General features: G+C 68.4%; 100 protein-coding genes and 2 pseudogenes (2 of these 102 only partly in view). 50 read left to right on the plus strand and 52 right to left on the minus strand.

The window, feature by feature from the left end; translation table 11 throughout:
- Together AC5Y4Q_RS08965 and AC5Y4Q_RS08970 are read right to left on the minus strand one after the other, a co-directional pair.
- On the minus strand, positions 1-1,102 hold the 5' portion of the coding sequence (locus AC5Y4Q_RS08965; RefSeq protein ID WP_064921062.1) for an NDMA-dependent alcohol dehydrogenase. The gene continues 23 nt to the left of window position 1, outside the view; the window shows 1,102 of its 1,125 coding nt (coding positions 1-1,102); it begins with the start codon at positions 1,100-1,102; its stop codon lies off the left edge, out of view.
- An 83-nt stretch (positions 1,103-1,185) separates the two neighbouring features.
- The gene (locus AC5Y4Q_RS08970; protein ID WP_064921061.1) at positions 1,186-1,926 is read right to left on the minus strand and encodes a glucose 1-dehydrogenase; all 741 of its coding nucleotides are present in this window, start codon (positions 1,924-1,926) and stop codon (positions 1,186-1,188) included.
- A gap of 48 nt (positions 1,927-1,974) precedes the next feature.
- On the opposite strand from AC5Y4Q_RS08970, the gene AC5Y4Q_RS08975 reads away from it, so the two are divergent.
- From AC5Y4Q_RS08975 to AC5Y4Q_RS08985, 3 genes are read left to right on the plus strand one after another with little or no spacing between them, the layout of a single operon-like run.
- On the plus strand, positions 1,975-2,814 hold the full coding sequence (locus tag AC5Y4Q_RS08975; protein WP_064921106.1) for an alpha/beta hydrolase: 840 nt from the start codon (positions 1,975-1,977) through the stop codon (positions 2,812-2,814).
- Positions 2,815-2,859: 45 nt separating this feature from the next.
- Positions 2,860-3,612: a DUF2786 domain-containing protein gene (locus AC5Y4Q_RS08980; protein ID WP_065018846.1), complete on the plus strand. Its 753-nt coding sequence runs from the start codon at positions 2,860-2,862 to the stop codon at positions 3,610-3,612.
- Positions 3,609-4,115, plus strand: a complete 507-nt coding sequence (locus tag AC5Y4Q_RS08985) for a TIGR04338 family metallohydrolase (protein WP_064921059.1) — start codon at positions 3,609-3,611, stop codon at positions 4,113-4,115. The genes AC5Y4Q_RS08980 and AC5Y4Q_RS08985 overlap by 4 nt, the downstream gene beginning before the upstream one ends.
- A gap of 34 nt (positions 4,116-4,149) precedes the next feature.
- Here the strand turns inward: AC5Y4Q_RS08985 and mymT are convergent, their stop codons facing one another.
- Entirely contained in the window at positions 4,150-4,299 is a 150-nt protein-coding gene (gene mymT / locus AC5Y4Q_RS08990) for a copper-binding metallothionein MymT (protein ID WP_064921058.1), read from the minus strand.
- A 123-nt stretch (positions 4,300-4,422) separates the two neighbouring features.
- On the opposite strand from mymT, the gene AC5Y4Q_RS08995 reads away from it, so the two are divergent.
- Positions 4,423-5,082: an O-methyltransferase gene (locus tag AC5Y4Q_RS08995; RefSeq protein ID WP_064921057.1), complete on the plus strand. Its 660-nt coding sequence runs from the start codon at positions 4,423-4,425 to the stop codon at positions 5,080-5,082.
- Between the two features lie 128 nt (positions 5,083-5,210).
- A complete protein-coding gene (locus tag AC5Y4Q_RS09000) occupies positions 5,211-5,657 on the plus strand; it encodes an SPW repeat protein (RefSeq protein WP_064921056.1) in 447 nt (148 codons plus the stop codon).
- A 97-nt stretch (positions 5,658-5,754) separates the two neighbouring features.
- Here the strand turns inward: AC5Y4Q_RS09000 and ilvD are convergent, their stop codons facing one another.
- Entirely contained in the window at positions 5,755-7,470 is a 1,716-nt protein-coding gene (gene ilvD / locus AC5Y4Q_RS09005; protein WP_064921055.1) for a dihydroxy-acid dehydratase, read from the minus strand.
- Positions 7,471-7,547: 77 nt separating this feature from the next.
- Here ilvD and AC5Y4Q_RS09010 point away from each other — a divergent pair, with 77 nt between their 5' ends.
- The 4 genes from AC5Y4Q_RS09010 to AC5Y4Q_RS09025 all read left to right on the plus strand — a co-directional run bounded on the left by AC5Y4Q_RS09010 (position 7,548) and on the right by AC5Y4Q_RS09025 (position 10,975).
- The gene (locus AC5Y4Q_RS09010) at positions 7,548-8,129 is read left to right on the plus strand and encodes a DUF305 domain-containing protein (protein ID WP_064921054.1); all 582 of its coding nucleotides are present in this window, start codon (positions 7,548-7,550) and stop codon (positions 8,127-8,129) included.
- Positions 8,126-8,419: a copper-sensing transcriptional repressor RicR gene (gene ricR / locus AC5Y4Q_RS09015; protein WP_064921053.1), complete on the plus strand. Its 294-nt coding sequence runs from the start codon at positions 8,126-8,128 to the stop codon at positions 8,417-8,419. The genes AC5Y4Q_RS09010 and ricR overlap by 4 nt, the downstream gene beginning before the upstream one ends.
- Positions 8,420-8,497: 78 nt before the next feature.
- Positions 8,498-9,709 carry an MFS transporter gene (locus tag AC5Y4Q_RS09020; protein ID WP_064921052.1) on the plus strand — a complete coding sequence of 404 codons (1,212 nt, stop codon included), beginning with the start codon at positions 8,498-8,500 and terminating at the stop codon, positions 9,707-9,709.
- 162 nt (positions 9,710-9,871) lie between these two features.
- Positions 9,872-10,975, plus strand: a complete 1,104-nt coding sequence (locus AC5Y4Q_RS09025; RefSeq protein ID WP_499958684.1) for a L,D-transpeptidase — start codon at positions 9,872-9,874, stop codon at positions 10,973-10,975.
- 30 nt (positions 10,976-11,005) lie between these two features.
- Here the strand turns inward: AC5Y4Q_RS09025 and AC5Y4Q_RS09030 are convergent, their stop codons facing one another.
- On the minus strand, positions 11,006-12,991 hold the full coding sequence (locus AC5Y4Q_RS09030; RefSeq protein ID WP_499958686.1) for a M13 family metallopeptidase: 1,986 nt from the start codon (positions 12,989-12,991) through the stop codon (positions 11,006-11,008).
- A 53-nt stretch (positions 12,992-13,044) separates the two neighbouring features.
- Between AC5Y4Q_RS09030 and AC5Y4Q_RS09035 the strand changes: the two genes are divergently transcribed.
- The gene (locus AC5Y4Q_RS09035) at positions 13,045-13,758 is read left to right on the plus strand and encodes a hypothetical protein (protein ID WP_082952549.1); all 714 of its coding nucleotides are present in this window, start codon (positions 13,045-13,047) and stop codon (positions 13,756-13,758) included.
- Positions 13,755-14,468 carry a hypothetical protein gene (locus AC5Y4Q_RS09040; RefSeq protein WP_125225548.1) on the plus strand — a complete coding sequence of 238 codons (714 nt, stop codon included), beginning with the start codon at positions 13,755-13,757 and terminating at the stop codon, positions 14,466-14,468. Before AC5Y4Q_RS09035 ends, AC5Y4Q_RS09040 begins: the two co-directional genes overlap by 4 nt.
- 9 nt (positions 14,469-14,477) lie before the next feature.
- Here AC5Y4Q_RS09040 and AC5Y4Q_RS09045 read toward each other — a convergent pair whose 3' ends face one another.
- Both AC5Y4Q_RS09045 and AC5Y4Q_RS09050 read right to left on the minus strand, forming a co-directional pair.
- Positions 14,478-14,993, minus strand: coding sequence for a helix-turn-helix domain-containing protein (locus tag AC5Y4Q_RS09045; RefSeq protein ID WP_064921048.1), 516 nt, complete (start codon positions 14,991-14,993; stop codon positions 14,478-14,480).
- Complete coding sequence (locus AC5Y4Q_RS09050) at positions 14,990-17,977, minus strand: MMPL family transporter (RefSeq protein WP_125225547.1); 2,988 nt, start codon at positions 17,975-17,977, stop codon at positions 14,990-14,992. Before AC5Y4Q_RS09050 ends, AC5Y4Q_RS09045 begins: the two co-directional genes overlap by 4 nt.
- Before the next feature lie 178 nt (positions 17,978-18,155).
- Between AC5Y4Q_RS09050 and AC5Y4Q_RS09055 the strand changes: the two are divergent.
- Positions 18,156-18,635 (plus strand): annotated as a pseudogene (locus AC5Y4Q_RS09055) (hemophore); the annotation flags it as partial.
- Between the two features lie 16 nt (positions 18,636-18,651).
- Here the strand turns inward: AC5Y4Q_RS09055 and AC5Y4Q_RS09060 are convergent.
- Positions 18,652-19,842: a lysylphosphatidylglycerol synthase transmembrane domain-containing protein gene (locus AC5Y4Q_RS09060; protein WP_235663957.1), complete on the minus strand. Its 1,191-nt coding sequence runs from the start codon at positions 19,840-19,842 to the stop codon at positions 18,652-18,654.
- 94 nt (positions 19,843-19,936) lie between these two features.
- Between AC5Y4Q_RS09060 and AC5Y4Q_RS09065 the strand changes: the two genes are divergently transcribed.
- On the plus strand, positions 19,937-21,076 hold the full coding sequence (locus AC5Y4Q_RS09065) for an AI-2E family transporter (RefSeq protein ID WP_125225545.1): 1,140 nt from the start codon (positions 19,937-19,939) through the stop codon (positions 21,074-21,076).
- Here AC5Y4Q_RS09065 and mmpL3 read toward each other — a convergent pair.
- The 3 genes from mmpL3 to trmB all read right to left on the minus strand — a co-directional run bounded on the left by mmpL3 (position 21,036) and on the right by trmB (position 25,455).
- Positions 21,036-23,933, minus strand: coding sequence for a trehalose monomycolate exporter MmpL3 (gene mmpL3 / locus AC5Y4Q_RS09070; protein WP_125225544.1), 2,898 nt, complete (start codon positions 23,931-23,933; stop codon positions 21,036-21,038). The two genes, AC5Y4Q_RS09065 and mmpL3, sit on opposite strands and share 41 nt — an antisense overlap.
- Before the next feature lie 71 nt (positions 23,934-24,004).
- On the minus strand, positions 24,005-24,688 hold the full coding sequence (locus AC5Y4Q_RS09075) for an NYN domain-containing protein (protein WP_064921103.1): 684 nt from the start codon (positions 24,686-24,688) through the stop codon (positions 24,005-24,007).
- 8 nt (positions 24,689-24,696) lie between these two features.
- Positions 24,697-25,455: a tRNA (guanosine(46)-N7)-methyltransferase TrmB gene (gene trmB, locus AC5Y4Q_RS09080; protein ID WP_064921104.1), complete on the minus strand. Its 759-nt coding sequence runs from the start codon at positions 25,453-25,455 to the stop codon at positions 24,697-24,699.
- A 218-nt stretch (positions 25,456-25,673) separates the two neighbouring features.
- Here trmB and AC5Y4Q_RS09085 point away from each other — a divergent pair, with 218 nt between their 5' ends.
- The 3 genes from AC5Y4Q_RS09085 (at position 25,674) to AC5Y4Q_RS09095 (ending at position 30,201) form a co-directional block, all read left to right on the plus strand.
- The gene (locus AC5Y4Q_RS09085) at positions 25,674-26,645 is read left to right on the plus strand and encodes a hypothetical protein (RefSeq protein WP_125225543.1); all 972 of its coding nucleotides are present in this window, start codon (positions 25,674-25,676) and stop codon (positions 26,643-26,645) included.
- Positions 26,642-28,249, plus strand: coding sequence for a coiled-coil domain-containing protein (locus tag AC5Y4Q_RS09090; protein ID WP_065018841.1), 1,608 nt, complete (start codon positions 26,642-26,644; stop codon positions 28,247-28,249). The genes AC5Y4Q_RS09085 and AC5Y4Q_RS09090 overlap by 4 nt, the downstream gene beginning before the upstream one ends.
- 131 nt (positions 28,250-28,380) lie before the next feature.
- Entirely contained in the window at positions 28,381-30,201 is a 1,821-nt protein-coding gene (locus tag AC5Y4Q_RS09095; RefSeq protein ID WP_125225542.1) for a phosphoenolpyruvate carboxykinase (GTP), read from the plus strand.
- Positions 30,202-30,421: 220 nt separating this feature from the next.
- Here AC5Y4Q_RS09095 and AC5Y4Q_RS09100 read toward each other — a convergent pair whose 3' ends face one another.
- Positions 30,422-31,723: an NAD(P)/FAD-dependent oxidoreductase gene (locus AC5Y4Q_RS09100; RefSeq protein WP_125225541.1), complete on the minus strand. Its 1,302-nt coding sequence runs from the start codon at positions 31,721-31,723 to the stop codon at positions 30,422-30,424.
- Positions 31,724-31,806: 83 nt separating this feature from the next.
- On the opposite strand from AC5Y4Q_RS09100, the gene AC5Y4Q_RS09105 reads away from it, so the two are divergent.
- The 3 genes from AC5Y4Q_RS09105 to AC5Y4Q_RS09115 are packed head-to-tail and all read left to right on the plus strand — an operon-like array spanning position 31,807 to position 34,975.
- Entirely contained in the window at positions 31,807-32,439 is a 633-nt protein-coding gene (locus AC5Y4Q_RS09105) for a TetR/AcrR family transcriptional regulator (protein ID WP_064921038.1), read from the plus strand.
- Between the two features lie 34 nt (positions 32,440-32,473).
- Complete coding sequence (gene fadD4, locus AC5Y4Q_RS09110) at positions 32,474-33,991, plus strand: fatty-acid--CoA ligase FadD4 (RefSeq protein ID WP_065018842.1); 1,518 nt, start codon at positions 32,474-32,476, stop codon at positions 33,989-33,991.
- A 42-nt stretch (positions 33,992-34,033) separates the two neighbouring features.
- Entirely contained in the window at positions 34,034-34,975 is a 942-nt protein-coding gene (locus AC5Y4Q_RS09115; RefSeq protein ID WP_125225540.1) for a LysR family transcriptional regulator, read from the plus strand.
- Between the two features lie 7 nt (positions 34,976-34,982).
- On the opposite strand, the gene AC5Y4Q_RS09120 is transcribed toward AC5Y4Q_RS09115, so the two are convergent.
- Positions 34,983-36,020 carry an FAD-dependent oxidoreductase gene (locus AC5Y4Q_RS09120; protein ID WP_064922172.1) on the minus strand — a complete coding sequence of 346 codons (1,038 nt, stop codon included), beginning with the start codon at positions 36,018-36,020 and terminating at the stop codon, positions 34,983-34,985.
- Between the two features lie 297 nt (positions 36,021-36,317).
- On the opposite strand from AC5Y4Q_RS09120, the gene AC5Y4Q_RS09125 reads away from it, so the two are divergent.
- Complete coding sequence (locus tag AC5Y4Q_RS09125; RefSeq protein ID WP_185746679.1) at positions 36,318-39,209, plus strand: PGRS repeat-containing protein; 2,892 nt, start codon at positions 36,318-36,320, stop codon at positions 39,207-39,209.
- A 62-nt stretch (positions 39,210-39,271) separates the two neighbouring features.
- Here AC5Y4Q_RS09125 and AC5Y4Q_RS09130 read toward each other — a convergent pair whose 3' ends face one another.
- Entirely contained in the window at positions 39,272-40,438 is a 1,167-nt protein-coding gene (locus tag AC5Y4Q_RS09130; protein ID WP_064922175.1) for an acyl-CoA dehydrogenase family protein, read from the minus strand.
- 27 nt (positions 40,439-40,465) lie between these two features.
- Here AC5Y4Q_RS09130 and AC5Y4Q_RS09135 point away from each other — a divergent pair, with 27 nt between their 5' ends.
- Positions 40,466-41,434 carry a MaoC family dehydratase gene (locus AC5Y4Q_RS09135; protein ID WP_064922170.1) on the plus strand — a complete coding sequence of 323 codons (969 nt, stop codon included), beginning with the start codon at positions 40,466-40,468 and terminating at the stop codon, positions 41,432-41,434.
- Here the strand turns inward: AC5Y4Q_RS09135 and AC5Y4Q_RS09140 are convergent.
- From AC5Y4Q_RS09140 to AC5Y4Q_RS09150, 3 genes are read right to left on the minus strand one after another with little or no spacing between them, the layout of a single operon-like run.
- On the minus strand, positions 41,431-42,588 hold the full coding sequence (locus AC5Y4Q_RS09140; protein WP_064922169.1) for an acyl-CoA dehydrogenase family protein: 1,158 nt from the start codon (positions 42,586-42,588) through the stop codon (positions 41,431-41,433). The genes AC5Y4Q_RS09135 and AC5Y4Q_RS09140 overlap by 4 nt on opposite strands.
- A gap of 1 nt (position 42,589) precedes the next feature.
- Entirely contained in the window at positions 42,590-43,645 is a 1,056-nt protein-coding gene (locus tag AC5Y4Q_RS09145) for an acyl-CoA dehydrogenase family protein (RefSeq protein ID WP_125225539.1), read from the minus strand.
- A gap of 6 nt (positions 43,646-43,651) precedes the next feature.
- Complete coding sequence (locus AC5Y4Q_RS09150) at positions 43,652-44,548, minus strand: alpha/beta hydrolase (protein WP_064920184.1); 897 nt, start codon at positions 44,546-44,548, stop codon at positions 43,652-43,654.
- A gap of 88 nt (positions 44,549-44,636) precedes the next feature.
- On the opposite strand from AC5Y4Q_RS09150, the gene AC5Y4Q_RS09155 reads away from it, so the two are divergent.
- Both AC5Y4Q_RS09155 and AC5Y4Q_RS09160 read left to right on the plus strand, forming a co-directional pair.
- Positions 44,637-45,869, plus strand: a complete 1,233-nt coding sequence (locus tag AC5Y4Q_RS09155; RefSeq protein ID WP_064920185.1) for an alpha/beta hydrolase — start codon at positions 44,637-44,639, stop codon at positions 45,867-45,869.
- A gap of 43 nt (positions 45,870-45,912) precedes the next feature.
- On the plus strand, positions 45,913-47,331 hold the full coding sequence (locus AC5Y4Q_RS09160; protein ID WP_064920186.1) for a WS/DGAT/MGAT family O-acyltransferase: 1,419 nt from the start codon (positions 45,913-45,915) through the stop codon (positions 47,329-47,331).
- Here AC5Y4Q_RS09160 and fadD12 read toward each other — a convergent pair.
- Together fadD12 and AC5Y4Q_RS09170 are read right to left on the minus strand one after the other, a co-directional pair.
- On the minus strand, positions 47,328-48,959 hold the full coding sequence (gene fadD12 / locus AC5Y4Q_RS09165; RefSeq protein WP_125225538.1) for an acyl-CoA ligase FadD12: 1,632 nt from the start codon (positions 48,957-48,959) through the stop codon (positions 47,328-47,330). The two genes, AC5Y4Q_RS09160 and fadD12, sit on opposite strands and share 4 nt — an antisense overlap.
- A gap of 5 nt (positions 48,960-48,964) precedes the next feature.
- Complete coding sequence (locus tag AC5Y4Q_RS09170) at positions 48,965-49,705, minus strand: 1-acyl-sn-glycerol-3-phosphate acyltransferase (protein ID WP_234786312.1); 741 nt, start codon at positions 49,703-49,705, stop codon at positions 48,965-48,967.
- Positions 49,706-49,891: 186 nt separating this feature from the next.
- On the opposite strand from AC5Y4Q_RS09170, the gene AC5Y4Q_RS09175 reads away from it, so the two are divergent.
- The 3 genes from AC5Y4Q_RS09175 (at position 49,892) to AC5Y4Q_RS09185 (ending at position 53,114) form a co-directional block, all read left to right on the plus strand.
- On the plus strand, positions 49,892-50,713 hold the full coding sequence (locus tag AC5Y4Q_RS09175) for an arylamine N-acetyltransferase family protein (RefSeq protein ID WP_064920188.1): 822 nt from the start codon (positions 49,892-49,894) through the stop codon (positions 50,711-50,713).
- Positions 50,714-50,779: 66 nt separating this feature from the next.
- Entirely contained in the window at positions 50,780-52,615 is a 1,836-nt protein-coding gene (locus AC5Y4Q_RS09180; RefSeq protein ID WP_064920189.1) for an acyl-CoA dehydrogenase, read from the plus strand.
- Positions 52,616-52,625: 10 nt separating this feature from the next.
- A complete protein-coding gene (locus AC5Y4Q_RS09185) occupies positions 52,626-53,114 on the plus strand; it encodes a hypothetical protein (RefSeq protein ID WP_064920190.1) in 489 nt (162 codons plus the stop codon).
- Between the two features lie 81 nt (positions 53,115-53,195).
- Here the strand turns inward: AC5Y4Q_RS09185 and AC5Y4Q_RS09190 are convergent, their stop codons facing one another.
- From AC5Y4Q_RS09190 to AC5Y4Q_RS09200, 3 genes are read right to left on the minus strand one after another with little or no spacing between them, the layout of a single operon-like run.
- Entirely contained in the window at positions 53,196-53,951 is a 756-nt protein-coding gene (locus AC5Y4Q_RS09190; RefSeq protein ID WP_064920191.1) for a hypothetical protein, read from the minus strand.
- Positions 53,952-53,996: 45 nt separating this feature from the next.
- Positions 53,997-55,469 carry an aldehyde dehydrogenase gene (locus AC5Y4Q_RS09195; protein ID WP_064920192.1) on the minus strand — a complete coding sequence of 491 codons (1,473 nt, stop codon included), beginning with the start codon at positions 55,467-55,469 and terminating at the stop codon, positions 53,997-53,999.
- Between the two features lie 54 nt (positions 55,470-55,523).
- Complete coding sequence (locus AC5Y4Q_RS09200) at positions 55,524-56,294, minus strand: class I SAM-dependent methyltransferase (RefSeq protein ID WP_064920193.1); 771 nt, start codon at positions 56,292-56,294, stop codon at positions 55,524-55,526.
- A gap of 44 nt (positions 56,295-56,338) precedes the next feature.
- Between AC5Y4Q_RS09200 and AC5Y4Q_RS09205 the strand changes: the two genes are divergently transcribed.
- On the plus strand, positions 56,339-57,493 hold the full coding sequence (locus AC5Y4Q_RS09205) for a glycosyltransferase family 4 protein (RefSeq protein WP_125225537.1): 1,155 nt from the start codon (positions 56,339-56,341) through the stop codon (positions 57,491-57,493).
- 19 nt (positions 57,494-57,512) lie between these two features.
- Entirely contained in the window at positions 57,513-57,935 is a 423-nt protein-coding gene (locus tag AC5Y4Q_RS09210) for a thiol-disulfide oxidoreductase DCC family protein (protein ID WP_064920195.1), read from the plus strand.
- Positions 57,936-57,939: 4 nt separating this feature from the next.
- Here AC5Y4Q_RS09210 and AC5Y4Q_RS09215 read toward each other — a convergent pair whose 3' ends face one another.
- Both AC5Y4Q_RS09215 and AC5Y4Q_RS09220 read right to left on the minus strand, forming a co-directional pair.
- Entirely contained in the window at positions 57,940-59,454 is a 1,515-nt protein-coding gene (locus AC5Y4Q_RS09215) for an HNH endonuclease signature motif containing protein (RefSeq protein ID WP_499958698.1), read from the minus strand.
- Positions 59,455-59,641: 187 nt separating this feature from the next.
- Positions 59,642-60,262 (minus strand): TetR/AcrR family transcriptional regulator, encoded by a 621-nt coding sequence (locus AC5Y4Q_RS09220; RefSeq protein ID WP_125225320.1) that lies wholly within the window; start codon positions 60,260-60,262, stop codon positions 59,642-59,644.
- A gap of 157 nt (positions 60,263-60,419) precedes the next feature.
- Here AC5Y4Q_RS09220 and AC5Y4Q_RS09225 point away from each other — a divergent pair, with 157 nt between their 5' ends.
- From AC5Y4Q_RS09225 to AC5Y4Q_RS09240, 4 genes are read left to right on the plus strand one after another with little or no spacing between them, the layout of a single operon-like run.
- Positions 60,420-61,142, plus strand: coding sequence for a hypothetical protein (locus AC5Y4Q_RS09225; protein WP_064920219.1), 723 nt, complete (start codon positions 60,420-60,422; stop codon positions 61,140-61,142).
- On the plus strand, positions 61,139-61,873 hold the full coding sequence (locus AC5Y4Q_RS09230; RefSeq protein ID WP_125225319.1) for a hypothetical protein: 735 nt from the start codon (positions 61,139-61,141) through the stop codon (positions 61,871-61,873). Before AC5Y4Q_RS09225 ends, AC5Y4Q_RS09230 begins: the two co-directional genes overlap by 4 nt.
- Entirely contained in the window at positions 61,870-62,481 is a 612-nt protein-coding gene (locus AC5Y4Q_RS09235; protein WP_064920199.1) for a cytochrome c oxidase subunit 3, read from the plus strand. Before AC5Y4Q_RS09230 ends, AC5Y4Q_RS09235 begins: the two co-directional genes overlap by 4 nt.
- Before the next feature lie 5 nt (positions 62,482-62,486).
- Positions 62,487-62,762 (plus strand): cytochrome C oxidase subunit IV family protein, encoded by a 276-nt coding sequence (locus tag AC5Y4Q_RS09240; protein ID WP_064920220.1) that lies wholly within the window; start codon positions 62,487-62,489, stop codon positions 62,760-62,762.
- On the opposite strand, the gene AC5Y4Q_RS09245 is transcribed toward AC5Y4Q_RS09240, so the two are convergent.
- Both AC5Y4Q_RS09245 and pgfA read right to left on the minus strand, forming a co-directional pair.
- Entirely contained in the window at positions 62,744-64,441 is a 1,698-nt protein-coding gene (locus AC5Y4Q_RS09245) for an MmpA family trehalose lipid delivery protein (protein WP_125225318.1), read from the minus strand. The genes AC5Y4Q_RS09240 and AC5Y4Q_RS09245 overlap by 19 nt on opposite strands.
- A gap of 7 nt (positions 64,442-64,448) precedes the next feature.
- Positions 64,449-65,714: a cell envelope lipid trafficking protein PgfA gene (gene pgfA, locus AC5Y4Q_RS09250; protein WP_165604270.1), complete on the minus strand. Its 1,266-nt coding sequence runs from the start codon at positions 65,712-65,714 to the stop codon at positions 64,449-64,451.
- Positions 65,715-65,819: 105 nt separating this feature from the next.
- Between pgfA and AC5Y4Q_RS09255 the strand changes: the two genes are divergently transcribed.
- On the plus strand, positions 65,820-67,010 hold the full coding sequence (locus AC5Y4Q_RS09255) for an acyltransferase family protein (RefSeq protein WP_234786309.1): 1,191 nt from the start codon (positions 65,820-65,822) through the stop codon (positions 67,008-67,010).
- On the opposite strand, the gene AC5Y4Q_RS09260 is transcribed toward AC5Y4Q_RS09255, so the two are convergent.
- Positions 66,947-68,284 (minus strand): oxygenase MpaB family protein, encoded by a 1,338-nt coding sequence (locus AC5Y4Q_RS09260; protein ID WP_234786311.1) that lies wholly within the window; start codon positions 68,282-68,284, stop codon positions 66,947-66,949. The genes AC5Y4Q_RS09255 and AC5Y4Q_RS09260 overlap by 64 nt on opposite strands.
- 100 nt (positions 68,285-68,384) lie before the next feature.
- Here AC5Y4Q_RS09260 and AC5Y4Q_RS09265 point away from each other — a divergent pair, with 100 nt between their 5' ends.
- A complete protein-coding gene (locus AC5Y4Q_RS09265; protein ID WP_064920221.1) occupies positions 68,385-68,966 on the plus strand; it encodes a TetR/AcrR family transcriptional regulator in 582 nt (193 codons plus the stop codon).
- Between the two features lie 6 nt (positions 68,967-68,972).
- Here AC5Y4Q_RS09265 and AC5Y4Q_RS09270 read toward each other — a convergent pair whose 3' ends face one another.
- Both AC5Y4Q_RS09270 and AC5Y4Q_RS09275 read right to left on the minus strand, forming a co-directional pair.
- A complete protein-coding gene (locus tag AC5Y4Q_RS09270) occupies positions 68,973-69,950 on the minus strand; it encodes a phosphotriesterase family protein (RefSeq protein ID WP_064920204.1) in 978 nt (325 codons plus the stop codon).
- 19 nt (positions 69,951-69,969) lie between these two features.
- Positions 69,970-70,428, minus strand: a complete 459-nt coding sequence (locus AC5Y4Q_RS09275) for a MarR family winged helix-turn-helix transcriptional regulator (protein WP_064920205.1) — start codon at positions 70,426-70,428, stop codon at positions 69,970-69,972.
- Positions 70,429-70,558: 130 nt separating this feature from the next.
- Between AC5Y4Q_RS09275 and AC5Y4Q_RS09280 the strand changes: the two genes are divergently transcribed.
- From AC5Y4Q_RS09280 to AC5Y4Q_RS09305, 6 genes are all read left to right on the plus strand, one after another.
- Positions 70,559-71,656, plus strand: a complete 1,098-nt coding sequence (locus AC5Y4Q_RS09280; protein ID WP_499958785.1) for an LLM class flavin-dependent oxidoreductase — start codon at positions 70,559-70,561, stop codon at positions 71,654-71,656.
- Between the two features lie 5 nt (positions 71,657-71,661).
- On the plus strand, positions 71,662-72,240 hold the full coding sequence (locus tag AC5Y4Q_RS09285; RefSeq protein WP_234786310.1) for a CE1759 family FMN reductase: 579 nt from the start codon (positions 71,662-71,664) through the stop codon (positions 72,238-72,240).
- A gap of 12 nt (positions 72,241-72,252) precedes the next feature.
- Positions 72,253-72,849, plus strand: a complete 597-nt coding sequence (gene wrbA / locus AC5Y4Q_RS09290) for an NAD(P)H:quinone oxidoreductase (protein ID WP_064920222.1) — start codon at positions 72,253-72,255, stop codon at positions 72,847-72,849.
- 70 nt (positions 72,850-72,919) lie between these two features.
- Positions 72,920-73,369: a hypothetical protein gene (locus AC5Y4Q_RS09295; RefSeq protein WP_064920208.1), complete on the plus strand. Its 450-nt coding sequence runs from the start codon at positions 72,920-72,922 to the stop codon at positions 73,367-73,369.
- Positions 73,370-73,422: 53 nt separating this feature from the next.
- On the plus strand, positions 73,423-74,106 hold the full coding sequence (locus AC5Y4Q_RS09300; protein WP_064920209.1) for a TetR/AcrR family transcriptional regulator: 684 nt from the start codon (positions 73,423-73,425) through the stop codon (positions 74,104-74,106).
- Positions 74,103-75,047, plus strand: a complete 945-nt coding sequence (locus tag AC5Y4Q_RS09305) for a R2-like ligand-binding oxidase (RefSeq protein WP_064920210.1) — start codon at positions 74,103-74,105, stop codon at positions 75,045-75,047. Before AC5Y4Q_RS09300 ends, AC5Y4Q_RS09305 begins: the two co-directional genes overlap by 4 nt.
- 7 nt (positions 75,048-75,054) lie before the next feature.
- Here the strand turns inward: AC5Y4Q_RS09305 and AC5Y4Q_RS09310 are convergent, their stop codons facing one another.
- Positions 75,055-76,431, minus strand: coding sequence for an NADP-dependent succinic semialdehyde dehydrogenase (locus AC5Y4Q_RS09310; RefSeq protein WP_499958704.1), 1,377 nt, complete (start codon positions 76,429-76,431; stop codon positions 75,055-75,057).
- Between the two features lie 110 nt (positions 76,432-76,541).
- Between AC5Y4Q_RS09310 and AC5Y4Q_RS09315 the strand changes: the two genes are divergently transcribed.
- Positions 76,542-77,471 carry a hypothetical protein gene (locus AC5Y4Q_RS09315; protein WP_064920212.1) on the plus strand — a complete coding sequence of 310 codons (930 nt, stop codon included), beginning with the start codon at positions 76,542-76,544 and terminating at the stop codon, positions 77,469-77,471.
- Positions 77,472-77,546: 75 nt separating this feature from the next.
- On the opposite strand, the gene AC5Y4Q_RS09320 is transcribed toward AC5Y4Q_RS09315, so the two are convergent.
- Positions 77,547-81,794 (minus strand): alpha-(1->3)-arabinofuranosyltransferase domain-containing protein, encoded by a 4,248-nt coding sequence (locus AC5Y4Q_RS09320; RefSeq protein WP_499958706.1) that lies wholly within the window; start codon positions 81,792-81,794, stop codon positions 77,547-77,549.
- 58 nt (positions 81,795-81,852) lie between these two features.
- A complete protein-coding gene (locus tag AC5Y4Q_RS09325; protein WP_019738802.1) occupies positions 81,853-82,026 on the minus strand; it encodes a DUF2613 domain-containing protein in 174 nt (57 codons plus the stop codon).
- Positions 82,027-82,160: 134 nt separating this feature from the next.
- On the opposite strand from AC5Y4Q_RS09325, the gene AC5Y4Q_RS09330 reads away from it, so the two are divergent.
- Positions 82,161-83,348 (plus strand): glycoside hydrolase family 3 N-terminal domain-containing protein, encoded by a 1,188-nt coding sequence (locus tag AC5Y4Q_RS09330; protein WP_082952468.1) that lies wholly within the window; start codon positions 82,161-82,163, stop codon positions 83,346-83,348.
- 76 nt (positions 83,349-83,424) lie between these two features.
- Positions 83,425-84,051, plus strand: a complete 627-nt coding sequence (locus tag AC5Y4Q_RS09335; protein WP_064920213.1) for a TetR/AcrR family transcriptional regulator — start codon at positions 83,425-83,427, stop codon at positions 84,049-84,051.
- Positions 84,052-84,070: 19 nt separating this feature from the next.
- Here the strand turns inward: AC5Y4Q_RS09335 and AC5Y4Q_RS09340 are convergent, their stop codons facing one another.
- Positions 84,071-85,537, minus strand: coding sequence for a PE-PPE domain-containing protein (locus tag AC5Y4Q_RS09340; RefSeq protein ID WP_499958709.1), 1,467 nt, complete (start codon positions 85,535-85,537; stop codon positions 84,071-84,073).
- A gap of 97 nt (positions 85,538-85,634) precedes the next feature.
- On the opposite strand from AC5Y4Q_RS09340, the gene AC5Y4Q_RS09345 reads away from it, so the two are divergent.
- Positions 85,635-86,240 carry a TetR/AcrR family transcriptional regulator gene (locus AC5Y4Q_RS09345; RefSeq protein ID WP_064920215.1) on the plus strand — a complete coding sequence of 202 codons (606 nt, stop codon included), beginning with the start codon at positions 85,635-85,637 and terminating at the stop codon, positions 86,238-86,240.
- Positions 86,241-86,244: 4 nt separating this feature from the next.
- Here AC5Y4Q_RS09345 and AC5Y4Q_RS09350 read toward each other — a convergent pair whose 3' ends face one another.
- Together AC5Y4Q_RS09350 and AC5Y4Q_RS09355 are read right to left on the minus strand one after the other, a co-directional pair.
- Positions 86,245-87,087 carry a MaoC/PaaZ C-terminal domain-containing protein gene (locus AC5Y4Q_RS09350; RefSeq protein ID WP_064920225.1) on the minus strand — a complete coding sequence of 281 codons (843 nt, stop codon included), beginning with the start codon at positions 87,085-87,087 and terminating at the stop codon, positions 86,245-86,247.
- 2 nt (positions 87,088-87,089) lie between these two features.
- Positions 87,090-88,454 carry a 3-oxoacyl-ACP reductase gene (locus AC5Y4Q_RS09355; RefSeq protein ID WP_064920216.1) on the minus strand — a complete coding sequence of 455 codons (1,365 nt, stop codon included), beginning with the start codon at positions 88,452-88,454 and terminating at the stop codon, positions 87,090-87,092.
- A gap of 107 nt (positions 88,455-88,561) precedes the next feature.
- On the opposite strand from AC5Y4Q_RS09355, the gene AC5Y4Q_RS09360 reads away from it, so the two are divergent.
- On the plus strand, positions 88,562-89,926 hold the full coding sequence (locus AC5Y4Q_RS09360) for an acetyl-CoA C-acetyltransferase (RefSeq protein ID WP_109535567.1): 1,365 nt from the start codon (positions 88,562-88,564) through the stop codon (positions 89,924-89,926).
- A 172-nt stretch (positions 89,927-90,098) separates the two neighbouring features.
- Here the strand turns inward: AC5Y4Q_RS09360 and AC5Y4Q_RS09365 are convergent, their stop codons facing one another.
- The 3 genes from AC5Y4Q_RS09365 to AC5Y4Q_RS09375 form a co-directional block, all read right to left on the minus strand.
- Entirely contained in the window at positions 90,099-90,812 is a 714-nt protein-coding gene (locus AC5Y4Q_RS09365) for a DJ-1/PfpI family protein (protein ID WP_499958712.1), read from the minus strand.
- 18 nt (positions 90,813-90,830) lie between these two features.
- Entirely contained in the window at positions 90,831-91,799 is a 969-nt protein-coding gene (locus AC5Y4Q_RS09370; RefSeq protein ID WP_064920217.1) for a GlxA family transcriptional regulator, read from the minus strand.
- 139 nt (positions 91,800-91,938) lie between these two features.
- The gene (locus AC5Y4Q_RS09375; protein ID WP_064920227.1) at positions 91,939-93,774 is read right to left on the minus strand and encodes an acyl-CoA dehydrogenase; all 1,836 of its coding nucleotides are present in this window, start codon (positions 93,772-93,774) and stop codon (positions 91,939-91,941) included.
- Between the two features lie 259 nt (positions 93,775-94,033).
- On the opposite strand from AC5Y4Q_RS09375, the gene AC5Y4Q_RS09380 reads away from it, so the two are divergent.
- Entirely contained in the window at positions 94,034-94,519 is a 486-nt protein-coding gene (locus AC5Y4Q_RS09380; protein WP_499958715.1) for a flavin reductase family protein, read from the plus strand.
- Between the two features lie 6 nt (positions 94,520-94,525).
- Here the strand turns inward: AC5Y4Q_RS09380 and AC5Y4Q_RS09385 are convergent, their stop codons facing one another.
- Positions 94,526-96,052 (minus strand): HNH endonuclease signature motif containing protein, encoded by a 1,527-nt coding sequence (locus AC5Y4Q_RS09385; RefSeq protein WP_499958717.1) that lies wholly within the window; start codon positions 96,050-96,052, stop codon positions 94,526-94,528.
- A gap of 87 nt (positions 96,053-96,139) precedes the next feature.
- Between AC5Y4Q_RS09385 and AC5Y4Q_RS09390 the strand changes: the two genes are divergently transcribed.
- Positions 96,140-97,003: an inositol monophosphatase family protein gene (locus tag AC5Y4Q_RS09390; protein WP_064920461.1), complete on the plus strand. Its 864-nt coding sequence runs from the start codon at positions 96,140-96,142 to the stop codon at positions 97,001-97,003.
- A gap of 329 nt (positions 97,004-97,332) precedes the next feature.
- Entirely contained in the window at positions 97,333-98,223 is an 891-nt protein-coding gene (locus AC5Y4Q_RS09395) for an aldo/keto reductase (RefSeq protein ID WP_064920460.1), read from the plus strand.
- Here AC5Y4Q_RS09395 and AC5Y4Q_RS09400 read toward each other — a convergent pair.
- From AC5Y4Q_RS09400 to AC5Y4Q_RS09425, 6 genes are all read right to left on the minus strand, one after another.
- Entirely contained in the window at positions 98,220-99,215 is a 996-nt protein-coding gene (locus AC5Y4Q_RS09400) for an aldo/keto reductase (RefSeq protein WP_064920459.1), read from the minus strand. The two genes, AC5Y4Q_RS09395 and AC5Y4Q_RS09400, sit on opposite strands and share 4 nt — an antisense overlap.
- A 3-nt stretch (positions 99,216-99,218) precedes the next feature.
- On the minus strand, positions 99,219-99,974 hold the full coding sequence (locus AC5Y4Q_RS09405) for a succinate dehydrogenase/fumarate reductase iron-sulfur subunit (RefSeq protein ID WP_064920458.1): 756 nt from the start codon (positions 99,972-99,974) through the stop codon (positions 99,219-99,221).
- Positions 99,974-101,884, minus strand: a complete 1,911-nt coding sequence (locus AC5Y4Q_RS09410) for a fumarate reductase/succinate dehydrogenase flavoprotein subunit (RefSeq protein WP_064920457.1) — start codon at positions 101,882-101,884, stop codon at positions 99,974-99,976. Before AC5Y4Q_RS09410 ends, AC5Y4Q_RS09405 begins: the two co-directional genes overlap by 1 nt.
- 47 nt (positions 101,885-101,931) lie before the next feature.
- Positions 101,932-102,762 (minus strand): succinate dehydrogenase subunit SdhC, encoded by an 831-nt coding sequence (sdhC, locus tag AC5Y4Q_RS09415; RefSeq protein ID WP_065018822.1) that lies wholly within the window; start codon positions 102,760-102,762, stop codon positions 101,932-101,934.
- A gap of 67 nt (positions 102,763-102,829) precedes the next feature.
- Complete coding sequence (locus AC5Y4Q_RS09420) at positions 102,830-103,126, minus strand: Rv0250c family protein (protein WP_064920455.1); 297 nt, start codon at positions 103,124-103,126, stop codon at positions 102,830-102,832.
- 176 nt (positions 103,127-103,302) lie between these two features.
- Complete coding sequence (locus AC5Y4Q_RS09425) at positions 103,303-103,746, minus strand: Hsp20/alpha crystallin family protein (RefSeq protein ID WP_064920454.1); 444 nt, start codon at positions 103,744-103,746, stop codon at positions 103,303-103,305.
- A 219-nt stretch (positions 103,747-103,965) separates the two neighbouring features.
- Here AC5Y4Q_RS09425 and nirB point away from each other — a divergent pair, with 219 nt between their 5' ends.
- Positions 103,966-106,539, plus strand: a complete 2,574-nt coding sequence (gene nirB / locus AC5Y4Q_RS09430) for a nitrite reductase large subunit NirB (protein ID WP_082952484.1) — start codon at positions 103,966-103,968, stop codon at positions 106,537-106,539.
- On the plus strand, positions 106,536-106,904 hold the full coding sequence (gene nirD / locus AC5Y4Q_RS09435; protein ID WP_064920453.1) for a nitrite reductase small subunit NirD: 369 nt from the start codon (positions 106,536-106,538) through the stop codon (positions 106,902-106,904). The genes nirB and nirD overlap by 4 nt, the downstream gene beginning before the upstream one ends.
- Before the next feature lie 11 nt (positions 106,905-106,915).
- On the opposite strand, the gene AC5Y4Q_RS09440 is transcribed toward nirD, so the two are convergent.
- The 7 genes and pseudogenes from AC5Y4Q_RS09440 to AC5Y4Q_RS09470 form a co-directional block, all read right to left on the minus strand.
- Positions 106,916-108,061 carry a uroporphyrinogen-III synthase gene (locus AC5Y4Q_RS09440; RefSeq protein WP_064920464.1) on the minus strand — a complete coding sequence of 382 codons (1,146 nt, stop codon included), beginning with the start codon at positions 108,059-108,061 and terminating at the stop codon, positions 106,916-106,918.
- A 28-nt stretch (positions 108,062-108,089) separates the two neighbouring features.
- Positions 108,090-109,481 carry a nitrate/nitrite transporter gene (locus AC5Y4Q_RS09445; RefSeq protein WP_064920452.1) on the minus strand — a complete coding sequence of 464 codons (1,392 nt, stop codon included), beginning with the start codon at positions 109,479-109,481 and terminating at the stop codon, positions 108,090-108,092.
- A 103-nt stretch (positions 109,482-109,584) separates the two neighbouring features.
- Positions 109,585-110,301 (minus strand): sirohydrochlorin chelatase, encoded by a 717-nt coding sequence (locus tag AC5Y4Q_RS09450; protein WP_064920451.1) that lies wholly within the window; start codon positions 110,299-110,301, stop codon positions 109,585-109,587.
- A pseudogene (locus AC5Y4Q_RS09455) lies at positions 110,298-110,597 on the minus strand (winged helix-turn-helix domain-containing protein); the annotation flags it as partial. The pseudogene AC5Y4Q_RS09455 and the gene AC5Y4Q_RS09450, both read right to left, overlap by 4 nt.
- Before the next feature lie 82 nt (positions 110,598-110,679).
- Positions 110,680-112,086 (minus strand): MFS transporter, encoded by a 1,407-nt coding sequence (locus AC5Y4Q_RS09460; RefSeq protein ID WP_064920449.1) that lies wholly within the window; start codon positions 112,084-112,086, stop codon positions 110,680-110,682.
- A gap of 220 nt (positions 112,087-112,306) precedes the next feature.
- Positions 112,307-113,533 (minus strand): sodium-dependent bicarbonate transport family permease, encoded by a 1,227-nt coding sequence (locus AC5Y4Q_RS09465; protein ID WP_064920448.1) that lies wholly within the window; start codon positions 113,531-113,533, stop codon positions 112,307-112,309.
- A gap of 114 nt (positions 113,534-113,647) precedes the next feature.
- On the minus strand, positions 113,648-113,806 hold the 3' end of the coding sequence (locus AC5Y4Q_RS09470; RefSeq protein WP_064920447.1) for a GNAT family N-acetyltransferase. Its footprint extends 387 nt past the window's final position; 159 of the gene's 546 nt are visible here — the last part of the coding sequence; its start codon lies beyond the right edge, outside the window; the stop codon is at positions 113,648-113,650.

The following is a 113,806-nucleotide window of genomic DNA, read 5'->3' on the forward strand; positions in this document are numbered from 1 at the left end:
TGATGACGCCGCGAATGTTCTTGCCGTCGACCATGTCGGCATAGCCGTCGTTGATGTCCTCGAGCTTGTAGGTGGTGGTGATCATCTCGTCGATCTTGAGCAGCCCGGACTTGTAGAGGCCGACCAGCCGCGGCGTCTCGATGTGCGAGCTGCCGCCGCCGAAGATGTTGCCCTTCAACGTCTTCTGCAACATGGTGAACAGGAACAGGTTCAGCTTGACGTCGGCGTCGACCATCGAGCCCATGCCGGTGACCACGCAGGTGCCGGTCTTGGCGGTCAAGGTCAGCGCCTCTTCGATGTACTCGCCCTTCATGTCGCCGACCGCGATGATCACCTTGTCGGCCATCAGGCCCCAGGTCTCCTCCATGACCGGCATGATCGCCTCGGCCATCGAGGGATACACGTGGGTAGCGCCGAACTTGACGGCTTGGTCGCGCTTGAAGGCCACCGGGTCGATTGCGATGACGCGCCGTGCCCCGGACAGGACCGCGCCCTGCAGGGCACTCATGCCGATGCCGCCGACGCCGATGATGATGACGGTCTCGCCGGGCTTGACCTCGGCGACGTTGGTGGCCGAGCCGAACCCGGTGGGCACTGCGCAACCCATGATGGCCGCGGTCTCGAACGGCACGTCCTTGTCGATCTTGACCACGGAGTCCTGATGCACGGTCATGTAGGGCGCGAACGTGCCGAGCAGGTTCATCGGGGAGACCTCATGCGAACCGGCGTGGATCCGGTTGGTGCCGTCGGCGATGGCCTTGCCGCCGAGCAATACCGCTCCGCGATCACACAGCGAACGGAAGCCCTTCATGCACGGCGGGCAGGAGCCGCAGGCCGGGATGAAGGCCATCACGACGTGATCGCCCTCTTCCAGGCCGGTCACACCCTTGCCGACCTTGGTGATGACCCCGGCGCCCTCGTGGCCGCCGAGCGCCGGTAGGCCGATCGGGGTGGCTCCGGTGGTCAGGTGGTAGTCGGAGTGGCACATGCCCGCCGCGTGCATGCGGACCTGGACTTCGCCGTCAACCGGGTCGCCCAGCTCGATCTCGTCGACCCGCCACGGCGAGTTCAGCTCCCACAACAATGCGCCCTTGGTCTTCATGCGGGCGATCTTAGCCACTTCGCCGGAACGTGTTACAACACCGGCCCCCGGCACCCCGGTTGAACTGGACAAACAGTGGCTTATCAGCTCTTGTGCGGTATGCCCACGGACAGGCCGCCGTCGATGACCAGGTCGGCTCCGGTCATATAGGCCGACTCGTCGGAGGCCAGGAAAACCACCGCGGTGGAGACCTCGGCCGAACTGGCGCCGCGGCCCAGCGGTATCTGCAGGGAGTCATCGGGAATGGCAATCGTCATCCGGGTGCGGATCAGGCCGGGCAGCACACTGTTGATCCGGATGTTGTGCGGCGCCAACTCGACGGCGGCGGCCTTCGCCAGGCCGCGCACCGCCCACTTCGACGCGACGTAGCCGTGCAGCCCGGCGGTGCCGCGCATCCCCTCCACCGAGGAGATGTTGATGATGGATCCGCCGCCGGCCGACTTCATCGGTGCGACGGCTGCCTGCATGCCCAGCATGGTGCCGGTCAGGTTCACGTCGAGGACCTGTTGCCAGGCGGCGATGTCGAAGTTCTCCAGGGTGTTGTACTTGGCGATGCCGGCGTTGTTCACCAACACGTTGAGGCTGCCGAACTCCTCGATGGCGCTGTGCACCGCGGCCTGCCAGTCCTGGGCCTGGGTGACATCGAGGCGGACGAACCGCGCGGTGTCGGGCCCGAGTTCGTCGGCGAGCTTGGCGCCGTCGGCGTCGAGGATGTCGCCGATCACGATCTTCGCGCCTTCGGCGGCCAGGGCCCGGGCGTGTGCGGCGCCCATGCCCCGCGCGCCGCCGCTGATCAGCGCAACCTTGCCCTCGACTCGTCCCATGGCGCCTCAGGTTACCGGGGCCCGATGTTTGCCCGTTACGCTGCCCTGATGGCCGTCACCCACACCGAGCGAACCTTCGACGGTGTCCGAGGAGTGCGGATCGTCTACGACACCTGGACACCGGAAACGGCCCCGCGCGCCGTGGTGGTGCTCTCGCACGGCTTCGGTGAGCACGCCCGCCGTTACGACCACGTCGCGACACGGTTCGGCGACGCCGGACTGGTGACCTACGCCCTGGATCACCGCGGGCACGGCCGATCCGGCGGCAAGCGGGTGCTCTGCCGCGACATCGCCGAATACACCGGTGACTTCCACACGCTGGCGGGGATCGCCGCCCGCGAACACCCGGGACTGCCGCGCGTGGTGCTCGGCCACAGCATGGGTGGGGCGATCGTATTCAGCTACGGCGTCGACCGCCCCGACGACTACCAGCTGATGGTGCTGTCCGGGCCGGCGGTGGACATGGCGGCCACGGTATCGCCGCTGCTGGCGTTCGTCGCCAAAGCGCTCGGCGTCGTCGCCCCCGGCCTGCCGGTGGAGAAGCTCGACAGCAGCCAGGTGTCCCGCGATCCGGCGGTGGTGGCTGCCTATGACAACGATCCCCTGGTGCACCACGGCCGGGTGCCAGCCGGTGTGGCACGGGCGCTGATCCAGGTCGGCGAGACCATGCCGTCGCGGGCGGCCGCGCTCACGGCGCCGCTGCTGGTGGTGCACGGCGAGCAGGACGGCCTGATCCCCGTCGAGGGCAGCCGGAGGCTGGTCGAGAGTGTCGGGTCCGACGATGTGCGGCGGATCGTCTACCCGGATCTCTACCACGAGGTGTTCAACGAACCCGAGCGCGCGCAGGTGCTCGACGACGTGGTGGGCTGGATCGGCGCGCACCTGTGAATCGTCGTCGGCGCGGTGTCGTCGACGTCGGTTAGCGTTGCGGCCATGAGCACCGACGACAAGATGTTGGCGCGCATCGCCGCCTTGCTGCGCCAGGCCGAGGGCACTGACAATGCGCATGAAGCCGACGCGTTCATGGCGGCGGCGCAGCGGCTGGCCACCGCGACCTCGATCGATCTGGCGGTGGCGCGGGCGCATTCGGCCACCCGGACCCGGGCCACCACCCCGGTGCAGCGCACCATCACGATCGGACCGCCCGGAGCCCGCGGCCTGCGCACCTACGTGCAGCTGTTCGTGGGAATCGCCGCAGCCAACGACGTGCGCTGCGACGTGGCATCGAACTCCACCTTCGTCTACGCCTACGGTTTCGCCGAGGACATCGACGCCACGCACGCCCTCTACGCCAGCCTGGTCGTCCAGATGGTCCGGGCTTCCGACGCCTACATCGCCACCGGCGCACATCGGCCCACGCCGACCATCACTGCCCGGCTGAATTTCCACCTCGCCTTCGGCGCCCGGGTCGGCCAACGGCTGGCCGAGGCCCGCGAGGAGGCCCGCAGGGAGGCTGAGGCCGACGATCGTCGTCCGCCGGGCACCGCGATCGCGTTGCGCAACAAGGAGATCGAGCTGCGCGACTATTACCGCAGCGCCTCGCAGGCACGCGGCACCTGGCGGGCCACCCGGGCCTCCGCGGGGTATTCCTCGGCGGCACGACGAGCCGGGGACCGCGCCGGCCGGCGCGCACGGCTGGGCGACGAGACCGAGTTGTCGGTGGCGCGGTCCGCGTTGGAGCGGTGAGCGCGCCCTCCGAGCGCGACACCCAGCGCGCGCGGGTCTACGCCGCGGAGGCCTTCGTGCGCACCTTGTTCGATCGCGCCGCCGAGCGTGGATCCGGTGACGTCGACTTCTTCGGCACCCGGTTGACGCTTCCGCCGGAGGGCCGCTTCGGCTCGGTGGCCGCGGTGCAGCGCTACGTCGACGACGTACTGGCCCTGCCGTCGGTGCGAAGCCGGTGGCCGGATGTCGCGGCATTGCGCGTGCGGGCACGCCGCGGCGCGACGGCGGCGCACTACGAAAAGCACGGCGCGGCCGGCGTCATCGCAGTGCCGGACCAACACGGCGGGGACTGGGCACTACGGGAATTGGTGGTGTTGCACGAGATCGCCCACCATCTGTGCGACGTCCGGCCGCCGCACGGCCCGGATTTCGTGGCGACGCTGTGTGAGCTGGCCGCGACGGTGATGGGCCCGGAACTGGGCCACGTGCTGCGGGTGGTGTTCGCCAAAGAAGGCGTCCGGTGACGCACGGCCGCAAGTGCGCCACCGGCGCCTGTCCTCAGTTGCTGACGGGGACCAGCTCGTCACCGCAGGTGCAGCGGTAGGCCGCTCCTGCACCCTCGCAGTGGCATGCGGATTCGATCCGGACCCGGCAGCCGCAGCCCTCGTGACCACAGGTCAGCTCGGTTCCTGCTTCGTAGTTCGCCATGTGCCTCTCCTTCGGTGATAAGCGCCGGCGCGGTGCCGACACGGCCGACTATATACCCCATAGGGGTATGGGGTAAAGCCCCAGGGCGGCGGCAATCATGGTTGCGGGCTAGCCTCGGTGGGCGTGACTGAAACTCCCACGCCCCGCGACGTCGACACCCTGCTGGATCGCATCTTTGCCGGCGATGACCCGGACTTGCAGGCGGCGCTGGCCGCCAGTGCCGCGGCCGGGCTGCCGCCGATCGCCGTCTCGGCCCAGCAGGGCAAGTTCTTGAGCCTGCTGGCCACCGCAACACGCGCCACCCGCATCCTGGAGATCGGAACGCTGGGCGGCTACAGCACGATCTGGCTGGCCCGAGCCGCCGGACCGGCCGGCGCGGTGGTGACACTGGAGTACGCACCGAAGCACGCCGAGGTGGCCCGGGCCAACCTGGACCGTGCCGGTGTGGGGGAGCGGGTGCAGATCATCGTCGGCCCGGCCCTGGAAACCCTGCCGACGTTGACCGGCGAGCCGTTCGATCTGGTGTTCATCGACGCCGACAAGGAGAACAATGTCGGCTACCTGAACTGGGCGGTGCAGCTGACCCATCCCGGGTCGGTCATCGTGGTGGACAACGTGATTCGCGAAGGTGCCGTCGCCGAACCGGCGCCGGGCGATGCGACGGCACGCGGCAGCCGGGATGTGCTGGAGCTGATGGGCGAGCACCCAGGTCTGCAGGCCGCCGCGATCCAGACGGTCGGGGCCAAGGGCTGGGACGGGTTCGCCATGGCCGTGGTGCAGTAGTCGAGATCGACGCTGCCCGACCAGGCGATTCGGCGTTGCTGGCGGATCGCGGGCGAGCGTAGCCTTTCATCAGATGAGTGGGTGCGGTCGGCATGAAAATGCTTGCTGCATAGCAGAAAGGTAACGAAATGAGTACAGTCCATTCATCAATCGATCACCACCCGGATCTGTTAGCTCTGCGGGCAACATATGACAGAGCGGCCGAGTCGATGGCTGCGCAATTCACCTTCGGTCTGACCCTGTTGACGGCGGTCTATGCGGCGCTGTCACCGTGGATCGTCGGATTCGAGGGCACATCCCGGCTGACGTTCAGCAACTTCGTCGTCGGGGCGGTCGTCGCCTTCCTGACGTTCGGGCTGGCCTCGGCGCTGGACCGCACCCACGGCATGGCGTGGACGCTGCCGGTCTTCGGCGTGTGGTTCGTCATCTCCCCGTGGATCCTGCGGGACATGTCACCGACGCCCGGCATGGCCTGGTCGAACGTGGTCGCCGGCGCGCTGCTGACCGCCCTGGGCCTGATCGCCGCCTACTTCGGCAGGCGCGCCCGTCACGACACGGCCACGCCTGCGGCGTGACCAGGCCAGGTGGCCGACCGGCCGGTGGTGATGCCGGCCGGTCAGCCCGGTGCGGCGCTGTGCGGGTCGGTCCCGATGTCGCCGGGCAGCGGTGCGATTACCCGCAGACCGCTCCGATCGCCGCCGAGCCCACCAGCTTGCGGTACTTGGCCAGCACGCCGGTGGTGTAGCGCGGCGGGGGAGGCGTGAAACCCGCAGCGCGGGCGGCGAATTCATCCGGGTCGGCCACCACGTCCAACGTCGCGTTGGCCACGTCGAGGCGGATCTTGTCGCCGTCGCGCAGGAATGCCACCGGTCCGCCGTCTACCGCCTCGGGCGCGATGTGGCCGACGCACAGCCCGGTGGTGCCGCCGGAGAACCGGCCGTCGGTCAGCAGCAGCACGTCTTTGCCCAGCCCGGCGCCCTTGATCGCGCCGGTGATGGCCAGCATCTCGCGCATCCCGGGTCCGCCCTTGGGGCCCTCGTAGCGGATCACCACCGCATCGCCGGCGCTGATGGTGCCGTCTTCGAGCGCATCCAGCGCCGCCCGCTCACCGTCGAAAACCCGTGCGGTGCCCTCGAACACGTCGGTGTCGAAGCCGGCCGACTTGACGACGGCGCCCTCCGGGGCCAGCGAGCCGCGCAGGATGGTGATGCCACCGGTCGGGTGGATGGGATTGGTCAGGGCGTGCAGCACCTTACCGTCGACGATCGGGGGGTTGAGCTCGGCGATGTTCTCCGCCATCGTCTTTCCGGTGACCGTCAGGCAGTCGCCGTGCAGCAGGCCGGCGTCCAGCAGGGTCTTGAGCATGACCGGCACCCCGCCGATCTTGTCGATGTCGAACATCACGTGCTGTCCGAACGGTTTCACATCGGCCAGGTGCGGCACCTTCGCGCCCACCCGGGAGAAGTCGGCCAGGGTCAGCTCGACCTCGGCTTCGTGGGCGATCGCCAGCAGGTGCAGCACCGCGTTGGTGGACCCGCCGAAGGCCATCACCACCGCGATCGCGTTCTCGAACGCCTCCTTGGTCAAGATGTCGCGGGCGGTGATCCCGCGGCGCAGCAACTCCACCACGGCCGCCCCGCTGCGCCGCGCGTAGCCGTCGCGGCGCCGATCGGCCGACGGCGGGGAGGCGCTGCCCGGCAGCGACATACCCAGTGCTTCGGCCGCGCTGGCCATGGTGTTCGCGGTGTACATGCCGCCGCAGGCGCCCTCGCCGGGGCAGATGGACCGCTCGATCGTGTCGACGTCCTCGCGGGACATCAGCCCGCGTGAACACGCGCCGACCGCCTCGAAGGCGTCGATGATCGTCACCTCGCGCTCGGTGCCGTCGGAGAGCTTCGCGTAGCCGGGCATGGTCGAGCCCGCGTAGAGGAACACCGCGGCCAGATCCAAGCGGGCCGCGGCCATCAGCATCCCGGGCAGGGACTTGTCGCAGCCGGCCAGCAGCACCGAGCCGTCGAGCCGTTCGGCGCACATCACCGTCTCGACGCTGTCGGCGATCACCTCGCGGCTCACCAGCGAGAAGTGCATGCCCTCGTGCCCCATCGAGATGCCGTCGGAGACCGAGATGGTGCCGAACTCCAGGGGGTAGCCGCCGGCTTCGAAGACGCCTTCCTTGGCGGCTTTGGCCAACCGGTCCAGCGACAGGTTGCAGGGGGTGATCTCGTTCCAGGACGACGCCACGCCGATCTGCGGCTTGGCGAAGTCGTCGTCGCCCATGCCGACCGCCCGCAGCATCCCGCGGGCGGCGGCCCGTTCCAGGCCGTCGGTGACGTCGCGACTGCGCGGTTTGATGTCGACGGACGAGGTGTCGGTGCTCCCAGGATTCACCCGCTAAGTATGCCGGTAGGGGGTGGCCGGACCAAACGAATAAAATACCCCGCGGGGGTATGGGCTAGAGTGGGCGCATGAGGTCCGCTCTCGCCGCCGTCGTTGCGCTCGCCGTCAGCATCGCTGCCGGCGGCTGTCACCGTGCGCCGGAATCGCAGCCGGAGCCGGCCACGTCGAGTAGATCGGCGGCGGCCAACATCGGCAGCCCCGGCGACGTCGCGTTCCTGGAGAATATCGTCGTCCACCACCAGCAGGGCCTGGAGCTCACCGCCATGGTGCCGGGGCAGAGCACCGATCCGGCGCTGGTGGAGCTCGCCGGGCAGGTCGCCGCGCAGCAGCGCACCGAACTGCAGGGCTGCCAGGCGCAACTGCTGCAGTGGGAGGCGCCCGGCGTTCCGTCCGGCGGGCGCGGCGACAAGCGCGACCTTCCCGGCATGGTGGATCAGGCCACCATGGACACCTTGCGGGGCCTGCGCGGCCCGGCGTTCGACAAGCTCTGGCTGCAGTCGATGATCTCCCACCACCGCGGCGCGATCGCGATGGCGCACAACGAGATCCAACACGGCCAGAGCCCGGAGGCCATCAGCATCGCGCAGTCCCTGGCGGCGCGACAGCAGACCGAGATCGATCAGATGAACCAACAGTTGGGAACGCTATGACCACCGATGCACCCGGGTATTCAGCGGGCAAAGACAACTACGCCAAGCGGCTGCGCCGCATCGAGGGGCAGGTGCGGGGCATCGCCAAGATGATCGACGAGGACAAGTACTGCATCGACGTCCTCACCCAGATCAGCGCGGTCAACAGCGCGCTGCGGTCAGTGGCGCTCAACCTGCTCGACGAGCACCTGGTGCACTGTGTCAGCGGGGCCGTCGCCTCCGGCGGGGAGGAGGCCGACGCGAAACTCACCGAAGCGTCGGCCGCGATCGCGCGGCTGGTTCGTTCCTGACCCCCGCGCCGTTACCATGTGATCCAGCAGTTACCGGGAGCGCCATGCGCCAATACCACTCGACGCTGCCCCCATACCATGACTGTCGACACTGGAAATACCCGAACCGGTCCGTGGACGCCCCGGATCACGGCGCAGTTGGCCATCCTGGCGGCTGCCGCGTTCATCTACGCCACCGCTGAGATCCTGCCGGTCGGTGCGCTGCCCGCGATCTCGGAGGGGCTGGGCGTCAGCGAAGCGCTGGTCGGAACCCTGCTGGCCTGGTATGCGGTGGTGGCGGCGGCCACCACGATTCCGCTGGTGCGCTGGACCGCCTACTGGCCGCGCCGCCGGGTGTTGCTGCTCACCCTGGTCTGCCTGACCACTTCGCAGGTGATCTCGGCATTGGCGCCGACCTTCACCGTGCTGGCCGCCGGCCGGGCGCTGTGCGCGGTCACCCACGGCCTGATGTGGTCGGTGCTGGCGCCGATCGCCACCCGGTTGGTGCCGCCGAGTCATTCCGGCCGGGCGACCACCGCGATCTACGTGGGCACCAGCCTGGCGCTGGTGGTCGGTATCCCGCTGACCTCCGCGATGAGCCTGCTGTGGGGCTGGCGGCTGGCCGTGGTGGTGATCACCGTGGCGGCGGCGGCCATCACCGTGGCGGCCCGCCTGGCGCTGCCCGCCCTGGTGCTCAGCACCGACCAGCTGGCTCTGGTGGGGCGACACCACCACCGCAACGGGCGGCTGCTGGCGGTGAGCGCGCTGATGCTGATCGCCGTCACCGGCCACTTCATCTCCTACACGTTCATCGCGGTGATCATCGGCGAGGTGGTCGGTGTGCCGGGGGCCCGGCTGGCCTGGCTGCTGGCCGCGTTCGGCCTGGCCGGCCTGATCGCGATGCCGCCGCTGGCCAGGCCGCTGGATCACCGGCCCAAGGCGATCACCGGTGCCTGCATGGCCGCGCTGTCGGCGGCCTTCGTGGTGCTGGCCGCACTGTCGATCGGCGGGCACCACTCGACCGGTACGACGGTGGCCGGGGCGGCGGCGATCGTGCTGTGGGGCGCCATGGCGATGGCGGTGTCGCCGATGCTGCAGTCTGCGGCGATGCGCACGGCACCCGACGACCCCGACGGGGCGTCGGGGCTGTACGTGACGGCATTCCAGATCGGCATCACCGGGGGATCGCTGGCGGGGGGCCTGTTGTTCGAACGGGCCGGAACGTCGGCGATGTTGAGCGCGTCGGCGCTGCTGGCCGGCATCACGGCGGTAGGGATAGCGTCCAGCAAACGCCTGTTCGTCGTTCCCTGAGGCGCCGGGGTCGGTTACCTTCGCCACTACCCCGACGATCCAAGCCACAGGTCATCACGGTCTCGAGCGCTGTTTCGGCGCGTTTTCGGCTCGCTGCACGAGTTAGCTGGAGCTGGCCTTGTGGAACACTTGAAGCCAAGATTGTCCACCGGAGGTAAACGCATGTCGGGATGGAAGCTCGCGGGCATCGGGGCCTGGCTGTCCACCGCGGGAATGGCCGCGGTGCTCACGCTGGGCTGCGGAGCGGCACTGGCCGACCCGCCGCAGCAGCCCGGCGACCCGGCGCCGGCCAACGCCGGCCCGGTCGATCCGTTCGCGCCGCCGCCCCCGCCGGAGTTACCGCCCCCGCCGGACCCGTTCGCGCCGCCTCCCCCGCCCCCGGCGGACCCGATGGCGTTTCCGCCTCCGCCGGCACCGCCCGCTGCCGGTGACCCCGTCCCAGGCGAGGCAGTGCCGGGCGAGCCGGTGCCGGGCGAGCCCGGTGTGGCACAGCCGGGCGCGGTACCGGTCGCGGCCGGGCCGGTGGCCGGGCAGAACCCGGAGCCCTTCACCGGCACCCCGCCGTTCCTGCCGCCGTCGTTCAATCCGCTCGACGGGTCCATGGTGGGCGTCGCCAAGCCGATCATCATCAACTTCCAGCGGCCGATCGCCGACAAGGCGATGGCCGAGCAGGCCATCCACATCTCCTCGAATCCGCCGGTGCCCGGCAAGTTCTATTGGATGACCCCCAGCCAGGTGCGGTGGCGTCCGTTCAACTTCTGGCCGGCCCACACCACCGTCACCATCGACGCGGCCGGCACCAAGTCGAGCTTCCGCACCGGCGACTCCCTGGTAGCCACCGCCGACGACAAGACGCACCAGATGACGATCACCCGGAACGGCAAGCTGGAGAAGACCTTCCCGATGTCCATGGGCATGTCGACCGGCGGGCACGAGACCCCCAACGGCACCTACTACGTGCTGGAGAAGTTCCCCACGGTGGTGATGGACTCCTCCACCTACGGGGTGCCGATCAACTCCACCTACGGCTACAAGGTGACCGTGCAGGACGCCGTGCGCATCGACAACAGCGGCGGCTTCGTGCACAGCGCACCGTGGTCGGTCAACGACCAGGGCAAGCGCAACGTCAGCCACGGCTGCATCAACCTGAGCCCGGCCAACGCCAAGTGGTTCTACGACAACTTCGGCAGCGGCGACCCGGTCGTGGTGAAGAACTCCGTGGGCACCTACACCAAGAACGACGGCGCCCAAGACTGGCAGATGTAGGGCCGCCCTTGCCCGCGCAGTGAAACGGGCTCAGTTCCAGATGCGCACGCGCTGGCCCGGTTCCAGGTACAGCGCGTCATCTTCGGTGACGCCGAACGCGTCGTAGAACGCGTCGATGTTGCGGATCACCCCGTTGCAGCGGAACTCCGGCGGCGAATGGGGGTCGGTCGCCAAGCGCCGGATCGCCTCGGCATCACGGGATTTGGTGCGCCACACCTGCGCCCAGCCGTAGAAGACGCGCTGCACGCCGGTCAGGCCGTCGATCACCGGCGCCTCGGCGCCGTCCAGCGACAGCTGGTAGGCGAGCAGGGCGATCGACAGGCCACCGAGGTCGCCGATGTTCTCCCCGACGGTGAACGCCCCGTTGACCCGATGCCGCTCGGCCAGCCCTCGCGGCACGAAACCGTCGTACTGGGCGATCAACGCCGCGGTGCGTGTACCGAATTCGCTGCGGTCGGCGTCGGTCCACCAGTCGACCAGGTTCCCGTCGCCGTCGTACTTTGCGCCCTGGTCGTCGAAGCCGTGGCCGATCTCGTGGCCGATCACCGCACCGATCCCGCCGTAGTTGGCGGCGTCGTCGGCGTCGGGATCGAAGAACGGCGGCTGCAGGATCGCGGCCGGGAAGACGATCTCGTTCATCCTCGGGTTGTAGTAGGCGTTGACGGTCTGCGGGGTCATGAACCACTCGTCACGATCCACCGGCGAGCCCAGCTTCGCCAGTTCACGGTCGTAGTTGACCGCATAGCCCCGCAGGACGTTGCCGTACAGGTCGCCGGGGTCGGTGACCAGCGCCGAATAGTCGCGCCAGCGCGGCGGGTAGCCGACCTTGGCGGTGAACTTGTCCAGCTTGGCCAGTGCCCGCTCGCGGGTGGCCGGCGTCATCCAATCCAGTCCGGTGATGCTCACCCGGTAGGCCTCCCGCAGGTTGGCCACCAGCGCATCGATACGGGCCTTGGCATCCGGTGGGAAATGCTTTGCCACGTAAAGCTTTCCGACGGCGTCGCCCATCATCGACTCCACCAGTGACACCCCGCGCTTCCACCGGTCGCGGATCTGCTCGGTGCCTGAGAGCCGGCGCCCGTAGAAATCGAAGTCCTCGGCGATCAGCTCATCGGTCAGGATCCCGGCGCGGCTGTGGATGAGCCGCCAGCGCGCCCAGGCCTGCCAATCGGAGAGCTCCGCGGATTCCCACAGCGCGGCGAACGCCGTGAGATAGTCGGGTTGGCGCACCACCAGTTCGGCGGCGGCCTGCCCGACGACCCCGAGCGCGCCGACCCAGCCCGCCCAGTCGAAACCGGGGGCCTCCTGTGGCAACCCGGCGAACGTGCGCAGGTTGTAGCTGAGCTCGGCGTCGCGGCGCTTCACCACGTCCCAGTGCGCGCGCGCCAGCTGAGTCTCCAGCGCGACGATGCGGGCCGCGACCTCGGCGTAGCCGCTCGGGTCTTGGCCGTAGACCAGCGCGAACATCTTGGCGATGTGCTCGGGATAGGCGGCCAGGATCTCGGCGTGCTGTTCGTCGCGGTAGTAGGACTCGTCAGGCAGTCCCAGACCCGACTGGGTCAGGTGCAGCAGGTAGCGGGTGGAGTTCTTCGAATCGGTGTCCACATACAGTCCGACGCCACCGCCGACCCCGGTGCGCTGACATGCCCCCAGCACCCGGGCCAGCCCATCGCGGTCCGCGGCGGCGTCGATGGCGGCCAGCTCGGCCAGCAACGGCTGCACGCCGCGGGCCTGCACGGTCTGCTCGTCGAGGAAGCTGGCGTACAGATCGCCGATGCGTCGTTCGTCGGTGCCGGCCGGCGCGCCCGACGCCGCGGCTTCGGTGAGCAGGTCGCGGACCTGGATCTCGGCCCGGTCGAACAGGGCGCGGAACGCGCCGTCGGTGGCGCGGTCCGGCGGCATCACGTAGCCGTCGAGCCAGCCACCGTTGACATGACCGAACAGGTCGTCCTGCGGGCGGATGGCGGTGTTGCGATAGCTGAGGTCAAGGCCGGAACGCGTCGCTGCTGAGGTCATCGTTACCCATCCTTTCACGGCGAACCGTATAGCCGTCCTGTAGCGTCACCGCCATGCCTGACGAGGAGCAGACCGACATCTCCAGGGACGCGGACGACGAAGTCGTCGAGCCCGGCGCGACCACAGCCGAGGCGGCGACCACCGAGGGCGAAGACGACGAGAAACCTGTCGCCAAGAAGGGCTCTCACGCCCACCAGGCTCCGCCGGCCAAGCCGGCCAAGGCGGCCAAGGGCGCGATGTTCTCCAGCTACGGACTGGTGTCGGCGTTCCTCGGCCTGGTCGCGGTCGCCGCGTTGGTGTTCAGTCTGATCACCTGGAACATGCACCGCGGTGACGTCGACGAGCGCTCCTACCGCAGCCGGGTGCTGCAGACCGCCGCCAGCTGGACCAGCGTGCTGATCAACCTCAACGCCGAGAACGTCGAAAAGGGGATGGCGCGCCTGCGTGACAAGACCGTCGGCGAACTCAACAGCGAGTTCGACGCGGCCTTGGCGCCCTACCGCGACGTGGTGCAGAAGATCCAGTCGCGCAGCAGCGGCCGGATCGAGGCGGTCGCCATCGAGACCGAACGCCACAACCTCGATGACCCGGCCGCCACCACCGAGCAGGCGCCGAGTCCGGGCCGCACCGACCCGGTGATGGTGATCGCCACCTCGATCGCCGAGAACGTCGGCGGCCGGCCGCAGACCGTGCACTGGGCGCTGCACCTCGACGTCAGCGACGTCGACGGGCACCTGATGATTTCCCGATTGAGGTCGATCCGATGAGCAAGCTGGGGAACCTGAAGTCCAGGTCACTGTGGCGGGTACTGGCGTTCGACATCGCTGCGCCGTTGGCCGCGGTCGGTGGTCTGCTGCTGGTCGGGCTGATGCTCGACTGGCCGCTGTGGTGGGTGTCGGCCTGTTCGGTGCTGGTGCTGCTCATCGTCGAGGGCATGGTGGTGAACTTCCTGCTGCTGCGCCGCGATGCCGTCACGGTCGGCACCGACGACGACCGGCCGGGCCTGCGGTTGGGCGTGGTCGCACTGGCCGCCACGGCGCTGGTCGCCGCGGCGGTGCTCGGATACCTGCGCTGGACGGAGCCCGACCAGGAACTGGAGGCAGACTCCGGTGAGGTGGTCAAGACCGCCGTCGCCATGGCCGAGGCCGCAGCGACGGTCTCGCCGGCCAACCCGGATGCGTCGATCGAGAAGGCGGCGACCTTCATGGTCCCCGACCGGGTCAACGCATTCCGGGAGAGCATCGGCCGGACGGCCACAGAGATGGCCAACCGCAACATCGCCGTGGATGCGCAGACGCTCAGCGCCGGTGTTGAGGCGCTCGGGCCGTCGGCGGCTCGGGTCGCCGTCGTGCTGCGCAGCGTGCAGTCGGTGGCCAACCAACAGGTCAAGCAGGCGGTGGTCCCGGTGCGGGTGACGCTGACCAAGCGCGGGGGCCAGTGGATGGTCCTGGAGATGTCACCGATCCACGCCCGCTGACCCCCGGCGTCAGTTGGCGTCGGGTGTGCCGCGGGTCTGCATCTTGACGAACCGGTCCGACAGCCGGCGCATCCGGATCATCAGCGAGGCCGGCGGACTCACGGTGCCGGCGAGGTATTCGCGCAGCGTGGCGGCGGGCACCCCGACTCGGGAACAGAACTCCTCCCGGCTTAGGCCGGACCGCTCGATCAACACCCGTACGTGGCGGGCGACCTCCGCGCGTTCGTTGGCCTCCAAGTGGGCGCGGGCCCGCGTCAGCACCTCCGACAGCGCCTTGGAGATGCCGTAGGGTTCGGTGCCCTCCAGCACCTCTTCGACCTGGCGGGCGGTGCGCCCGTACGGGTCGCGTTTGAGGGCCACCACGATCTGCTGCCAGGTGGCGATGTCGCCGGTTTGCAGCGCCGAGCGGATGGCGGACGTCGGCCAGAACTCCACCGGCCGGTCGGTGTTGCCGGGCCGGGAGTCGGGTCTTGAACCGGCCCGGAGCGGCTGCGATCCACGGCGTCGGTCCGCGGCCAACGTCACCTCGCCTTCTCCAGCATCGCCACCGCAACCGCCAGGCAGCGGCCCCGGACGCGGTCCCAGTCCATGCCCGCCCCGGCCGCACCCTCGCCGGAGTCGTCCTCGTCGCGTTCGGCGGGTTCCGGGTCGGCGAGCCGACAGACCAGCTGCGTGGCCATCCATTGTCGTTCGGCTGGTTGACCAGAGTAGTACCAGTCGATGCCGCGAAGTGCCTGAGCAACGGTTTCCGGGTCCAGTACGTCGACGAGCTCGGCCAGCTCGACGTAGTCCCGGCGGCTGTTGCGCGACATCAGCAGATACCCCTTGAGGCGCAGCGTCTCAGCGCCGGTGGGGATCTGCAGCCGATCGCCGGTGGGCAGTTGGACGGCCGCGGTCTCCATCGGGCGGCGCCGGGTCAACGCCGGACCCTCGAATCCGATCTCATTGGCCACCCACGCCTCGGTTTCCAGCGCGTCGAGCGCCACCGCGAGCCGGCGCCGCCACACGGTGACCGGGTGCACCGGCCGCACCGCCTTCGGCAGCGCCCGGCCGGTGCCGCCGCGGGACGGCCAGCCGCCAGCCAGCCGGGCCAGCGCATGGCTCATGGCCTTGCCGCCGCCGGACGCTGCTGGCGCCCCGACCGGCAGGGCTTCGATCTTGCTGGTGGCGATCTCGGCCACGCCGCAGCCACGCAATGCCAGCGGGTCGCCGACGCAGACGGCGTCGGGCACCAGGTCTTTGAGCTTCGCCGCGGACTTCACCACCACCCGCAGATCGGCGCTGGGGGTGATCAGCGCGGAGATGTCGTCCGGGATCACCACCACGTCGCCCAGATCCACCGTGGGCAGTGGCTTCTCGAAGTCCACCGACGGCAGGGTCCGGGCCAGCCAGCGCGGCAGCCACCAGTTCCACTCGTCGAACATCGCCATCAGCGCCGGCACCAGCACCAGCCGCACCACGGTGGCGTCCACCGCGATCGCCACCGCGCAGGCCACCCCGAGTTCGGCGACCAGCGGCATCCCGGCGAACGCGAACCCGATGAACACCGCGATCATGATCAGCGCGGCGCTGGTGATGGTGCGCGCGCTGGAGCTGACGCCGTGGGCGACGGCGTCATGGGTGTTGCCGGACTGCAGAAAACGCTCCCGGATCCGGGTCAGCAGGAAGATCTCGTAGTCCATCGACAGGCCGAACGTCATCGCCAGCACGATCGGCGGGATGAAGCTGTCGATCGAACCGGTGGGGGCGAACCCGAGGCGCTCCAGCCACCCCCACTGGAACACCACCACCAGGCTTCCGTAGGCGGCGCCCACCGACAGCACCGTCATCACGACGCCCTTGAACGCCAGGAACACCGACTGGATCGAGATCAGCAGCATCAAGAACGCGATCAGTGCTACGAACACCAGCACCAGCGGCTCGGCCGCCGCGACCCGGTCGTCGAAGTCCTTGATCAATGCGGTCGGCCCGCCGACGTCGACTCGCACCGCTGGCGAACCGGCCGCCGCGGGCAGGTGTTCGCGCATCCAGTCGATGGTCTCGCGTGCGGTCATGTCCTCGGGATCGACCGACAGCACCGCCGACAGCAGGCCGCTGTTGTCGTCGTTGCCGAAGACCGGCGGGGACACCGAGGCGATGTTGGGGGCCTGCGTCATCGCCCGGCGGACCGCGGCGAAGGTTTCGGCGTGCGCGGGCGCAGATGCATTGGCACCGGGAATGGTGACCAGCACCCGGATCGGCCCCAGCGCGCCGGGACCGAGAGCTTGCGCCGCGGCGGCCACCCCGCCGCGGATCTCATGGGAGGAGTCGAACTGGTGCAGCATGCTGTTGCCCTGCTCCAGGGAGAGCGCCGGCGCCGCGAGCGTCAGCAAAAACCCCGCGGCCAGCAGCGCCGACGCCCAGGGGCGGCGCATCACCGAGGCCGTCCAGCGGGTCCAGAACCGAGACTGCGCGGTCTGCGGGCTGCGCGACCAGTGCAGCAGCGCTGAGCGTTTGGCGACCGGGCGGCCGAACACGGCCAGCACCACCGGGGTGAGGCTGACCGCGGCCAGCACCGCCACCGAGACGGCCAGGATCGCCCCGGTGGCCATCGACACCAGCACCGGGGTGTTGATCAGGTAGATACCGGTCAGCGAGGCCACCACGGTCAGGCCGGACAGCACCACCGCCAGCCCGGACGTCGCCATCGCCGCGTCGACGGCCTCCTGCGGCTGGCGACCGGCCCGCAGCTCCTCGCGGTAGCGCATCAGGATGAAAAGCGAGTAGTCGATCGCCAGCGCGATCCCGAACATCGACACGGTCGAGGTGACGAACACCGACATCGCGGTGAACATCGACAGCAGATAGACCAGCCCCATGGTGACGATCACCGTGCCGATCCCGAGTGCCAGCGGGATGGCGGCGGCCGCCAGCGAGCCGAACACCGCCAGCAACACGATCAGCACGATCGGCATGTTCCACTGTTCGGCCGCCGCGATGTCCTGCTTGGTCTTGGCCGACGCCGCCGCGCCGAGCGCGCCCTGCCCGATCACATACAGGCTTACCGAGCCGTTCTCGATCCGGCCGGGTTGGTTGCCGTCCACCCCCAGCTTGGCCCGCAGCTTCTTGGCGACGTCGACGGCGCCGGTGTTGTTGAAGTCCACCCGCAGCGACACCACGTAGGGCCGGTCGGGCCGTGGCGGCGGCTGGGTCTGATCGGGAATCACCGTCACGCTGGGTGTCTCCCCGGCGACGTGCTGCAGCAACGCGACGGCCTTCGTCATGTCCGGATAGGTGGCGTCGGCGCGGGGAGCCGCCACCAGGGCCAGCGGCGACGCGCCCTGATCGGGGAAGTGGTCCTCGAGCTGATACTGCACGTGCAGCGACTGCGATCCCGCCACCTCGAAGCCGCCGCCGGTGAGGTGACCGGATTGGGTGGCGGCCAGGTACAGCGCGGGGACCACAGCCAGTAGCCAACCTGTGAAGACCACCCAGCGGTATCTGCGCAGGTTGCTGCTGAAGCGCATCATGAACTGCTGGATCTCGGTTCTCCCCGCTCTCGCCCGCACTGGTGCGTTGCGTGCTGCGAGCCTACCGCAGCACGCCTGCTGCGCTGGCGGTTTCTCGTCCCCTCTGAGCTGGTCTGATGCCGTCCGGGAACCGCATTGTGATCAGGCCGACGTGTGCTCAAGTGGCGGCGGTCGGTGGATGCTGACAGGATGGCGCACGGACCTCTCGGATTGTGCCGTTGCTGCCGGGAGCATCCTCCGATACCACCCGAGCGCCTCCGCAACGTGGCGGAACCAACCGGATATCTGGCCAGTGTTAGGAGCATCCGTGACCACCACCCGTGCCGCCCTGCGGCGCAGCCTGTCGGGCGTAATCGCGGCCACCGCGCTTGGCGGCGCTGTCACCGCCACCGTGCTGGCGGTCCCGGCCACGCCCTCGGCGACCGCGTCGAAGGATCCCTGCGTGGCCAGCGAGCTCGCCCGGACGGTGGGTAAGGCCGTCACCTCGACCGGCGACTACCTCGATTCGCACCCGGACACCAACCAGGTGCTGACCGGGGCGCTGCAGCAGCAACCCGGCCCGCAGACCCTCGCGAGCCTCAAGAGCTACTTCGACGCCAACCCCAAGGTCGGGGATGACCTGGCCAAGATCACCGCGCCGGTGAAAGAGGTGAGTGACCAGTGCAAGCTGGCGGTCAACCTGCCGCAGGTGCTCGGGTTGCTGCAGCAGGCCCAGGGTGCGCTGCCCGACGGTCTGCCGGGAGCGCTACCCGGCGGCCTGCCGGGAGGGCTGCCCGGCGGCCTGCCGGTGAGTGGGCCGCCGGCCGGGGGCGTGACCCAGCCGGTGGCGGTTCGATAGCCGCGGTGTCGGCCGCGTCATCGGTGCGGAACACGAAGAAGAACACCACCCAGCCGACGGCGCTGACGAGCAGCCAGCTGATCATCCGGTAGATCAGCACCGCGGAGATGGCGTCTGGCAAGGTCATCCCGCTGGACACCAGGCCGGGCACCAACACCGCCTCGACGACCAGCAGCCCGCCCGGCATCAGTGGCAGCGTTCCCGCGGCGCGCGCGGCGGCGTAGGCGACGGTCAGACCCGCCACTGACGCTCGCCCGCCGGCGGCATAGGCCGCGCAGGCCAGGCACGCCACGTCGGCGACCCAGTTGAACACCGACCAGCCGAAGGCCGTCGACAGTTCGCGGCGGCCCAGGCTGACCGACTCCAGCTGTCCCAGCAGCCGGCGCCACGTCGCCAGGCCGGTGTCGACGGGTTTGTCGCGCACCGCATTGACCCAGCACAGCGCGCGGACACCGATGCCGTCGATCAGCTCCGGCCGTGCCGCGACCGTCTGGGCCAGCATCAGCAGCGCGACGACGCCGCCCAGGGTGAACAGCACCGAGAACGGATTGTGGCGTGCTCCGAGCAGCAGAGCACCGCCGAGCCCCAACAGTGCCAGCCCAACCGCCTGCAGCACGCCCGACATCACCAGCTGCCACGACGCCACCACCGGCGAAGCTCCCCAGCGCCGTTGCTGCCGGTACAGGAAGGTCGTCGACAGCACCGGGCCGCCGGGCAGCGTGGTCGAAAGCGAATTGGCGGCGTAGAACGCAGCCTCGGATCGCCACTGGCTGACGGGCACCCCGGCCGAGTGCAGCAGGGTGCGCTGGATCTGCGCGAAGCTGTGCATCGACGCCGCTGCCGCCAGGATCGCGCCGAACAGCCAGCGTCCATCGGCGCTGCACAGGCTGCGCCATGCGGTGGCGAGCTGATCCCATACCAGCACGACCTCGACGGTGAGCACCGCCGCGACCAGACCGAGGACCGCCGGGCGCACCCAGTTGCGGGCGCCGCCGGGACGTTGCGGGGCCCGGGGTCGGACGCCGATTACGTCGTGGGACACGAAACTAGAGGTTAGCCGTGCACTGTCGATATTCTCACTACTCGATGTGCTCCCGGTGCGGCATCGTTACGCTACCGGAATGTCAGCCAGCACAGACGAATCCGTACATCCGACGGTGCGCAAGGCGGCGGCCTGGGCCTGGCGCCTGCTGGTGTTGTTCGCCGCGGCGCTGACGGTGCTGCTGATCGCCCGGCGACTGGAAGTGATCGTCGTTCCGGTGGCGCTGGCGCTGATGATGTCGGCGTTGCTGCTGCCGGGCGTGGATTGGCTCGACCGGCGCGGCGTGCCTCGCGGGTTGGCGGTGTTCCTGCTGCTGCTCGGCGGGGTGGCGGTGCTCGCCGGACTGTTGAGCTTCGTGGTCGACCAGTTCATCGACGGGGTGCCCGGGCTGGTGGAGCAGGTCACCCAGGTGGTCAACTCGACCCAGCGGTGGCTGACCGACGGTCCCTTGCATCTGAGCAGCGAGCAGATCGACAGCGCCGGCGACACCGTGATCAACGGGTTGCGCAACAATCAGGCCAAGCTGACCAGCGGGGCGTTGTCGACGGCCGAGACCATCACCAAGATCTTCACCGGCGCCTTCGTCGTGCTGTTCACGCTGATCTTCTTCCTCTACGGCGGGCGCAACATCTGGCAGTTCGTCGTCAAGTTCTTCCCCAGCGAGGTGCGCGACAGGGTGCACGCGGCTGGTATCGCCGGCTTCGAGTCGCTGATCGGTTATGTGCGGGCCACCTTCCTGGTGGCGCTGGTCGACGCCGTCGGAATCGGCATCGGGCTGGCGGTCATGGGGGTGCCGTTGGCGTTGCCGTTGGCCTCCCTGGTGTTCCTGGGAGCCTTCGTCCCGCTGGTCGGTGCGGTGCTTACCGGGCTGCTGGCGGTGCTGGTCGCGCTGATCGCCAAGGGCTGGATCTATGCGCTAGTGACGCTGGGCTTGATCATCGCGGTCAACCAGCTCGAAGCCCATGTGCTGCAGCCGTTGGTGATGGGCCGCGCGGTGTCGATCCACCCGCTGGCAGTGGTGCTGGGAATCTCTACCGGAGGAATCCTGGCGGGCATCGTGGGTGCGCTGCTGGCGGTCCCGACGATCGCCTTCATCGACCGGGCGGTACGGGTGCTGGTCGGCTCCGCCGACACCGGTTTGTCTGACGACGGCTTGCTCGAAGCCGAGCCCGACGAGGTCAGTACCGCCCCTCCCGACGCAGCAGCTCCGCCGCACTGAGACCACCGGCACCGCGGCGCTTGGGATTGTCGCCGGCCTTGTCACCCTTATCGCCGGGAGCGGTGAGCTTCTCGGTCGGCGGGTTGCCCGGGTCCATGTCGTTGCCTTGGGCACCCGGAACCGGGATGGCGGTGGTGGGCGCGTTCTCGATGTTGCCGGCCTCGTTCTCGGGGGGCACCGGCAGCGCACGGGTCCGCTCGTCGGAGGGCTGCGGCGCTGCGGCGTCCGGGGCGTCCGGCCGGCCCCGCCGGCGCGCCGGCGCGTCGCGCCCGCCGCGCAGTTCGCCGAGCCATGACTCGATCTCGCGTTCGGGTGCTTCGCCCGGTGATTCCACCCGCTCGGTCACCGGCTCGGCCGCGGAAAACCGGGTGGTCGGCGCCTCCGGGGGACCGGTGTTGATCCGGTTGGTGCGGGCACCCGACGGGTTGCCGGTCACCGGCCGCGTCGGCACCTGTTCGGCGGCCCGCGAGCGGGCCTGGACCGACCCGCTGGCGGCGGGGTGCGTGGGGTCGTGCGCGGGCCGCGGCGCGGCGGGACCCACCGGCGTCGGCGCGGCGGCCGGGGCCGGGAAGCGGCGGGTCACCTTGCGCCGTTCGTCGGGCAGCCGGATCTCGCCCAGCCCGATCCGGTTCTGCAGGCGCTTCATCCAGCGCGGCGCCCACCAGCAGTCGTCGCCGAGCAGCTTCATCACCGACGGCACCAGGAACATTCGGACCACGGTGGCGTCGAGCAGCAGTGCCGCCATCAGACCGAACGCCAGGTACTTCATCATCACCAGATCGGAGAACACGAACGACGCGGCCACCACCGCGAGGATCAGCGCGGCCGCGGTGATCAGCCGCCCGGTGGTCGCGGTGCCGATCCGGATCGCCTCGGTGGTCGACATCCCGGATTCGCGGGCCTCCACCATTCGGGAGACCAGGAACACCTCGTAGTCGGTGGCCAGGCCCCAGCCCACGGCCACCACCAGCGCGATCACCACCACCATCAGTGGCGTCGGCGTGAAGTTCAGCAGTCCCGCGCCGTGGCCGTCGACGAACATCCAGGTCAAGATGCCCATCGTCGATCCCAGGGTGAGCGCACTCATCACCGCGGCCTTCAACGGCAGCACCAGCGACCCGAACGCCAGGAACATCAACAAGGTGGTGGTGGTCAGCAGGATCACCAGCATCAACGGTCCTTGGCTGACCAGCGCGTGAATACTGTCCTGCTCCAGGGCGGGGGTGCCGCCGACCAGCACGGTGAGACCCTTGGGCGTGCCCATGGCGCGCAGCGCCTTGATCTTCTGCGCCGCCTCGTCACGGTTGATCAGGCCGTTCTCGATCACCTGCACCGAGGGATCCTTCGATGCTCCGGGCAGGTAGGGGCGTTCCTTCCACATCTCGGCCGGATCGTCGTCGGGCACCACGAAGCCGCTGATGGCCATCGCCCGGTTGCGCACGTCGGCGACCTGCTGGGGAGTGACCGGTTTGTCGGTGTCGCTCTTGATCACCAGCGTCAGCTTCTCGGTGCGGAAACCGGGGAAGATCTCGTCGAAGTGCTCCTGGGCCACCCGGGCGGTGTTGTCCGGCGGCAGGTATTTCTCGCTCATCCCGCCGAAGGTCAGCTTGCCCAGCGGGATGATCAGCAGGATCATCGCGACCACAATCGGGATCGCGAAGGCCAGCGGCCGCTTCATCACGAAGTTGACCAGCTTGCCCCAGAACCCGGCCTCGACCTCTTCGCGGGTCTTGGTCTTCTGGGTCTTTTCGGCGAACCAGCCGATGATGCGGTTGGAGAACTCCCAGTCCCGCAGGAACGGAATCCGGTACAGGGTGCGCACACCGAGCGCGTCCACGTTGGTGCCCAGCACGCCGAGGATGGCCGGCAGCAGGGTGATCGACAGCAGTGCGGCCAGACCCACCGAGGCGAAGATCGCGTAGGTGATCGCCTTCACGAAGCCCTGCGGCAGCACCAGCAGGCTGGCTCCCGAGACGATGATCAGCACTGCCGAGAACATCACGGTGCGCCCGGCCGTCATTACCGACCGGCGGACCGCGGCCTCGGTGTCGTAGCCCTCGGCGATCTCCTCCCGGAACCGGCTCACCACGAACAGGCCGTAGTCGATCGCGATACCGAGGCCGATCAGCGAGACCACCGGTTGGGCGAAGAAGTTGATCGGCCCGAACATGGCGGCGAACCGCAGGATGCCGGTTGCGCCGGCGATGCTCAGCCCCCCGACGATGACCGGCAGGCTGGCGGCGATCACACCACCGAACACGAAGAACAACACGACCGCCACCAGCGGCAGCGCCAGCACTTCCATGCGCTGCTGGTCGGTGGCGATGGTGCCGGTCAGTGCGCTGGCGATCGGTTGCAGACCACCGAGTTCGACTTTGCCGCCGTCGAGTTTCTGCAGATCAGGCTCGACGGCCTGATAGTTCTTCAGGATGGTGTCGTCGTCGTCGCCTTTGAGCTGAATCGACGCGAACGCGTGCTTCTTCTCGGCGTCGGCCATGGTGGCCAGCGCTTCCGGGTTGGTGAAGTAGCCGACCCAGCTCATGATCTGGTCGGGGTGGTCGTCTTTGACCTTGTTGAGTCCGTTCTTGACCCCGTCGAACCACCGCTTGTCGTCGACGGTCTCGCCCTTCGGGGCGGTGAAGACCGCCACCACGTGGCTGGTGCGGTCGCGGCCGTACACCTCGTCACCGACGATCGAGGCCTTCACCGACTGGCTGCCGTCGTCGTAGAACCCGCTCTGGGTGACGTGATCACCCAGGCTCATGCCGTAGACCCCACCGCCCAGGCAGAGCGCCACCATCACGCCGATTACGATGAACCGGTAGCGGTATACAGTTCGACCCCACCAGGCGAACACCTATACGCTCCTCACTAAAGTCTGTTGAGACATCTTTCGACCCGCGCGCCTCTTTTCAGGCTCTCCAGTTGTCACTCGCGCGAGGCCAGCAGTGAGCTCAGCGGCCGGAACGGCTGCAACCACGCCCCTTGTTCCGGCAGCGAATCCAGGCTGATCCGCGGCAGCCGCTCCCGGAACACACCAGGAATGTCTTCCAGGTCGACAAACTCCAAGGTATCCGAGGCTAGCGCCCAGCTGGCATGTTCGCGAAATCCGAGCACCGAGACGGCGATGCCGAGACCGCAGAGTTCTTCCAGCGGTTCCCGGAACGCCTGACCGTCGGCGGAAGCCACTACTACCGCGGCCAAGCCCTGCTCTTTGCGCAACGCGATGTGTTCCAGCATGTCGGAGTCGACATCGCTGTCCTCGTCGATCTTCGGTTTGGCGAAGACCGCGAATCCCACGTTACGCAACGCCTCCACCCACGGCCGGACGACGTCGGCGGTGCCCGGCGCGATGTTGGTGAACACCGTCGCCTCGGGCTCGACGACGACGTTCGGGGTCTTCGCCGAGATCTCCGCGGTCCGGTTCAGTAGCCAGCGGCCCAGCGCGTCGAACCGGGGCCGTTCCACCCCGGTCGGACGCCGGCCCAGAATCGCTCCCAGGCCCATGTCGAGGTTCGGGGCGTCCCACACCAGCAGCACCCGACGGGCCGGCGGCCCCTGGGTGCTCGGGCCGTCCGGGATCTCCGCCGCTGGGCCGGGGATCTCCGCCACGGTGTCGCTCACCGCGGCTTCTCCCAGATCAACTCGGTGATCGCACTGCCCGCGCTGCGGCCCTTGGCTTCGTACTTGGTGGTGGGCCGGGCAACCGAGATGGGCAGCGTCGGCCCGGGATCCGTCACCCGGCGCAGGCCCGGTTCACCGTCGCCGGCCTCGGCGATCTGTTCGGCGTACCCGGCGTGGTCGGTCGCCGCGTGCAGCACCCCGCCCGGCTGCAGCCGATCGGCGATCAGGGCCATGGTGGACGGCTGTAGCAGCCGGCGCTTGTGGTGCCGGGCCTTGGGCCACGGGTCGGGAAAAAACACCCGCACGCCGATCAGCGATTCTCTCGCGATCAGGTGTTCCAGCACGTCAAGGCCGTCGCCGCGCAGCAACCGGATGTTGCCGACCTGTTCCCGCTCGATCGCGCAGAGCAACTGCGCCAGCCCGCGGTCGTAGACCTCGACGGCGACCACGTCCAGATCCGGTTCGGCGCGGGCCATCGCGACCGTGGAGGTGCCGGCTCCGCAGCCGATCTCGAGCACCAGCGGGGCATCGCGGCCGAACCAGCGGCGCGGGTCCAGCGGATCGGGGCGCCCCGACCCCTGCGGCGGCACCACGTCGGCGCCCAGCTGAGGCCAGAGCCGCTCCCAGGTCTGCCGCTGGCCGGCCGACAGCGCGGAGTGGCGATAGCGGACGCTGAAGTTTCGGGCACGCCGTGGCGTCGGTGCTTCGATATCAGCGACGTCTGATGGCGTCTCGACGTCGCGCTGAGCATGCATGCAGTCCATGGTGGCCTATGAACCGCTGTGCCCCCACGGCGCGGTCCACATTGATACCCAACGGTTGCCTACCGCGAGGACTGCAAGCGCGGGCGCTGCGGGTACCTCCCGCTGGCGGGCGACAGGTCGTCGCAGAAGCACCGTGGTGACTCGCATCACGCGGACGCAGCTGACACCATGGCCTCGATAAGGCGGGCCGATTGGGCGATGCGGGAGGCATGGTCGTGACACAGGGGCACCAGCTCTTCGCCGACGAGCTGACCCGGCTGGCCGGCGAGATCTGCGATCCGGCGCTGTCGTTGATCGCCGCGGAGGTCGCAGCGCCGCTGCAGGTGGCGGTGTGCGGTCGCCGCGGGGTGGGCCGGCACACGGTGGCTGCCGCACTGGCCGCCGCCGGTGTGCACATCACCGGCCGGCCTGACGCAGACGCCGTCGTGTATGTGGTCGCCGAAGTGGTCAAGCCGGAGGACACCGCCGCGGTGCACGCGTTGCGGCGCCGGCCGGTGCTGGTGGTGTTGAACAAGGCCGACCTGTCCGGACAGTGCGATGTCGCCGACGCCGCGGCGGCCACCCGCGCGCCGGCCGAACCGCTCTCGGCGTTGTTCGCCCTTGCCGCGCTGCCGCATCGGCTGGACGCCGGGCTGTGGGCGGCGCTGCGCCGGCTCGCAGCGGACCCCGGGGACCTCAGCTCCGCCGAACACTTCGTCAGGTGCCCGCACACCCTGCCGCGGCAGATCCGCGCGCGGCTGTGCGCCACGCTCGACGTCTCCGGGGTCGAGCGGCTGCTCGAGCTGGCGCGCCGCGGCGGCACGCTGCCACAGGCGCGGATGTTGCTGCGCCGGCTCAGCGGCGTCGACGGCGTCGTCGCGCACCTGGGCGTGCTGGCCGCCGCGGTGCAGCACCGGCGGATGTCGGAGGCGGTGGCCCGGCTGGAAGCGCACGCGGTCGGTCGGGATTTCGCACCCCGCATCGAGGAGTTCTTGACCTGTGATGCGACGGCCACGGCCCGGATGGCCGCGGCGGCGGCCGTTCTCCGAGAGCCGCCGGCGCCTGGTGAACCGGTGCTGCGGCGGGCGTGCCGGTGGCAGGCCTACCGCAGCGCACCGCTGAGCGTCACTTCGCGCGCCTGCGCCGCCGACCTCGCCAGGGGATCGCTGCGGGCCTGGGCGGCGACGCGAGGCCGCTCATGACCGGCGCTGACCACCTGGCCGAACCCGACCCGACGGCCGGGGTGGACGCCCTGGTGGCCGAGATCGCTCCGGGGGTGCGCCCGCCGGCGGTGCGGCGCTGCGACGCGATCATGGTTGCCGGGCCCTGGCTGGCCGGAGTCAGCGCGGTGGCGTCGGCACTGGCTGACCGGCTGCCGCAGTGGCGGGTGGTGGAAGCCACCGACCTGATGCCGGGGGAGGTGCCCACCGCGGTGGTGTTCGTGGTGTCGGCGGCAGCGGCACTGACCGACTCGGACTGTGTGCTGCTCGACGCCGCGGCCGCCCACACCGACGTGGTGATCGGTGTGGTGTCCAAGATCGACGTGCACCGCCAGTGGCGCGAGATGCAGGAGGTGGCCCGCGAGACCCTTGCCGACTACGCGCCGCGCTACCGCGACGTGGCGTGGGTAGGGGCCGCCGCGGCACCCGAGCGGGGTGAGCCGCGGGTGGACGACTTGGTCGCCGAACTGTCCAAACAGCTCGGTGACAATGACGTGCAGCGCCGGAACCGGCTGCGGTCCTGGGAGTTTCAGCTACGCACCGACGCCGACCGGGTCGACCGCGACGCCCGCGCGGAGGGGCGGCGCGCGCGGGTGGCGTTGCTGCAGGAGCAACGTGACGAAGTGGTGCGGCAGCGGCGGATGTCGAAATCGGAGCGGGTGATCGCGCTGCGCAGCCGGATCTCCCAGGCTCGGGTGCAGCTGTCCTACTTCGCCCGCAAGCGCTGCGCCTCGGTGCGCGGTGAGCTCGCCGAGGACGCCGCGGGCATGACGCGGCGCCGGTTGCCGGAGTTCGAGGGTAACGTGCGCCGCCGCCTGGAGGAGGTCGTGACGGAGGTCGACGAGGGGGTCGCCGAGCACCTGGCCGACGTCGCGCACGAGTTGGGTCTGTCCGGGGACGCCGCGGCGGCGACTGCAACCCCGCCGGTGCCGCAGTTCGAGATCGGGGCGCCGGCGTTGGCGTCGCGGCGCTTGGAGACCCAGCTGATGACGTTGCTCGGCGTCGGCTTCGGTCTCGGGGTGGCGTTGACCCTGAGTCGGCTCTTCGCCCACCTGGCGCCGGGGTTAACCGCCGCCGGTGCGGCGCTGTGTGTGGTCGTCGGGGTAGCGGTCACGGTGTGGGTGGTCCGCATCCGCGGGTTGCTGCGCGACCGGGCGGTGCTTGATCGCTGGGTGGGCGAGGCCACCGCCGCGCTGCGTTCGGCGCTGCAGGAGCTGGTCGCGCTACGGGTGGTGGCCGCCGAGTCGGCGCTCACCGCCGAACTCGCCGAGCGCAACGAAACCGAGGCGGCGCGGGCCGCTGACCGGATCGCCGCCCTGGACCGGGAATTGCGCGAGCATGCCGCCGCGACCGCCCGGGCCGCCGCGGTGCGAGATCGGCAGCTGCCGACGCTGCAGCGGGCACTGGCCGCAGTGCGGTCCGAACTGGGCGGTTCAGCGAGGCTCGACGCAGGAGAGGCGACGCTGGGACCGCCGGATGAACTGGGCGGTTCAGCGAGGCTCGACGCAGGAGAGGCGACGCTGGGACCGCCGGATGAACTGGGGGAATCGGGCTCACCGGAGACCGCCCGAACGGCTGCCGACTAGCCGGGTGTACGCCCGCTTCGCCGCGCGCCGCTATCCACGGTAACCTCTTATCTAATGAAGCATTAAGAGGTGGACTGCGGCGCACCCAGCGGCAAGGCCACGAAGTGACACAGGTTACAACAGGAGAGCTCATGACCTCAGCGACCATCCCCGGTCTGGACAAGGCCCCGACGAAACACCGCGGGTTGCTGGCCTGGGTCCAGGAGGTCGCCGAGCTCACCCAGCCCGACCGGGTGGAGTGGTCGGACGGTTCCGAGGCCGAGTGGGACCGGTTGATGACCGGGCTGGTGGAGGCCGGAACCGCTCTCAAGCTCGATGACGCGAAGAAGCCGAACTCCTACCTGGCGCTGTCCGATCCCGCCGATGTGGCCCGGGTCGAGTCCCGCACCTTCATCTGCACCCGCACCAAGGAGGGGGCCGGGCCCACCAACAACTGGATGGACCCCGACGAGATGCGGGCCACCATGACCGAGCTGTACCGGGGCTGCATGCGGGGTCGCACCATGTATGTGGTGCCGTTCTGCATGGGGCCGCTGGGTGCGGAGGACCCCAAGCTCGGCGTCGAGCTCACCGACTCGCCCTACGTGGTGACGTCGATGAAGATCATGACCCGGATGGGCACCGCGGCGCTGGAGAAGATCGGCACCGACGGTGCCTTCGTCAAGGGCCTGCACTCGGTGGGTGCGCCGCTGGCCGAGGGCCAACAGGACGTGCCGTGGCCGTGCAATGAGGAGAAGTACATCACCCACTTCCCGGAGACCCGGGAGATCTGGAGCTACGGCTCCGGCTACGGCGGCAACGCGCTGCTGGGCAAGAAGTGCTATGCGCTGCGGATCGCCTCGGCGATGGCCCATGACGAGGGCTGGCTGGCCGAGCACATGCTGATCCTCAAGCTGATCTCGCCGGAGAACAAGGCCTACTACATCGCGGCCGCCTTCCCCTCAGCGTGCGGCAAGACCAACCTGGCGATGATCCAGCCCACCATCCCGGGGTGGCGGGCCGAAACCCTCGGTGACGACATCGCCTGGATGCGCTTCGGAAAGGACGGCCGGCTCTACGCGGTGAACCCGGAGGCTGGCTTCTTCGGGGTGGCGCCGGGCACCTCCAACAGCTCCAACCCGAACGCGATGAAGACCATCGAGGCGGGCAACACCATCTACACCAACGTCGCCCGCACTGACGACAACGACATCTGGTGGGAGGGCATCGACGGGGAGACCCCGGAGCACCTCACCGACTGGAAGGGCAACGACTGGACGCCCGAGTCGGGTACCCCTGCCGCGCACCCGAACTCGCGTTACTGCACCCCGATGTCGCAGTGCCCGATCCTGGCCCCCGAGTGGGACGACCCGGCCGGTGTGCCGATCTCGGCGATCCTGTTCGGCGCCCGCCGCAAGACCACCGTTCCGTTGGTGAGCGAGGCCCGCGACTGGCAGCACGGTGTGTTCATCGGCGCCACAATGGGGTCCGAGCAGACCGCCGCCGCTGAGGGCAAGGTCGGGGCGGTGCGCCGCGACCCGATGGCGATGCTGCCGTTCATCGGCTACAACGCCGGGCACTACATGCAGCACTGGATCGACATCGGCAAGAACTCCGACGAGTCCAAGCTGCCGAAGGTGTTCTTCGTCAACTGGTTCCGCCGCGGCGACGACGGGCGCTTCCTGTGGCCGGGCTTCGGGGAGAACAGCCGGGTGCTCAAGTGGATCATCGACCGGGTCGAGGGCAAGGGCTCCGGCGAGTCCACCCCGATCGGCACGGTGCCGCACGCGTCCGATCTGGAGCTCACGGGACTGGACGTCGACCCGGCTGATGTGGAGCAGGCGCTTCTTGTCGACGCCGACGAGTGGCGTGCGGAGTTGCCGCTGATCGAGGAGTGGTTCGAGTTCATCGGCGACCAGCTGCCCACCGGCCTGCGCGACGAGTTCGACGCCCTCAAGCAGCGCCTGGGCTAAGGTTCCGTTTTCTATCAGCGGAGCGTGCGTGTCCGCGCCTCGACACGCTGTGCATGGGCCGGATTTACGCACCCTCGTGGGCGCAGGCGCTCTGGTTTAGTTCGACTGGACTAAGCCCGGTGGTCTCGGGTCATGTCGACGCGGGTCAGCGTAGCTTTCGGAGCGCTCTTCGGCAGTTTGCGCTATGACGACGAGCACTTTGACGACGTAGACCACGCTCTCAACGCGCAGTTCGGACTGGAGTCCGATGCCGCGCACGGTAGGCCTGGTCTCTGATCGCGGAAGCGATCTCGCGAAGCGTTGCACCCGCCTGATCGGGGCGCTCGGTCAACGCACCCAACGCGGCCCTGGCCAGCCGACCGACAGTGAAAAGCTTTGCGGGACTGAGGTCATGGTTCACCACCTCAAGGAAACGCGCGGTTGCGGCCGGGTTGGCGGCGATACCGCGCAGCATTCGGGTCACCAGCGGCGTCGGTACACCCGGCGCGCCCATATCGTGCGCCAGCCAGTACATCTCGTAGGCGTCACGGTCGCGCCAGCGCCACCATTGCTCCAGCCGGGCGTCCATATCGGTGCCACCGGCGAAGCCGGCGCTGATCGTTTCGCCGAGGGTGAGCGCCTGCCGCAGCGCATCGGAAATCCCCTGGCCGGGGGTGAAATCCTTGAAATGACCGGCATCACCGACGAGCGCCCAGCCTGGGCCGGCGCTCTGCCGAAAGTAGCCGTGCCAGTTGTCGATTAGGCGAATCGGCCCCACTCGTTCAGTGCCGGACAGCAGGTCAGCCAGCTCCGGCCACTGCGCCAGCCCGGCAGCAAAGTGCTGCTCTCGGTCGACGTGAAACTGGTTGCGACGGCTGATGTCGATTGTGACGGCGGCCATGTACAGGTTGTTGTCGGCAGGAGCGGACAGAAACGCGTGCTCGCCCACCCGGGCGAGGCGCAGCCGTCCCTGTCGGTCGGCCCCAGCAAAGTAGGCCCAGGCGGCCAGCCGACGCGGGCGCGTCACCAGATATTTGTCCGCGCCGGCGAATTCGGCGACGGTCGAGTGCCGTCCGTCGGCGCCCACCACTAGCCGGGCCGGCACCGCTCCGCGGTTGGTCTCCACTCCGATCACCCGATCTGAGGCGTCGCGCACCAGACCGGTCGCCCGGCATCCGGTGCGGACATCTGCGCCTGCCCGTGCGGCTGCTTCGACGAGCAACGTGTCGAGCGTGAGCCGGCGCACGCACAGGCCGGGGTCTGGAAACCGCAGCGGATCGATATCGCCGTCGAGCTGCACGTCCTCGTTGACCAGGGTTAGTCGGCGCAACGGAACGGCACCGGTGGCCAAGATGGCCTCGCGCCCGACAAGGTCACCGAGGATCGCTACGCCGCTGGGCTGAATGATGTGGGTCGAGGGCGTCTCACTGGGGAAATGCGCACGGTCGAGCACGCAGACCCGCAACCCGTTGCGGGCCAGCGTCGTTGCCAGTGAGGCACCGGCACAGCGCGCGCCGACGATCGCGACGTCGAAGTCATCCATCCAACCCCCTCACGTCTTACCACTGGTAAGTATCCGCGAGTCGGCCGAACTTATCAATGGTCAGATTGGGTAGGCTGCTGACTATGACGCGGACATCGCGGCCCTACCACCACGGGGACCTGGTGCGCGCGGCCATCGACGGCGCGGTCGAAGAAGTGAAGACGGTGGGAGTCGCCGCGGTGAGTATGCGGCGCATTGCCCGTCGCGCCGGGGTCTCGCACGCCGCGCTGGCCTACCAGTTCGGGGACAAGTCCGGCCTGTTCACCGCGGTTGCCGCCGAGGGATTCCGGCTCTTCGCCGAGACCGTCGGTCCGCCGGCGACGGACGCCGGCCCGGAGGGCTTCCTTTATGGCGGCCGGGCTTACGTGCAGTTTGCGCTGGCCCATCCGGGCCACTTCGAGGTGATGTTTCGCCCCTATCTGCATCGCGCGGACGACACCGACCTCATCGCCGCCCGTGATGCAGCGTTCGAGGTCCTCTACGGCAACGCGCGCAGAAGCCTGGCCGCACACCGCGATGCCCGCGAGGCGGACATCACCGACGACGATGTCTTGGCGCTGGCCACGGCAGGGTGGTCGCTATCGCACGGGTTCGCGACGCTGTTCTCGACCGGAAATCTTCCCGACCGCGTCCGTGCCGACCCTGAGGTCGCGGCCGCCCTGGTCGTCAAGGGTGCCTTCATGATCAGCGAACTCGCCCCGAACCCCACCACTTGACACCCGTCAAGTTTGTCGGCGGTACAGTCTGCGCATGCAGATTCGGGAACATCTCGGTGCCGACAAGCCGGCCATCATCTTGCATCCGTCGGGCACCGTCATCACCTTCGACGAGCTCGAAGCCCGCGCCAACCGGTTGGCGCACTTCTTCCGCCGCGCCGGACTCGTCGAGGGCGACACCGTCGCGATTCTCATGGAGAACAACGAGCACATCCATGCGGTGATGTGGGCGGCGCGGCGCAGCGGCCTGTACTACGTGCCGATCAACACCCACCTGACCGCGGCCGAGGCCGCCTACATCATCGACAACAGCTCCGCCAAGGCCGTCATCGGATCAGCGGCGCTACGCCAGACCTGCGAGGACCTGGCGGAGCACCTGCCGAATGGCCTCCCCGACCTGCTGCTGATCGCCGATGACGATCTCGACGGCTGGCAGCGTTACCCGGAATGCGTTGCCGATCAACCCATTACGCCGATCGACGACGAGATCGAGGGTGACCTGCTGCAGTACTCGTCGGGGACCACCGGGCGGCCGAAGGGGATCAAACGTGCGCTGCCACACCTGCCGCCCGCCGAGGCGCCGGGCCTGATGACGATGCTGGTGTCGGTCTGGATGACCCCCGACTCGGTCTATCTGAGCCCGGCGCCGCTGTATCACACGGCCCCATCGGTGTGGTCGATGACCGCGCAGGCCGCTGGGATCACCACCGTGGTGCTGGAGAAATTCGACCCGGAAGGGTGCCTCGACGCGGTGCAGCGCTACCGGGTCACCCACGCCCAGTTCGTCCCCGCCCACTTCACCCGGATGCTCAAACTCCCTGAGAAAACACGGGATTCGTATGACGTTTCCAGCCTGCAGCGGGTGATGCACGCGGCGGCGCCCTGCCCGATCGAGATCAAGAAACAGATGATCGACTGGTGGGGGCCGATCATCGACGAATACTATGCCTCCTCCGAAGCGCACGGCTCGACGTTGATCAGCGCCGAGGACTGGCTCGCTCATCCCGGCTCCGTCGGCAAACCGATGCTGGGGGCGGTGCACATCCTCGACGAGAACGGCAATGAGGTGCCCGCCGGCGAGGCCGGGGAGATCTACTTCGAGGGCGGTAATGCCTTCGAATACCTCAACGACCCGGAGAAGACGGCCAATTCGCGCGACAGCCATGGCTGGATCACCGTCGGCGACGTCGGCTACCTCGACGAGGAAGGGTATCTGTACCTCACCGACCGTCGCCACCACATGATCATCTCGGGCGGCGTCAACATCTACCCGCAGGAAGCCGAGAACCTGTTGGTCACCCATCCGAAGGTGATGGACGCGGCGGTGTTCGGGATACCCGACGATGAGATGGGGCAGAGCGTCAAAGCGGTGGTGCAGACCGTCGACCCAGCCGATGCCACTGACGCCTTCGCGGACGAGCTGTCGGCTTGGCTGCGGGAACGGTTGGCGCACTACAAGTGTCCGCGTTCGATCTCCTTCGAGGCGCAACTGCCGCGCACCGACACCGGCAAGCTGTACAAGAACGGACTGGTGGCGAAGTACTCGTTGTGACCGGCCGCGGGCCAGCAACGTGCGTTTGTGGTTAGGTGATTCATGGCGCTCAGTTCCCGCATGCCCGAACTGTCGGCCTTCGAAGTGCTGCTGGCAGTCGCCAAGACCGGCAGCCTCGGCGCCGCAGGACGGGAACTCGGATTGACCCAGCAGGCGGTGTCCGCGCGGCTGACCTCGATCGAAGCCCAGACCGGGGTGCAGCTGGCAATCCGTACCGTACGCGGCTCACGGCTGACGCCCGCCGGAGTCGTTGTCGCGCAATGGGCAGACCGGCTCTTGGATGTTGCCCACCAGGTGGATGTCGGGCTGGCCTCCCTGCGCAGTGAAAGCCGCAAGCGGTTGAAGGTACTGGCCAGCCTGACGATCGCCGAACAGCTCATGCCGCGGTGGCTGGTGTCCATGCAGGCCACGGCGGCCCGAGCCGGTCGCGAAGCACCCGAAGTCATCCTCACCGCCGCCAACAGCGAACAGGTGATAGCGGGGGTCCGCGACGGCGCCGCCGACCTCGGGTTCATCGAAAGCCCGGGTGCCCCTGCCGGCCTGCGCAGCCGCGTCATCGGTTGTGACGAGCTCGTCGTGATTGCGCGGCCCGACCACAAGTGGTCGCGCCGGGCCACCGGCGTGAGTTCCGCCGAACTCGCCCAGGCGCCCCTTGTCACCCGCGAACCGGGTTCGGGGACCCGTGATTTCCTCGAGTCCGCGCTGCGCACCGCACTGGGGGACGGCGCTGAGCTGGCCGCGCCCCTGTTGGAGCTGTCTTCGGCGGCCGCGGTGCGCAGTGCGGTCCTGGCGGGCGCGGGGCCGGCGGTGATGAGCCGGCTGGCCGTCGCTGACGACCTCGCCGTCGGGCGGCTCACACGCCTCGCGGCACCCGAGCTGGATCTGCGCCGTGAACTGCGTGCCATCTGGGTGGGCGGACGCACACCGCCCGCCGGCGCGGTCCGAGACTTCCTCAGCTACATCGCGAGCACCGCCGCCTCCTAGACCGGCGCTAGGTGCTGTAGCGCAGCCACAGCGGCAAGGCGTCGTCGAGCAACTGCATGAACTTGTACAACCCGACTCGATACTCGCCGGAGCCCAACGGGTTGGTCCGGTATTCGGGGAAGGCGATGCCGATCCCGAACAGCCCGGGCGCCAGAATTCCGTTGCTGGCATCGTAATTCAGCGGCCCCCATTGCGGCGTCAGCGGAAGCCGTCTGCGCTCGAATCCGACTGTGTAGACGACGTGGCTGCACTGCTGGAGGCGTTCGCCGAACTCGGGACCGGTCACCAGGCACCTGTCCAGGCGCTGCGGGTAGGTCCCATCGATGTTTTCGCGGGCCCACCGGGCAGCCTGCCCTTTGAGGCCGGTGTCGTCGAACAATATCCAATCCTGTAGGTAGACCGCGTATTTGAGCGGACTCCGATAGAAGTTGGTTACCCGCTGCACCGGGGTGCTGAGCAGATTCGGCAGGGCGATCATCGCTGAGTGAGACGAGCCGAACACCGCGACGCGCGCGCCGTCGAGGGCGACCCGCTCGAGTTTGGCGGGATCGAGGGCTGTTTCGATCGGAATCTCTTCAAGCCCGGGGTAGCTGAGCTTCTTGGGAACCGACCCGACCGCAAGGATCACGTTCTTCGCGGCGATCTCCCCGTGGTCGGTGTGCACCGTCCAGTGGCGGTCGGCTAACCAGAGCTCCTTGGCGGTCGTTCGTACGGGTGTGACCTGGTCGCACAGTTGGCGGGAGACCCACACCAGGGGGTCGGCGACCACGCGCAGGGGGCAGGTCTGCTCCGGATCGATGGTGCTCAGCTCGAATCGGGGCGCCTGCCCGAAGCCAAAGGACGCAGAGGCGTTCAGGTAATCCAGAAACAGTCCGACTTGGGTGTTGCTCGGGACAGCCCGCCATTTGGCGCCGAGATCGCCGGCGCCGAACTCCGGATCTATCCAGGTGATTTCAGGGCCAGGGATGCCATGGTCGAGTAGGCGGCCCACCGCGGCGATGCCGGCCGGGCCCGCGCCGATCACGGCCCAGGAATAGGTGCTCACCCTTTGATGGTCCATCGGGCAGTATCCCGCCGGTAGGGCCGGACGGCTTGGCGGCCCACAAAAGCGCCTTGTGGCCCGGCGCCGACGCCAGGCGCGGTGCCGCCGTCGCCGCCGCGAGGCGCTTTCCGTGGCCCTCAGAACGCGAACCCGGTGGCTCGGCCCTTCTGGCACACAGCGGTTCTCTGAAATGGACATTTGACCAAATTGGCGCTAATGTCAGCAGCCGTCGACGGGGGCTCAGGAACTGTTAAGGCACGCGCCAGACTTGGCACGGCTTAAAAGAAGGGAACGCCAGGGATGGCACAGACGCGGCGGGATAACGGGACTTTCGGGAAGCGGTCGCGGCGGCGTGACCGCGCCATCGGGGCGGCCGCCTCGGTCGGGGCGTTCTTGGCGTTCGGCATGGCTCCCCTGGCGGCCGCACCGGCAGCGCAGGCCGACGACTTAGGCGTGGACGCGTTCTGGGACTTCTTCGGCCTGGGCGACAGCAACACCACCTCGGGCTTTGACCTGTTCGACGCCACCGCGTGGGGCGTCCCGGGCGCTGCCGACGGTGGACTGTTCGACGCTGACTTCGCCCAGATGTGGCAGGACACCTTCTACCTGCCGCTGCACGGCATGCTGCAGGACTGGATCAATTCTGACTTCGGCTCGAGCGTCAACGGCGTCATCAACCAGATCTTTGCGCCGTTCACCGAGGGCTTCTGCGGGATGATCTGCAACGGCGCCGACGGCACTGCCGAGAGCGTCAACGGTCAAGCCGGTGGCCTGTGGTTCGGCGACGGCGGCAGCGGCTGGTCATCGAACATCGAGGGTGTGGCCGGCGGTAACGGTGGGCACGCCGGTGGTATCGGCAACGGTGGCGACGGCGGTGCCGGTGGCCTGGGCGCTGACGGCGGCAACGGCGGTCATGGCGGCGAGATGTGGGGCAACGGCGGCGACGGTGGCGCCGGCGGCAACGGCACCGCGACGCTGGACGCCGGTGACGGCGGCAACGGTGGTAGCTCGGGTCAGGCCCAGGACTTCTTCGGCATGGGCGCCTGGGGCAACGGCGGCAACGGTGGAGCCGGCGGCGCCGGCTGGACCGGCACCAACGGCACCACGGGCGCCGACGGTAATGGCACCAACGGTGTCGCCGGTGGCAACGCCGGTAACGGCGGTGCCGGTGGCGACGGTTCGTCCTTCGTCGGGATCGGTGGCAACGGTGGTGCCGGCGGTGTCGGCGGTGCCGGTGGCCACGGCGGTAACGGCGCAGCCGGTGCCGCGGGCACCTTCGCGGGCAACGGCTCTGGCGACGGTGCCACGGGCGGTAGCGGCGGCAACGGTGCCGCCGGTGGTAAGGGCGGCGCCGGTGGTGCCGCCGGTGTGGGCGGTTCGGCTAACGGCTCGGCCGGTGCCGACGGCAACGGCGGTGTTGGCGGCAACGGCGGCCGCGGCGGCGACGGTGGTGCCGGTAGTGAGGGCATCGCGGCGGCGGGCCTCGGCGCTGCCGGCGGTAACGGCGGCAATGGTGGCGCGGGCGGCAACGGCGGTTCGGCCGGTGCCGGCGGTGCGGCCGGCGGCAGCGGGGCCACCGTGGGCGCCAACGGTGTCGACGGCAATGGCGGCAACGGTGGAAACGGTGGTAGCGGTGCCGCCGGAACTGACGGTGCTGGTGGAACGAGCGGCAACCCCGACGGTGCGAACGGCGGAATCGGCGGCGCGGGTGGTGACGGCGGTGCTGGTGGCGAAAGCGGTGGCGCCACGGGCTTCGGCGGTAACGGTGGCGACGGCGGTACCGGCGCTGCTGGTGGTAGCGGTGGTAACGGCGTTGACGGGGCGTCCGGCACCTTCGCCAACGGCGGTTCTGGAAACGGCGTGGCCGGCGGCAACGGTGGTAACGGCGCGGTCGGCGGCAAGGGCGGTGCCGGCGGCGCCGCCGGCACCGGTGGTGCCGGCAATGGTTCTGCGGGTAGCAACGGCAACGGAGGCGCCGGCGGCAACGGCGGCCTCGGCGGCGACGGTGGCGCGGGTGCCAACGGCGTCGCGGTCAACGGCGTCGGCGCGGACGGCGTCAACGGCGGCGATGGTGGCGCCGGCGGCGACGGTGGTGCGGCCGCTGCCGGCGGTGCGGCCGGCGGCAGCGGAGCCACCGCAGGCGCCCACGGCGTCGACGGCGACGGCGGCAACGGCGGCAACGGCGGCGACGCATCGGCGGCGACCGACGGACGCAACGGCGTCAACGGATCGACGGCGGCTGGCGGCGGCACCGTTGAACCCGCCATTCCGGCGACCAGCGGCGGCAACGGCGCCGTCGGTGGCACCGGCGGTGCCGGTGGTAATGGCGGCGGCGACGCCGGCAACGGCGGCAACGGTGGTAACGGCGGTGCCGGTTCTGACGGCGGCAACGGCGGCCGCGGCAGCGTCGGGATCCACACCGACACCGACTCCGTGCACGGCCTGTACAACGTTCCGGGTAACGGCGGGTCGGGCGGTGCCGGCGGCAACGGCGGCGCGGCCGGTCAGGGTGCGGCCAACGGCAACGACGGCCAGATCGGTGACGGCGGTGCCGGCGGTAACGGCGGTGACGGCGGCGACCTGGCCGACGTGACCGAGCACGCCTCCGTTGAGGGCCCGGGCGGCTCCGGCACCATGGGTCCGCAGGGCTCGGCCGGAACCGGTGGTGTGGGTGGCGCCGGCGGCTCTGGTGCCACTGGCGGTGCCGGCGGCAACGGCGGCAACGGCGGTAGCGACCCGAACGCGGGCGGTGCGCACGGCGGCAATGGCGGTAACGGTGGTGCCGGCGGGGCAGGCCTGGCGAACGCCGACGGCAGCGGCGGCGTTGGTGGCGACGGCGGTGCCGGCGGTAACGGCGGCGACGGCAGCAACATCCGCTGGGGCGACCCGGACTGGCAGACCACCTCCGGTGACTCCTCCTCGGGCCCGATCGACAACGTCCACGGCGGAGCCGGCGGTGACGGGGGCGCCGGTGGCGCCGGCGCCACCACCGGCGGCAACGGCGGTAACGGCGGTAACGGCGGCGACGTCATCACCCCGCACCTCGGGCCCGACGGCCTCAACGGCGGCGCCGGTGACACCCCGGGTACCGGCAGCACCGGTGGCACCGCGGGTGCCGGTGGTGCCGCGGGCACCGGACCGGACGCCGGTGACGCCGGACAGGCCGGCACCCCTGGCGGGGTCCTCCCGTAGTAGTCCGAACAGCGCAAGAGAATCACCCCGCGCAATCGTGCGGGGTGATTCTCGTTGGGTGGCTAGATCCCGCCGCGGGCCACCAGTTGCGCAGCGATCACATTGCGCTGAATCTCGTTGGTGCCCTCGCCCACGATCATCAGTGGTGCATCCCGGAAGTAGCGTTCGACGTCGTACTCGGTGGAATACCCGTAGCCGCCGTGGATCCGCACCGCGTTGAGCGCGATCTCCATGGCGGTCTCGGAGGCGAACAGCTTGGCCATGCCGGCTTCCATGTCGCAGCGCTGGCCGCTGTCGTAGCGCTCGGCGGCGTACCGGGTGAGCTGGCGGGCGGCGGTGAGCTTAGTGGCCATGTCGGCCAGGTAATTGCCGACGCTTTGATGTTTCCAGATCGGCTGACCGAAACTCTCGCGCTGTTGGGCGTAGGCCAGCGCATCCTCTAGCGCGGCGGTGGCCACCCCCAGCGCCCGCGCCGCCACCTGAATGCGGCCGGTCTCCAGGCCCTTCATCATCTGCGCGAAACCGCGCCCGGGAACACCGCCGAGTACTGCGGTGGCCGGCACCCGGCAGTCGTCGAAGCTCAGTTCACAGCTCTCCACGCCCTTGTAGCCCAACTTGGGCAGGTCCCGCGAGATCGCCAGCCCGTCAATCGGGTTGTCCACCAACACCACCGAGATCCCGCTATGCCGCGGGGTGGCCTTCGGATCGGTTTTGGCCAGCAGCGCGATCAGCCCCGAGTAGCGGGCATTGGAAATCCAGGTTTTGGCCCCGTTGATCACCAGGGCGTCCGGGGTGGCCGGAGACGGTACAGCGGTGGTCGTCATGTTCTGCAGGTCGCTGCCGCCGCCCGGCTCGGTCAGTGCCATGGTGGCCCGTAACTGCCCGGTGGCCATGGCCGGCAGGTAACGGCGCTTCTGCTCGTCGGACCCGAACAGGGTCAGCAGTTTGGCGACGACGGTGTGCCCGCCCATCGCTCCGGCCAAGCTCATCCAGCCGCGCGCCAGCTCGCTGGTGATCAGTACGTAGCACGGCATCGACACGGGTGTGCCGCCGTACTCCTCCGGCACCGCCAGCCCGTAGATGCCGAGGTGCTTCATCTGCTCGATCCAGGCCTCCGGGTAGGCGTTGGCATGCTCGACATCGCGGACCGACGGCTTCACCTCCCGATCGACGAACTGGCGCACGGTCTCGACCAGGATCGACTCTTCGTCGGTCAGTGAGGACGTCATCGGTTCACCGTATGTCAGGATTTCCAGATGACCAGCGGGCCCTACTTCGACGAACTCCATGTCGGCCAGGTGTTCGACGCGGCGCCGGCGATGACGCTGACGGCGGGGGCCGCGGCGCTGCATCAGGCGATCCTCGGGGACCGGCTGCGGCTGCCGCTGGACGCCCAGCTGTCCCACGTGGTGACCGGGGCGCCGATGCCGCTGGCTCACCCCGGTCTGGTGTGCGACGTCGCGATCGGGCAGTCCACGCTGGCCACCCGACGCGTCAAGGCCAACCTGTTCTACCGGGGCCTGGCGTTTTTTCACTTCCCGGTGATCGGCGACACCTTGTTCACCCGGACCGAAGTCGTGGGCCTCAAACAGAATTCACCCAAGCCCGGCCGGGAGCCTACCGGGCTGGTGGCACTGCGGGTGACCACCATCGACCAGGCCGACCGGCTGGTGCTCGACTTCTACCGCTGCGCGATGCTGCCGCTGTCGCCCCATGCAGCCGACACCGGCCACCACGACGATCTGTCCACCATCGGCGCCGGACTCGCGGCGCCGACGGATGTCACCGCGCACTGGGACGCCGAGGAGTTCCGGCAGCGGGTGCCGGGGCCGCACTTCGATCCCGGCTTGGCCGGGCAGGTGCTGTCCAGCACCGGCGACGTCGTGACATCGGCCGCCGAGTTGGCCCGCCTGACCCTCAATATCGCTGCTACTCACCATGATTCGCGGGTAGCAGGCCGGCGCCTGGTCTACGGCGGACACACCATCGGGCTGGCGTTGGCGCAGGCCTGCCGGTTGCTGCCGAATCTGGTCACGGTGCTGGGCTGGCGGTCGTGCGATCACACCGGGCCGGTCCACGAAGGCGACACCCTCTACAGCGAACTGCACGTGGAGTCGGCCGCCGACAACGTGCTGGAGCTGCGGTCGCTGGTTTATGCCGTCGGCGACGCGGGCGAGCCGGATCGCCAGGTGCTGGACTGGCGTTTCGCCGCCCTGCAGTTCTAGTGCGGCAGGTCGCGGAACGGGGCATCCCGGTAAGGATCGGGCTCCTTGGGTAAGCCGAGCACCCGCTCACCGATGATGTTGCGCTGAATCTGATCGGTGCCGCCTCCGATGGAGGTGAAGTAGGCGTTGAGCGCCCGGAACGTCACCGCGTCACCGACCGGATTCTCCGGGCCGGCCAGCATCGCTTCGGCGCCGACGACCTCGGTGGCCACCCGGGCCGTCTCGTGCAGAATCCTCGACATCGCGATCTTGCCGAGCGCCAGCAGGGCCGCGGCCTCCGCGCGGTCGGTGCTGGCCTTGGCCCGCTGGGTGTTCCACCGGTTCACCGTGGACAGCGCGTGCGCGCGGGCGACCTGCTGGCGAATGTGGGAGTCGCCGAGACAGCCGGCGTCGCGGGCCAATTCGACCAAGTCGCCGGACTTCTCCCGGCGGCCGCGGGTGGTGCGGGCGACATCGCCCATCAGCCGACGCTCGTAGCCCAACGCGACCTGCAGCACCGACCAGCCGGCGCCCGGCTCGCCGATCCGGTTCGCGTCCGGCACCCGGGCGTCGGTCAAGAACACCTCGTTGAACTCCGATTCGCCGGTGATCTGATGGATCGGGCGGATTTCCACGCCGGGCTGACGCATCGGCAGCATGAAGAACGTGATGCCGTTGTGCTTGGGAACGTCGGGGTCGGTGCGCGCCACCAGCATCCCGTAGTCGGCGGTGGTCGCGAACGATGTCCATACCTTCTGGCCGTTGATGATCCAGTCGTCACCATCGCGTTCGGCGCGGGTGCGCAGGCCGGCCAGATCCGATCCGGCGCCGGGTTCGCTGTAGAGCAGGCACCACTTGCTCTCCCCGCGTAACGCCGGGGGCAGCAGCCTGCGCTTCTGTTCTTCGGAGCCGCAGTCGTGGATGGTGCAGGCGAACAGATCGGCTCGGTCGTGTCCGGTGCCCGGCGCCCCGGCGGCTGCGAATTCCGCTGCCACCAACCGGGATTGGCGGTCAGTGAGGCCGCGGCCGTAGCATCCCGTCGCCCAGGATGGCGCCGTCCAACCGGCCTCGAACACGGCTTGCGCGAATCTCGCACGGTCGATGTCCGGCGACCAGTTGGCCGCCAGCCAGTTGCGGACCTCAGCGCGCAGCGCGTCGTCGTCGATGTCGGTCATCTCATGCCCCGATCTCGTGCAGGTAGCGCTCGCGGTGCCAAGACGGGCTGCCGAACAGGTGGGCATCGCCGCGCGCGCGGCGCAGGTACCGGTGGGCGGGGTGTTCCCAGGTGAACCCGATACCGCCGTGCACCTGAATGTTGGTGGCGCCCACGAACACGAATGCGTCCGAGCAGTAGGCCTGCGCCAGCGCGAGGTCGGCGAGCCAGCCCACTGAGCCGTCGGCGGCGGCCGCGGCGACGTGACGTGCGGCCGACACCGTGGACTCGGCCTCCAACAGCATGTCGGCGCACATGTGCTTGACGGCCTGGAAGCTGCCGATGGCCCGGCCGAACTGATAGCGCGTCTTGGCGTAGTCACGGGCCATCTCCATCGCGCGCCGGGCCGCACCGGCCTGCTCGCCGAGCAGCGCCACCGCGGAGCGGTCCAGCGCCACGGTCACGGCCTCGACGCCGCGGCCCGGCGTACCGACCGCAGTGGCCGGGGCATCGGTGAACCGGACGGCGCAGAGCCGGCGGGACGCATCGACCGTCGTCACCGGTTCCACGGTGACGCCCGGTCCGGCGGGATCGACGGCGAACACACCCGGCCCGGTGTCGGCGGCGGCGAGCACGTAGAGCAGGTCGGCGGAGTCGGCATCGAGCACGAACCGCTTCGCACCGGTCACCAGGGGTGCGCCGTCTCCGCGGGCCGAGGTCGCCGGTTCAGCGGGCGGGCGGGTCGAGTGACCCTCGGCGAACGCGACCGCAACCCGTTTCGTCCCGGCAGCGATCGCTGGCAACACCGCGTCGCACTCCGCTGAATCCCCTAGGGCGGCAAGGAGGTTCACCGCGAGCACGGCCGTCGACAAGTACGGTCCGGCGAACAGTACTCGGCCGAGTTCCTCGGCCACCACGCCCACTTCGACCGGTCCGGCTCCGGCGCCGCCGTACTCCTCGGGAACCAGCAGTCCGAGCAGACCCATCGCGGCCAGGTCGTCCCAACAGTCGCCGTCGGCCTTGGCCATCAACTCGGCGACCGCACCGCGCAGCGCGCGCAGCTCCTCAGGACCTGGCACCGCCAATCAGCCTTCCCGGGCGAAGGCGTTTCGCAGGCTCGCGCACTGGCTGGCGAAGAACGACCGCGACACCGGCGCCTTGGTCAGCAGCAGATCGAAACCATGGAACGCCCCCGGGATGGTTTCGACCTCGCACGGCACACCCGCCTGCCGAAGCCGGTCCGCGTAGGCCAGATCCTCGTCGTGGAACAGATCCAGGGTGCCCACCCCGATCCAGGCCGGCGCCAGCCCGCTCAGATCGGCCCGCCGAGCCGGCACCGCGACCTGCGGGTCCGCGCCGCCCAGATAGGACGTCCAGCCGAACAGGTTGCTCCGCGGGCTCCACAACCGGTAGCCCGGATGGGCCGGCAACGAAGCGCTGCGATCGTCGAGCATCGGGTAAACCAGCAGCTGCAGCACCGGTTGGATCTCGCCGCGGTCGACCGCGAGCTGCGCCAGGGCGGCGGCCAGCCCGCCACCCGCGCTGGCCCCGCCGATCGCCACCCGCGCCGGATCGACCTCGGGCAGCCCGGCCAGCAGGGTCAGCCCTGCCCAGCAGTCCTCCAATCCGGCGGGGTAGGGGTGCTGGGGTGCCAGCCGGTAGTCCACCGACGCCACGGTGATGCCGAGCTCGTCGCTGAACCGGCGGCAGAGCCGGTCATCCTGGGCGGCTTGGCCCAGCACGTAGCCACCGCCATGAATCCACAGCAGCGCCGGAGCGGGCTCAGCCGCACCGCTGCGGGGCCGAAAGATCCGGACGTTGCCGCCCGACGGCAGGGCCAGCACCTCGATGCCGCTGGGCGTGCGGCGGCCCTGCATGCCGGTGAGCGCGCGCAGCACGGGCAGGGTCCGGGGCCCGATTCCGCCACGCGGGAGGAATCGGGCCGCTCTGCGCAGATCTGGGTGGAACGCACTGCTTACCATCGGCTCAGTATTGCCGGTGGCCGACGCTTGCGGCCGACAACCCACCCGATTGCCGTTTACTCTCGCGTCAGCGCGGTACTCTCCCCCAATGACTGCAGCACCGCAGACCCGGGAGACCGGCTGGAACCTGACCGGCCGCCTGCGCTGGCTGAAGCGCGCCCGCCCCGCGGACTACCTGCTGGCATTCAGTGTCGCTTCAGCTTCCCTGCCGGTGGTCGGCAAGCGGCTGGAACCCCTGGGCGGGATGACCGCGATGGGAGTGTGGGGCACCCGCCACATGCCGGAGTTCTTCTCCAGCGCGGCCAAGTCGTGGCTGACGCCGGGGGCCGCCACCGCCCGCAAGCGCGACCGCGAGCAGACCCAGGCGGTGTCCGAAGCCGCCTTGCGCGGCGTCGTCACCGGCGCCGACCTCGACATCGAATGGCCGCAACCGGAGCAGGCTCCGCCGGTGTGGAAGGCCTGGCAGCATCGGCGCCACATTCACCGCTCCGGCGTGCGGTATGGCAGTGACCCGGCCCAGGTGCTCGACGTGTGGGCGCCCCGGCAGCTGCCGACGACCCCCGCTCCGGTGCTGATCTACGTGCCCGGCGGCGCCTGGGTGCACGGCAGCCGGATGCTGCAGGGCTACGCGTTGCTGTCGCACCTGGCCGAGCAGGGCTGGGTCTGCCTGTCCATCGACTATCGGGTCGCACCGCACAACCGCTGGCCGCGCCACATCATCGACGTCAAGACCGCGATCGCCTGGGCGCACGCCAACGTTGACAAGTTCGGCGGGGATCGCAACTTCATTGCGGTGGCGGGCTCCTCGGCAGGCGGGCATCTGGCCGCCCTGGCCGGGCTGACCGGCAGCGCGGTCGGCGATCGGGAGTTCGGCGACCAACTCCCCGACGGCGCTGACACCTCAGTGGACGCCGTGGTCGGTATCTACGGCCGCTACGACTGGCAGGATCGGTCCACGCCCGAACGGGTGGCGTTCGTCGACTTCCTGGAACGCGTGGTGGTCGGCAAGTCGATCCGGCGGCACCGCGACCTCTACCGCAAGGCCTCACCGATCGCGCGGGTGCATCGCGAGGCGCCCCCGTTCCTGGTGGTGCACGGCAGTGCCGACACCGTGATCCCGGTAGCGCAGGCCCGGGTCTTCGCCGATCGGTTGCGGGCGGTGTCACACTCCAAGGTCGGATACCTCGAGCTACCCGGCGCAGGGCACGGTTTCGACATGACCGACGGCGCCCGCACCGGTGCGGTGAGCACCGCAATCGGGTTATTCCTCAACCAGATTCACCGGGACCGCACCACGATCGGCAGCAAACAGGTCATCTGAACCCCGGGGCGGGGTAAGGTCCCTGCATGGGGATGGTCGGACGGTGAAGCGACTCAGCGGGTGGGACGCGGTGCTGCTCTACAGCGAGACACCGAACGTGCACATGCACACCCTCAAGGTGGCGGTCATCGAGCTCGACGCCGACCGGCGCGGGTTCGATGTCGAGGCTTTCCGCCGGGTGATTCACGGCCGGCTCTACAAGCTGGACCCGTTCCGCTACCAACTGGTGGACATTCCGGGCAAATTTCACCACCCGATGTGGCGGGAGAACTGCGAAGTCGACCTGACCTACCACATCCGGCCGTATTCGCTGCCAGCGCCGGGCGGTCGCCGCGAACTCGACGAGGCCATCGGGCAGATCGCCAGTACGCCCCTGGACCGTAGCCGCCCGCTGTGGGAGATGTACTTCATCGAGGGCTTGGCCGACAACCGGATTGCGGTGGTCGGCAAGATCCACCACGCCCTGGCCGACGGGATAGCCTCGGCGAATCTGATGGCCCGCGGCATGGATCTGCTGACCGGTCCGCAGTTCGAACGGGATTCCTACGAAACCGATCCGGCCCCTACCCGGGGCCAACTGGTGCGATCGGCGTTCCGCGACCACCTGCGGCAGCTGGGCAAGATTCCGGCGACGATCAGTTACACCGCTGCCGGCGTCGGGCGGGTCCGGCGCAGTACCCGAAAACTCTCCGCGGAACTGACCCGGCCGTTCACACCGCCACCGAGCTTCATCAACCACATGCTCACCCCGCAACGCCGGTTCGCCACCGCGACACTGGCGCTGGCCGACATCAAGGCGACCAGCAAGCACTTGGGGGCGACGATCAACGACCTGGTGCTGGCCATCTCGGCCGGGGCGTTACGGACGCTGCTGCTGCGCTACGACGGCAAGGCGGACCATCCGCTGCTGGCATCGGTGCCGATGAGCTTCGATTTCTCCCCGGACCGGATCTCCGGTAACCGCTTCTCCGGGGTGCTGGTGGCGTTGCCGGTCGACGTCGAGGACGTGCTGGTGCGGGTGGAAAAAGCCCGGGAGGCAGCCGATCTGGCCAAGGAGGCTCACCACCTGGTCGGACCGGAGTTGGTCAGCCGGTGGTCGGCGTACCTCCCGCCGGCACCGGCGGAGTCGCTGTTCCGGTGGCTGTCCGGCAAGGACGGCCAGAACAAGGTGCTCAACCTCAACATCTCCAATGTCCCGGGTCCGCGGGAACGCGGCCGGGTGGGTGGTGCGCTGGTCACCGAGATCTACTCGGTCGGGCCGTTGACCGCCGGCAGCGGCTTGAACATCACCGTGTGGAGCTATGTGGATCAGCTCAACATCTCGGTCCTGACCGACGGCGCCACCGTCGAGGATCCGCACGAGGTGACCAGCGCCATGGTCGAGGAGTTCATCGCGATTCGCCGTGCCGCAGGGATTTCCGAGCCGCTGACGCCGGTCGAGACCGCGATGGCGCCCGCCTAGAGATCGACCATCGCCTGCAACTCGCGGCGCAACACCTTGCCGGTGTTGTTGCGCGGCAACGCTTCCAGGACTGTGATCGCGCGGGGCACCTTATAGCCGGCCAAGTTGTCGCGCACATGCTGCTTCAACTCGTCGGGAGTGGCCACCGCGCCGGGCTCCAACACGACGAAGGCCACCAGGCGCTGCCCGTAGTCGGCATCGTCGACACCGATCACAGCGGCCTCGGCGACGGCGGCATGGGTGGTCAGCGCCTTCTCCGTCTCGATCGGGTAGACGTTCTCGCCGCCGGAGACGATCATCTCGTCATCACGGCCGACCACGAAAAGCCGTCCAGTGTCGTCGAAATAACCCACGTCGCCGGAGGCCATGAAACCGTCATGGAACTGTTTGGAGTCACCGCTGGTGTAGCCGTCGAACTGCGAGGAGTTGCGCACGAAGATCTGCCCGGTAACTCCGACTGCCACGTCGGCCAAATCGGCGTCGAGGATCCGGACCTCGGTGCCCGGCGCCGGACGGCCGGCGGTGTCGGGGGCATAGCGCAGGTCTTGCGGGGTCGCCAGCGCGATCATGCCGGCCTCGGTCGCGTTGTAGTTGTTGTAAACCACGTCGCCGAAGGCGTCCATGAACGCCGTCACCACCTCCGGGCGCATCCGGGACCCGGACGCGGTTGCGAACCGCAGTGACGTGCAGGGGTATTCGGCGCGGACCTCATCGGGCAACGCCATGATCCGGTCGAACATGACCGGTACGACGCACAAGCCGGTCGCATCATTGTCCTCCACGAGTGCCAGGGTGGCCTCCGGATCGAACTTGCGCCGGGTGGCGATGGTGCAGGCCATCGTCAACGCCAGCGCCAGCTGGGAGAACCCCCAGGCGTGGAACATCGGTGCGGCGATGACCACGGTTTCCTCGGTGTGCCAAGGGATTCGGTCGAATATGGCCGCAAGATCAGCGATGCCGCCGCCGCCCCGCCCGGAGCGACGCGCACCCTTCGGTGTGCCGGTCGTTCCGGAGGTGAGCATCACCAGCGCACCGGACCGGGTCGGTTTCGTCGGCCGCCGCCCGGCGTTGGCGTCGATCAGGTCGTCCATCGTCAGACCGGCGCTCTCCCCGTCGGTCCAGCTCACCACCCGTGTGCACCCGGAACCGGCCGGCACGGCCAGATCCACCGCCGCGGTGAACTCCTCGTCGTAGAAGATCAGGTCGACGTCTTCGCGGGCCACGACCTCGGCCAGCGCCGGCCCGGCGAAGCTGGTGTTGAGCAGCAAGACGTCGGCGCCGACCCGGTTGGCGGCGGCCAGCGCCTCGATGAAGCCGCGGTGGTTGCGGCACATCAGGGCGATTGCCCGCGGCGTCCGGCCGGGCAGGTGCTGCAGGGCAGCGGCCAGCGCGTCGCAGCGGCGGTCGAGCTGGGTATAGGTACAGGTGCCGCGTTCGTCGATGATCGCGGTGCGTTCCCCGCACCGTTGCGCCGCCATGGCGATCCCGGTGGTGGTGGTGCCGCCCTCGCGGGCCGCGGCGGCGGCGATCCGCAGGTATTTGTCGGGTCGCAGCGGCGTCAGCAGACCGGCCCGGGTGAACGTCGCCAGCATCGAGCCGGCCCGATTGAGCGAGTCGAACAGCGTCATCGCGCTCAGCCCAGGATCGGCAGGCGCCGCTCGCGCGCCAGCTTGTCCAGGGCGTCTTGCATGACGGCGCGCACATGCGCGTCGACGACGTCGATATCGGGGTCCTCGCCGAATTCGGCGACGACGTCGATCGGCTCGCACACCTGCATGACGATCTTGGTGGGCAGCGGCAGATTGACCGGCAACACCGCCGACAGGCCGAACGGGAAGCCGAACGAGATCGGCAGAATCTTGACGCGCATCAGTTTGTCCAACCGCAGGGCCTTGGCCAGCCCGGTGCCGCGCGACAGGTAGAACTGGCTTTCCTGGCCGCCGATTCCCACGGTCGGCACGATCGGCACGCCGGCGTTGAGTGCGGCACGGATGTAGCCTTTGCGGCCGCCGAAGTCGATCTTGTTCTCTTCTAACGTCGGCCGGTAGACGTCGTAGTCACCGCCCGGGAAGACCACCACCACGCCACCGGAGCGCAGTGCCTCGTCGGCGTTGTCGTGGTTGGCCGGGATGAACCCGGTCTTGCGGAAGAAGTCGGCGGTGAAGCCGGTGAAGATCAGGTCGTGGCTCAACGTGTAGACCGGGCGTTCGTAGCCGAACTTGTCGTAGAAGCCGGTGGCGAAGACCGGGACGTCCATCGCGAACAGGCCGCCGGAATGGTTCGACACCACCAGGGCGCCGCCGTTGGGGAAGGAATCCAGGCCGCGCACCTCGGCCCGGTGGTAGCCCTTGATCAGCGGACGCAGCAAACCCATCACCCGTTCGGTCAGGCCCGGGTCCCACTTGGTGATGGGCCTGGGCACGTCCTCCGACCAGTCGTTGTCCGGTGTGTCCACCACGGCCCCTTTGAAACGTGTTCTAGTTTTGCTCATGCTACCGCCCCGACGCCGGTGGTCGATAGCATCGGCGACGACTCCACCGGCAGCTGAGGGGGTTCGGGCATCGACCTGACGGCGTACTTCGACCGTGTGCACTACCGCGGCGGTACCGAACCCACCTATGAGACGTTGGCCGCCCTGGTGGCCGCGCATGTCCGCCACATCCCGTTCGAGAATCTCGACCCACTCACCGGTGTGCCGGTGATCGATCTGAGCGTGCCGGCGCTGACTGCCAAGCTGGTGGCGCGGCGCCGCGGCGGCTACTGCTACGAGCACAACAACCTGATGCACGCTGTGCTGCGCGAACTCGGGTTCGCCGTCGACCGGCTGGCCGCGCGGGTGGTGTGGATGAGCCCGGACGGATTGGATGGTCCGCCGCACCCGCAGACCCATCAGGCGCTGGCGGTGCGCATCCCGGGCAGCGACGAGCCGTACCTGGTTGACGTCGGCTTCGGCGGACAGACCCTGACCGCACCGATCCGGCTGGTCGCCGACGCGGTGCAGCCCACGCCGCATGAGCCGTTCCGGCTGCGGCGGTACCGCGCTGGATATGTGTTGGAGTCGCTGATCGGCGAGGCCTGGCGCCCGCTGTACACCTTCGGCCTGCAGCCGCGACCACTGATCGACATGCAGGTGGGCAGTTGGTATGTGTCGACCTATCCGGAGTCGAACTTCGTCGTCGGGCTCACTGCGGCGGTGGTGACCGATGACGCCCGATGCAACCTGCGCGGGCGCAACCTGGCCGTCCATGCTCGTGGCGGCACCGAACGGGTGCGCTTCGATGACGCCGCGCAGGTCTGTGCGGCACTGACCGAGCGATTCGGCATCGATCTGAGTGGTCTTGGTGATGTCGAGGATCGGGTGGCGCAGGTTCTCGACAGCTGAGACCGGCCACCGGCCGGGATGCGCAAACTCCGGAAGTCGCCGCGGGTTGTGGCGCATGCTGGATCCATGGGTCATTACAAGAGCAATGTCCGCGACCTGGAATTCAATCTGTTCGAGCTGCTGGGGTTAGAGCAGTGCCTGGCTGGGGGCGCCTTCGGCGACCTCGACGGCGACACCGTGCGCCAGATGCTGGCCGAGGCCGCCCGGCTCGCCGAAGGGCCGGTGGCCGAATCGTTCGCCGACAGTGACCGCCACCCACCGGTGTTCGACCCGGCCAACCACACCGTGACGCTGCCCGAGCCGTTCAAGGCGTCACTGCGGGCCTGGCAGGAAGGCGAGTGGTTCCGCATCGGCCTGACCGAGGAGGTCGGCGGTGTGCCGGCGCCGGCGATGGTGTCGTGGGCCATCAACGAATTGGTGCTCGGCGCAAATCCCGCCGTGTTCATGTTCATGGCCGGCCCCGTCTTCGCCAACATCCTCTACGACCTGGGCAACGAACAGCAGCGGCACTGGGCAGCCATGGCGATCGAGCGGAACTGGGGCGCCACCATGGTGTTAACCGAGCCGGATGCTGGCTCTGATGTGGGGGCGGGTCGTACCAAGGCGATCGAGCAGCCCGACGGCAGCTGGCACATCGACGGCGTCAAGCGGTTCATCACCAACGGCGACAGTGACGACCTGTTCGAGAACATCATGCACATGACGCTGGCCCGCCCCGAGGGCGCCGGGCCGGGAACCAAGGGGCTCAGCCTGTTTCTGGTGCCCAAGTACCTGCCGGACCCCGAGACCGGTGAGCCCGGTGAGCGCAACGGGGTCTTCGTCACCGGACTGGAACACAAGATGGGACTGAAGGTTTCGACGACCTGCGAACTGACCTTCGGCCAGCACGGCGTTCCGGCGAAGGGCTGGCTGGTCGGTGATGCCCGCAACGGTATCGCGCAGATGTTCCATGTCATCGAATACGCGCGAATGATGGTGGGCACCAAGGCCATTGCTACACTGTCCACCGGCTACCTCAACGCACTCGAGTACGCTAAGACCCGCATCCAGGGTGCCGACATGACCCAGATGACGGACAAGACCGCGCCGCGGGTGACGATCCTCCACCACCCGGATGTGCGCCGTGCCCTGATGATGCAGAAGGTCTACGCCGAAGGGATGCGGGCGCTGTACCTCTACACCGCAGCCCACCAGAACCCACAGGTTGCCCTGCAGGTGTCGGGAGCCGACGCCGAGATGGCCGAGCGGGTCAACGATCTGCTGCTGCCGATCGTCAAGGGCGTCGGTTCGGAACGGGCCTATCAGTACCTGACCGATGCGCTGCAGACCTTCGGCGGATCCGGCTTCCTGCAGGACTATCCGATCGAGCAGTACATCCGCGACGCCAAGATCGACAGCCTCTACGAGGGCACCACCGCCATCCAGGCGCAGGATTTCTTCTTCCGCAAGATTGCCCGTGACCGCGGCGTGGCGTTGGGGCACCTGATCGCCCAGATCGATGCGTTCCTCGACAGCGGTGATGCCCGCGCCGAGTTGGCCGACTCCCGCAAACTGCTGGCCGGCGCCCTCGACGACGTGCGGGCGATGGCCACCGCCATGACCGGCTATCTGCTCGGTTCGCAGCAGGATTCCCGCGAGCTCTACCGGGTGGGTTTGGAGTCGGTGCGGTTCCTGCTGGCCGTCGGTGACCTGGTGATCGGCTGGCTGCTGCTGCGCCAAGCCGAGATCGCGCTGGGTGCGCTGAATGGCGAGCCTGACGATGGTGACCGGAACTTCTACCGTGGAAAAGTTACCGCGGCAGGGTTTTTCGCCAGTAATGTGCTGCCCCGACTCAGTGCGGAACGGCGCATCGTCGAAAACAACGACCTGGCGGTGATGGATCTGCCCGAGGAGGCGTTCTAGAGTCCGCAGCGTGGACACCCACACTGGCAAATACCGACTGCCCGACCACGGCTACACGGTCGTCCGGTGGGCCCACGAGCTGGCCAAGGGCCGCGGCGCGGTGATGGTGGAACCGGATATCGAACGGATCCGGCGTCCCGACGGGGCATTGACCTTCGCCGACGCCGCACCGTTCAAGACCGTGGCGGACGGTCCGGCGTCGGTGCTGCGTGAACTTCTCGACCTGGAGGCCCGGGAGATCCGGTCGTGGAGCAAGGCCGGCTTCGCCCGCTTCCACAAGGGCGCCGCCGGCCGGCAGGCCGACCGGATCTGCCGAGCCCAGGGCAGCGAAGCCGCCGTCGACTGGGTACTGGCCAACGCCACCACCGACGTGAACCTTGATGAGCTGCGCGGCCGGCTGGGGTCGCGGCTCTACGCCGCCGGTGGGTTCGACGAGGACCACTACCGCGCCGAAGTCGGGCGCTGCATCCAGTACCGGCGCCGTCAGCTCAACGGGTGAGCTACGGCTGTTCCCCGCACCTGGGGAGAATCTCTCGCAGCGTCGGCAGCCGCCTGCGTTGAAGGGGCGCCGTGAAGCGGCTCAGCTGCGCCGTTGCCGCACCTTGTAGGTGGACGGCCACGATACCCGGGTGTCATCGCCCACCAACGCTGTTCCCTTCGCGCCGACGGTGACGTTGTAGGCCTCCTGGCCTGGGCCGACTTCCCGGTTGGCGTGTTCTTGGGCCAGGTAATAGAGCTGATCGATCTCCATGTCGACGAACGCGACGAAGCTGGTCTTGCGCACCGCGTCGCCGAAGCCGGCGGTCATCCGGTCGCCCAGGATACGGGAGGCGATCGCGGCGGCGGCCAGGATCCCGAACGGCACCACCCAGGAGCACAGGTAGGACAGCGGCGCACCGGCGTCGGTCCGCAGGATCGCCGGGATCACCGCCGACACCGACATCACTGCCAGCGCACCCAGCCAGATCCCGGTCAACCGGTTCACGACCGGCGCGAACAGTTCGCTTTGCTCCACCGCCGCGGGCAGATCGACCTTTGCGACGGCCGCCACCACGCATCTGCCCAGCATCGTGCCGGCGAGCAACGTCGCGAGCAGGCCGGCGAAACTCAGCGGCAGCACCCACCGCTGCGCGCAGCCCAACGCCAGCGGTGGCGCTGCCAGCACCGCGAACGTCGCGATGGCTCCGGTCCCCACGAACCGTGCCGAGGGCTCGCGGCCGATAACCACCACGGCCACCGCTAGGGCCAGCGCCACCACCGCCGCGATCAGCAGCGGTGTATTTCCCACCAGCACCCAGTACACGGCCCAGGGTGCAAACCAAAGCAGTCTGCCCACGAACGCGAAGTATATGGGCTTACCGTTGCGTCAACGGCAAAGCGCTCAGCTCTCCAGTGTGTAACCCATCGGCATCAGCACGCTCTTCTGCTGGGTGAAGTGCTCGACGCCCTCTTTGCCGTTCTCCCGGCCGATGCCGGAGTTCTTGTAGCCGCCGAACGGGCAGCAGGGGTCGAACGCATACCAGTTGATCGCGTAGGTTCCGGTGCGGATCTTCTTGGCGATCTCGATCCCGCGCGGAACATCGGCGGTCCACACACTGCCGGCCAACCCGTACACCGAGTCGTTGGCGATCTTGACCGCGTCGTCCTCGGTGTCGTAGGCGATGATCGACAGCACCGGCCCGAAGATCTCCTCCTGGGCGATGGTCATGGAGTTATCCACGTCGGCGAACACGGTCGGCTGCACGAAGAAGCCGCCGTCCAGACCCTCGGGACGCCCGCCGCCGCACACCAGCCGGGCGCCCTCCTCGATGCCCTTTTTGATGTAGCCCTCGACCCGCTCGCGCTGCTTCTCGCTGATCAGCGCGCCGACCTGGGCGGCCGGGTCACTGGGCACGCCGACCGGCATGGCGGTGACGAAGTTCTTGACCGCCTCCACGATCTCCTCGTAACGCGAGCGCGGCGCCAGGATGCGGGTCTGGGCCACGCAGGCCTGGCCGGTGTTCATGATCCCGGAGAACACCAGCATCGGGACCGCCGAGGCCAGGTCGACATCCTCGAGCACGATGGCCGCCGACTTGCCGCCGAGCTCCAGGGTGCACGGCTTGAGCATCTCCGCGGCGCGCTTGCCGATCTCCTTGCCGACGGCCGAGCTGCCGGTGAAGGAGAAGACGTCCACGTCGGCGTTGGAGGTCAGCGCTTGGCCGGTCTCCACCCCGCCCGGCACCACCGACAGCACCCCGTCCGGCAAGCCCGCATCGGCGAACGCCTGCGCCAACAGGTTGGCGCTCAACGGCGTCTCGGCGGCCGGCTTGAGCACCACCGTGCAGCCGGCCAGCAGCGCCGGCCCCAGCTTGTTGACCGCCAGGAACAGCGGCACATTCCAGGCCACGATCGCGCCGACCACTCCCAGCGGCTCCCGGCGCACGATCGTCTGGCCGTATGCGCCGGTGCGGACCTCTTCCCAACTGACCTCGTCGACGGCGGGGCCGGCGAAGAAGTTCAGTGCCCCGATTGAGCTCAGCCAGTGCATGGTCTCGACACCCATCGCCGGCTGGCCGGTCTCGGCGGCCAACAGCGAGGTGAACTGCTCCTTGCGCTCCTCCATCAGCTTGATCGCCGCGGCGATGACGGCGGCCCGCTCGGCCGGCGGCGTCGATGGCCATGGCCCGGAGTCGAAGGCCGCGCGCGCGGCCGCCACGGCGGCGTCCACATCGGCCTTGGCTGCCAGCGGCACCTTGCCGACGTATTCGCCGGTGGCCGGACAGCGCACCTCGATGACCTGGTCAGTGGACGGGGCGGTCCACTTGCCGCCGATGAAGAGGGTGTCGTATTCGGTGATGCTGGAGTCGGTCATGGCGTCACCCTACCTAGCCGACGCGCGGATTAGAACACGTTGCAGTCAATGGAGTCAGTCGGGTCGCAGAACCAGCACCAGATTGCTCACGGCGAACTCGCGCAAGCCCGGGACGGCGGTCATCCACCATGCCCATCGCGGGTGATAACGGGGAAAAGCCGCGACCAGTGCGCCGGTGTGACGGGCCCACTCCAGGCCCTCGGCCGCCGAGACCGCGAACAACGACGAACCGTAGTTGTTTTTGGGCGGATGGCCGTGCCTGCGGGTGTAGCGTGCCGCGGCTCTGTGCCCACCCAGATAGTGGGTCAGACCCATCTCGTGGCCGCCGAACGGACCCAGCCACACCGTGTAGGACAGCACCACCAGCCCGCCCGGCCTGGTGACCCGCAGCATCTCGTTACCCAGCAGCCAGGGCCGCGGCACGTGCTCGGCGACGTTGGAAGACAGGCAGATGTGCACGCTGTCATCGGCGAAGGGCAACGCCGTCCCGGAGGCGCGCACGAAGGTGCCCGGGGACGACGCGGACCCGGCCGCGTGCATCGCATGCACTTCCGCGGGGTCCGGTTCCACCCCGATGTAGCGCAGGCCCGCCTGGGCGAATGCGGTGGCGAAGTAACCCGGCCCGCCGCCGACGTCGAGCACGGTTCTGCCGGTGGGGTCGTCCCCGTTGACGCCCCGCCACAGCTCGGTGACCAGGGTGGCGGTGTCGAGGGCCAACGCACCATAGAAGCGGGCCGGGTCGCTCTGTTCGTGACGGAACTGGCCCAGCAGGCGCACCGAGCGGGCCAGCGTCGCGTGTCGTGCGAACAGGTCGGTGGCGGCCACCGGCCCCAGCTTAAGCGCCACCGGCGGGACTACCCTGTAGTGCTGTGTCTGCTGTGCGCTCCGTCCTGCTGCTGTGCTGGCGTGACACCGGGCATCCGCAGGGCGGCGGCAGCGAGACCTATCTGCAGCGCATCGGCGCCGAGCTGGCCGCCGGCGGAGTCGCGGTCACGCTGCGCACCGCCCGCTATCCGGGCGCACCCAAACACGAGGTGATCGACGGGGTGCGGATCAGTCGCCGCGGCGGTCCCTACACGGTGTATCTGTGGGCGTTGGCGGTGATGGCGGCGGCACGCCTCGGGCTGGGGCCGCTGCGGCAGGTGCGGCCGGACGCGGTGATCGACACCCAGAACGGGCTGCCGTTTTTGGCGCGGCTGATCTACGGGCGCCGGGTGGCGATGCTGGTGCACCACTGCCACCGTGAGCAGTGGCCGGTGGCCGGACCGGTGTTGAGCCGGATCGGCTGGCTGGTGGAGTCGAAATTGTCGCCGTGGCTGAACCGCCGCAATCAGTACCTGACGGTGTCGCTGCCCTCAGCACGCGACCTGATCGAACTCGGCGTAGGCGCCGAACGCATCGCGGTGGTGCGCAACGGCCTCGACGAGGCGCCGGCGGCGACGCTGGCGGGTCCGCGCGCCGACACCCCTCGGGTGGTGGTGCTGTCGCGGCTGGTGCCGCACAAGCAGATCGAGGACGCACTCGATGCGGTCGCCGCGCTGCGTCCCCGCGTGCCCGGCCTGCGACTGGACGTCATCGGCGGCGGTTGGTGGGGCGACCGACTGGTGCAGCACGCGGCAGCACTGGGGATCACCGATGCGGTGACCTTCCACGGCCACGTCGACGAGGACACCAAACACCATCTGGTGCAACAGGCGTGGGTGCATGTGCTGCCGTCGCGCAAAGAGGGCTGGGGCCTGGCCGTCATCGAAGCCGGCCAGCACGGAGTGCCCACCATCGGCTACCGGGCTTCCGGCGGGCTGTCCGATTCGATCGTCGACGGCGTGACCGGGCTGCTGGTCGATGATCGCGATGAGCTGGTCGAGCAGCTACATCGCCTGTTGGACGACGCGGTGCTGCGTGAACAGCTCGGCGGCAAGGCGCAGGATCGCAGCGCCGAATTCTCTTGGCGGCAAAGCGCTGACGGGTTCCGCGAGGTCTTGGCGGCGGTCCGCGAGCGTCGGTACGTCAGCGGCGTGGTCTGAGCGACGCGGAGGTGCGCCGATGACCGACGATCACGCGACTCCCGTGCTGCTCTACGACGGCGTCTGTGGGGTCTGCAACCGATCGGTCCAGACCATCCTTCGCCACGACCGGCACGGCACCTTGCGATTCGCCGCCCTGGACAGCGACTTCGCGCGCGCGGTCATCGAGCGCCATCCGGATCTGCAGGACATCGACTCCATGGTGTTCGTCGAAAACCCAGGTCGACCCGATGAGCGAGTCAGTGTCCGATCAGCGGGGGCCCTGGAGGTGGTGCGCTATCTGGCCGGGCCGTTCCGGCTACTTCTGGCGGCCCGCCTCATTCCCGCCGCAATCCGTGACCGGCTCTACGACCGTTTCGCCGCCGTCCGCTATCGAATCGGCGGCAAGCACGACACCTGCCCGCTGCCGGCCCCCGAAGTGCGCGCCCGGTTCCTGGATTGAGGGCTCAGGTTGGCGGTGGCCTGGTGTTGAGGGCGCGTTCGGCGACGATCGCCCGGGCTCGGTTCTGGGCCCGAGTCCGCCGTCGGATGGGCATCATCAGGCTTCGGCCGGACGAATCCGATTGCCGGTCAGTCGGTGCGGGTAGCCGGCCTGTCGGTTCACAGAGGGCGGGGAACAACAGCCGACTGCCGGGGCGGGTGGTGTAGGTCTGGCCGGTCGGACTGAGCCAGTCGATGGTGCCGTCGGCGTGTTGGCGGTCGCGCCAACCGTGAAACGTCTTGAGTAAGTGGTGTTTTCGGCACAGGCAACGCAGATTCGACGGATGTGTCGGCCCGCCGAGCGCGTAGGCGATGGCATGGTCGAGGTCGCAGAATTCCGCCGGCCGGTCACAACCGGGCCACCGACACGTCATGTCCCGGCAGCGCACAAACTCATCCAATGCGGTCGAGGGCCGGTACCTCGGCTCGGGGGCATTATCAGGTCCGGGGTGTCGCACCGGTTTGATGGTGGCGCCGGCGGCGATCAGCTCGGCCAGCATCGGTGCCGGGATCAGCGGCCCGCCCAGCAGCAGCGCCGGCGGGGCCTTCGGGGGCGGGTCGGGCTCGACGGGGCGCTCCACTGGCGCGAACAAGTTCCGGCGGTCGATCGGCGGCGACGGTGGGTCTTCACCGTTGCGGTGCGCGTCGACACCGGTGCCCAGGCTTTCGGCGCTGGCCAGCACGTGAATGAGCACCGAGCTTGCCGGACGGTCCTGGACGGCAGGGCAGTCCTCGTTGCCGCACCCGCAGGCCAGGGTCTGCCCGCCGGCGGCCAGCGCGCCGAGGGCGTCGGCGCGACGTTGGGCGATGGTGCGCGGATCGTCGTCGCAGACGCTGTGCGCCATCACCATCAGCCGCCGGTCGAGGGCTTCGGCGTCGTGGGCGTGCAGCCGGCCCCACAGCGGGGTAGTGGCGTGGTCGGTGTTGCGTTTGTCGACCACCAGGTCGCGGGAGCGGGCATGTTGACGGCTACGGCGCAGGGCCTGCGGGTCGTGCGCCTCGACGACCGCGTCGATGGCCTGCCCGGTCTTGAACGCCGACTGCGGCCCGTAATGCAGGGCGTCGGCGGCCAGGGCGGTATCGACCGCGGCAATGGCCCGAGGGTCTTGGATCAAGGTGGTGTGCCAGGAGATGGTGGACACCAGGGCCGCGTTGAGCTGTCCGGCGGCGAACAGTGCCGCCACCTTGGGGAGGCGTTCGCGCAGCGCCGAAGCCAAGTACATCTGCCCGGATGCCTTGCTGTGGCTGATATCGCAGGCAGCAGCGACTTCGGCGGCCACCGCGTCCCAGCCGTCGCAAGCCCATTTCGAACGCGCTGGGTCGTCGTACAGTTTGCGGCCCACCAGCTCGGCGATCGCCGCCAGGCGGCGGGAGGCCGCGACGGCCTCCGCTTGGGCCCACCCTCCGATCGCTGCCACCAGCGCGGCCTCGTCGAGCTCGGCGAGGGCGTCGGGGCCAGGCAAGTCGATCGCTTCGAACATACTTTCGATTGTACGCCTTATCGGCGACACTGGGGCGCGCCCTTATGCGACGCGGCGGCGAGCTGCCCGGCGTTGCTGCTCTCCAATAGCGTGATCCGAGCGGGTCACTTCTGCGGATCCGGCCCCGGCCTGTACCGGTACACCTACAGCCACCGACACCGGCTTCAATCTCCGGATGACGCCGCCATCAGGCCTGCGGAACCATGCTGCGCAGGGTGCTGGTCACGAATTTCTTCAGTGCCACATCGCGTTCCGCCTGGGATTCGCCCACCGTGGTCAGCAGCGCGTAGACACCGAGGAGAAAGAACGCCGCGCTGTGGTAGGAGTCCACGTCGTCGTAGAGCTCACCGCGAATGCGGGCACGCTCGATCTCGGCGGCCAGCAGCACGAACGTCGGGTGGCTGGCCCACTGCTCCGGTTCGGGCCGGCTGGGCGAGAAGTAGAGACTGAGCACATCGCGGAACAGCGCTGCACCCCAGCGGCTTTCGAGGGCCAGAACCAGCTCCACGATCACCTTCAGCACCGCCGCCAGCGAGCGGCGCGTGTCGAGGAATCGACTGAGTTCTTCGGCGAGGCGCATCTCGTCTCGTCGGATCAGCTCGAGCAGCACGTGCTCCTTGGTGGGGAAGTGGAAGTAGAAGGTACTGCGTGCCACCCCGGCCGCCTTGGCGATGGCGTTGATGTCTGCCGCGTTGGTGCCGGCCCGCTGAAACTCCACGATCGCGGCGTCGAGCACTCGAGCACGTGTTCTGCGGCGTTGGGTCTCACGCTGGGTCGCACTCTCGGGCACGCGCCCATTGTGCCGCACCCCAGTCGATCATTGACGGATGTCACCTGAAGATGTCCCTGGACTGGCTATTTACGCGTAGCTGAACGATGAGCGGCGGCATTTTCGTTGTCATTTGTCAGTGAGTGTGTTAGACCTAGCAACCGAGCGGGTGGTGGCAGACCAGGCAGGGTGGGCGATGACGACAGCGACGGGGATGAACACCAGGGGGCAACGCATCCTGTTGTGGACGGTGCCGCCGTCGGCGGCCTTGTTCGCGTTGGCCTATCTGTTGTTCCCGGTATTCTCGCCGCCGCTGTCGCCGACGCTGACCCCCGAACAAGTCGCGGCCTTCTTCGCCGAGAACGTCACCGGCATATTGGGCGTCACGATCCTGTGCAATCTCATCGCGTGCTCGCTGGTTCCGCTCTTCGCGGTGACCGCGGTGCAGATCTCCCGGACCGCGACGTCGAGCAGCGTCTTCACCTACGCCTACCTGCTCTGCGTCGGAGTGGGCCTGACGGCATTCATCCTCGCCGACTACTGCTGGGCGATGGCGGCGTTCCGGCCCGAACGCGACCCGCAACTCATCAGCCTGCTCAACGACATGGCGTGGTTCTTCTTCATCGCACCCGTCGGCACCATCATCGTGCAGAATCTCTGCCTGGCCGTCAGCATCTACCTGGACGCCCGGCCAGCCCCGGTCTTCCCGCGCTGGGTGGCGCACTTCAACATCGCGGTGGCCGCACTGCTGGTTCCGAGCGCGTTTTCGCTGCTGTACAAAACCGGGCCGCTGGCCTGGGACGGTTCGCTCTCGTTCACCCTGCGGCTCAGCGTTTTCGCCGGCTATCTCGTGGTCATGTTCGCGGTTCTGCGCGATGTGGTGAATCGCCAGGGTGACGAGCGCGAGGCGCTGGCATGACCAAGGCCGCGAAACGGGATCAGTGGGTCGCCTTCTGGTCGGTCCCGGTCTTCTTCGCGCTGTTCGGGCTGGTCTTCGTCCCCTTGAGCTGGATGATGCCGCCCCGCTCACCGAGCGTCTCGCAGCCCCAGATCCTCGACTTCATGCAGTCGCACAACCTGCTGATCGCCTGCACCGTGCTGACACTGGCCTTCGGCCTAGCGCCAGTATCGAATGCCTGCTACCTCATCCAGATCAAGCGGATGTCGGTCAGCCCGGTGTTCCGGTACACCGTCATGATGGGCGCGATGACCGGCACCATCGTCGGCATGCTGTTCGGCATGTTCTGCTTCGGGCTCGGCGCATTCCGCCCCGGCTACGACCCGGCGATCTTGGCGATGCTCTACGACTTCGGCTACCTGGCGTTCATCGGCTCGCTGGGATGCTTCTGCATCATGTGGATGGCCTTCGGCCTGGCGATCATTCTCGACGAGAACAATATCCTGCCGAAATGGCTGGGCTACTACACCGTTTGGCAATACGTGACCGAGTTGATGGCCGCGCCGGTGTGGATCACCAAGTCAGGGCCCTTCGCCTGGAACGGTCTGATGACGTTCTGGCTCGCCATGACGCTCTACGTCTCATGGCAGTTCATCGTCTACGCGTGCATCTACCGATCGATCAAGAACCAGCCCGAGGCCGAGCTCGAAAACGCTTGGGTTGCGCTGGAACCCGCCGGAGCCGGCACATGACCGAAGTCGAAGCGGGGCTCGGCATCGGTGCCGACGAGATGACGCCAAACCCCCAGGCGCGCGGGCACCTGCCCGGCGAAGCCAGCATGTGGTTCTTCGTCATCGGCGACCTGTTCATCTTTGCCGCCTACTTCGTGTCCTACACGTACTTCCGCGGCCAAGACCATGCCATGTTCCTGGCCAGCCAGGCGAAGGTGAACCTGAATATCGGGATCGTCAACACCGTCGTGCTGCTGACCAGTTCGCTCTTCGTCGCACTCGGCACCTCTGCCGCCCGAGCCGGAAGGACCCCGGAAGCCCACCGGCTGTTCTGCGTCGCGCTGGCCTGCGGTGCGGCGTTTCCCCTCTTCAAGATGTTCGAATACATCCCGGAGGTCACCGCCGGGATGACACCGGGAACCAACCTGTTCTTCATGTACTACTTCGTGATGACGGGAATGCACCTGTGCCACGTGTTCCTGGGGCTGGTGATTCTGTGCTTCGTCGTCCGCGAGCTACGCGGGGCAGCCGAACCACGAATCTCGTTGGTGGAGACCGGCGCAACCTACTGGCACATGGTCGATGTCTTGTGGCTGATCCTGTTCGCGTTGCTGTACTTGATGAGGTGATGGCTGTGACCGCGTACCGCCGCAACCCGCTGATCTTCGTGTGGGCGCTGCTTACGGTGGTGACGATCGCGTCGTGGCAGACCGCCCGCGACGGCGGCGAAGCGCACCTGAACGCCACCGTCACCGTGGTAGTGCTGTCGATCGCCGCGCTCAAGACGCAGCTGGTGATATGGCACTTCATGGAGGTCCGCCACGCCCCGACCTGGCTCAAGGTGACCACGAACGGCTGGCTGCTGGCGCTGTTCGGGCTGCTGTTCGGCTTCTACTTCGCCGCCCTGTAGGTTCGGCGAACCAGCGGTGCGGCCAGACCGCCCGCACCCACCAGCAGCATCGCCAGCCATATCAGGTGCGCCGCCAGCACGGCCCGGCGCGGGCCGGCGGAGACCTCGGGTGCACGGCCGCCGACCCGGTAGACGGTGAAGTCGGAGTCGCGGTAGGCGATCGGCAACCGCATCAGGGTTTTTGGCGCAGCTCCCATCTCGCCGTCCGAACCGGACTCGGTGACCACCCACCCCACCCCGTAGACGCCGAGCATGGCCGGGTCCGCGCCCGAGAGCAGCGCCTGCTGTACCCCGCGGGCGTGGCTGCCCTCGCCGGGTACGGTCTGCTCCCCGACACGCAGATCGCCGGTCGCCAGCACCTCGGCGCGCACCCAACGGCCCAGCGGGTCGAGCACCGGCGCCGGACCGGCCCAGGAGAAGTGCCGCATCGTGTCGGCCGGCAGCACGGCCACCGGGCGCGGATCGGCGTTGATCTTGGCCGCCACCGCCGCCCAGCCGGGCGGGTACCGCACCGGTTTGAGCCGCCCAGCCACGCCCCAGCCCAGGTCGGGCAGCACCAGGATCAGCGCGGCACAACACAGCAGCGCCGCCCGGGCCGGTGGCAGCCGCTTTCGCAGACCCGCTACCGCGCCCGCGCCGGCCAGCGCGTAACCGGGCATCGCCAGCGCCACCCACTTGTGGCCGTCGCGCAGCATCCCCACACCGGGCGCGACATCGACCGCCCAGCGCAGCACCGCCAGGCCCGGGCCGGTGGCCAGGATCGCCAACACCAGCACCGTCGCGCCCGCCAGCACCAGCAGGGGCCGCGCGGCGGGCAGGTCTCGCACCGCCGGCAGCCCCAGCGCCACCACACCGAGGAATACCGCCGTCGCCAGCAATGCGAAAACCGTTGCCCGCGAACCAGGTACCGCGTCGGCATTCCAGATCCCGCCGAGCCCGGCGAGGCTGCCCAGGGTGCCCAGCCCCGGCTCGGCGCGGGCCGCGAACGCCGACACCCCGGCGGATTCACCGCGCGCAGATCCCGGGCTCACCATCAAGGCCATCAGCCAGGGCAGCGCGGCGGTAGTCGCGATCGCCACCACGCTCGTGGCACACCACCACCTCGGCGGCCCCGCACCCGGCACCGCGACGCACACCAGCGCCACCACCGCGGCCAACAGCAGCCCGGTCGGAGTCAATCCGGCCAGTGCCAGGAAGAACACCAACCCGAACAGCCCGCCGCCACCGGACCTCAGCTCCAGCATCGCGACCGCCACCCACGGCAGGCATCCGTAGCCCACCAGCAGACTCCAATGCCCCTGCAACAACCGCTCGGCCACATAGGGATTCCAGATCGCGACGGTGACCGCCACCAGCCGGCCGGGCAGCCCCGCGGCCGGCAGCACCGTGGCCACCAGCCTTGCCGCACCGCAGCCGGCCAGCCATAAACCCGCGAGCAGCAGCGCTTTGACCACGATGCCGCCGTCGGCCAGTCGCGAAGCCAGCGCCACAGCGAAGTCCTGCGGTACCGCGCGCGGCGCCGCCTCACCCAGGCCGAGGGCGGTCGAGGTCAGATACGACCGCGGCGTCGACACCGCATCGCGCAACAGGAGATAACCCGGCCACAGCAGCGGCGCAAGTATGAGCAGCGTCAGCCCCAGTGCGTAGCACGGCGCAATCCAGCGCCCGGCCCGCACCACCGCGGGGTTAGGGCTGATCGGTTGCTGGATCGGGGTTTCCGCGATCCGGTGGGCCGGGCTCTGGTGGCGTCGCCGGGCGGTCCAGCTGCGGACGCTGTGTCGGCAGCTTCTCCGTCTCGGCCTCGGCGCCCGAAGCGGGCTCGGCCGACGGTGACTTGGGTGCGAAGCCGCCGAAGAACCCACCGTCGGAACCGCGGCCCGGCCGGCCCAGGGCGGCCTCGGCCGGCAGGCTGAACCAGCCGACCAGAACACCGCCGATCAAACAGATCAGCCCAGCGGCGGTGAACGTGATGGGCAGGACCCGCGACCACAGGGCGACCCGGTCGCGCTCGTTGCGGGCGGCGTCGACCTGTGCCTCGATGGTCTCCTCGGAGCTGGTGACCGTGTAGTCGGCCAGCGCCACCTCCGGCTTCAGCGGGTCGCGAGCGTAGTAGTGGTTGGCGTGCACCTTCGATTTCACGATGGTGCCCGAGACCGGATCCACCCACATCGTCTTCTGCGCGGCGTAGTACCGCGTCATGGTGATGTCCTCGTCGGGGTCGGCGCCCTCGATGTTCCACATCCGGGCCGGAGCGGTGATCTCGCCGTCCTCATCGTGGCCGTACAGCGACGGATAGCGCACCGGCTCGCTCAAGCTGCCGTCCGGGTCGTAGCCGACGTTCTGGACGAACCGGTAGGTGGTCAGCCCGTTGACATCGTCCTCGCCCTCGTAGTTGGCCTCGTAGGCCTTCTGGGCGATCGGATCGAAGTACTGGTAGGACTGCTTCTGGGTGTCGAAGGGGAACCGGTAGGACAGCCCCTCGTGCGGCAGCGCGATGTTGGTGGGTGGGCTGTCGTCGTCGAAATTGCGGGGCCGCTGCACCGAGCCGCCCGGGTGGGTGTCGTCCGAAACGGCCTCGGCGGAGGTGCGATTCAGCGTCACAGTGTCGACGATGGCCAGCAGCAGGCCGGTGTCCTTCTGCCGGTCGGCACGCCGCAGCGACGAGCCGGCCTGCAGGGTCACCACCTCGGCGTTGGCGGGCGACTCGACCCCGATCTGTTGCTGGGCCACCAGCGGCACATCTTGATCGACGACGGCATGTTCACTCCCGAGCGACTCCGGGTCGAGCGCGGCGCCGCTGCCATTGCTGATCAACGTTACCTCGAGGTCGAGCGGGATCTTGGCGATCCGGCCCGCGGTGTAGGTGGACAGCAACAGGGCTGCGATCAGCAAGGCGGCGCCGAGGCCCATGACTGCGCATGCCGCGATACGCATCATGACTGCTCGGTTCACGTCGCCGTACCCTCCTTTTCCAACCCACACCTAAATCTGTCTGACCCTAACAGCAGAACCTCAAACAGCTACTGTGTGTCCATTGATGTTTTGGATCGTGATCAGATGAACCAGCAGGTTGGGGGTGTGCGCGGCTTCCTGCCCGCGGTCGAGGGGATGCGCGCCTGCGCCGCCATCGGTGTGGTCATCACGCACGTCGCCTTTCAGACCGGGCACTCGACCGGGATCACCGGCCGGCTGTGGGGGCGTTTCGACATGGCCGTGGCGGTGTTCTTCGCCCTGAGCGGATTCCTGCTGTGGCGGGGGCATGCCGCGGCCGCGCGCGGGCTGCGCCCGGCGCCGCGCACCGGGCACTACCTGCGGTCTCGGGTGGTGCGGATCATGCCGGCCTACCTGGTGTCGGTGGTGGTGATCCTGGCCCTGCTGCCCGACGCCGGTGGCGCCAGCCTGACGGTCTGGCTGGCCAACCTGACGATGACGCAGATCTATGTGCCGCTGACCTTGACCCCGGGCCTGACCCAGATGTGGAGCCTGGCGGTGGAGGTCAGCTTCTACATCGCCCTGCCGCTGCTGGCGCTGGGGGCCAAGCACCTGCCGGTGCGCGCCCGGGTGCCGGTGATCGCCGCGGTGTCGCTGCTCAGTTTGGGCTGGGGATACCTGCCGATCCATACCCCTTACGGGGTGAACCCGCTGAACTGGGCGCCGGCCTACGGCTGCTGGTTCGGGGCGGGCATGCTGCTGGCCGAGTGGGCGTTCAGTCCCGTCGGCCGGGTGCACCGGCTGGCCCGCCGGCGCCTGCCGATGGCGGTGTTGACCCTCGCCGCGTTTCTGGTGGCCGCCTCGCCGCTGGCCGGCCCGGAGGGGTTGACCTCGGCCACCGTCGGCCAGTTCATCGTGCGCACCGCCATGGGCGGTGTGCTGGCCTGGGCGCTGCTGGCGCCGTTGGTGCTGGACCGGCCCGACACGCCGCACCGATTTCTGGCCAGCGCGCCGATGGTCACACTGGGCCGCTGGTCCTACGGCATCTTCATCTGGCACCTGGCCGCCCTCGACATGGTGTTCCCGGTGATCGGCCGCTTCGCGTTCACCGGGGACATGGCCGTGGTGCTCGTGCTGACCATGGTGTTCACTGTCGCGATCGCCGCGGTCAGCTACGCCCTGGTCGAGCAGCCCTGCCGGGAGAAGCTGCGCGGCTGGGAGACCCGGCACCGCGCCGCGCGCACCGACGCCCCTCAGGCGGCCCTGCCGGACGGCGTGTACTCGGCGACATCGCTGGTGTATTCGGCCGTACCGTAGGCCTTCAGCCGCCGCTTGAGCAGCCGGAGTACATAGGCGTTGGTGATCCGGCGCAAGCCGGGCGTGTGGACAGCGCGTTGCACCACCAACACCCGGCCGTACACGAACGGGGCCGTCAGGGCCATCCGCAGATAGTCGCCCGCCCCGAGTGTGACACCCATCTTGGCGGCCACCGCACGCTTGCCGCCGGCGAACATCCGGACGAAAAAGAACTTGCTGTAGCTCTTCTCGACTGCATCGGCGATGCGCTCGCGCATCGTGTCCTCCTGCCGCAGATAAGCGGCCATGGTCGAGCGGACCAACTCCCCGCAGGTGGCGTCATCGAAGTCGTCGCGCAGCATCGCCGAACGGGCACTGAGCACCCGGATGATCTCGCCGGGGGTGGTCGGTAGCAACTCCTCGGGCAGGCCGAGCAGAACGCAGCGATAGCGGGTGAATTCGACGACGGCGCGCTCGCTCGGCGTGAAGTCCGTGCGGCCCTGGCGGCGGGCGTCCATCGCGAGCAGGTAAAGGTTGATCATCCCGGCCGGCATCTGATCGAGCTGTGGGATCGGCAGCCCGTAGACCTCGACGTCCCACTTCGGGGAACGCTTGAGCGCGTTGAAGCGGACCATCGAGTGCATCAGCCGCACCATGGCCGCCGCCTCGAAGCCCGGCCCGTACCGGTCCAGCGCGCCGGGCAGGGTGGTCACCGCGAAGAAACTGGTGGTCTCATTGACCCGGCGCGCGGCGCGATTGCCCGACAGGGCCCCGGTCAAGGCCATCGGCAGCGCCGCGTAGGTGTTGAGGAAGGTCGCGATGAACGCCCCGCGGACGACGAACGGCGCCAACAGCGCCATCGGGATACGGGAATGCTCGGCACCCTCGCGCACCAGGTCCATGTCCAGCCAGTCCGGGGTGGCTTCCATGTCGGCGATGAACGCGGCCAGCTCGGGCGGCGCGTCGGGCACCGCGTCGATGCCATTGCGGCAGGCCAGCTTGAGCATGCTGATCAGGGTGCTGACGCTGTATTGGCCCATCAGCGCGGCATAGGAGTCCGACACCACATCGCCCAGCCAGGTCGCCGTCGAGATCAGCTCGACCGCGGCTTCGTCGGCGAGCAGCTTGGCTCGGGTGGAGGGCCGGCCGCGCAGTGACGAGACGTCATCGGGGTTGGTCGTCGTGCGGTAGGGCTGCGTGTCGAAGTCCAAGTCGCCGTAGAGCTCCGGCAGCAGCTCGGCCTGTCGGCGGACCCGCTCGTGCAGCTCGGGGTAGTGCAAGGGCGACGTGGGCAGCGTGGGCACAGAAGACCTCCGATTAACTAACATTTCGTTAGTTACAGCTAACAGCCCGTTAGTTATGCTGTCAAGCGTGATTCCGAGCGGCCGGCGGCGGATGTCAGGTGAGGCGCGGCGAGAGCAGATCCTCGACGTCACCCATGCGATCGTCGACGCCGAGGGGTTCCACGCGGCCACGCCGAACCGGGTCGCGGTGGCGGCCGGCGTCAACCGCTCGCTGATCTATCAGCAATTCGGCAGTCCCGCCGGGCTTTTCGTCGCGCTTATTGACCGGGAAGCGGGCCGGGCGGCCGCCCAGTTCGCCGATGCGATCACCGGCACCGAAAATCCCGAAGCCGAGGGCTTCCTGGCGCGGGTGTTCGACGGGGTGCTGCGGGCCGCCGACGGCCACGCGCCGACGTGGCGGCTGTTCCTGTTTCCGCCGCAGGGGGCGCCACCGGAGCTGCACGAGCGCCTGGCCCGCGCCGAGGCCGCCGTCCGGGGGTTTCTCACGCGCGAACTGCTGCGCACGCTTCCGGATCTGCCGGACCCGGACTACACCGCCCGCATCGTGGCCGCGGTCGGTCGTGAACTGCTGCAGCTGCGGCTCAGCGAACCCGACGAGGCCACGCCCGAGCGGCTGCGTGCCCTGCTGCGGTCGATTCAGTTCACCGCTGCCAGCCGAGCCGCGCAGACCTGAACGCGCTCAGTAGGCCCCGGAGGTCTCGAAGATCTTGCGCGGGTTGTCCACCAGCATGGTGCGCAGCTGGTCGTCGGTGACGCCGCGCTGCCGCAGCGCCGGAATCACGTCATTGTGGATGTGCAGGTAATGCCAGTTGGGGGCGGCCACCGAGCTCAGTTCACCGGGCAGCGCGTCGAAATAGCAGTTGGCGTCGTGGGAGAGCACCATCTTGTCGGCGTGGCCGCGCTCGCACAGCTGCGCCACCGTGTTGACCCGGTCCTCGAACGGCAGGATTAGGTCGATGCCGAATCGGTCCATGCCCAGATACGAGCCGGCCGCGATCAGTTCTTCCAGGTAGCCCAGGTCGGTGCTGTCCCCGGAGTGCCCGATGACTACGCGGGACAGGTCGACGCCCTCTTCTTCGAAGATGCGTTGCTGTTCCAGGCCGCGCCGCAGCCCGGCGTGGGTGTGGGTGGAGATCGGTACGCCGGTACGCCGGTGGGCCTGGGCGACCGCGCGCAGCACCCGCTCGACACCGGGGGTGACGCCGGGTTCGTCGGTGGCGCACTTGAGGATCGCCGCCTTGACCCCGGTGTCGGCGATGCCGGACTCGATGTCGCGGACGAACATGTCGGCCATGATCTCCGGGCCGTCCAGCATGGTGCCGGGCCCCCGGTAGTGGAAGAAGAACGGCACGTCGTTGTAGGTGTAGACGCCGGTGGCCACCACGATGTTCAGGTCGGTGCCCGCGGCGACCCGAGCGATGCGCGGAATGTAGCGGCCCAGCCCGATCACCGTCAGGTCGACAATGGTGTCGACTCCGGCGGCCTTCAACTCGTTGAGCCGGGCGATCGCGTCGGCCACCCGGGCGTCCTCGTCGCCCCAGGCGTCCGGATAGTTCTGCGCGATCTCGGTGGTCATGATGAACACGTGTTCGTGCATCAGGGTGACGCCGAGGTCGGCGGTGTCGATCGGTCCGCGAACGGTGTGACATTGCGACATGGGGTGATCGTAGGGACGTCTAGCCGTCGTGTACGAGATTGTCGCGGATCTGTGCGTAGGCGTGGGCGAACAGTTCCACCTCACGCGGGCTGAGCAGATCGAAGAGGTTGGCGCGCACCGCGTTCACGTGCCCGGGCGCCGCCTCGCGCAGCTTCGCCATGCCCGCCTCGGTGAGCTCGGCGTACTGCCCGCGTTTGTCCTCCTCGCATTTGACCTGGTGGACCCAGCCGGCGTCGGTCAGCCGTTTGACCGCTCGGGTGACCCCGCTGCGGGTCGTAACAGTGATGTCGGCCAGCTCGTTCATCCGCATCCGGTGCTGCGGGGCCTCGGACAACAGTGCCAGGATCTCGAAGTCGGGCAGGTTGAGCCGCGCGTCGGTGGCCAGTTGCCGGTCCAGGGCACGTAGCAGCAGTCGGGTGCTGTCGAGGTACCCGCGCCACATCCGATGTTCCTCCGGGCTGAGCCACTGCGTGTCCATGCCCACCACAATAGTTGATTTTGGAACGAGTGTCCCGGCGGTAGCGGCCGGAATAATGGGAAACTAGTTTCGTTGTCAACTATCAGCTAGAGTAGCCAACATGAGGAGGGCAGGCGTGTCGAGCACTGGTATGCAGTTCGGCATCTTCACCGTCGGCGATGTCACCGCCGACCCCACCACGGGCCGCAAGCCGACCGAAGCCGAGCGGATCAAAGCGACCGTGGCGATCGCCAAGAAGGCCGAGGAGGTGGGCCTGGACGTCTTCGCCACCGGCGAGCATCACAACCCGCCGTTCGTGCCCTCGTCGCCGACCACCCTGCTGGGTTACATCGCGGCCCAGACCGAACGGATCCAGCTGACCACCGCCACCACGTTGATCACCACCAACGACCCGGTGAAGCTGGCCGAGGACTACAGCGTGCTGCAACACCTCGCCGACGGCCGGGTCGATCTGATGCTGGGGCGCGGCAACACCGGCCCGGTGTACCCGTGGTTCGGCAAGGACATCCGGGCGGCCCTGCCGCTGACGGTGGAGAACTATCAGCTGTTGCGCCGGCTGTGGCGCGAGGACGTCGTCGACTGGGACGGGGAGTACCGAACTCCGTTGCACGGGTTCACGCTGGCGCCGCGCCCGCTGGACGGGGTTCCCCCGTTTGTCTGGCACGGTTCCATCCGCAGTCCGGAAATCGCCGAACTGGCCGCGCATTACGGCGATGGCTTCTTCGCGAACCACATCTTCTGGCCGCCGTCACACACCAAGCGGATGGTGCAGCTCTATCGTCAGCGCTTCGAGCACTACGGCCACGGCGGCGCCGACCAGGCGATCGTGGGGCTGGGCGGGCAGGTGTTCATGCGGGCCAACAGTCAGGACGCGGTGAACGAGTTCCGGCCCTACTTCGACAACGCCCCGGTCTATGGGCACGGCCCGAGCCTGGAGGAGTTCAGCGCCCAGACCCCGCTGACGGTCGGCTCACCACAACAGGTGATCGACAAGACCCTGGGCTTCCGGGACTACGTCGGTGACTACCAGCGCCAACTGTTCTTGATAGACCATGCGGGCCTGCCGCTGAAGACGGTGCTGGAACAGCTCGATCTGCTGGGTGAGCACGTTATCCCGGTGTTGCGCAAGGAATTCGCGATCGGCCGGCCGGCGCACGTTCCCGACGCGCCGACGCACCGGTCGCTGGTTGCGGCCGCGCGTCGGCCCGAGATCCGGGAGGCGTCTTGAAACTGGTGGTGATCAGCGGTGGGCTGGGTGAGCCGTCGTCCACCCGGCTGCTGGCCGAGCGGCTAGGCGAGGCGGTGCGCGCCAAGCTCGGCCATGGCGACATCGACATCATCGAGCTGCGTCACCTGGCTCGGGCGATCACCGATGCCATGCTGACCGGGTTCGCCGCGCCGGAACTGGAGCAGGTGTTTGAGACGGTCGCCGGCTGCGACGGGCTGATCGCGGTGACGCCGACGTTCAACGCGACCTTCAGCGGACTGTTCAAGTCGTTCTTCGACGTACTTCCGGAGCAGACCCTGAACGGCACGCCGGTGCTCATCGCAGCGACCGGCGGAACCGAGCGGCACTCCCTGGTGCTCGATCACGCCCTGCGGCCGATGTTCAGCTATCTGCACGCTTTGGTGTCACCCACCGGGGTCTACGCCGCCACATCGGACTTTGGTGCGCGTGGGCTGGACGAGCGGATCGCCCAGGGGGCCAACGATTTCGCGCGAATTGTACAAATGTGCGCGCCCGGCCGCGGCGAAGCGGTCAGCGCCGAACTCGATGAGATGCACCGCCTGCTTGCAGGCGCCCAACAGTAAGGAGCAGTGAAAATGACGAAGTTGGCGGTTATCTACTACTCGGCCACCGGACACGGCACGGCGATGGCGCAGCGGGTGGCGAAGGCGGGTGAGGCGGCGGGCGCCGAGGTGCGGCTGCGGCACATCGAGGAGACACGGGACCCGGCCACCTTCGCGCACAACCCCGCGTGGACGGCCAACTACGAGGCGACCAAGGACCAACCGGCCGCCACCGGCGACGACATCGTCTGGGCCGATGCGGTCATCTTCGGCTCGCCCACCCGGTTCGGTTCTCCGGCAGCCCAATTGCGGACGTTCCTCGACTCGCTGGGCGGGTTGTGGGCCCAGGGGGCGCTCGCCGACAAGGTCTACGCCGGCTTCACCTCCAGCCAGACCGAGCACGGCGGGCAGGAGGCTACGCTGCTGAATCTCTATGTGTCCCTGATGCACTTCGGCGGGATTCTGGTGCCGCCGGGTTACACCGACCCGGTCAAGTTCGCCGACGGCAACCCCTACGGGGTCGGGCACGTCACCGGCCCGGACAACCAGAACGAGCTGAACGACGCCACTCTCGCCGCGCTCGATCACCTGGCCACCCGGGTGGTGGGCGTCGCCGCCAAGCTGGGTTGACCAGCGGCTCGCGATTGACCCAACTCCTCCTCGGGTAGACCACGGCCACCTACGAGATGGAGATTCGCCAATGAAGATCTTGATGCGGCTGCGTCACCTTCCGGTGCGGCTGGCCACCGGGGCGTTCATTCTGGACGCCGGAATCAACCACACCGAACCCGACGAACAGACGGCCCAACAGGTACACGGGATGGCATCCGGTACCTACCCGTTCCTCTCATCGTTCGACCCGATGGCCTTCACCCGGTTGCTCGGCTACGCGGAGGCGGCGTTGGGCGCGGCACTGCTCATCCCGGTGGTGCCGTCGATGCTTGCCGGGGCAGGTTTGGTGGGGTTCTCCGGTGGCCTGCTGGGGATGTACCTGCGGACCCCGGGGCTGCGGCGCAGGCAGAGCCTGCGTCCGACACCGGACGGCATCCCGCTGGCCAAGGACTCCTGGATGCTGGCCATCGGCGCCGGGCTGATCCTCGACGAACTGCTGTCACGCACACGCAGACCGGCCGCCGTCGCCCCCTTGTGACGTGATGCACCTCACACTAGGATGACCAGTGGTCATTCCAGTGAGGTGGTCCGATGCCGACGGTGACGTGGGGACGGGTCGACCCGGTACGCCGGGCCGCCGTGCTGGAGGCCGCCGAAGCGGAGTTCAGCTCGCGCGGCTTCTCGCACGGCAGCCTCAACGTCATCGCCCGGCGTGCCAAGGTTGCCAAGGGCAGCCTGTTCCAGTACTTCGCCGATAAGGCCGACCTGTACGCGTTCGTCGCCGACACCGCGGGTCAACGGGTGCGCTCCCACATGGAGCGAAAGATCGTCGAACTCGACTCCAGCAGGCCGTTTTTCGAATTCCTCACCGACATGCTCGACGTGTGGGTCGCCTACTTCGCCGATCACCCGCGGGAGCGGGCCCTGCACGCCGCCGCCAGCCTGGAAGTCGACACCGACGCCCGGATCAGTGTGCGTACGGTCATGCACCGGCACTACCTGGAGGTGCTACGCCCCCTGGTACGTGAGGCACGCGACCGCGGCGATCTGCGCGCCGACGCCGATACCGAGGCGCTGCTGTCGCTGCTGCTGCTGATCTTCCCGCATCTGGCGCTGGCCCCCTACGTGCGGGGAATCGACCCCATCCTCGGACTCGACGAGCCCACCCCGGAACAACCGGCCCTGGCGGTACGCCGGCTGGTCGCCGTGCTGGCCGCGGCATTCGGCGGCGAGACAACTCGCCCTCGGCACCCATCGGAGGAGGCAGTTCCATGACCCGTACCCATTTCGACTCCCTGGCTGCGGGCGGACTGAATTGGGATAGTCTGCCGCTCAAGCTCTTTGCCGGTGGCAACGCGAAATTCTGGAACCCCGCCGACATCGACTTCTCCCGTGACCGCCAGGACTGGGAATCGCTGACCGACCGGGAACGCGATTACGCCGTCCGGCTGTGCGCGCAGTTCATCGCCGGTGAGGAGTCGGTGACCCAGGACATCCAGCCGTTCATGGCGGCGATGCGCGCCGAGGGCCGCCTCGGCGACGAGATGTATCTGACCCAGTTCGCCTTCGAGGAGGCCAAGCACACCCAGGTGTTCCGGATGTGGCTCGACGCGGTCGGGATCACCGAGCAGCTCGACAGTTACCTGGAACCGCTGCCGACCTATCGGCGGATCTTCAACGAAGAGCTGCCGGAATCGCTCGCCGCGTTGTCGAGTGATCCGTCACCGGCGGCGCAGGTGCGCGCGTCGGTGACCTACAACCACTTCGTCGAGGGCACGCTGGCGCTGACCGGCTACTATGCCTGGCACAAGATCTGCGTGCAGCACGGCATCCTTCCGGGCATGCAGGCGCTGGTCGGGCACATCGCCGACGACGAGCGACGCCACATGGCTTGGGGCACCTTCACCTGCCGGCGCCACGTCGCCGCCGACGACGCGAACTGGACGGTGTTCGAAGCCCGCATGAACGAGCTCATGCCGCTACTGGGCAGCTACACCGCCGAGGGAGACGCGATCTACGGTGGCGACACCCCATTCGGCCTGTCGCCCGACGTGGTGTTCAACTACGCCATGGACAAGGGAATGCGCCGCTTCGGCACGATCAGCAGCGCCCGCGGCCGCCCTGTCGGCGAAATCGACCTGGACTACTCACCCGTGCAACTGGAAGACACGTTCGCCGACGAGGACAGCAAGCTGCTGGCCGCCGCCTCCGCATGAACCGAGCTCAGGCCACCCACACCGTCTTGAGGTTGCAGAACTCGCGAATGCCGTGTCCGGACAGCTCCCGGCCATAGCCCGACCGTTTGATCCCGCCGAACGGCAACTCCGGGTAGGACACCGTCATCCCGTTGATGAAGACCTGGCCGGCCTCGATCTCGTCGGCGAATCGGCTGATCTCGGCTTCGTCGCGGGTCCAGGCGTTCGATCCCAGGCCGAACGTGGTCGCGTTGGCGATCTCGATCGCCTCATCGATGTCTGCGGCGCGGTAGACCGACGCCACCGGGCCGAACACCTCCTCGGTGAACAGCGCCATGTCACGGGTGATGTCGGTGACCACGGTCGGCGGGTAGAACCAGCCCGGGCGGTCGAGTCGCTTGCCGCCGCAGCGGATCACCGCGCCGGCCGCCGCTGCGGTGTCGACCTGCTGCTCGACCTCGTTGCGGCCCTGCTCGGTGGCCAGCGGCCCGACGTCGGTCTCCGGGTCGGTGGGATCGCCGACCCGCAGCGCCGCCATCTGATCGGTGAACTTGGCCACGAAATCGTCGTAGATGTCGGCGTGGACGATGAACCGCTTTGCCGCGATACATGATTGGCCATTGTTCTGTACCCGGGCCTTGACCGCGGTAGCCACGGCGGCCTCCAGGTCGGCGGAGGGCATCACGATGAACGGGTCGCTGCCGCCGAGTTCCAGCACGGTGTGTTTGACCTCGTCGCCGGCGATCGCCGCGACCGACCGCCCGGCCGGTTCGCTGCCGGTCAGGGTGGCCGCCGCCACCCGCGGGTCGCGCAGCACCCGCTCGACGGCGCCCGAGCCGATCAGCAGGGTCTGAAAGCAGCCGTCGGGGAAACCCGCGCGGGACAACAGGTCTGCCAGGTACAGCGCGGTCTGCGGCACATTGGAGGCGTGTTTGAGCAGGCCGACGTTGCCGGCCATCAGGGCCGGCGCAGCAAACCGGACCGCTTGCCAGAGCGGGAAGTTCCACGGCATCACGGCCAGCACCACCCCGAGCGGCTGGTAACGCGCGAACGCCCTCGACGCGTTCACCGTCGAGGCCTCGGCAGGCTCGTCGGCCAGCAGCGCTTCGGCGTGGTCGGCGTAGAACCGGAAGCCCTTGACGCACTTGAGCGCTTCGGCCTTGGCCGAGGCCAGGGTCTTGCCCATCTCCAGCGTCATCATCGCGGCGACTTCGTCGGCTTCGGCCTCCAGCAGGTCCGCGGCCGCGTGCGTCCACCGGGCGCGCTGGGCGAAATCGGTGCGACGGTAGTCGGTGAAGCGGGCTGCGGCGCGGGCGATCGCGGCGTCGATCTGCGCCTCGGTGGCTGCGGTGAACGTCTTGACGGTCTCCCCGGTCGCCGGGTTGGTGGTGGCAATTGCGGGCACGGGGTCTCCTTCGGGCGCTGCGGTGTGGCGTGTGCAGGTCCAGCCTGCCACCATCGAACCGCGTAGGCTCGCGACGAGCCAGCCTCAGACATCGATACGGGAGTCAACGGATGCGTTTCAACCCCCCGCCCAACTGGCCGCCCGCGCCGCCCGGCTGGGCGCCGGACGCCAACTGGGCGCCGGATCCGTCGTGGCCGCCGCCGCCTCCGGGTTGGCAGCTGTGGGTGGACGACTTCGGTCAGGGCGCGGCAACTCCGGTCCCCTACCCGCCCTACGGGGCGCCGTGGCCGATGCCGGTGCCCGAGCACAGGTCACGCAAGGTGCTGTGGCTTTCGCTAGCCGCGGCGGCGGTGGCGGTCGTGGTGATCGTCGGACTGGTGTTGAGCTTCGGTGGTCGCCTCACCGCCGAGGAGAAGCCCTCCCGCAAGCCCGACATCACCGAGTTGACCTCCGACATGCTGGTCGACCGGGCGTCCTTTCCGGACTCCACGGGCGGCAAGTGGATCAGCGGGGTCAACAGCGCCGGCGACACCCCTTCGGAGATGCCGAATCTGACCGTCGACCCGCCGGAATGCGCGGACTTCTACTCGAGCCCCAAGTCGGCCACCCAGACGGCGACGGCCACGTTGGCCAAGCTGCAACCCGGTGGACTGCACTCGATGAGGGTGCGCCTGGCTCTTACGCCGGACCACCCCAATCTCAAGGCGTTCCTGGACAAGTGCCAGTCGTTCAAGCAGACCTTCGAGGCCGGTGGGCGTAGCGTGACCACTGATATCCAGCTCAGCCCGCTGGACGCCGAAGGGGTGCCGCCCTGGGCGGTCGCGACGGTGATCACCAGTTCCAGCAAGGCCGCCATCCGGCTGCCGATCGCGATCACCGCTTCGACGATCTCCGGTTACTACCGTGGCGTGCTCGTCGTCGCCACCAGCAACGACATCGGGCTGCGAACCGAGACCGATGAGGCCGACGAGGCGGCGAACGCCGAGGCATTGGTGAAGCTGTTCAACACCCAGATCGAGAAGCTCGAAGCCGCACCCTGATCCCAAGTTCCCATGGGCCCCAGTGGCCCGCTGCGCCCGGCTCCGCAGGCTCCGCCGCGCTTGCGACCACCGGGGTTAGTCGCGGTGGCCCGCTGCGCCCGGCTCCGCAGGCTCCGCCGCGCTTGCGACCACCGCCGCAGTCGCGGCCAGCGCCGCCACCGAGACCAGCGCCGCCAACTGCACCCCCGCCGAATGGCCGGCATAGCCGTCCACCGACCGCCACGGATGGCGGCACAACACCGCTCCCGCCAGGATCACGCCGCCGGCACTCAACCCCAGCCGCGCCGCATCGAACGCGCGCTGCCGATGCCGCAGCACGAACAACATCACCAGCACCGCCCCGAACACCGCGGCTCCGGCGGTCCCGGCGATCAGCGCGCCGACCGTCAGCGCGCCGACCACCGCCATTCGCGGGCTGGGCCGCCAGGGCCGGGCCGGCGGCCCGGGATCGCGGACGCGCCGCGCCGGCCACCAGGCCAGCAGCGCCAACAGCGGCAAAAGGGCCAGCCCGCCGGCCATCCCCAGGTGATACATCCGGTTGGGCCCGAACTCCCAGGTGATCGTGCCGTCCGTGCCCGCCGGCACCACCCAGCCCTGCTGCCAGCCGTTCACCGCGACCGGAACCAGTGGGGTGCCATCAGGGGTGCGCGCCACCCAACCGCTGTTGATGCTCTCCGGAACGACCAGCACCCGGGAGGTCGCCGCGCCGGAAACCGTCACCTCCCGGCGAGCCGCACTCCAGGTGCCGATGACAGCGGGCGTCGTCGCGGCTCCGGCCACCTGGCGCGCGGCCGCCGGTGACGACAGCGTCGCACCGTCGACGACGAACGCCGACCCCGGGCTGATCAGCAACTCCTGTTCGCCGGGCGGCAGTGCGATCGGCTGCGAATCGCAGGGCTGCGCCGGCACCGGCTCGTCATCGAGCAGGGCGCCCACGGTGGTCGTGATCGAGGTGTGGACGAACCGCCCGGCGATCGCGATGATCGGGCCGTGCCCGCAGCCGACGCTGACTCGCCGTGACCGGTTGCGGGCGGCGTCGGCCGGGGCGACCGCACGGCCGTCGGCGCCGAGCACGCTGACCTCGGCCAGCCCCGGCGGTTTGAGCTGGTCGAAGCCGATCGCGGTTCGGTCTATCACGTCTTCCCAGGCCAACAGGCTGATCTTGACGGTGTCGGTGACCCGCGGCTGCAAGCGCAACCGCTGATCATTGGACTCCTCCAGCTGCCTGACTTGCGGGCCCGAGCCGAGATCGACGGCCACCAGCGTGGGCCGTGCCGGCAGCGGCGACCTGCTGGCGGTGAACTGCAATCCGGTCACCTCGACCGGCCGCGGCAAGCTGATGGACAGCGTCGGCGGAGATCGGTGGGCGACCACCCGCTGCGACGCCGTCCAGGAGGTACGCGGATCGCCGTCCGCGGCGGCGTACGCCGACCCGAGCACATCGAGCACATCGGCGTCGCCGTGAGCTCGTACGGTGCCCGGCTCGGCGACCAGATCGACCAGGTTGGGCCCCTGGCGTGGGCGCACCCAGACCGTCGGGGTCACCGACATCGGCCGCGGCACGTTCAGGGTGCGGCTGAAGGTGGCGGGCTCCTCGGGCTCCAGCATCATCGAGGCCGCACAGCGAACCGTCTCGGAGGTCGCCGCACACCCGGTCCGGCCCGGTAAGCCAGCCCCCAGATCCCACTGCGCCACCTGCGCACCGGCCGGTGGGGCCGGGACCAAGGCGGTGTGGCGCAGGTCGACCGGATGGGCGAAACCGGAGGCGTCGTACTGGGTGACCGACAGGTCGGTGATACCGAACTGCACGCCGGGCGATCCGTCGTCGGTGCCCGACGCCGTGATGCGCACCCAGGGCGTCTCACCGTAGGGCAGCGCGGCGGTCAGCGGCTTGCCGGCGTGGTCGAACCGCAGCGTGGTGGTGCCGTTGACCGTGGAGATCTGGATTCGGCGTACCTGCGCGCCGACGGCCGTCGCGCTGGGTGTCACGGTGATGGTGCCGTTGGTCAACGGGCGATCGAAATCCACCTGCAGCCACTGACCGACTGCCGATTGCAGTGCGTTGGACACCCACGCGGTGCCCGGGTCGCCGTCGATGGCCGCGGCCGGCGATGTCGAGGGCGCGACGTCGGGCAGTGTGGTGGCGTCCGAGGAGGAACTCGACGCGGTGAGCCGCCCGCCGATCCAGCCGCCGAAGACGGTGGCGGCACCGGGCGTCGGATAGTCCGGCACCCGGCTGTGGGTGTGGCGGGCGTCGCCGGCGGCGCGGATCGTCGACGAATGGTCGTCGACCCGGCCGTAGTCGGTCTCGCGGGCCAGGGGGGTGTCGGTGACGGTGACCCCGTGGCGGGGGCCACCCAGATCGGCGCGCCGCGCGTCGGCCGTCATCAGCACCGGGCCGAGCACCGGCCCGCCGCGCAGCCGGCGGTGCTCGTCCAGCCGCAGCAGCACCTCCGGGCCGCCCGCGACCCGCGGCATCGCGTCGAGCTCGGCCAGATACGGCGCGCCCGGATTCCCGCCGGCCCCCGAGTCGACCCGGTAGATCTCGATCGCCGGATAGGCCGGGCGCAGGCCGCTGTCGGCGACGAATCCCGGTACTGTGCCCGAGCCCACCGGCTCGCCGAACTGCGCCACCCGGTGCAGCCCCGGTGAACCGTCGACGGCGCGGTGCACCAGCAGCGGCCGGGCCGACCGCGAGGTGTCGGGATCCAGGTCGTTACGCACCACCAGATACGAAATGCCTTGCCGGGCAAGGGTATCGGCAAGCCCGGCCGACGGGCGGCCGGCGGCGAACAGGCGCTGCACCGAGTCCAGGGCCCGGATGGTCTGCGGCGGGGTCAGCGGGATCGAGTCCCGTACCCCCCACGGACCGACGTCGAGCACCTGAAGGGGTTCGTCGTGACTGTTCCCCCAGGTCTGGGTGGCGAACGGTGCCCCCGGCGCCACCAGCACCCGCCCCGGGGTCGGTCCGCCGTCACGGTGTGCGCTGAGCCAGGCCGCGGCATCGCGCCAATACTGGGGCAGTTCGGCAAACGTCCCGGGCGGGGTGAGTCGGCCGGTCCAGGCCAGCGACGTACTGACCATCAGCGCCGTCAGGAGCACCAGGCCGACCGCCGCCGCCTTGTGATGCTCGGGGTGGGCGTAGGCGCGCCGCCACACCGGCGCCGGCGTGCTGCCCGGCAGCGGGATCCGCCCCAATAGGTAGGTCAACCCCAGCACCAGCGGGATCCGGATCACCGACTCGAGCTTGTGTATGTTGCGCAGCGGGGCGCCGGCGCCGTCGAGGAACGCCTGCACCGGGTGGGCCAGCGGCGAACCCAGACCGCCGGCATAGCCGATCGCCAGCAGGGTCACCCCGATCAGCAGCATGGTCACCAGCCGCCCGGCGCCGGGCACCCCGCGGCGCAGCAGGCCGGTCAGGCCGGCGAGACCGCCGGCGGCCACCAGGCAGGTGCCCAGGATCAGCACCGGGCGGGTGACCAGCGGCGCCCCAGCGGTGGCGTTCGGTGCGACGAACGGTGTCCAGCTGTGGGTGCCGCGCAGCATCTCGGTCAGCGACGTCCAGCGGGTGGTCACGCCGGCGGATTCGATGAAGTCCAGGAACGGCGGACTCACCCGGCCCAGCAACACCAGGGCGATTACCCACCATGTCACGGCCAGCGCCAACGCCACCAGCCACCAGAAGGTGAACGACCACCAGCGCCGGTTCGGGCGATGACACAGCCACCAGATGATCGCCGGCAGACAACCCGCCAGCGTCGCGACGGCGTTGACGGCGCCCATCAGGGCAACCGCGACCCCGGCCTGGCCGGCCAGCAGGCGCACACCGCGCCCGGGGGTTTCGGTACCGCTCAGTGCCCGGATCACCGGCAGCAGGACCCACGGGGCCAGCATCATCGGCAGCGTCTCCGAGGAGATCGAGCCCAGGGTGGTCAACACCCGCGGGGATAGGGCGAAGGCCGCGGCGCCGATCAGCCGCGCCGTCGGCGTCCCGATCCGCAGCGTCTCGGCGACCCGCAGCAGGCCCCAGAATCCGACCGTGAGCAGCAGGGCCCACCACAGCCGCTGGACGACCCAGCCGGGCAGCCCAGCCAGGTCGCCGATCAGGAAGAAGGCGCCGTGCGGGAACAGGTAGCCGTAGGCCTGGTTCTGGACCTGGCCGAACGGCAGTTCGCTGCTCCACAGGTTGACCGCGCGGGCCAAGAACCGCAGCGGATCGGCGGTCAGGTCGAGTTTGGTGTCGGGGGAGATCCGGCCGGGCGCCTGCAGGAAGCTGCACGCCAAAGCGACCGCACTGACCAGCCACAGCCAGCGCCGCGACAACGGTGTTACATCCTGCGACTCCGCCTGGGGGTGGCCGGAAACTGGCGGCGTACGCAGGTCAGCCGCGGTTGCCGTATTCCACCCTGTTCAGCACCGAGGACGCCGGGTCGCCACCGGCGATCTGCGGCTTGGTGTCTTGTTGGACCATCAGGGTGACCCCGAAAACAGCCGCCGCGCCGAGCAACACCCCGACGACGATGCTGATGGCCGCCGGCACCACGAACCGAGGCATGGTCTGGCTCCTTCCGCAGTCCCGCGACGTGATCTCGGGGCACTACCAAACGCTGCCCCCGCTGAACCCCCGCCCGTCAACGTAGCATGCGGGCCCTGCCAGCCCGGATTTTCCGGCCGTGACAGCATGGTGCGATGCCCGGATCGCTGACTCGACAACTGCCCGGTCTGCTAGTGGCGGCCGTCATGCTGCCGGCGCTGGTGGCGGCCTGCTCGCACCGCTCGGAGACGCCTGCGGTGTCCTCTCCGGAGCCCTCGGAGTCCACCAAGGCCGCCGCCGCAGGGGCGGATCAGCTCTGCGAGCAGCTGGCGGCCCTGCCGATCCGGGACAAGTTGGCGCAGCTGGTGATGGTCGGGGTGCGCGATGCGGCCGATGCGCGGGCGGTGGTGACCGACCACCATGTCGGCGGCATCTTCATCGGCAGCTGGACTGAGCTGTCGATGCTGACCGATGGTTCTTTGAAGGAGATCCACGAAAGCCAAGCCCCTACCGGCCCGCTGCCGCTGGCGGTCAGTGTCGACGAGGAGGGCGGCCGGGTGTCGCGGCTGTCGTCGCTGATCGGGTCCTCGCCGTCGGCGAAGGACCTGGCCGCCACGCGCAGTGTCGCGCAGGTCCGCGAGCTGGCGGCCGAGCGGGGCCGCAAGATGGCCGACCTGGGCATCACCATCGACTTCGCGCCCGTCGTCGACGTGGTGGACGCCGGCACCGACGACGACACCGTGATCGGGGACCGTTCGTTCGGTTCGGATCCGGCCCGGGTCACCGAGTACGCCGGGGCCTACGCCGACGGGCTGCGCGATGCCGGGCTGCTGCCGGTGCTCAAGCACTTTCCCGGGCATGGGCACGGCTCCGGTGACTCGCACACCGCCGGGGCGGTGAGCACGCCGCCGTTGGCGCAGCTGCAAGACGACGACCTGGTGCCGTACCGCACTTTGGTCACCCAGGGGCCGGTGGCAGTGATGATGGGCCACCTCGAGGTGCCCGGCCTCACCGAGGACCCCGCCAGCCTGAGCCCGGCCGCGGTTGGCCTGCTGCGCACCGGCACCGACTATCACGGCCCGGCCTTCGGCGGGCTGGTGTTCAGTGACGACCTGTCGTCCATGGCCGCCATCACCGAGCACTACGGCGTGGCCGAGGCCGTATTGCGCAGCCTGCAGGCCGGTGTCGACGTCGCGCTGTGGGTGACGACCGACGAGGTCCCGGCGGTGCTGGACCGCCTCGAGCAGGCGGTCGCCGCCGGCGAACTGAAGCAGGAGGGCATCGACGCCTCGCTGGCGCGGGTGGCCGCGGCCAAAAAGCCCGGCACCCACTGCCACGGCTGATCCCAGCGTCGCCATCCGCAGAAGTTACTCTTCGGTAAGATCGTCCGTCAGGCAGAACGCGGAAGGACTCCGAGCGATGGCAGCTGGCAGCAAGCGGTTACCGCGGGCCGTGCGGGAACAGCAGATGCTCGACGCCGCCGTGCAGATGTTCTCGATCAACGGTTACCACGAAACCTCGATGGACTCGATCGCGGCGGCCGCGCAGATCTCCAAGCCGATGCTGTACCTGTACTACGGCTCCAAGGAGGAGCTGTTCGGGGCGTGCCTGGACCGGGAGCTGCAGCGCTTCGTCGAGGCGGTGCGCACCGCCATCGACTTCCAGCAGCCCCCGAAAGAGTTGCTGCGCAACACGATCCGATCATTCCTGCACTACATCGACGCCAATCGGGCGTCATGGATCGTGATGTATGCGCAGGCCACCAGCTCACAGGCGTTCGCCCACACCGTGCGGGAGGGCCGCGAGCGGATCGTGGAGTTGGTCGGCCGGCTGTTGCGGGCCGGAACCCGCAACCCCGAGCCTGGCGTCGACTTCGAGCTGATGGCGGTGGCGCTGGTGGGCGCCGGCGAGGCGATCGCCAGCCGGGTCAGCACCGGCGACACCGACGTCGACGAGGCGGGCCAGCTGATGATCGACCTGTTCTGGCGAGGGCTCAAGGAAGCCCCCGGCGGCCGTGATGGCGCGGAGAGCGCTGCCGCCGGGTAAGGGCGTTCAGGCGTGCGCCCTAGCCTGCCTGGAACAGATCCTGGAGGGTCGCGGTGATGTCTCTGATCGCGCCGTTGATGGCCAGGAATTCGAAACCGGCTGCCAGGGTGCCTAATCCGACGACGCCGGCGAGCGGCAGGCCGATGGCGTTGACGATGTCACCTTGGGCGAGTTCCTGGGCGAACACCTCGAAGGCATACGCCGGCGCCGTGGTGAGCATGGCGGTGAGGATGTCGGCGGTGGGAAGCAGCGCGGCATACGCCGTCGAGGTGACGCTGGTGAACGCGTTGACGATCTCGGTGAGGCTGGGCATCGACAGCGCCGCAACGTCTCCGGCCGATGAACCGAAAAGATCCGCCGCACTGGGGAAAGACAGATTCGACAGGTCGTTGACGAAGTTGGTCCAGCCCTGCTGCGCGCCGTTGCCCAGCGCCGTCAGGACCTCACCCCAGTTGAGGTCGGTCGGGAGAAACTCGAACGGGGTGGCCACATCGGCCGGGCCGGCCGCCCAGCCGTCGGTGATGCTGCCGTAGCCCAGGTTCACCAGGATCCGCATGCTCGGTTCCAGCAGGTCATAGAGCGGCTGGCCGATGACCGGGATGGACTGCAGCGGCATCAACAGCGGCAGGATCTCGCTGGGAATCATGAAGTAGTGGGTGTTGCCGTCGTAGCCCTCGCTCATCGGCAGTTCGATGGCCGTCGCCAACTGCTCGTCGGTCAGGTTCGGATAGATCGTGTGCTCGTAGATGATCCCCAGGACCGCGTTGAGGTCGGCCAGGAAGTTGATCGGGTACTTCGGGAAGTCGGCATAGCCGTCGTACTCGAGTGTGTAGACGGTGGTGTCCCACGGGGTGTCTTCCGGGATCGCGCCGTTGAAGGTGATGCCCAGGCTGGGGATGGTCGGGTAGCTGCCGTCGGTCAACACGTCGAAACGTTCGAACAAGCCGCCGTTGGGATTGTTGGGCGCGCCGAGCAGCACAAAGGCCAACTGGTCGGCGGTCGGCCGTTGGTCGGCGGGCAGCGCCAGCAGATCGCGCATCACCATGGTGGAGATGGTGCTGCTTTGCGAGTAGCCCAGTACGACGAGGTTGTTCCCCTCGGCGATCTGTTGGTCGATCGTGTTGTGCAGGATGGCGACGCCCTGGGCCAACGACGGATCCAGCTCGAGGCTTTTGACGCCGCTGTTGGGGTACAGGCCTTCCGGCGTGAACAGACCGTTGGTCGCGTCCACCGGGTAGCGGGGCTGGCCGTCGAAGAACGGGGTGGCGGGGTTGATGTAGCGGGCGCTCAGCGCGTCGATGTAGCTCTGGGGAGGTATCGGCAGGCCGCTGCCGCCCATGATCCACGACTCGGTGTCCAACAACTCTGCTTGCGCCAGAACCGATCTCGTCACGGCCGGGTTCAGCCCGGGTACGACGCTCAGTGCGACGGCGGGGGCGAGCGCCAGCGGCAGGAGGTTGAGAGAGCGGAGGATCCGACCGGTCATAGCGCCCGTCCTTACAATGACTTGAGCCGCGGTTGACTGTTCACCTGATCAGTCAGATTAGCTGTGACGCACATGTCGACGCAATAGGGGAATCCCAATGAAACACGCCACGCGGGCCGAACAGCGCGCTGCCACGCGTCAAGCACTGGTGGCTGCGGCGGTCGAGCAACTGCGGAACGAGGGAGTTGCGGCGGTCACGACGCGCCGGGTGGCCGGGGCCGTGAACGTTTCGCAGAGCACGGTGATGTACCACTTCCCGAGCCGCGATGACCTGGTGACAGCGGCGGTCGCCCAGCTTGCCGTCGAACTGGCGAATCAAGCCCGCGTCCACTTCGAGGAGACTGCCGCGACCGCCGCACTCGACCTGAGCGGCTTCCTTGACCTGATCTGGCGCGAATTCACTACGCCGCAGGCACTTTCCGTCGCGCAGCTGTGGGCCGCGTGTTGGACGGACCCACAGGTCGCCGAGACGGTGAAGTCGTTGGAGCAGCACATCTTTCGCCTGGCCGTCGCCTCTGCCGAAGCGCTGCCTGCCCCCGCTCCGGGTTTCTCCGCGGTCGACTACATGGACACGGTGATGGTGGTCGTCCGCGGACTGGTGATCTCGATCCCGGTGTGGGGGCTCGATTTCATCAGTGCCCACTGGGAGGTCAGCAAGGCCAACCTGCTCAGGGCGGCCGGCGTCCCTGCCGAAGGTGACTGATGGGCTAGAGCGCTCGCACCATGGCGGTCAGATACGGATAGCCCTTGGCGATGTTGCGCAGCGCCAGATCCCAGCCGCCGCCGACCCGCTCGACGTAGAGACCCGGGCTGGCCGGCAGCAGCATGGGCTTGCCGAACCGCACCGAGTAGTCCACCGCGTCCGGGAGCGTACCCTCGATGTTCCCCAGAACCGCTGCCGCGGAGAACATCCCGTGAGCGATCGCGGTAGGGAAGCCGAACAGCTTGGCGCCGAGGCCGCTGGTGTGGATCGGGTTGTGATCGCCGCCGGCCGAGGCATAGCGGCGGATCTGGCCCGGGGTGACCCGCAGTACCGCGTTCGGCGGGCCCAGCTTGGGCTGCTTGGCTGGTGGCGGCTTCGGTTCGTCGGACAGGCTGGTGCGCTGCTGATGCAGAAACGTCGTCACCTGATGCCAGGCCGGATCGTTGCCGACGTTGATGTCGGTGACGATGTCGACCAGCAGGCCCTTGCGATGCTCGCGCAGGTTCTCCGCGTGCACGCTGACGCCGACGGTGTCGGTGACCGCGATCGGCCGGTGCTGGACGATCCGGTTCTCGGTGTGCACCGAACCCATTGCGGCGAAGGGGAAATCGAAGCCGGTGGCCAACTCCATCACCGTGGGGAAGGTCAACGCGAACGGGTAGGTCAGGGGTACCTGGTCGCCGTAGCGCAGCCCGGTGACCGCGGCGTACTCGGCGACATGGCCGGGGTCGATGGCCAGTTCGTCGACCCGCAGCGTGCGGTCCGGCAGGGTGCCGGCGCGGGGAACGAACGGCAGCGCCCCAGCGACCGCACGCAACATGTTCTTCCATCCACTCGGTTGGTTCACGGTCATGCCCCCAGCATGGCCTGGCCGCAGACCCGGATCGTGTTGCCGGTAACCGCGTTCGACGCCGGACCGGCGAAGTAGGCGATCAACTCGGCGACGTCGACGGGCTGGCCGCCCTGGAACAGCGAGTTGAGCCGGCGGCCGACCTCGCGGGTGGCCAGCGGGATCGCCGCCGTCATGTCGGTTTCGATGAACCCGGGGGCGACGGCGTTGATCGTGATGCCTTTGGCGGCCAGCACCGGCGCCAGCGCGTCGGTCAGCCCGATCATGCCGGCCTTGGTGGCCGCATAGTTGGTCTGGCCACGGTTGCCGGCGATCCCGGCCATCGACGACAGACCGATCACCCGGCCGCCCTCGCCGATGCTGCCATTGGCCACCAAACCCTCGGTGAGGCGTTGCGGTGCAAGCAAGTTCACGGCCAGAACCGCGTTCCACCGGGCGTCGTCCATGTTGGCCAGCAGCTTGTCGCGGGTGATCCCGGCGTTGTTGACCAAAACGTCGGCCTTACCGCCATGGTGTTCCTTGAGGTGCGCGGTGATCTGCTCGACTGCGTCGTCGGCGGTGACGTCGAGGGCCAACGCGGTACCGCCCACCCGGGCGGCCGTCTTCTCCAGCGCCTCGGCGGCACCCGGCACATCGATCGCCACCACCTTGGCGCCGTCGCGGGCGAACACCTCGGCGATGGTGGCCCCGATGCCGCGCGCGGCGCCGGTGATGATCGCCACCTTGCCCTCCAGCGGGCGGTCCCAGTCGGCCGGCGCGGTGGCGTCATCGGCGCCGACGTAGAACACCTGCCCGTCGACGTAGGCCGAGCGGGCCGACAAGATGAACCGCATCGTCGACTCCAGGCCGGTGGCGCCGGGCTTGGCGTCCGGGGACAGATACACCAGCTGCACGGTGGCGCCGCGCTGCAGCTCCTTGCCCAGCGAGCGGGTGAAGCCCTCCAGCGCGCGCTGCGCGATCCGTTCGTCGACGCTGCCGGTCGCATCCGGGGTGGTGCCGACCACGACGAGCCGCCCGCAGCGGCCCACGTTGCGCAGCAGCGGCGTGAAGAACTCATGCAGCGCGGTCAGCCCGGCCGGCGAGGTGATACCGGTGGCGTCGAAGACCAGCCCGCCGAAGGAGTCGGCCCACCGGCCGCCGAGGTTGTCGCCGACCACCTCGTAGTCGCCGGCGAGTGCGGCGCGTAGCGGCTCGGCCACCCGGCCTTCGCCGCCGATCAGCAGCGGTCCGGCCAGCGGCGGCTCGCCGACCCGGTAGCGGCGCAGCGTCTCGGCCTGCGGAACGCCGAGTTGCTTGGCCAAAAACGATCCGGGGCCGGAGTTCATGATCTGGGACAACAAGTCCGAGGGAAGCTTGGGAGCCACGTAGCTGCCTTCCGTGTGGGGACGTGCCTGGTGCAGGCGACGGTGTCGACAACGAACTTACTCCAGAGTAAGAATACTGGGTAGTATCACGTCCAACCGCCCCGGCAATGCGGGGCGCCCCAGTAGACGGAGAGATCGTGGCATCTGGATCTGCTGCTAAGTCCACACCCGCCGACACCGGCGCGCGACGTCGCGTCGCCGTTCTCGGTGGCAACCGCATTCCGTTCGCACGGTCCGACGGCGCCTACGCCAGCGCGTCCAACCAGGACATGTTCACCGCGGCGCTCGGCGGCCTGGTCGACCGGTTCGGGCTGTCCGGCGAGAAGCTGGACGCGGTGATCGGCGGCGCGGTGCTCAAGCACAGCCGTGACTTCAACCTGATCCGCGAGTGCGTGCTCGGCTCGGCGCTGTCGCCGTACACGCCCGCCTTCGATCTGCAGCAGGCCTGCGGCACCGGCCTGCAGGCGGCGATCTGCGCAGCCGACGGTATCGCCGCCGGTCGCTACGAGGTGGCCGCCGCGGGCGGGGTGGACACCACCTCCGACGCGCCCCTGGAGGTCGGCAACGAGCTGCGCCGCACGCTGTTGGCGTTGCGCCGGTCCAAGTCGAACATGCAGCGCCTCAAGCTGGTCGGCAAGCTGCCCGCCGCCCTGGGCGTGGAGATCCCGGCCAATAAGGAGAACCGCACCGGCCTTTCCATGGGCGAGCACCAGGCGATCACCACCAAGCAGATGGGAATCAAACGGGTCGACCAGGACGAGCTGGCCGCCGCGAGCCACCGCAACATGGCCGCCGCCTACGACCGTGGCTTCTTCGACGACCTGGTCACACCGTTTCAGGGGCTCTACCGGGACAACAACCTGCGGCCCGAGTCCAGCCCGGAGAAGCTGGCCACGCTCAAGCCGGTGTTCGGCGCGAAGGCCGGCGACGCCACCATGACCGCGGGCAACTCCACGCCGCTGACCGACGGCGCGTCGGTGGCGCTGTTGGCCAGCGAGGAGTGGGCGGCCGCGCACAAGCTGACCCCGCTGGCCTACTTCGTCGACTCCGAGACGGCCGCCGTCGACTACGTCAACGGGCCCGACGGGCTGCTGATGGCCCCGACCTACGCGGTGCCGCGGCTGCTGGCCCGCAACGGATTGACCCTGCAGGACTTCGATTTCTACGAGATCCACGAGGCGTTCGCCTCGACGGTGCTGTGCCACCTGGCGGCGTGGGAATCCGAGGACTATTGCAAGGAACGCCTGGGACTGGATGCCGCGCTGGGCTCGATCGATAAGTCCAAGCTCAACGTCAACGGCTCGTCGCTGGCCGCCGGCCACCCCTTTGCGGCCACCGGCGGGCGGATCGTAGCCCAGGCGGCCAAGCAGATCGCTGAAGCCAAGGCCGCCAAGAAGAACAAGCCGGTGCGTGCGCTGATCTCGATCTGCGCCGCCGGCGGCCAGGGCGTGGCCGCCATCCTGGAGGCGTAGCGGTCTGCGCCGCAGACCAGGTTTGTGCCGCGTTACCGCGGGGTAGTCGACGCCCACGGCTCGCTCCGTGTGGCCGTCTGCCCCCGGCGGCACCGCGGAGCAGCCTGGGCTTGGCCCGCCGCTGGACTGAGGGGATCCAGCGGCGGCCAACTTCTGCCCCGGTGAGCCGCGGCTAGCCCCGTCGGGTCCGGGCCGCGCCGATAGCCCGGTCCCACAGCAGCATTGCGGAGGCCTTCAACTGCGCCGGCGTGGCCAGATCCCGGGCCATCAGCGCGGTAGCCGCCGCCTTGGTCTTCGCCGACGCTTTCGACATGTGACCGGAGTCGAACGGCGGCTGCGGGTCGTACTCCATCGACAGCTGGATCGCCTTCGCGCGGGCCTCGCCGCCGATCCGCCCGGCCAGCCACAACCCGAGATCGATACCGGCTGAGACCCCCGCGCAGGTGACGATGTCACCGCAGTGCACGATGCGTTCGTCGCTGACCGGGGTGACCCCGAACGCCTTGAGTGCAGGAAGCGCCATCCAGTGCGAGGTGGCGCGCTTACCGGCCAGCAGGCCGGCGGCGGCCAGGACGATCGAGCCCGAGCACACCGACGCCGTCCAGGTGGCCGTCGCGTGGGCGCGCCGCACCCAGTCCAGCAGCTTCTCGTCGCGGGCGTGCTCGGTCGTCGTCATGCCGCCGGGCACCAAAATGACGTCGGGTGACGGTGTTTCGTTGAATGAGTGGGTGGCCCCGACGATCAGTACACCGGAATCGGCGGTGATCGGCCCCGGCTCGTGCCAGACGAACCGCACCTGCGTGTCCGGCAGCCAGCGCAGCACCTCATAGGGGCCGATGAAGTCCAGGGCGGTGAAGCCGGGATACAGCACGATCGCGATCTGCATGGATTTGTCCCTTCGGTGTCAGGCGAACGTCTTGCGGTAGTGGTCGGGGGAGATGCCGAGCCGACGGATGAAGGTGCGGCGCAGCGTTTCTGCGGTGCCGAAGCCGCAGCGGCCGGCGATCGCGACGACGGTGTCGTCGGTCTCTTCGAGCTGTCGGCGTGCAGCTTCGGTGCGCACCCGCTCCACGTAGGCGCCGGGCGCGAGCCCGACCTCGTCGGTGAAGACCCGGGTGAAGTGCCGCGGGCTCATCGCGGCACGGGCCGCCAGATCGGAAATCCGGTGGGCGCCGGCGGGTTCGGACTCGATCAGTTCCTGCACGTCGCGGATCGGCGCTCGACGTGCCCTCGGCAGCCAGGCCGGAGCCGCGAACTGGGACTGGCCGCCGGGCCGGCGCAGATACAACACCAGCCAGCGAGCTACCGTCTGCGCGACCTCGGTCCCGTGATCCTCTTCGACCAACGCCAGGGTCAGATCGATTCCGGCGGTGACGCCGGCCGCCGTCCACACCGCCGCCGAACTGCGCACGAAGATGGGTTCGGGGTCGACGGTGACCGCTGGGAACTCGCGCGCCAGCGCATCGGCGGACGCCCAGTGGGTGGTGGCACGGCAGCCGTCGAGCAGCCCGGCTTGTGCGGCCAGAAATGCGCCGGTGCACACGCTGACCACCCGCCGGGCATGGGCCGCTGCAGTGCGGATCCACTCCACGGTGCCTGCGTCGGTCCGGGCCCGGTGAACGCCGACGCCGCCGGGCAGCACCACCGTGTCGAGGGCCTCGGTGGGGTCGGGCAGCGGGGTGGGGGCGAGCGCCAGCCCACTGCTGGTGGCGATCGCGGCGCCGCCGGCGCTGGCCACCGTGACGTCGTACCCGTCGTCGCCACGGCCGGCACCGAGCAGCGCCCCCGACGCCGTGGCGAACACCTCCGACGGCCCGAACACGTCCAGCGCCTGGATGCCGGGATAGCCGAGTATGACGACTTTGTGGGTCACGCCATCAGTGTGGGCCGCCCACTCCCGTGGCGTCTACGCCATACATCCCACAAATCAGGACACGCCTCATCCGGCCAGATAATGCAACAGGCCTCCAGGGGATCGCCCCGGAGGCCTGCGCGGTCCGTGCCGACAGCGCTTAGAACGCCGCTTCGTCGAGCTCCATGATCTCGTTATCGATGGCATCGATCACCGAGCGGGTGCTGGTCAGCAGCGGCAGGAAGTTCTTGGTGAAGAACGACGCCACCGCGATCTTGCCCTCGTAGAACGCCCGGTCGGCGCCCTCGACGCCGGCGTCGAGCTTCTCCACCGCCACCGCGGCCTGGCGGGCCAGCAACCAACCGATGATCAGGTCGCCGACGCTCATCAGGAAGCGCACCGAACCCAGCCCCACCTTGTAGATGCTGGAGATGTCCTCCTGCGCGGCCATCAGGTAGCCGGTCATGGTCGCCGCCATGCCCTGCACGTCGGCCAGCGCGGTGGCCAGCAGCTCCCGCTCGGCCTTCAGCCGGCCGTTGCCGGACTCGTTGGCGATGAACGCCTCGATCTGGCCCGCGACGTGTGCCAGCGCCTGGCCCTTGTCCCGGATGATCTTGCGGAAGAAGAAGTCCTGCGCCTGAATCGCCGTGGTGCCCTCGTAGAGCGAGTCGATCTTGGCGTCGCGGATGTACTGCTCGATCGGGTAGTCCTGCAGGAAGCCCGAGCCACCGAGGGTCTGCAGGCTCTCGGTGAGCTTGGCGTAGGCCTGCTCGGAGCCGACGCCCTTGACGATCGGCAGCATCAGGTCGTTGACCTTGACCGCGAGCTCGGCGTCCACGCCGTGCAGCGCCTCGGCCACCGCGGCGTCTTGGTAGGTGGCGGTGTAGATGTACAGCGCGCGCAGCCCCTCGGCGTACGCCTTCTGGGTCATCAGCGACCGGCGGACGTCCGGGTGGTGAGTGATGGTCACCCGCGGCGCGGTCTTGTCGGTCATCTGGGTCAGGTCGGCGCCCTGCACCCGCTCCTTGGCGTACTCCAGCGCGTTGAGGTAGCCGGTGGACAGCGTGGCGATGGCCTTGGTGCCGACCATCATCCGGGCCTGCTCGATCACGTCGAACATCTGGGCGATGCCGTTGTGCACCTCGCCGACCAGCCAGCCCTTGGCCGGCACCCCGTGCTGACCGAAGGTGAGCTCACAGGTGGCCGAGACCTTCAGGCCCATCTTGTGCTCGACGTTGGTGACGAACACGCCATTGCGCTCACCGAGCTCCCCGGTTTCGAAGTCGAACAGGAACTTCGGCACGAAGAACAGCGACAGGCCCTTGGTGCCCGGCTTGGCGCCCTCGGGGCGGGCCAGCACCAGGTGGAAGATGTTCTCGAACAGGTCGTCGGAGTCGGCGGAGGTGATGAACCGCTTAACACCGTCGATGTGCCAGGAGCCGTCGGGCTGCTGGACGGCCTTGGTGCGCCCGGCGCCCACGTCCGAGCCGGCGTCCGGCTCGGTGAGCACCATGGTCGAGCCCCAGCCACGCTCGGCGGCGATCACGGCCCATTTCTTCTGCTCTTCGGTGGCCACGTGGTAGAAGATGTTGGCGAACCCGGCCCCGCCGGCGTACATCCACACCGCCGGGTTGGCGCCCAGGATGTGCTCGTGCAGCGCCCACATCAGTGCCTTGGGCATGGCCATGCCGCCGAGTTCGTCGGCGATGCCGACCCGGTCCCAGCCGCCTTCCAGGGTGGCGCGCACCGACTTCTTGAAGGACTCCGGCAGGGTCACCGTGTGCGTGGCGGGGTCGAACACCGGCGGGTTGCGGTCGCCGTCGACGAACGAGTCAGCAATCGGGCCTTCGGCCAGTCGGACCATCTCGCCGAGCATCTCCGTAGCGGTGTCGAGGTCCAGGTCGGCGTACTCGCCCTGGCCGAAGACCTGGTCCAGGCCGAAGACCTCGAACAGGTTGAATACCTGGTCACGGACATTGCTCTTGTAGTGGCTCACTACTTCCTCCTCATGGAATGCCACCTGTGGTTGGGTACTCAGGCTTAAGTTACCCACCAGTAACTGCACTGAAATATACCCCCCGGCGGCCACAGTGCAAGCCAGTGTGAGCTACATCCTGATAGCTAACTAACCAACCAGTTGGTCTCACCGAGGTCGGCGATGGGATCCGGCCGATCAGCCGAGGCCACGGCGCGGCGGGTAGGGTTCTTCACCGACCAGACCCGACAAGCTGAACGAGTCCCCGGTGAATGCGCACGTGAGTTCCGCAAGCAATCTGACCCCGTCAGCGCTACGGGAGGCCTTCGGACATTTCCCGTCCGGGGTGGTGGCTGTCGCCGCCGAAATCGACGGTGTCCGGGTGGGCCTGGCCGCCAGTACCTTCGTGCCGGTCTCGCTGGAACCGCCCTTGGTGGCGTTCTGCGTACAGAACACCTCGACGACGTGGCCGAAGCTCAAAGACGCGCCCCGCTTGGGCATCAGCGTGCTCGGCGAGGCCCACGACGTGGCGGCGCGCACCCTGGCTGCCAAGACCGGCGACCGGTTCGCCGGACTGGAGACGGTCACCAGTGACGGAGCCGTGTTCATCAAGGGCACCGGGGTGTGGTTGGGCAGCGTGATCGACCAACTGGTTCCCGCCGGCGACCACACCATCGTGGTGCTGCGGGTCTGCGAGTTGACGGTGGACCCCGAGATCACGCCGATCGTGTTTCACCGCAGCGGTTTTCGCCGGCTCGGGGGCTAGCTTCCCTTAGAAGGGTGGCGGGTCGTCGTCGGCGGTGCCGGGTGTCGCTTTGGGGCAGAGGGCCGCGGCGCGGGCGGCGCGGCGGGCTTCGCGGGCGTTGCGGTTCTGATTGCGTTCGGTGTTGATGCGTGCGGCGCGGTTCTGGGCCCGGGTGCGCCGGCGCCGCGGCATCATCGCGGTGCGCTGCTCGCACGCGGCCGCCGGTTGCCGCTGCGATGGCGCCAGGTCACCGGTGGGCACACACAAGCGGGGAAACAGCAGGGCGCTGCCCGGGGTGGTGACATAGGTGTGCCCCGCCGGTGAAGCCACGATCAGGGTGCCATCGGGCAGCTGGACATCGCGCCAGCCCCAGAACGTCTTCACCAGATGATGAGTGCGGCAAAAACACTTCAGGTTCGAGGCATGGGTGGGGCCGCCGTCGGCATACGGAATGGTGTGATCGATGTCGCAGTCCAGGGCGGGACGGTCACAGCCGGGCCAGCGACAGGTCAGATCCCGACACCGCACAAAGGCCGCCAACGCCGCCGAGGGCACATATCCCGCCTCCGGTGGGGCATCACCGGGATGGACCAACGCCACCAGCCGCGCCGAGGCGGCGAGTTCGGCGATCATCTCCGCCGGGACCAGCCCGTCGGCTTCCACCAGCCATCCCGGCTCGCCACTGGTGCCCTCGATCGTGGCCTGCTCGGCGATCACATGAATGACCGCCGGCGAAGCCCCCGGACGCGAACCCGCAGCACAATCGGGGCGCCCGCAGCGGCACCCCAGCCGATCCGATCGTGCGGCCAGCGCCCCCATTGCATCAGCGCGACGCTCTGCAGGACTGCGCGGATCGTGCTCGCACACCGTGGCCGCCAACGCATCCAACGCTTTGCCCACAGCACGGGCATCGGTGGTGAACAGACTGCCGTAGATCTCCGAGACCCCGCCCTCTTGATCGCTGAACGCGATCTCACGCTGCTCCGCCCGCTCCCGGCGGCGGCGCACCGCATCGGCATCGGCCTTGGCCACGATCTTGTCGAGCTTGCCGGCCAGCCGGGCCGCGGTCAGCGACGGCCAGCGTGGCACCGTGAGCGCCAACTCGGCATCCACGGCCGCCAGCACCTCGCGGTCGGTGATCAGCTCGGTGCGGTACACGATCGTGCGAAACAGCCGAAAATCGATATCGCCGGCCTTGAATATCTCGGCGACCTTGGGCAGCTGCTCCCGCATCGCCCGGGCATAGCGCAGGCGGCTGCCGGCCAAGGTCTGGCTGATCCGCAGCGCGGCCGCGACCTCGGCGCACACCGCTGCGGTGGTGTCGATCGCCCAGTCCTCAGTCTCGCTGCACTGGCTCAACCGCAGCGCGAACAACTCCCCGATCGCCACCAGGTGTGCCGCCGCGGCCCGATTCTCCGCCCGCGCCGAGGCAGCAATGCGATCCACCAATGCCGCCGACTCCGGCGTCGTGGGCGGGTGACGCTGCACAAACCACGCGTTGAACTCCGCCACCGACCCCGGCGTAGGCAGCCGAGACTCTGACGAACCGAACATACGTTCGATTCTATACCGACCCGGCGACAGATGCCGGCGGTTTCACAGAGGATGCAACAGCCCCCGCCGATGTGTTGCTATGGGCTGATGGCGACATCGAGTGATCCCGGGCAGCTACGGTCCACGGCCGAGACGCTGGTGGCGGAGGCGGCCGAGTTCGTGCGGCGCCGCCGCGCCGAGGTCTTCGGTGCACAGGCCGGCTCAACTCGGGATCTGGTCCAGACGAAAAGCAGCCCGACGGATCCGGTCACGGTGGTCGACACCGAGACCGAGCGCTTCATCCGGGATCGGCTGACTCAGCTGCGGCCCGGTGATGCGGTGCTGGGCGAGGAAGGCGGCGGCTCCGGCGACGTCTCCGGCCGGGCACCCGGGGCCGTCACCTGGGTGGTCGACCCGATTGACGGCACCGTCAACTTCATGTACGACGTGCCGGCCTACGCCGTGTCGGTAGCGGCCCAGATGGATGGGGCCTCAGTGGCCGGCGCGGTCGCGGACGTGGTCGGTGACCGGATCTACTCGGCGGGGCGGGGGCTGGGAGCCCAGGTCACAGACCGGGCCGGCACCGCTGCGCTGCGCTGCGCCGACGTCTCCGAGTTGTCCGTGGCCCTGCTCGGTACCGGGTTCGGCTATTCACCGCGGCGGCGGGCGGCGCAGGCGGAGTTGCTCGCACGACTGCTGCCGGCGGTGCGCGACGTGCGCCGGATCGGGTCGGCGGCGTTGGACCTGTGCATGGTGGCCGCCGGGCGACTTGACGTCTACTACGAGCACGGCATCAAGCCGTGGGATTACGCGGCCGGGTCGCTGATCGCGGCCGAGGCCGGTGCGCGGGTGGTGCTGCCGGGACCGGCGATCGACAGCGGGGAAGTGATCATCGCCGCAGCCGCCGGCATCGCCGACGAATTCATCGCGACGCTGCAGCGCGAAGGCGGTCTGACGCCGATTCCGCAATAGCGGCAGCGCTGCTCTATTTGTGACGCGATTCACGATAATCGGCCATTTATCACCTATCACAGCTTGACCTCGCTCAGATCACGTCTGTATAACGGACCGTGCGATGCGCACTGGGTCCCGAACCGCATTGGCGCGGTAGTCGCTGGATAAGCGCATCATCTGCTGTCAAAACCCAGGAGGTGGAGCGTCGTAACAACGAGGCTCCGGTAGCTCTCGGGTTATCCAAATCCTGACTGTCCGCGCCTTGTTTCGGCCGCGACCAGCGGCATTCCAGATCGAACGATACGTAACTAGCGATGGCAAAGTAACAGAATGTGTAGGTCGAAAAGATGACGATTGCATACGCAGTTGAGAACCGCACCCGGGTCGCTGCGAACCCGATTCCCCAGATCACCCTCAACGACCGGGCGGCGATGCCCGTCCTCGGCCTGGGGGTTGCCAAGCTCTCCGATGAGCAGACCGAGGCCTCGATCCTGACCGCCTTGGAGAACGGCTGCCGGCTGATCGATACCGCCGCCTCCTACGGCAACGAGGCCGTGGTGGGCCGCGCCATTGAGAAGTCCGGGGTGCCGCGGTCGGAGTTGTTCGTCACCACCAAGCTGGGGACGTCGCGGCAGGGTTACGCCAGCGCCCTCGACGCCTGCAAAGAGAGCATCGACCGGCTCGGTCTGGACTACCTGGACATGTACCTGATCCACTGGCCCGCTCCGGAAGTCGGCAAGTACCTCGACAGCTGGCAGGCCATGATCCACGCCCGCGAAGAGGGCCTGGTCTCCTCGATCGGCGTCTGCAATTTCACCGAGGAGCTCCTCACCGAGCTCATCGACGCAACGTCGGTGGCCCCCGCGGTCAATCAAGTCGAACTGCATCCGCTGTTCAATCAGGAGGAGCTGCGCCGGTTCCACGCCGAGCACCGGATCGTCACCGAGGCGCACAGCCCGCTGGGCTTCGGCGAGCGGCACATCATCGTGCGGGTGATCGACAACCCGGCGGTGAAGGCGATCGGGGCCAAGCATGACCGCTCACCGGCGCAGGTGCTGATCCGGTGGAGTCTGCAGCTGGGCAACGTGGTCACGCCGCGCTCGTCGCGGCCGCACCGAATCGCCGAGAACTTCGACGTCTTCGACTTCGAACTGAGCGACGACGACATGGAAGTGCTCAACGGGCTACACAACGGAACCCGGATTCATCACCACCCGATGACGTTCGTGGGCACCTAGGAGGGGGCCCGGAACTCCTTCCACATCTCCGGGTAGGGGCCGCGCAGGGGGGCTGACGGTGCCAGGATCTCGGCGATCGCCGCGAGGTCATCGGGGCTCAGGTCCAGGTGGACCGCGGCGGCGCTGTCCTGCAGGTAGTCGGCTTGCTGGGCGCCGACGATCGCCACATGCACGCCGGGCTGCGCCAAGGTCCAGGCCAGAGCCAATTGGCTCAAAGTGACTCCTAGGTCCCCGGCCATAGACCGCAGCGCCGCAACGACTTTCAGGTTGCGGGCGAAGCCCTCCCCGCTGAATAGTCCGCTCAGCGCACGCCAGTCGTCATCGGCGAGCCTGGTTTCGGAGCTGATGGTTCCGGTCAGCAGGCCGTGTGCCAGCGCCCCGTAGACCAGTACGCCGATATTGTTGTCCCGGCAGTACGGAAACAGGGTGTCCTGCAGCTCGCGGCGCAGCATATTGAACGGGGGCTGGACCGTTTCCACCGGCAGCGTGGCCGAGAACTCCGCGATCTGTTCGGCGTCGTAGTTGGAGACCCCGACGTGGCGGATCTTGCCGGACGCCACCAACTCGGCCAGCGCCCCGGCGGTTTCGGCAGCCGGCACGGCCGGGTCGGGCCAGTGCACCTGGTAGAGGTCGATGTGATCGATGCCCAGCGCGGACAGACTGGTGTCGACATCGTGGCGAAGCCATTCGGGCCGGGCATCGCGAACCGGGCCCTCGTCGGTCTCGCGTAAGCCACCCTTGGTGGCGATCACCACCTCGTCGCGGGCGTGGTCGAGGTCGTGACGTAGTGCGGTGCCGAGAATGCGCTCGGCCGTTCCGAATCCGTACTCGTGGGCGGTGTCGAAGAAGTTGAATCCCAGCTCGCGGGCCCGGCGCACGATTGCGATCGCGTTGTCTTCGTCGACGTTGCCCCACGCCCCGCTGAACTCCCAGGTGCCCAGCGCCAGGCGCGAAACTTCGAGCCCGCTTCGTCCCAGCGTGGTCGTTTTCACGGGTCAGTCGGACTTGCGGCGGAAGATCTTTCGCCCGAGCCAGACGACCGGGTCATAGCGGTTCCCGACCACCCGCTCCTTCATCGGGATGATGGCGTTGTCGGTGATCGTGATGTTTTCCGGACACACCTCGGTGCAGCACTTGGTGATGTTGCACAACCCGAGGCCGGCGTCGTCCTGGGCGAAGTCGCGGCGGTCGGCGCTGTCCAGCGGGTGCATGTCCAGCTCCGCCAGCCGGATGAACATCCGCGGCCCGGCGAACCGGGGCTTGTTCTCCTCGTGATCGCGGATGACATGGCAGACGTTCTGGCACAGGAAGCATTCGATGCACTTGCGGAACTCCTGGGAGCGCTCCACGTCCTTCTGCTGCATCCGGTACTCGCCGGGCTTGAGGCCTTCCGGCGGCTTGAATGCCGGCAGCTCGCGAGCTTTCTCGTAGTTGAACGACACATCGGTGACCAGGTCGCGAACCACCGGAAAGGTTCGTACCGGTGTCACGGTGACGGTCTGGTCCGGGTCGAACATCGACATCCGCGTCATGCACATCAGGCGGGGGAATCCGTTGATCTCGGCCGAGCACGAACCGCATTTGCCGGCCTTGCAGTTCCAGCGCACTGCCAGGTCCGGGGTCTGGGTCGCCTGCAACCGGTGGATGACGTCGAGCACTACCTCGCCCTCGTTGACCTCGACCTCGAAGTTCTGTAGCTCGCCGCCGTCGAGGTCACCACGCCAGACCCGCAGCTGGGCGTTGTATGTCATTACGCTCTCCGTCCGGGGTGTTGCGCCAGCTCATCGTCGGTGTAGTACTTCTCCAGCTCGGAGATCTCGAACAGCTCCAACAGGTCCGCCCGCATCTCGGGCTGGGTCTCGGGAGTGATGGTGATATCGGGGACCGCACTGTCGTCGGCGACCCGGCAGACCAGCAGGGTCTTGCGCCAGTTGGAGTCCATGCCCGGGTGGTCGTCACGGGTGTGCCCGCCGCGGCTCTCGGTGCGTTGCAGCGCGGCCTTGGCCACACACTCGCTGACCAGCAGCATGTTGCGCAGGTCCACGGCCAGGTGCCAGCCCGGGTTGTATTGCCGGCCCCCGGCGACGGCGACGGTGGCGAACCGGGCCTTGAGTTCCTCGAGTCGCGACAAGGCCTGCTCCAGCTCGCCGGCGTTGCGGATGATGCCGACCAGATCGTTCATCGACTGTTGCAGCTCGGCGTGCAGGGTGTAGGGGTTCTCCCCGGCACCCCCGCGCTCCAACGGCGCCAGTGCCAGCTCGGCCGCAGCCTCCAGGGCCGCCGGTGTCACCGTGGGCCGACGGTCCAGCCCCTGCACGTATTGCGCGGCGCCCAGGCCGGCGCGGCGGCCGAAGACCAACAGGTCGGACAACGAGTTGCCGCCCAGCCGGTTGGAGCCGTGCATCCCGCCGGAGCACTCGCCGGCGGCGAACAGCCCGGGGACCACCGAAGCGCCGGTGTCCGGGTCGACTTCGATGCCACCCATCACGTAGTGGCAGGTGGGGCCGACCTCCATGGCGTCCTTGGTGATGTCGACCTCGGCGAGCTGCATGAACTGGTGGTACATCGAGGGCAGCCGGCGCTTGATCTCCGCCGGCGTCAGTCGCGATGCGATGTCCAGGAACACGCCGCCGTGCGGCGAACCACGCCCGGCCTTGACTTCGGAGTTGATGGCGCGGGCCACCTCGTCGCGGGGCAGCAGGTCAGGTGTGCGCCGAGCCGAGTCGTTGTCTTTGAGCCACTGGTCGGCCTCTTGCTCGGTCTCGGCGTACTGCCCTTTGAACACCGGCGGGATGTAGTTGAACATGAACCGGGTTCCGTCGGCGTTCTTGAGCACCCCGCCGTCGCCGCGCACGCCCTCGGTGACCAGAATTCCCTTCACACTGGGCGGCCACACCATCCCGGTCGGGTGGAACTGGACGAACTCCATGTTGATCAGCGTCGCGCCGGCACGCAGCGCCAACGCGTGCCCGTCACCGGTGTACTCCCAGGAGTTCGAGGTCACCTTGAACGACTTGCCGATGCCTCCGGTGGCCAGCACCACCGCCGGCGCCTCGAACATGATGAACTTGCCGCTTTCACGCCAGTAGCCGAATGCGCCCGAGATAGCGCCGGTGGCACCGTCTTTGAGCAACTCGGTGATGGTGCACTCGTGGAAGATCTTGATCTTGGCCTCGTAGTCGCCGAACTCCGCATGGTCGTCCTGCTGCAGCGAGACCACCTTCTGCTGCATGGTGCGGATCAGCTCCAGGCCGGTGCGGTCACCGACGTGCGCCAGCCGCGGGTAGGTGTGGCCACCGAAGTTGCGCTGGCTGATCTTTCCGTCTTTGGTGCGGTCGAACAGTGCGCCGTAGGTCTCCAGCTCCCAGACCCGCTCGGGCGCCTCCCGGGCGTGCAGCTCCGCCATCCGCCAGTTGTTGAGGAACTTTCCGCCGCGCATGGTGTCGCGGAAGTGCACCTGCCAGTTGTCTTTTGCGTTGGCGTTGCCCATCGATGCAGCGCAGCCGCCTTCGGCCATCACGGTGTGCGCCTTGCCGAACAACGACTTGCACACCACCGCTACGCTCAGGCCCTGCTCACGGGCTTCGATCACCGCGCGCAGGCCCGCGCCGCCGGCACCGATCACGACCACGTCGTAGGAGTGCCGTTCGACTTCAACCATGAATTCTCGCTTACCCTTCGTGTGAATGCGGCTGTCGGCGTTGTGATTCAGCCGATGAACCTGAAATCGGTGATGACCCCGCTCGCTACCAGGGCGATATAGAGATCGGTGAAGGCCAGCGTGCCCAGGGTGATCCAGGCGAACTGCATGTGCCGGCCGTTGAACCAGCTGATCTTCGTCCAGAACCAGTAGCGGACCGGGTGCTTGGAGAAGTGGTTGAGGCGTCCGCCGAACACGTGCCGGCAGGAGTGGCAGCCACCGGTGTAGGCCCACAGCATCGCCACGTTGAACAACAAGATGATGTTGCCCAGCCCGAACCCGAAGCCGCCCGGGCCGGTGTCGGAGTGCAGCGCCACGATGGCGTCGTAGGTGTTCAGTGCGGCCAGGGCGAAGGCGGCGTAGAAGAAATAGCGGTGGCTGTTCTGCATGATCAGCGGGAACCGGGTCTCACCGGTGTAGTGGGCGCGGGGTTCGGGCACCGCGCACGCCGTCGGTGATTGCCAGTAGGCCCGGTAGTAGGCCTTGCGGTAGTAGTAGCAGGTGAGCCGGAAGCACAGCAGGAACGGCAATACCAATGCGCCCAACGGAATCCAGCGGGGGAACTCCGGTAGCCAGACGCCGAGGTGACTGGAGCCGGGCACGCAGGACGCGCTGATGCACGGCGAGTAGAACGGCGTCAGGTAGTGGTACTGGTCAACCCAGTAGGCGCTGCCCCAGAAGGACCGGACGGTCGCGTAGACGATGAACAGGTTCAGGCCGAGGTTGACCCGCAGCGGCGACAGCCACCAGCGGTCGGTACGCAGCGTTCGATTGGCGATGCGGGCGCGAGTCGCCGAGAAGACACCGGTGCCAGGACGGTTCACGGCGGGTGCGCTCATCTACGGGGGTTCCCTTCGGCTGGAGTTCGTCGGAGGGCGCCCTTGTGCAAGCAGCACCCGGTCGGTGTCAGTACCTGCCCTGGCCGCCGACGCCTTCGTCGTCGACGTCACGCCAGAATTCGTTGTCGTAATCGGTGTCGGGGATGGTGATCTTGTCCTGGGCGCGTTCGGCGGCCCAGCGCTGTAGGTCGAGTTCCCCGGCGTCGGACTCGAGGAGCTCGATGTCGGTGAGGATGCGCTCAGCGTCCATTTCGATGCGGCGCATTCCGGGAATGTCGCCGAACCGGGTCTTGAGCCCCAGCACGCAGCGCCGCAGGTCGCCAATCAAAGTGTGCAGTTCGGCGAGTTCGGTAGTGCTAGACACCGGTGCCTCCTCGGGTGTTATGGATCACAGTACGTTCACCCGATGCTAGTCACATCCAGAACGGAACGTGAGACAGATCACGTTGCGTCGGTGGCGTGTTCGGCGCATGGAAAACCCCCACACACACTGTGTGCGGGGGTTTTCCGGGCCTTTCGGGGCCGCTACGCCGGTTCGGCTTACTTCGTGATGGCGATCCGTCGCGGCTCGGTGCCGGCGTAGACGCCTGCCACCCGGACGGTCAGCACGCCGGCGTCATAGGACGCCGTGATGGCGTCACCGGTGATGTGTGCCGGGACCGCGAACGAGCGGCGGAAGGAGCCGTACCGCACCTCGCGCAGCGTGCGCTTGGCGTCGGCCGGATCGGTGCCGGCGTACTCGTCGCGACGTTCGCCATGGACTACCAGGCGCCCGCCGTCGAGTTCGACGGTCACGTCCTTGTCCACGTCGATGCCGGGGAGCTCCAGGCGGACCACCGCGTCATCGCCGTCCTTGGTGATCTCGGCGGCGGGGAAGAAGCCGCTCGCCGGGGTCCGCCAGGCGCTCGCGGTGGCGGGGCCGAAGAAGTCGCGTACCCACCGGTCGGTGTCGAACGGGTGTTGCCACAGGGTCAGGGTGCTCATCGATGTCTCCTCGAGTTGATTGCTGCGTGCCGGTCGGGCGCCGGCCCGTCACTGGGTAGAACTTGAGTCGACCCCGCTAAAGTTCCGCGTTCGCCGATGGTGAACAACCACACAGCCCTGACCTGCTGGTGAACGGCCTCACAGGCGCGTGAGCACACTGTCACATGCTTGTAACGCATGGCGATATTCCTGCAATATCGCGTTTCTACCGTCATTCGCATGGCCCCGATTGAGACCCCCCGCGCCGGCGACCGCGTCCGGGAACTGGTCGTAGTCGGCCACGGCATGGTGGGCCACCGCTTCGTGGAGGCGCTGCGTAGCAGGTCCGACAGCGGACGCTGGCGAATCACGGTGCTCGCCGAGGAGTCCGACCCCGCCTACGACCGAGTCGGGCTGACCTCCTACACCGACGGGTGGGACCGTTCCCGGCTGGCGCTTCCGGGCAACGACTACGCCGACGACGACCATGTACGACTGATGCTGCGTACCCGGGTCACCGGCCTCGACTTGGCCGGCAAGTCGGTGACTGCGGCGGATGGGCAGCGCTACGGCTACGACAGGCTGGTGCTGGCCACTGGGTCTCGGGCGTTCGTCCCCCCGGTTCCGGGCCATGACCTGCCGGGGTGCCATGTCTACCGCACACTGGACGATCTGGACGGCATCCGGGCCGACATCGAGTGCATGTTGGAAGCCGGACATGTCCGTACCGGAGTGGTGATCGGCGGCGGGCTGCTCGGCCTGGAAGCCGCGAATGCGCTGCGCGGGTCCGGGATTCAGCCCCACATCGTCGAGATGGCGCCGCGGTTGATGCCGCAACAGCTTGACGATGCCGGCGGCGTGCTGCTGGGCCGGATGATTTCCGACCTGGGTATCGCGGTACACGTGGGCGTGGGCACCGAGTCGATCGAGCAGCTCACCCACCAATACGGCTCGCCCACCCTGCGGGTGCGGCTCTCCGACGGAACCGCGATCGAGACCGGGCTGGTGATCTTCGCCGCCGGGGTGCGTCCACGTGACGAGCTGGCTCGCGAGGCCGGCCTGGCGATCGCCGAACGCGGTGGTGTCCTGACCGATCTGTCATGCCGCACCAGCGATCCCCACGTGTATGCGATCGGCGAGGTGGCCGCCATCGAAGGTGTCTGCTACGGCCTGGTCGGGCCCGGCTACACCAGCGCCGAGGTGGTCGCCGACCGGCTGCTGGAGGGAGCCGCCGAGTTCGGTGAGGCCGACATGTCGACCAAACTCAAGCTGCTCGGCGTCGACGTGGCCAGCTTCGGCGATGCGATGGGGGCCAGCGAGAACTCGCTGTCGGTGGTGGTCAATGACCCGGTGAAGCGGACCTACGCCAAGCTGGTGCTCTCCGATGACGCCAAGACCCTGCTCGGCGGGATCCTCGTCGGCGACGCGTCCTCCTACGGCGTGTTGCGCCCGATGGTCGGTGCCGAGCTGCCCGGCGATCCGCTGGACCTGATCGCCCCGGCCGGCTCTGGTGGCGGCAAGACCGCGTTGGGGATCAGCGCGCTGCCCGGGGCGGCGCAGATCTGCTCCTGCAACAACGTCACCAAGGCGCAGCTCTGCGATGCCATCGCCGACGGCTGCCACGACGTGCAGGCCCTGAAGGACTGCACCAAGGCCGGGACGTCGTGCGGCTCCTGCATCCCGTTGCTCAAAGAGTTGCTGGTCGCCGAAGGCGTGGAGCAGTCCAAGGCGCTGTGCGAGCACTTCGCGCAGTCGCGTGCCGAACTGTTCGAGATCATCCAGGTCACCGGGATCCGCACGTTCTCTGCGCTGCTGGAGCGGTTCGGCACCGGGCACGGCTGCGACATCTGCAAACCCACCGTCGCCTCGATCCTGGCGTCGACGGGATCCGAGCACATCTTGGACGGCGAGCAGGCCGCGCTGCAGGACTCCAATGACCACTTCCTGGCCAACATTCAGCGCAACGGCAGCTACTCGGTGGTGCCGCGGGTCCCCGGCGGTGAGATCAAGCCCGAACACCTGATCCTGATCGGCCAGATCGCCCAGGAGTTCGGGCTATACACCAAGATCACCGGTGGCCAGCGCATCGACATGTTCGGCGCTCGGGTCGATCAGCTGCCCGACATCTGGCGCAAGTTGGTCGATGCCGGCATGGAATCCGGTCAGGCATACGGCAAGTCGCTGCGCACCGTGAAGAGCTGCGTCGGCAGTGACTGGTGCCGCTATGGACAGCAGGACTCGGTGAAGATGGCCGTCGACCTGGAGCTGCGCTACCGGGGCCTGCGCGCCCCGCACAAGATCAAGATGGGCGTGTCGGGCTGTGCCCGGGAGTGTGCCGAAGCGCGCGCCAAGGACGTCGGCGTGATCGCCACCGAGATCGGCTGGAATCTCTATGTCGGAGGCAACGGCGGCATGAGCCCCAAGCATGCTCAGCTGCTGGCCAGTGACCTCGACACCGAGACCGTGTTCCGCTACATCGACCGGTTCCTGATGTTCTACATCCGCACTGCCGATCGGCTGCAGCGCACGGCACCGTGGATCGAGTCCCTTGAAGGCGGACTCGACCATGTCCGCGAGGTGGTGTGCGAGGACTCCCTCGGGCTGGCCGCGGAGTTCGAAGCCGCGATGGCTCGCCACGTGGACAACTACACCGACGAATGGAAAGGCGTGCTGGACGATCCGGAGAAGCTGGCGCGCTTCGTGTCGTTCGTCAACGCCCCCGACGCCGAAGACCCCACCGTCGCATTCACCGAACGCGACGGCCGAAAGATCCCGTTGCCCATCCCGGTACTGCGTGTTGAGGAGGAATCATGATCACCGCCAACAACATTGAGGCATGGACCACCGCCTGCCGGTACGACCAGCTGATCCCGGGCCTCGGTGTCGGTGTGCTGCTCGACAACGGCAAGCAGGCCGCGCTCTTCCGGCTCGACGACGGCTCGGTGCACGCGGTGTGCAATGTCGACCCGTTCTTCCACGCTGCGGTGCTGTCGCGGGGGATCGTCGGCGACCGTGGTGGCCGGATGTCGGTCATCTCGCCGCTGAAGAAGCAGGCGTTCGCCTTCGACGACGGCAGCTGCCTGGACGACCCCCGCGTCTCGGTGCGGGTGTACCCGACCCGGATCGTGGACGGCTACGTGCAGATCGGCCGAGTCAGCGCCGTTCGGGCCGTCGCCTAGGCCAACCGGGCCTAGGCCGGGTTGCCGGGCTGGTCGACTGCCAGCCGGTAACCACGCTTCACCACGGTGGCGACAATGTTCTTGTCGCCCAAGGCGGATCGCAGGCGCAGCACCGCGGTTTCCACCGCATGAGTGTTACTCCCGTTGCCCGGCAGTGCCTCCAGCAGGTCATCGCGTGACACGACTCGGCCGGGATGCTCTGCCAGCACCCGCAGGGTTGCCATCGCGGCGGGTGAGACCGACTTGGCCACCCCGTCGACAACCACGCAACTGCTGCGGATCTCGATCCGGTGGCCGGCGGCGTACACGGTGTGGGTGCGCAACTGGGGCAGCTGGTCCACGATATGGCGAGCCAACGCCCCCAGCCGCATTCGCCGTGGCGAGGAGGTGGGCACTCCCAGTAGTGTCAGCGGCCGGGCGGTCACCGGGCCAACGCACATCGCGTGCACGTCCGACCGCAATGCCGCGAGCAGCGCGTCGGAGAGGCCGAGTTCGGTGGCGCGGGTCAGCGTCGCCAATACGGCGGCGGCCGAGGTGAAGCTGACCGCATCGAATTGTCCTTGAGCGATCTCGGTGGTCAGCTGGTCGAACTCGCCGCCCGGGCGGGCCGCGCGCCACCGGTAGACCCGGATGGGCAGCACATCGGCACCCGCACAACGGAGTTGGTCGAGCAGCTCAGGAACCGGGTCCCAGCCGCTGGTGGTGCCGTGCAACTGGACCGCTATCCGGCAGCCGGTGACACCGGATTGCACCAGATAGTCGAGCACCGCGGCCGACGATTCGGATTCCGGCGACCACTCCTCGGGCAGCCCGGCTGCGCGCAATGCGCCGACCGCTTTCGGCCCGCGGGCCACGATGCGAGCGGCTCGCAACGCCGCGATCAGCTCGTCGGCGAGCCCCCACCCCTCGGCGGCCGCGATCCAGCCGCGGAAGCCGATGGCCGTCGTCGCAATCAGGATGTCGGGCGGGTAGGCGATCAATTCCTCAGTGCAGCGCTGCAGTTGGATGTCGTCGGTCAAGTCGATCATCGCGATCGCCGGTGCGGCACAGACGGTGGCGCCATGACGTCGCAGCAGGGTGCAGAGTTCGTCAGCGCGGCGCGCCGACGTCACCGCAACCCGATAGCCGCTCAGCGGTGCGTGGTCTGGCCGGCTCATGAGCATCCCCGTTGCGGTGGTGGCTGCCTTATGCCGGAGCCAAGGCGGCCTGGGCCGGTTGTGCGGTCAGCAGCGGGCTGCGCACATACCTCAGCCAGGTTACCCCTGCAGCGCCGACGTAGCCCGCCAAGAAGATCCAGAATGCCGCCGTCGCCGAGCCGCTGGACAGATATGACTGGCGCAGCGCCAGATTGATCCCCACCCCGCCGAAAGCGCCGATGGCACCGGCGAAACCGATCAGCGCCCCCGACATGGCCCGTGACCACTGCCGGCGGTCGCTCTCGCTGAGGCCGAGGTTGTGGCTACGGGCCTCGAACACCGACGGGATCATCTTGTACACCGAACCGTTGCCGATCCCCGAGACGATGAACAATGCGACGAAGCCGATGGCATAGCCCACCATGGTGGCGCTGGTCGTGGGGCCGCTGCGATGATCGTCGAAGACGCTGACAGCGACGAGCAGCCCCGCGGCTGCGAACATCCCGCCAAAAGCGGCCAGGGTGACCCGGCCACCGCCGATGCGGTCGGCGATCCGGCCGCCGGCGATACGCGCCACCGACCCCAATAGTGGCCCTAGAAAGGCGATTTCAGCAGCGTGCAACGAGGCCTGTGCGGGGCTTTGACCACTGCCCACGAAACTGATCTGAAGCACCTGCCCGAACGCGAACGAGTACCCGATGAACGACCCGAATGTACCGATGTAAAGCAGCGCGATGATCCAGGTGTCGACCGCGGGAAGAATCGAGCGCATCGCGCTCAGGTCGACCTTGTGATTGTCGAGGTTGTCCATGAACAGCGCTGCGCCGATCCCGGTGACTGCGAGGAGCACCAGGTAGATCGCGCACACCCAGTACGGCTGGCGATTGCCCGCGGTTGCCAGCACCGCCAACCCGACCAGCTGAATCAGTGGCACCCCGAGATTGCCTCCGCCGGCGTTGACCGCCAGCGCCCAGCCCTTGAGCCGGTTCGGGTAGAAAGCGTTGACGTTGGTCATCGACGCGGCGAAATTGCCCCCACCGAGACCGGTCAGCGCCGCGCACACCAGATATGGCCACAGCGGTAAACCCGGGTGGGCCAACAGACCCATTATCGCCACCGTTGGGATCAACAGGACCAGCGCAGAGAAGATCGTCCAGTTCCGGCCGCCAAAGGTCGCGGTCGCCATCGAGTACGGGATGCGCAGCCCGCCGCCGGCCAGGGTAGCGGTGGCCGCGAGGAGGAATTTGTCACCGCTGCTGAAGCCATACACCGATTCGGGCATGAACAGCACCATCACCGACCAGATTGACCAGATCGAAAAGCCGATGTGTTCGGCGATGGTCGACCAGATCAGGTTGCGCCGGGCGATCTTGTTGTTACCGGCCGCCCAGGCCACGGTGTCTTCGGGATCCCAATCGGTGATGAGGTGTGAACGAGGCATGTGGAAACCGTAGAAATCTTTCGTTACCGGAAGACTGCACCCGGTGTCCCTCCCGTGAACTTCTCCTCACGGTCCAGCGGGTTGGGTGTGAGGCGCGACGCTGCTACTGATGGTCGCCAAAAAGCCCTGACCGCAACGGCAGCCGCGTCAGTGCGGTGATGAACCGGTCGGCGACGATCCGGGCGAGGCCAGGGTGAGTGCCCAGTGGTGCGGTCACCAGATCCGCACCGGCGTCATGCAGACGGCGCTGAAACAGCCCGTCGGCCATCAGATAAGAGGCGATCACCACCCGGTTCGCGCCCCGGCTGCGCAGGGCGGCCACCGCGTCGGGTACCGAGGGCCTGCCGGTGGCGGCGAACGCCAGCTCTACCGGGGTGCCGAGAAACCCGGACAGCATCTGCGCGGCCAGGTCCAGGTCGGCGCGCGCCATCGGGTCCGATGAACCGGCGGCCGCGAGGATCACCGAGTCGCCGGTGCGCCAGCCCGATTCGGCCAGTCGCGCGGCGACCACGGCAGCTACGCGCCGGTCCGGTCCCAGGGCCGGCGTCATCGTGACATCCGGGTGCCCGCTGGCCAGGACGTGCGTGGGTACGTCGACGCCGACGTGGTAACCGCGGGCCAGAAAGGCCGGCACGATGACTGCCGGGCGCCCGCTTCCGGCTTCGGCGGCAAGAACCTCTGCGGGGTTGGGGCCCAGCACGTCGACGAACGCCACCCGCACCGGCTGCCGCAGCAGCGCGCCGACCCGCTCGGCGAGTTCACCGACCATGACAACGCCCTCGGGCCGGCGGGTGCCGTGCGCCACCATGATGGGGATCATGCGGCCCCCGACTGGTCGTCGACCGCGAGCCGGTACCCCCGCTTGACCACGGTGGCGACGATCTGACTGTCGCCCAATGCCGTTCGTAGCCGGAGCACCGCAGTGTCCACCGAGTGTGCGCTGTTGTCCCGTCCCGGCAGTGCTCGCAGCAACGTGTCCCGTGGTACGACGCTGCCCGGACGGTGCGCCAACACGCGCAGCGTGGCCAGAGCGGCAGGTGGAACCGGCTTGACCAATCCGTCCACGAAGACCCGACCATCCTCAATCGTGATGAGGTGACCGGCCGCCTGAACGGTGCTCATATATAAGGTTTAGCGGCAGCCGATTTCGTTGGTGTTACCGACCGATTTCCAATCGGTTGCCCGGCAGCGATTCCGGTCACACCGGCACCGATTCGGTGTCCCGCGGCGACCGCGGGCTGGCACCCGCCGGCATCCGCGGTGGCCGGCGCACGTACATCACCCACGTCAATGCCGCTGCGGCGCAATACGTCATGAGGAAGATCCAGAAGGCGGGCGTCTCGGTGCCGGTGCTGGCATACGCCTGCCGCAAGGTCAGGTTGATGGCGACGCCACCGAGCGCGCCGACGGCGGTGGCGAACCCGATCAACGCGCCGGAATGCGAACGCGCCCAGTGCCGGCGCTCAGCCTCGCTGCAGTCAAGCGACCGGCTCCGGGCCTCGAAGATCGACGGGATCATCTTCAACACCGAACCGTTGCCCATGCCCGCCAGGATGAATAGCGCGATGAATCCGGTGATGTAGAGCACCACGCTGGTGGAGGTCACCGTACCGGGGGTGCGGTCGTCGATGGTGCTGGTCAGGGCCAGTACCGCGGCTCCCAGAATCATTCCGACGAAGACGACGAAGGTGACCCGCCCGCCTCCGCGCCGGTCGGCCACCCGCCCCCCGTAGATGCGCGACAAGGCGCCCAGCAGTGGGCCGAGGAAGGCGATTCGTGCGGCGTACAGCGAAGCCTCGGCCGGGCTGTGCCCGGTTTCCTCAAATGTGACGTGCAGCACCTGGGCGAAGGCGAACGCGAAGCCGATGAACGAACCGAACGCGGCGCAGTACAGCAGTGAGATGACCCAGCTATCGGAGATCGACAGGATCGATCGGATGCTGCCCACCTCTTTCGCGCCGTGGTCGAGGTTGTCCATCCGCAGCGCCGCGCCGATACCGACCAGGGCGAGCAGCACCAGGTAGACGCCGCAGACCAGCTCCGGCTTGGTGTTGCCGACGGTGGCCAGCACCAGCAAGCCGACCAGCTGGATGGCCGCCACCCCGAGGTTGCCGATACCGCCGCACAGCCCGAGCGCCACGCCCTTGAGGCGTTGCGGGTAGAACGCGTCGACGTTGGCCAGCGAGGCCGCGTAGTTGCCGCCACCCAGCCCGGTCAAGGCAGCACACACCAGGTACATCCATAGCGGCTGACCGGGGTTGACCAGCAACAACAGTGTCCCGACGGTGGGGATCAGCAAAATCAGTGACGAGGACACCGCCCAGTCGCGGCCACCGAATTTGGCGGTGGCCGCCACGTACGGGATCCGCGCACACGCACCGACCAGGGTGGCGACCGCCGCGAGCAGCAGCTTGTCACCCGGTTTGATGCCGTAAACCGACTCGGGCATGAAGAGCACCACGACCGACCACAGCGACCAGATGGAGAAGGCGACGTGCATGGTTGCCGTCGACCAGATGAGGTTGCGTCGCGCGACGGCCTTATTGCCGTTCTCCCAGGCCGCGCAGTCCTCTGGGTCGAATTCACTGAGATGAGTGGGCGTCATGGAAGTCTCCTCGTGCTCTCCAGCCACCGTCGCGCCGTGCTGCCTCGTCACGGGTGGGCCGCCGTGTGAACATACCGGCCTGAACTGGCAAGTTGCGGTGTAGAACCTGTAAATGCCTTGGAGGGCAGCTCTACTGGTACACGGTGCCCGGGCAGCAGCGGTTCACGATGTGGCCCACATCACCTATTGCGTGTGCGCGCAGCCGATTTCACCTGCTCAGTCAGCCGACCGGTAGCCAGCCGTTGACCGCCTGAGTGATCTGCAGGTACAGCGGAATGCCGATCGTCACGTTGTAGGAGAACGTCAGACCCAGCGATGCGGCGAGCGGTACCGTCGGACTGGCCTCGGGGATCGCGATGCGTTGCACCGCGGGAACAGCGATATACGACGCCGCGCCGCAGAGCACGGCGAACAGTACGTAGCTGCCCGTCTCGAAGTGAGTGCCGGTGAGTTGGGCGTAGGTGTGGATGATGAAAATTCCGGTGACGGCAAAGAGATTCGGGGCCAGTAAGCCGAAGGCGATCAATCCACGGCCCGCGGTCCGCAGGTCCTTGAGTTTGCGGGACGCCGTCATGCCCATCTCGAGCAGGAACAGGCACAGCATGCCCTGGAACGCCGTGACAAAGACGTGGTCGCCGTCTTCGATCACCGAGGCGCCCTGCAGGCGGCCGATGAAGCCGATGATGATGCCACCGAAGAGCAGATACAGCCCCGGGTTGAGCAGAACTTCACGCAGCAGCGGTGCGCTGACCGGAGCTGTCGCCGTGGCCACCACCGGGCCTGCGCCGACCGGTTCGGGATGTTCACGCTTCTCCAGCGCGATCTCCAGCTCCTCTTCGACCTCCAGCTCATGGCGGGTCTTGGGGCGCTGAGTGCTCAATTGGGCGGCGGTGACCAATTCGGGGCGGGCCTTGGGGTTGTACCCGGGCTCGTCGGGCATGTTGCCCAGCGGATCCATCCCGCGCTCCCGTAACCGCGCCACCAGCACCAGCGCCACCATGCACCCTGGGATCTCCATGACGGCCAGCATCACCGGCATGTAGGCATCGAACGCGATGTCCAACGCCGCCAGCACACCCAGGCAGGTGGCGAACGTGCCGGCCGAATCCGACCCGTAATAGCCGGCCACGGTGGCGCGGTCGACTCGTCGCATCTTCGTCATCCGGGTCAGCAACCCATAGGCGACGAATCCGATGATCAGGTTGGTGATGAACCCCAGCACGATGAAGCCGAGAACCTGGGCGAGGCTCGAGGCGTCGATGGTGGCGAGCTCCTCGCCGCCGCGCCAGCCGATGGCCAGCAGCAGGTACAACGTCAAGCCCTGATACAGCACGTAGGGGAACTCGAACTGGACCTTCAGCAGGGGGATCAGGAAACCCATGTAGAAGAAGAGCAGTAGTGGTTTGAAGAGGTTGTGGGTGAAGTTGTGCCAGAACTCAAACAGCATGGGGTCTCCCGTGTCGGTGTCCAGCGGGACAGACTACGTCGCGTGCCTGCCCGCCGGCTCCCGTGAAGGGTACGCATTTGCTGTGAGGGCCGCGACCGAGAGAAACTCCCGGGACTACCAGACGTCGCCGTCGCGCCAGTCGCAGGCCAGCTCGGCGGTGGTATCCAAGTTCAGGTCGACCGGCATCACGAACACCGTGCCGTCTTCGTCCGGGGTGCGAACCAGCCCGGTCGGTGACAACACCGCCGTCGGCCCGCGCCACGGTAGCCAGCC

This window comes from Mycobacterium sp. NGS16 (genome assembly GCF_059813225.1).

Excerpts from the sequence above, each read along its gene's own strand:
- AC5Y4Q_RS08970 (WP_064921061.1), bottom strand. The coding sequence starts at position 1,926 with ATGGGACGAGTCGAGGGCAAGGTTGCGCTGATCAGCGGCGGCGCGCGG.
- AC5Y4Q_RS08975 (WP_064921106.1), top strand. The coding sequence starts at position 1,975 with ATGGCCGTCACCCACACCGAGCGAACCTTCGACGGTGTCCGAGGAGTG.
- AC5Y4Q_RS08980 (WP_065018846.1), top strand. The coding sequence starts at position 2,860 with ATGAGCACCGACGACAAGATGTTGGCGCGCATCGCCGCCTTGCTGCGC.
- mymT (WP_064921058.1), bottom strand. The coding sequence starts at position 4,299 with ATGGCGAACTACGAAGCAGGAACCGAGCTGACCTGTGGTCACGAGGGC.
- AC5Y4Q_RS09000 (WP_064921056.1), top strand. The coding sequence starts at position 5,211 with ATGAGTACAGTCCATTCATCAATCGATCACCACCCGGATCTGTTAGCT.
- AC5Y4Q_RS09010 (WP_064921054.1), top strand. The coding sequence starts at position 7,548 with ATGAGGTCCGCTCTCGCCGCCGTCGTTGCGCTCGCCGTCAGCATCGCT.
- ricR (WP_064921053.1), top strand. The coding sequence starts at position 8,126 with ATGACCACCGATGCACCCGGGTATTCAGCGGGCAAAGACAACTACGCC.
- AC5Y4Q_RS09020 (WP_064921052.1), top strand. The coding sequence starts at position 8,498 with ATGACTGTCGACACTGGAAATACCCGAACCGGTCCGTGGACGCCCCGG.
- AC5Y4Q_RS09025 (WP_499958684.1), top strand. The coding sequence starts at position 9,872 with ATGTCGGGATGGAAGCTCGCGGGCATCGGGGCCTGGCTGTCCACCGCG.
- AC5Y4Q_RS09030 (WP_499958686.1), bottom strand. The coding sequence starts at position 12,991 with ATGACCTCAGCAGCGACGCGTTCCGGCCTTGACCTCAGCTATCGCAAC.
- AC5Y4Q_RS09035 (WP_082952549.1), top strand. The coding sequence starts at position 13,045 with ATGCCTGACGAGGAGCAGACCGACATCTCCAGGGACGCGGACGACGAA.
- AC5Y4Q_RS09040 (WP_125225548.1), top strand. The coding sequence starts at position 13,755 with ATGAGCAAGCTGGGGAACCTGAAGTCCAGGTCACTGTGGCGGGTACTG.
- AC5Y4Q_RS09050 (WP_125225547.1), bottom strand. The coding sequence starts at position 17,977 with ATGATGCGCTTCAGCAGCAACCTGCGCAGATACCGCTGGGTGGTCTTC.
- AC5Y4Q_RS09065 (WP_125225545.1), top strand. The coding sequence starts at position 19,937 with ATGTCAGCCAGCACAGACGAATCCGTACATCCGACGGTGCGCAAGGCG.
- trmB (WP_064921104.1), bottom strand. The coding sequence starts at position 25,455 with ATGCATGCTCAGCGCGACGTCGAGACGCCATCAGACGTCGCTGATATC.
- AC5Y4Q_RS09085 (WP_125225543.1), top strand. The coding sequence starts at position 25,674 with ATGGTCGTGACACAGGGGCACCAGCTCTTCGCCGACGAGCTGACCCGG.
- AC5Y4Q_RS09090 (WP_065018841.1), top strand. The coding sequence starts at position 26,642 with ATGACCGGCGCTGACCACCTGGCCGAACCCGACCCGACGGCCGGGGTG.
- AC5Y4Q_RS09095 (WP_125225542.1), top strand. The coding sequence starts at position 28,381 with ATGACCTCAGCGACCATCCCCGGTCTGGACAAGGCCCCGACGAAACAC.
- AC5Y4Q_RS09100 (WP_125225541.1), bottom strand. The coding sequence starts at position 31,723 with ATGGATGACTTCGACGTCGCGATCGTCGGCGCGCGCTGTGCCGGTGCC.
- AC5Y4Q_RS09105 (WP_064921038.1), top strand. The coding sequence starts at position 31,807 with ATGACGCGGACATCGCGGCCCTACCACCACGGGGACCTGGTGCGCGCG.
- fadD4 (WP_065018842.1), top strand. The coding sequence starts at position 32,474 with ATGCAGATTCGGGAACATCTCGGTGCCGACAAGCCGGCCATCATCTTG.
- AC5Y4Q_RS09115 (WP_125225540.1), top strand. The coding sequence starts at position 34,034 with ATGGCGCTCAGTTCCCGCATGCCCGAACTGTCGGCCTTCGAAGTGCTG.
- AC5Y4Q_RS09125 (WP_185746679.1), top strand. The coding sequence starts at position 36,318 with ATGGCACAGACGCGGCGGGATAACGGGACTTTCGGGAAGCGGTCGCGG.
- AC5Y4Q_RS09130 (WP_064922175.1), bottom strand. The coding sequence starts at position 40,438 with ATGACGTCCTCACTGACCGACGAAGAGTCGATCCTGGTCGAGACCGTG.
- AC5Y4Q_RS09135 (WP_064922170.1), top strand. The coding sequence starts at position 40,466 with ATGACCAGCGGGCCCTACTTCGACGAACTCCATGTCGGCCAGGTGTTC.
- AC5Y4Q_RS09140 (WP_064922169.1), bottom strand. The coding sequence starts at position 42,588 with ATGACCGACATCGACGACGACGCGCTGCGCGCTGAGGTCCGCAACTGG.
- AC5Y4Q_RS09150 (WP_064920184.1), bottom strand. The coding sequence starts at position 44,548 with ATGGTAAGCAGTGCGTTCCACCCAGATCTGCGCAGAGCGGCCCGATTC.
- AC5Y4Q_RS09155 (WP_064920185.1), top strand. The coding sequence starts at position 44,637 with ATGACTGCAGCACCGCAGACCCGGGAGACCGGCTGGAACCTGACCGGC.
- fadD12 (WP_125225538.1), bottom strand. The coding sequence starts at position 48,959 with ATGACGCTGTTCGACTCGCTCAATCGGGCCGGCTCGATGCTGGCGACG.
- AC5Y4Q_RS09170 (WP_234786312.1), bottom strand. The coding sequence starts at position 49,705 with ATGGGTTTGCTGCGTCCGCTGATCAAGGGCTACCACCGGGCCGAGGTG.
- AC5Y4Q_RS09180 (WP_064920189.1), top strand. The coding sequence starts at position 50,780 with ATGGGTCATTACAAGAGCAATGTCCGCGACCTGGAATTCAATCTGTTC.
- AC5Y4Q_RS09195 (WP_064920192.1), bottom strand. The coding sequence starts at position 55,469 with ATGACCGACTCCAGCATCACCGAATACGACACCCTCTTCATCGGCGGC.
- AC5Y4Q_RS09210 (WP_064920195.1), top strand. The coding sequence starts at position 57,513 with ATGACCGACGATCACGCGACTCCCGTGCTGCTCTACGACGGCGTCTGT.
- AC5Y4Q_RS09215 (WP_499958698.1), bottom strand. The coding sequence starts at position 59,454 with ATGTTCGAAGCGATCGACTTGCCTGGCCCCGACGCCCTCGCCGAGCTC.
- AC5Y4Q_RS09225 (WP_064920219.1), top strand. The coding sequence starts at position 60,420 with ATGACGACAGCGACGGGGATGAACACCAGGGGGCAACGCATCCTGTTG.
- AC5Y4Q_RS09230 (WP_125225319.1), top strand. The coding sequence starts at position 61,139 with ATGACCAAGGCCGCGAAACGGGATCAGTGGGTCGCCTTCTGGTCGGTC.
- AC5Y4Q_RS09235 (WP_064920199.1), top strand. The coding sequence starts at position 61,870 with ATGACCGAAGTCGAAGCGGGGCTCGGCATCGGTGCCGACGAGATGACG.
- AC5Y4Q_RS09255 (WP_234786309.1), top strand. The coding sequence starts at position 65,820 with ATGAACCAGCAGGTTGGGGGTGTGCGCGGCTTCCTGCCCGCGGTCGAG.
- AC5Y4Q_RS09265 (WP_064920221.1), top strand. The coding sequence starts at position 68,385 with ATGTCAGGTGAGGCGCGGCGAGAGCAGATCCTCGACGTCACCCATGCG.
- AC5Y4Q_RS09270 (WP_064920204.1), bottom strand. The coding sequence starts at position 69,950 with ATGTCGCAATGTCACACCGTTCGCGGACCGATCGACACCGCCGACCTC.
- AC5Y4Q_RS09275 (WP_064920205.1), bottom strand. The coding sequence starts at position 70,428 with ATGGACACGCAGTGGCTCAGCCCGGAGGAACATCGGATGTGGCGCGGG.
- AC5Y4Q_RS09280 (WP_499958785.1), top strand. The coding sequence starts at position 70,559 with ATGCAGTTCGGCATCTTCACCGTCGGCGATGTCACCGCCGACCCCACC.
- wrbA (WP_064920222.1), top strand. The coding sequence starts at position 72,253 with ATGACGAAGTTGGCGGTTATCTACTACTCGGCCACCGGACACGGCACG.
- AC5Y4Q_RS09295 (WP_064920208.1), top strand. The coding sequence starts at position 72,920 with ATGAAGATCTTGATGCGGCTGCGTCACCTTCCGGTGCGGCTGGCCACC.
- AC5Y4Q_RS09300 (WP_064920209.1), top strand. The coding sequence starts at position 73,423 with ATGCCGACGGTGACGTGGGGACGGGTCGACCCGGTACGCCGGGCCGCC.
- AC5Y4Q_RS09305 (WP_064920210.1), top strand. The coding sequence starts at position 74,103 with ATGACCCGTACCCATTTCGACTCCCTGGCTGCGGGCGGACTGAATTGG.
- AC5Y4Q_RS09315 (WP_064920212.1), top strand. The coding sequence starts at position 76,542 with ATGCGTTTCAACCCCCCGCCCAACTGGCCGCCCGCGCCGCCCGGCTGG.
- AC5Y4Q_RS09325 (WP_019738802.1), bottom strand. The coding sequence starts at position 82,026 with ATGCCTCGGTTCGTGGTGCCGGCGGCCATCAGCATCGTCGTCGGGGTG.
- AC5Y4Q_RS09330 (WP_082952468.1), top strand. The coding sequence starts at position 82,161 with ATGCCCGGATCGCTGACTCGACAACTGCCCGGTCTGCTAGTGGCGGCC.
- AC5Y4Q_RS09335 (WP_064920213.1), top strand. The coding sequence starts at position 83,425 with ATGGCAGCTGGCAGCAAGCGGTTACCGCGGGCCGTGCGGGAACAGCAG.
- AC5Y4Q_RS09340 (WP_499958709.1), bottom strand. The coding sequence starts at position 85,537 with ATGACCGGTCGGATCCTCCGCTCTCTCAACCTCCTGCCGCTGGCGCTC.
- AC5Y4Q_RS09345 (WP_064920215.1), top strand. The coding sequence starts at position 85,635 with ATGAAACACGCCACGCGGGCCGAACAGCGCGCTGCCACGCGTCAAGCA.
- AC5Y4Q_RS09360 (WP_109535567.1), top strand. The coding sequence starts at position 88,562 with ATGCGGGGCGCCCCAGTAGACGGAGAGATCGTGGCATCTGGATCTGCT.
- AC5Y4Q_RS09365 (WP_499958712.1), bottom strand. The coding sequence starts at position 90,812 with ATGCAGATCGCGATCGTGCTGTATCCCGGCTTCACCGCCCTGGACTTC.
- AC5Y4Q_RS09385 (WP_499958717.1), bottom strand. The coding sequence starts at position 96,052 with ATGTTCGGTTCGTCAGAGTCTCGGCTGCCTACGCCGGGGTCGGTGGCG.
- AC5Y4Q_RS09390 (WP_064920461.1), top strand. The coding sequence starts at position 96,140 with ATGGCGACATCGAGTGATCCCGGGCAGCTACGGTCCACGGCCGAGACG.
- AC5Y4Q_RS09395 (WP_064920460.1), top strand. The coding sequence starts at position 97,333 with ATGACGATTGCATACGCAGTTGAGAACCGCACCCGGGTCGCTGCGAAC.
- AC5Y4Q_RS09405 (WP_064920458.1), bottom strand. The coding sequence starts at position 99,974 with ATGACATACAACGCCCAGCTGCGGGTCTGGCGTGGTGACCTCGACGGC.
- AC5Y4Q_RS09410 (WP_064920457.1), bottom strand. The coding sequence starts at position 101,884 with ATGGTTGAAGTCGAACGGCACTCCTACGACGTGGTCGTGATCGGTGCC.
- sdhC (WP_065018822.1), bottom strand. The coding sequence starts at position 102,762 with ATGAGCGCACCCGCCGTGAACCGTCCTGGCACCGGTGTCTTCTCGGCG.
- AC5Y4Q_RS09425 (WP_064920454.1), bottom strand. The coding sequence starts at position 103,746 with ATGAGCACCCTGACCCTGTGGCAACACCCGTTCGACACCGACCGGTGG.
- nirB (WP_082952484.1), top strand. The coding sequence starts at position 103,966 with ATGGCCCCGATTGAGACCCCCCGCGCCGGCGACCGCGTCCGGGAACTG.
- nirD (WP_064920453.1), top strand. The coding sequence starts at position 106,536 with ATGATCACCGCCAACAACATTGAGGCATGGACCACCGCCTGCCGGTAC.
- AC5Y4Q_RS09440 (WP_064920464.1), bottom strand. The coding sequence starts at position 108,061 with ATGAGCCGGCCAGACCACGCACCGCTGAGCGGCTATCGGGTTGCGGTG.
- AC5Y4Q_RS09445 (WP_064920452.1), bottom strand. The coding sequence starts at position 109,481 with ATGCCTCGTTCACACCTCATCACCGATTGGGATCCCGAAGACACCGTG.
- AC5Y4Q_RS09450 (WP_064920451.1), bottom strand. The coding sequence starts at position 110,301 with ATGATCCCCATCATGGTGGCGCACGGCACCCGCCGGCCCGAGGGCGTT.
- AC5Y4Q_RS09460 (WP_064920449.1), bottom strand. The coding sequence starts at position 112,086 with ATGACGCCCACTCATCTCAGTGAATTCGACCCAGAGGACTGCGCGGCC.
- AC5Y4Q_RS09465 (WP_064920448.1), bottom strand. The coding sequence starts at position 113,533 with ATGCTGTTTGAGTTCTGGCACAACTTCACCCACAACCTCTTCAAACCA.